Genomic DNA, 115,343 nt, shown 5'->3' on the forward strand with positions numbered 1-115,343 from the left:
CTGCGGATTTGCCTACAGTCCCAATACCTACGTGTTTCAACGAGCTATTCCGTCAGCTCGCGGCGGGTTCATTACTCCGTCACCCCATCGCATTTATAAGAAGTACAGGAATATTAACCTGTTGTCCATCGACTACTCCCTTCGGATTCGCCTTAGGTCCCGACTAACCCTCAGCTGATTAGCATCGCTGAGGAAACCTTAGTCTTTCGGTGAGGGGGTTTCTCGCCCCCTTTATCGTTACTTATGCCTACATTTTCTTTTCTATACGTTCCAGCATGCCTCACAGCACACCTTCAGCACATATAGAATGCTCCCCTACCACTTTATTAAGTCCATAGCTTCGGTAATATACTTATGCCCGATTATTATCCATGCAGAACCGCTCGACTAGTGAGCTGTTACGCACTCTTTAAATGAATGGCTGCTTCCAAGCCAACATCCTAGCTGTCTAAGCAGTTCCACCTCGTTTATTCAACTTAGTATATATTTGGGGACCTTAGCTGATGGTCTGGGTTCTTTCCCTCTCGGACATGGACCTTAGCACCCATGCCCTCACTGCTGAGAAACATTTTATAGCATTCGGAGTTTGTCAGGAATTGGTAGGCGGTGAAGCCCCCGCATCCAATCAGTAGCTCTACCTCTATAAAACTTTTACTCAACGCTGCACCTAAATGCATTTCGGGGAGTACGAGCTATTTCCGAGTTTGATTGGCCTTTCACCCCTATCCACAGGTCATCCAAAGACTTTTCAACGTCAACTGGTTCGGTCCTCCACTGTGTGTTACCACAGCTTCAACCTGCCCATGGATAGATCACTCGGTTTCGCGTCTACTACTACTAACTAATTGCGCCCTATTCAGACTCGCTTTCGCTTCGGCTCCGGACCTTAAATCCTTAACCTTGCTAGTAACAGTAACTCGTAGGCTCATTATGCAAAAGGCACGCCGTCACACAGTAAATGTGCTCCGACCGCTTGTAGGCGTACGGTTTCAGGTTCTCTTTCACTCCCTTACTTAGGGTTCTTTTCACCTTTCCCTCACGGTACTAGTTCACTATCGGTCTTTCAGGAGTATTTAGCCTTACCAGATGGTCCTGGCAGATTCATACAGGATTACACGTGTCCCGCACTACTCAGGGTACTGCTATATCCTCTTCGTTTACCTATACGAGACTATCACTCTCTTTGGTTAGTCTTTCCAAACTATTCTAGTTCACTTAGATTCTAATGTCGCAGCCCTACAACCCCCAATTTGCCGTAACAAATTAGGTTTGGGCTAATCCGCGTTCGCTCGCCACTACTAACGGAATCACTATTGTTTTCTCTTCCTCCGGGTACTTAGATGTTTCAGTTCTCCGGGTTTGCTCCTTTCGGTGACATGTCTTCAACATGCCGGGTTGCCCCATTCGGAAATTAACGGATCATAAATTATGTGCATCTCCCCGTTACTTATCGCAGCTTATCACGTCCTTCTTCGCCTCTGAAAGCCTAGGCATCCGCCATACGCCCTTATTTAGCTTATTGTACTTTTTGCTCTAGCATTACACTAGAACGAGCTCTTTATAATTCTTTATATTTTTATAAAAATAATTCGTTAGATATTTATCTAACTCTCTATCTTGATTCTTTACGATATCATTTTACCAATATGTCAATGAACTTTAGGTTATAAAAACCTCGTGGAGAATACCGGAGTCGAACCGGTGACCTCTTGCGTGCAAGGCAAGCGCTCTAGCCAGCTGAGCTAATTCCCCTTCTCTAGTAAGAGGAGCCTCATGAGCGATTAAGTTACTTAACACTCTCACCCAACTTCTAGAATTTCCTTACTTCGACCTTAATTAAAATAGTAGTCTCGGGCAGACTCGAACTGCCGACCTCTACATTATCAGTGTAGCGCTCTAACCAGCTGAGCTACGAGACTATTAAGATCTTAGTCTTTTTTTTAAAATTAACAGCAAAGAGTAAATTACCTCTTTTGTAACTCACCATCTTTCTCTAGAAAGGAGGTGTTCCAGCCGCACCTTCCGGTACGGCTACCTTGTTACGACTTAGCCCTAGTTATCAGTTTTACCCTAGGCCGCTCCTCTCGGTGACGGACTTCAGGCACCCCCAACTTCCATGGCTTGACGGGCGGTGTGTACAAGGCCCGGGAACGTATTCACCGGATCATGGCTGATATCCGATTACTAGCGATTCCAGCTTCACGGAGTCGAGTTGCAGACTCCGATCCGAACTGTGATATGGTTTATAGATTCGCTCCTATTCGCATAGTGGCTGCTCATTGTCCATACCATTGTAGCACGTGTGTAGCCCAGGACGTAAGGGCCGTGATGATTTGACGTCATCCCCACCTTCCTCGCGGTTTGCACCGGCAGTCTCGCTAGAGTCCCCAACTTTACTTGATGGCAACTAACGATAAGGGTTGCGCTCGTTATAGGACTTAACCTGACACCTCACGGCACGAGCTGACGACAACCATGCAGCACCTTGTAGAGAGTCCGAAGAAAGTCTATCTCTAGATCATGCACTCTACATTTAAGCCCTGGTAAGGTTCCTCGCGTATCATCGAATTAAACCACATGCTCCACCGCTTGTGCGGGCCCCCGTCAATTCCTTTGAGTTTCAATCTTGCGATCGTACTCCCCAGGTGGGACACTTATCACTTTCGCTTAGTCACTGAATAATTCCAACAACTAGTGTCCATCGTTTACGGCGTGGACTACCAGGGTATCTAATCCTGTTCGCTCCCCACGCTTTCGTCCATGAGCGTCAGTACATACGTAGTAGACTGCCTTCGCAATCGGTATTCTGTGTAATATCTATGCATTTCACCGCTACACTACACATTCTATCTACTTCCATATGACTCAAGTCAACCAGTATCAAAGGCAGTTCTACAGTTAAGCTGTAGGATTTCACCTCTGACTTAATTGACCGCCTGCGGACCCTTTAAACCCAATGATTCCGGATAACGCTTGCACCCTCCGTATTACCGCGGCTGCTGGCACGGAGTTAGCCGGTGCTTATTCTTACGGTACCGTCAGTTACCCACACGTGAGTAAGTTTCTTCCCGTATAAAAGCAGTTTACAACCCATAGGGCAGTCTTCCTGCACGCGGCATGGCTGGTTCAGAGTTGCCTCCATTGACCAATATTCCTCACTGCTGCCTCCCGTAGGAGTCTGGTCCGTGTCTCAGTACCAGTGTGGGGGATAATCCTCTCAGACCCCCTACCTATCGTTGCCATGGTAAGCCGTTACCTTACCATCTAGCTAATAGGACGCATAGTCATCTTGTACCGATAAATCTTTAATTAGATAGTGATGCCACTTCCCAATATTATGGAGTATTAATCTTCATTTCTAAAGGCTATCCTCCTGTACAAGGCAGATTCTATACGCGTTACGCACCCGTTCGCCGGTCGTCAGCAAAAAAGCAAGCTTTTCTCTGTTACCCCTCGACTTGCATGTGTTAAGCCTGCCGCTAGCGTTCATCCTGAGCCAGGATCAAACTCTTCATTGTAAAATCTTTAATAATTTTAAATGTTAAGCTTCAAAAGAATTTTTGGTAACCTAACCTAAATTAGGTCGCCGTGGTAATTCTACTCTTTAATTACGCTGTCAATTTCAATATTTTCAATGAACTTGGTTAGTCTCTAAATCACAAATAATCTCATTGTATCTTCAACTTAACCTCTTTGTAGAAACACTAGAATCGAACTAGTTGATTTGTCTTAAATCATTCCAAAATCTCTCTGAACTTTTGCTCTTTTTAAAAGCGAGTGCAAATATATAAACTCTTTTTAATCTGACAAAAATATTTTTAAAATTTTTGAAGTTTATTTTTACACTATTTCAACGAACTTTCGTTTTTAAAACGGACTGCAAAGTTACCTATTTTATTTCCGATTAAACAAGAAAAAATTAAACTATTTTTTAACCCTTTCTTAACCCTTCACATATCCTATTTTAATGAACTTTGCAATCTTCTAAACACTATCCGTTTTGCGATTGCGGGTGCAAACATACGACCTTTTTTTAATCCCACAACACCTTTTTAAACCTTTTTTTAAACTAAAAAACTAACTACTTAAAAACCAATAACAACAAGTCAAAATATTTTTAAAAACAATCTTATCTCGCCTGTATTTCCCAACATCAGAAAAACATTATACATATATATTGTACAAAAATTCGTTTTACAATATCTTTGCGCTTCAAAATTTCCACTTGTAAGGAAATTACGTATAACTATATAATAAAGTATAATGATTAAAATTACATTACCTGACGGAAACGTTAAAGAATTTGAAAGCAACAGTACACCTATGGATGTTGCCAAAAGTATAAGTGAGGGGTTAGCTAGAAATGTTATCTCTGCAAATTTCAATGGAACAACCGTTGAAACAACCACACCTTTAACCACAGATGGTACCTTAACATTATATACCTTTAATAATAAAGAAGGAAAAAAAGCATTCTGGCATTCATCTGCTCACGTATTAGCTCAAGCAATTTTAGATTTTTACCCAAATGCAAAACTTACTATAGGTCCTGCAATTGATAATGGTTTTTATTATGATGTAGATTTTGGAGAAGAATCAATTTCTGATAAGGATTTTGGAAAAATTGAAAAGCAATTTTTAGAAAGAGCCCGTGAAAAAGCAGAATTCAAAATGCGTTCAATTTCCAAAGCAGATGCTTTAGCATATTACAAAGAGCGAAACAACCAATATAAAGTTGAGCTAATTGAAGGGTTAGAAGATGGTGACATTACTTTTTGTGATCATAGTGACTTTACTGACTTATGTCGTGGAGGACATATTCCTCATACTGGAATTATAAAAGCAGTAAAAATAATGAACGTTGCTGGTGCTTATTGGCGTGGTGATGAAAACAACAATCAGTTGACTCGTGTTTATGGAATTTCATTCCCTAAACAAAAAGAGTTAAAAGAGTATTTAGAGATACTTGAAGAAGCTAAAAAGCGTGACCACAGGAAACTTGGTAAAGAATTAGATTTATTTACTTTTTCTCAAAAAGTTGGTCAAGGATTACCTCTATGGCTTCCAAAAGGAGCTGCACTACGTAGTAGACTAGAAGACTTTTTAAAGGATGCTCAGAAAAAAGCCGGATATGAAATGGTCATGACTCCACATATTGGGCAAAAAGAATTGTACGTTACTTCAGGTCATTATGCTAAGTATGGAGAAGATAGTTTTCAACCTATCACAACTCCTAAAGCTGATGAGGAATTCTTACTAAAACCAATGAACTGTCCTCACCACTGTGAAGTTTACAATCACAAACCTTATTCATATAAAGATTTACCAAAACGTTTTGCTGAATTTGGTACGGTATATAGATACGAACAAAGTGGAGAACTTCATGGATTAACTCGTGTAAGAGGTTTTACACAAGATGATGCTCATATATTCTGCACACCAGATCAATTAGATTCTGAATTTAAAAATGTAATCGATTTAGTGCTTTATGTTTTCAGTTCACTTGGATTCGAAGATTTTACTGCACAAGTTTCTATAAGAGACATGGACAATCTTGACAAATACATTGGTTCAGTTGAAAACTGGGAAAAAGCAGAACAAGCAATTATCAATGCAGCAAAAGACAAAGGACTAGACTATGTCGTGGAAGAAGGAGAAGCTGCTTTTTATGGACCAAAGTTAGATTTTATGGTTAAAGATGCTTTAGGTAGAAGCTGGCAACTTGGGACTATTCAAGTAGATTATAATTTACCTGAACGTTTTGACCTTACTTATAAAGGATCAGACAATCAATTACACAGACCTGTTATGATTCACCGAGCTCCTTTTGGTTCTATGGAAAGGTTTATAGCAGTTTTATTAGAACATACAGGTGGTAAATTCCCACTTTGGTTAACTCCAGAGCAAGTTACTATACTGCCAATCAGTGAGAAATATCAAAATTATTCAGAAAAAGTTTTAACTTTGTTAGAAAATTCCGAAATTCGCGCCCTCATAGATGACCGTAACGAAAAGACAGGCAGAAAGATACGTGATGCAGAAGTTAGCAAAATACCTTTTATGGTAATTGTTGGTGAGCAAGAAGAAAAAAATGGCACAGTATCTGTTAGAAAGCATGGAGAAGGTGATTTAGGAACTTTTTCAATTGAAGAATTTGTATCTTTAATTCAAGAAGAAATTCAAAAGGTACTAGTTCCTTTTTAATAGTTTAATAATAATTTAAAATTTATAAGCCATAGCAATTAAAAGAAGAGGTGGACGTAGACCCGCCAGAATCATTAAGGAAGATCAACACAGAATCAACGAAAAAATCAAATACGTTGATGAAGTACGTTTAGTAGGTGATAACGTAGAAGTAGGAGTGTATCCACTTTCTAAAGCTAGAAAAATTGCCGAAGAACTTGAATTAGATTTAGTAGAGATTTCTCCTAAAGCTGTTCCTCCTGTTTGTAAAGTTATTGATTACAAAAAGTTCTTGTATGAACAAAAAAAGCGTGACAAAGCTTTAAAAGCTAAAGCAACTAAAGTTGTTGTTAAAGAAATTCGTTTTGGTCCTCAAACAGATGAGCACGATTATGAATTTAAGAAAAAACACGCCATTAAATTTTTACAAGATGGAGCTAAATTAAAAGCTTTTGTTTTCTTTAAGGGTCGCTCTATTATATTTAAAGAACAAGGTCAAATTTTACTATTAAAACTAGCACAAGAGCTAGAAGAATATGGTAAAGTGGAGCAAATGCCTAAATTGGAAGGTAAACGTATGATTATGTTTATTGCACCTAAAAAGGTAAAGTAGTATATAAAACATATAAGCAAGATAAAACGATAAACAAAGATGCCTAAAATCAAAACTAAATCTAGTGCCAAAAAACGTTTTAAGTTAACTGGTTCTGGAAAGATTAAAAGAAAGCACGCGTTTAAGAGTCATATCTTAACAAAGAAGTCTAAGAAACGTAAGCTTGCATTAACACACGCAACGTTAGTACATAAGTCTGACGAAGCTAACATTAAGCAACAATTAGTATTAAAATAATTGTTAGCTAGGTAGTAAAATTAATTATTAACCATGGAGTTGGGCCCAACAAGTGCTTTTAAATAAGACGCCCACTACAAAAACATTTTGAATTATGCCAAGATCAGTAAATTCAGTAGCTTCAAGAAATAGAAGAAAGAAAATCTTGAAGCAAGCAAAAGGTTACTTTGGACGTAGAAAAAACGTTTATACAGTAGCAAAGAACGCGGTTGAAAAGGCAATGCAATATGCATACCGTGACCGTAAAAACAATAAGAGAAACTTCCGTTCGTTATGGATTCAACGTATTAACGCTGGAGCTCGTCAACACGGAATGTCTTACTCACAGTTTATGGGTAAAGTAAAAGCTAACAATATCGAATTAAACCGTAAGGTTTTAGCTGATTTAGCTATGAACAATCCAGAAGCTTTTAAGGCCATTGTAGAAAAAGTAAAATAAGTTTAAAACACTTGCTTATATACTAAAAACCCAAACTTTTACGTTTGGGTTTTTTTAGACAAACACTTTATTAAGAAAAAATGAAAGCTATTAAGATTTTAGCATTAGCAGTTATACTGGGCACTATAAGTAGTAACGCTCAAGAAACTCCAAATACACCTAACACTGTAGAAAACCAATTTAAAGAGCTTTATAAAAAATCTAACAATTATCAAATTTATAAGGTTGTAAAGAAAAATGATTTTTTAGCTTTACAAAAAAGCACACTTGATTCTGTTAAAACTTTAAAAAAGAGCATTACCAATAAAGAAAAGCAAATCAATCAACACCTAGGATCTATCAAAGGACTACAAGCCAAAATTGATAAATTGAATTCTGATTTATCTACTTCTATAGCAAAGGAAGACAGCATTTCTGTTCTAGGAATTCAGTTACAAAAAGGAACCTACAACACCTTACTATGGAGTATTATCATTGGTCTTTTTTCTGCTCTTGCTTTTTTTGTTTATAAATTTAACAACAGTAACGCTGTTACAAAAGAAACTAGAAACTCTTTACTAGCAACAGAAGAAGAATTCGAGGCTCACAAAAAGAAAGCTATTGAAAGAGAACAAAAGTTGAGAAGACAACTTCAAGATGAAATTAACAAACAACGCGGAGTTTAAAAAAATTACGTCGGTTAACTAACATAAAAAAAGCAACATGAAATATCATGTTGCTTTTTTTATGTATATTATTTTGATGTTTAGCTTACTTAAACTGGGTTAATCTCGCCACGTATTTACCAATTACATCAAATTCTAAATTCACTTTACTTCCAACCTCAAAGTTCTTGAATGTAGTATGTTCAAAAGTATATGGAATAATAGCAACACTAAATTGGTTCTTCTTTGAATTAACTACAGTTAAACTAACTCCATTAATGGTAATGGATCCTTTTTCTATAGTAACATTAGAACCATCAAACTCATATGAAAATGTAAAAACGGTACTTCCATTATCGTCTTTAATATTTGTACATTTACCAGTCTTATCAACATGTCCTTGCACAATATGTCCATCTAACCTTGCTCCCAACTTCATTGCTCTTTCAAGATTTACATTGTCACCAATTTTTAACTCTCCTATATTTGTTTTATCTAAGGTTTCTTTAATAGCAGTAACAACATATTCATTCCCTTCAATATTTATTACTGTTAAACATACTCCATTATGAGCTACACTTTGATCTATCTTAAGTTCTGATGTAATTTCACTCTTAACAGTTATGTGTAAGTTTTCTTGCTCTCTCTCTAAATTAGTTACAACTCCAAGAGTTTCAATAATACCTGTAAACATTATCTAATTTTTAACTACTTTTGTTCACATCAAAAATACAACTTTACGAAAGGAAACTATGGATAAATCAAACAAAATTATTGTTGGGATTTCTGTTGGAGACATTAATGGAATAGGCATCGAAATTATTTTAAAAACTTTTGAAGATAAGAGAATGCTTGAGTTTTGTACTCCAGTTATATTTGCCTCAAACAAATTAGTTTCCTATCATAAAAAAGCCTTAAACCTTAAGAATAATGTACATGGCATTACTTCTCTCGATAAAATTGCGCATAACAAAATAAATCTTTTGAATGCTTGGAAAGAAGAAGTAAAAATAAATTTAGGTGAAAACACTGCTCATGGTGGAACCTATGCTTTTAAATCATTAAGCTCTGCAACAGATGCTTTAAAAAAGAACGCCATTGATCTTTTAGTTACTGCACCCATTAACAAAGACAATATTCAATCTGAAGAATTTACATTTCCAGGACATACTGAGTATTTAGAAAATGAGTTCGAAGGTAAAAGCCTAATGATTTTAATGAGTGAAGAGCTACGAATAGGTTTAATAACTGGACACATTCCTGTTTCTAAAGTAAGTGAGACTATTACTCCTGAACTTATTAAAGATAAGGTTAACATTATGCATAAAACATTAAAGCAAGACTTTAATATTAACAAACCTAAAATAGCCGTGTTGGGATTAAATCCTCATTGTGGAGATAATGGTTTAATAGGTAATGAAGATGATGAAATTATCCGTCCAACAATAGATGAAATAAAGCAAGATGGAAAATTAGTTTTTGGACCTTATGCCGCTGATGGTTTTTTTGGTGCTAAAACTTACAAACAATTTGACGGCATTTTAGCGATGTATCACGATCAAGGTTTAGCTCCTTTTAAAGCTTTATCTTTTGGCAATGGTGTAAATTATACTGCTGGACTTAACAAAATAAGAACATCACCTGACCACGGTACCGGTATAGATATTGCAGGAAAAAACAAAGCTAATTCAGCTTCTTTTCAAGAAGCTTTATTTACTGCAATTCATATTTACAAAAACAGAAAAGAATATCTAAATTTAACTAAAAACTCGTTGAAAGTTAAATAGTTGATTTTTTTTAAGCAAAGCATAAAAGTAAAAAACTTTTTTATATCTTTGCACGCTCAAATTGATGTTGTAGATGAAAGACTTAAAACAATTTAACATCCCTTTTGTGGGATTAAAAGAAGGAAATCATTTATTCGATTATCAAATTGAAAACAAGTTCTTTGAAGCATTTCAATTTCAAGAATACAATAACGTTGCTGTAAAAGCAACTGTAGATTTTAATAAGAAAAGTTCATTGATTGAATTAAACTTTAATATTAAAGGTACAGTTAATATTCCGTGCGATCTAACAGGAGAGTTATTTGACCAAGAGATTGAAGGTAGTTTACCGTTGATAGTAAAATTTGGACCAGAGTTTAACGATGAAAACGAAGAAATTCTGATTCTTCCTTTTGAAGAATACCAAATTAACATTGCGCAGTATATTTACGAATTGATTGTTCTATCTGTACCCTCTAAAAGGATACATCCAGGAGTTACCGATGGAACTTTAAATTCTGAAGCTTTGAAGAAACTCAAAGAATTAGAACCAAAAATAGAAAAACCTGTTGTTGAAGAAACAACAGACCCTAGATGGGATAAATTAAAGAATTTACTAACAGATAAATAAGATATAAAATGGCACATCCAAAGAGAAAAATATCTAAAACTAGAAGAGACAAGAGAAGAACTCACTATAAAGCTTCTATTCCTCAAATAGCTGTTGACCCAACAACTGGAGAAGCTCACTTATACCATAGAGCTCACTGGCACGAAGGAAAATTATATTACAGAGGTCAAGTTGTTTTAGAAACTGCTGCAGCTGAGGCTTAATTTTTATAGTTAGTCAAAAAAATAAAAAAACCCTCCTTTTGAGGGTTTTTTTATGCTTTTATGTTAAAAAATGAAGTTTTTTGACTTTTTTTACCCAAAAAAGTGAAATAATTTTCATTACTTTGAAAACTAGTTTTACAACAAACAAACAACTATGACTAAAATATCTGCAGCTATAACAGCAGTAGGAAAATACATCCCCGAATATGCTCTAACCAACCAAGAGTTAGAGACTATGGTCGATACTAACGACGAATGGATTACTAGTAGAACTGGTATTAAGGAGAGAAGAATTTTAAAAGAAGAGGGAGCAGGAACCTCATTTATGGCTATTAGAGCTGCTGAAAATCTGATTGAAAAGTCAGGTATAGACCCAGCAGATATAGATATGGTTATATTGGCTACTGCTACTCCAGATATGCCTGTTGCTTCTACAGCAGCATATACAGCTTCAAAGATTGGAGCTGTGAATGCGTTCTCTTACGATTTACAAGCCGCTTGTTCTAGTTTTTTATATGGAATGTCTACTGCAGCTCGCTACATAGAAAGTGGGCGCTATAAAAAGGTACTTTTAATTGGAGCAGATAAAATGTCTTCAATTATAGATTACACTGATAGAGCAACTTGTATTATCTTTGGAGATGGTGCAGGAGCTGTATTATTTGAACCTAATGAAGATGAATTAGGTCTTCAAGATGAATACTTACGAAGTGATGGTATTGGTAGAGAGTTTTTAAAAATAGATGCAGGAGGTTCTATTTTACCTCCTTCAGAGGAAACTCTTAAGAACAAACAACACTTTGTACATCAAGAAGGTCGTACGGTATTTAAATTTGCTGTTTCTAACATGGCTGATGTTGCCGAAAAAATGTTAACTAGAAACAACTTAACAAAAGAAGAAATTCAGTGGTTAGTTCCACACCAAGCTAATAAAAGAATCATTGAAGCTACAGCAAATAGAGTTGGGCTTGAAGATGACAAAGTAATGATGAATATTCATAAGTACGGAAATACTACTTCTGCTACTTTACCATTATTACTTGCAGACTATGAAAAAGAGTTAAAAAAAGGAGATAATTTAATTTTTGCCGCATTTGGTGGAGGCTTCACTTGGGGAGCTATTTACTTAAAATGGGCTTATAACTCATAAACCGAACAACTAATAAATTAAGGAAATGGATATTAAAGAAATTCAAAGTCTTATAAAGTTTGTAGCAAAGTCTGGTGCAAGCGAAGTAAAGTTAGAAATGGAAGATGTAAAAATCACCATTAAAACAGGTAGTTCTACACCAGAAACAACTATTATTCAAGCTGCTCCTGTAGCTGCTGCCCCTCAAATAGCAGCTGCTCCTGTGCCAGTAGCTCAACCTGCCGCTGCAGCTCCTGCTGCTCCTGCAACTGAAGCACCTGCTGCAGATGACGAATCTAAATATTTAACTATTAAGTCTCCAATTATTGGAACTTTTTATAGAAAGCCATCTCCAGACAAACCAATGTTTGTTGAAGTTGGTAGTACTGTCAAAGCTGGTGATACTGTATGTATCATTGAAGCTATGAAGTTATTCAATGAAATCGAATCTGAAGTATCTGGTAAGATTGTTAAGATCTTAGTAGATGATTCTTCTCCTGTAGAATTCGACCAACCTTTATTCTTAGTAGATCCATCATAATTAAACATTATATTTTAGAGATTAAAAGTTGAACATTTACTTATGTTTCAACTTTTAAACTTTAAACTGTAAACTAAAACTCTAAAAATATGTTTAAAAAGATATTAATTGCCAATAGAGGTGAGATTGCACTGCGTGTAATTAGAACCTGTAAAGAAATGGGGATTAAAACAGTGGCTGTATACTCCAAAGCTGATGCAGAAAGTTTACATGTTAAATTTGCTGACGAAGCTGTATGTATTGGACCTGCCCCAAGTAGTGAGTCTTATTTAAAAATGGACAGAATTATTGCTGCTGCTGAAATCACAAATGCAGATGCAATTCACCCAGGATATGGATTCCTATCTGAAAACGCAAAATTCTCTAAGTTATGTGAAGAGCACGAAATTAAGTTTATTGGTGCGACTGGAGAAATGATTGAAAAAATGGGAGATAAAGCTACAGCTAAAGCAACCATGATTGCTGCTGGTGTACCTTGTATTCCTGGTTCTGATGGTATTATTCCTGATTATGAAACATGTGAGCAATTAGCTGTTGAAGCTGGTTTCCCTGTAATGTTAAAAGCTACTGCTGGTGGTGGTGGTAAAGGAATGCGTGCTGTTTGGAAAAAAGAAGATTTAAAAGACGCATGGGATTCTGCTCGTATGGAAGCAAAAGCTGCTTTTGGAAACGACGGAATGTATATGGAAAAATTAATTGAAGAGCCACGTCATATCGAAATCCAAGTAGTTGGAGATTCTTATGGAAAAGCGTGTCATTTATCTGAGAGAGATTGTTCTGTACAACGCCGTCACCAAAAATTAACAGAAGAAACACCTTCTCCTTTCATGACTGATGAATTGAGAGAAGCAATGGGAGAAGCTGCTGTTAAAGCTGCAGAATACATTAAATATGAAGGTGCAGGTACGGTTGAATTCTTAGTAGATAAACACCGTAACTTCTACTTTATGGAAATGAATACTCGTATTCAAGTGGAACATCCAATTACTGAAGAAGTAGTTGATTACGATTTAATTCGTGAGCAAATTTTAGTAGCTGCTGGCGTGCCTATTTCTGGTAAAAATTACTATCCTCAATTACATTCAATTGAGTGTAGAATTAATGCTGAAGATCCTTTTAACGACTTCAGACCGTCACCAGGAAAAATCACTTCTTATCATGCACCAGGAGGTCATGGTGTTAGAGTAGATACACATGTTTATGCTGGTTATATGATTCCTCCAAACTACGACTCAATGATTTCAAAATTAATTGTTACTGCTCAAACTAGAGAAGAGGCTATTAATAAAATGAAACGTGCTTTAGATGAGTATGTAATTGAAGGAGTAAAAACTACTATTCCTTTCCATAGACAATTAATGGATCATCCTGATTATGTAGCTGGAAATTACACTACCAAGTTCATGGAAGATTTTCAAATTAAAAAATAATTAGTCTTAGATATACATAAAAATCAGTGAGTAAAACTCACTGATTTTTTTTATTTCCTACATTTGCATCATGAGTTTCCTATACAATCTTTTTTTACATCTTATTTCTTTACTGTTACCTATAATAGCTTTATTTAATCATAAAATAAAATTATTTGCTCATGGTAGAAAAGAAACTTTTTCAAAACTATCTAGCATTAAAAAAGAAGATAAAGTTGTATGGATTCATGCTGCCTCTTTAGGAGAGTTTGAACAGGCTCGACCTATTATTGAAAACATTAAAGTAACATACCCCAACTATAAAGTTGTGGTTAGCTTTTTTTCGCCTTCCGGATATGAAATTCGTAAAAACTACCCATTAGCAGATATTATATGCTACCTACCTATAGATACAAAATCTAACGTTAAGAAGTTTATAAAGCAACTTCATCCCACTTTAGCAATTATAGTTAAATATGAATTTTGGCCAAATTTATTACAAGAACTTAAAAACACCAATACTTCTACATTATTGATCTCAGGAATTTTTAGAAAAAAACAATCTTTTTTTAAATCCTATGGTTCATTTATGAAAAATAAACTTTCTGCTTTTAATCATTTCTTTGTTCAAAATGAAGAATCTAAAAAATTATTGAACTCTATTAACTTTAATAATGTTACCGTTTCAGGTGATACTCGTTTTGATAGAGTTTATGAAATTCTTCAACAAGATAATACGCTAGATTTTATAGAAGATTTTAAAAACAATAAATATACCTTGGTTGCCGGAAGTACATGGAAAGAAGATGAAGAACTTTTAGTTGACTATATTAATAACACAACTTCCACCGATGAAAAATTTATTATTGCACCTCACAACATTAAATTGAACCAAATAAAAGAACTTACTTCTTCGCTTTCTAAAAAAACTGTTTTGTTTTCTGAAAAAGACAACGTTAACCTAAAAGAATTTCAAGTTTTTATTATTGATACTATAGGACTATTAACTAAAATTTACGCTTATGGTGATATAGCCTATGTTGGAGGCGGATTGGCAACTGGACTACATAACATCTTAGAACCAGCTACATATGGTATTCCTGTTGTTTTTGGAGGCAATAAATACCAGAAGTTTAAAGAAGCTAATGATTTACTTGAATTAGGTAGTGCAACAATTGTTACAAATAAAATAGAATTAACGACTACCTTTGCATCGATAAAGAACGACAATGAGTTAAGATTTAAGATGGGAAATACAAATCAACAGTATATAAAAAATAATGTTGGTGCCACTCAAAAAATCCTAACACATCTTAAAGATATATTATAATGGATCTACTATTAAACCCTTGGCCTTGGTATATTTCGGGACCATTAATAGCAATTGTGCTTTTTTTATTTTTTTACTTTGGTAAAAACTTCGGTGTTTCTACTAATCTTGAAACCATGTGTACCATTGCAGGAGCAGGAAAGGTTTCGGATTATTTTAAAAAGGATTGGAAAGAACGCGATTGGTCACTTGTTTTTCTAGTCGGTTTAGTAATTGGTGGTTTCTTAACTTCCCAATTCCTTTCAAACGGTACTTCTATTGATCTAAACCCTAAAACTATCGAAGATTTAAGCAATTTAGGATTTCACAACGCTGGAAACTCATATGTTCCCAACGAATTATTTAGTATTGAAAACATGCTTACTTTAAAAGGCTTTTCAATATTATTAGTAGCTGGTATTTTAATAGGTTTTGGAACAAGGTATGCAGGTGGGTGTACTTCAGGTCATGCGATTACTGGTTTAAGTAGCTTACAACTACCTTCTTTAATTGCTGTTATTGGCTTTTTTATTGGTGGAATTGTAATGATTTGGTTATTATTTCCTTTAATTTTCGGTTAGTATTATGAAGTATATAAAATTTTTATTGTTAGGTGTTTTCTTTGGAATTGTATTGACAAAGTCAGAAGCTATTTCATGGTATCGTATTTATGAAATGTTCAAATTTCAATCTTTTCACATGTATGGCATCATTGGTTCTGCCGTTACTATTTCAACGGTTTTAATGTATTTCTTTAGAAAAGGAATTATTAAAGATTATCTAGGTAACCAAATCAATATAAAAGAAAAGAAAAAAGGATTTATAAGAACTTTAGTTGGTGGAACTATCTTTGGACTAGGTTGGGCTTTAGCAGGTGCTTGCCCTGCTCCTATTTTTGTTCTAATTGGTAATGGAATCTTATCTCTTATTATTGTTTTAGCAGGTGCACTTTTGGGAGCTTTTATTTATGGAATATTAAGTAAAAAGCTACCCAATTAATCTTTTAGTAAAATAGTGTCGTAGAACTTCGAATTTGTATTATCTACCACTTCCCAACCGAAGGTTGAAGACAATTGATAAATTTTAGAGAGCTCTTCAAAAAGTCTCATTTTTGCTTCGTCCTGTAAACTGGTAATTGCAATAGTTTCTTTAAGTCTATCTATACTATTTTGATTAATTTCATTTAACTCTTCTTTACTAAAAGTATTAAATCTACTTTGTTCTAAATCGAAGTACTTAACCTCAGGACTTATTACTATCTCCTCTTTTGGAATTTTGTTTATAATTATCTTTCTACCAAGAGAATCTATTTGAATAGCGAGTTTCGACAAGTCATAACCAACTTCAACTTTAGCATTTACTGCGACCACAGCCTTTTTATCAAACGATAAATAATCATATAGGTATTTCTTACTATCAGAATAACTTAAAACTTCAGAAAAACTCCCTTCTGAAACCACAAGTTTACTCATACTTCTTATTCCATTAAGTAAGACTTGAACTTCTTGGCTTTTGTGATCTTCATATTTTTTCTCATACCAAAACTTTGCTATTAAAAAGCCAAGTAAGAAAACTGCCAAATATTTCAATAAACGCATATGTAGATTCTTTTCAATAAAAATAAGTAAAAGAATCTATAACTAAAACTACTCTTCCTTTTCTTCTTTAGGAAACGCTTGTTTGTTAAAGAAGAATAATAAAACAACCCCTATTGTAATCCATGAATCCGCTCCATTAAAGATTGCATTAAAGAAAGTAAATTGCTTTCCTCCCCAAATAGGCAACCAGCTTGGTAGAGTTCCTTCCCACAAAGGAAAATATAGCATATCTACTACTTTCCCATAAAAAAGGTTACCATAAGGTTCCTCTGCAAATAATGTAGCTACGCCTCTACCCATTGGCGTATCAAAAATAACCCCATAAAATACAGAATCTATAATATTACCTATTGCTCCAGCCAAAATTAACGCTATTGCCACAACTACTGCAGTGTGTGTGTGTCGTTTTATTGTTTGCCATAACCAATATACAATACCAGAAACAGCAATTAATCTAAACAAAGTTAAAAACAATTTACCTGCCTTACCTCCAAACTCAAACCCCCATGCCATTCCATTGTTTTCTGTAAAATGAATTCTAAACCAATCTAAACCAAGAACCTTGATATCTTCTCCGAGATAGAAATGTGTTTTTACGTAAATTTTACTAATCTGATCTATTAAAATGGCCAATACAACGGTAAGTATTGCAATATTTTTCTTTGACATTATTCTCTAAATTATCAGCCAAAAATAAGAAAAGTATTCTGTTTATTTTTTAGTTAAGTAAATATTAGCATTAATACTATTTACAGACAACTTGAATGGATTATCTTGATGAGATTCCTGAAAGTTTTTTTTCTTTTCCTTGTTATTAATTTTAACAATTCCATTTGTTGTTTTAAGTATTAAATCTGTATTACTCACCTCAGCGTACACATTTCCCAAAAACAACTTTACAACTGTTATTCCTTCTATTTTTCCCAATCTTACATTTCCCTTTTCAATATAAACGTTAAGATTTCCAGCATAGCCTTTAGAATAGACCCCAACTGTTCCACCGTACACCTCTAAATTTCTTTTTTTAGGGATTTTAATCAGCACTCTTGCTCTTTCTAATCTTTTGGTAATATACTTTCTAAAAACTGTGGTATTAGGATTTAACCCTTCTTCTTTCAGAAAAGAAACAATAAGTTCATTATTGACTTCTTTCGTATCTATATTAATTGGAATAGTATTGTCGTTCTCTAATATTATTTCTAGTTTCTCCGTTTCACTATTTTCAATGATAATATCATCCAAATTATTCGTTATGAACTGTAAATTCTGAACATTGATTTCATTTGAATATAATTGTTTCTGTTGCGAAAACGCAACAGTATTCATTACAAAAAATAAAACCATTATTATTCTCATGTGCATATATAACGAAAAAACGCTCCAATATAATTGGAGCGTTTTCTACTATTAACTAACCTTAAAACTCTTATAAAGCTGCAACATGCTTAGCCAACTTTGACTTTAAGTTTGCTGCTTTATTCTTATGAATGATGTTGTTCTTAGCTAACTTATCTAGCATAGATACAACTGACGAAAACATTCCTTCTGCTTCCTTCTTATCTGTAATAGCTCTTAATTTCTTCACAGCATTACGTGTAGTTTTATGCTGATACTTATTTCTTAAGCGCTTCGTTTCGTTACTTCTAATTCTTTTAATTGCTGACTTGTGATTTGCCATTTTGCTAAAACGTTAAATGTTTATAAAAAACTTGTAGCCCATAGGAGAATCGAACTCCTGTTTTAAGGATGAAAACCTTACGTCCTAACCACTAGACGAATGGGCCGTTACAATCATTTCTTGATTGCGGGTGCAAATATATAAACTCTTTTTTATATCTGCAATAATTTTACTCTATTAATTATCAGTTTGATAAAAAAAGCTTCGATTGATTCGAAGCCATTTAGAACTTGTAGCCCATAGGAGAATCGAACTCCTGTTTTAAGGATGAAAACCTTACGTCCTAACCACTAGACGAATGGGCCGTCACAATCATTTCTCGATTGCGGGTGCAAATATATAAACTCTTTTAAAATGCACCAAAACTTTTTTTATTTTTTTTAATATGCCTTTGCAAATAATACTCTTTTTGAAGATGGACCTCCTGTAAACACACACTTCCCTTCTTCTTCTTTTGCATCATTAGGTATACAACGAATGGTTGCTTTTGTTAACTCTTTTATTTTATCTTCTGTTTCAATGGTACCATCCCAATGAGCAGAAACAAAACCTCCTTTATTTTTTATAACATCCTTAAACTCATCAAATGTATCCACCTCTGTAATATGATCATTTCTATAGTTCAAGGCCTTTGTAAATAGATTTTCTTGAATCTCATTAAGTAGCTTTTCTACAAATTCAACAAGACCGTCTTGATTAATTGTTTGCTTTTCAAAAGTATCTCTTCTAGCAACTTCTACCGTTCCGTTTTCTAAATCTCTCTTACCCATAGCAACACGAACTGGAACTCCTTTTAATTCGTATTCTGCAAATTTAGCTCCTGGCCTCATAGTATCTCTATCGTCAAATTTAACAGAAATACCTTTTGATTTTAATTCCTTTATTATAGGTTCTACTTTATCGAAAATTGCATTTAATTGATCTTCTCCTTTATATATAGGTACAATTACAACTTGTATTGGCGCAAGTTTTGGAGGCAATACTAATCCTGCATCATCAGAGTGCGTCATTATAAGCCCTCCTATTAATCTTGTAGATACTCCCCATGAAGTTGCCCATACATATTCTTGCTTACCTTCTCTTGATGTATATTTTACATCAAAAGCTTTCGCAAAGTTTTGCCCTAAAAAATGTGATGTTCCTGCTTGTAATGCTTTACCATCTTGCATTAAAGCTTCTATAGTTAATGTATCATCTGCTCCAGCAAAACGCTCACTTTCAGATTTTGCTCCTCTTACCACAGGCATTGCCATAAATTGTTCTGCAAAAGTTGCGTATACTTCTTGCATCTGCTTTGCCTCAGCAACAGCTTCTTCTTTTGTTGCATGCGCTGTATGTCCTTCTTGCCATAAGAACTCTGCCGTACGCAAGAATAAACGCGTTCTCATTTCCCAACGAACTACATTTGCCCACTGATTTATTAATAATGGTAAATCACGGTGAGATTGAATCCATCCTTTATAGGTATTCCATATAATTGCTTCGGAAGTTGGACGCACCACTAATTCTTCTTCTAATTTTGCTTCTGGATCTACACGTAACTTCCCTTCATTATCTGGATCATTTTGTAATCTATAATGTGTTACTACAGCACATTCTTTTGCAAAACCCTCTGCATTTTTCTCTTCAGCTTCAAACAAACTTTTCGGAACAAAAAGTGGAAAATATGCATTTTGATGTCCTGTTTCTTTAAACATTCTATCTAATTCTGCTTGCATTTTTTCCCAAATTGCAAAACCATAGGGCTTAATTACCATACATCCACGTACAGCAGAATTCTCAGCCATATCAGCTTTTACAATTAATTCATTATACCATTTCGAGTAATCTTCAGCTCTTTTTGTTAAATGTTTGCTCATAATCAAAAGTTTGGCACAAATATTGTTATTTTTTATGCGTAAAATTGTATCTGCAAAACTACGTTAAAAAGGTAACAAGCCCAACATAGAAAGTAATTTTTGTAGTATCTTTTACAATAATGATGTTCTAACCTAAAAATTAAAGACATGAAATTACATTACGCCAACACCAAACTTCCATTATTCCTAGTATCATTATTAATGGTAGCGTCCTTTGTTTCCTGCGGAACAGTGCAAACGGTTGCTGGTAGTGATGATGGTATTTATGCTGATGAAGTTGAGCGCCCTGAACGTAAAGTTGTTGTGGTAGATGAAGATGAATACAGAGATTACGAAGAAAATTATTTCACAAAAGAAGTAGAACGTTTAGGCACTTTAAATGGTACCGATATTTTCACAGATATTGAAAATTACTCTTCTGAAGATTTTAATGTAGAAGAAGAAATCGTTGAAGAAGAAAAACCTCAAACACGTATAACATATAATGGTAATGAACCGTGGGGATTTGGCTCAAATGCTGATGTAGTAATAAACATTAACACTTCTCCTCGCTGGGGATGGGGTTATAATGGATTTTATGATCCTTATTGGGACGGACCTTGGGGTTGGAACAATTGGGGATGGAACAATAATTGGAGATGGAATAGATGGGGATGGCGAACCGCTTGGGGCGGTTGGGGATATAATCCTTACTGGCACCCATACCATTGGAACGGTGGCTTTTACGCTGGATGGGGATGGAACAATTATTGCCCTCCTTACTATAGAGGTAGATATTACGGACCTTATAGATATAACAATCGTTTTTACAGAGGGGCCAACCCTTATAGAGGCTACAGAACAGCTTCAAACTCAAGAAGAGGGTATACTACAAGTAGACGAGGAACTACTACTTCAAGACGCTCATCTAGCACTTATCGAAGAGGTAATAGTCGTACCTATGGCAATAGTAGAAACACAAGAAGCACTAGGTCTACGAGAGGCACAAGAACAAGAGGTTATTCTCCAAACAGATCAAATAATCGTACTTACAGAGGTACAAGAGGTTCTCAATCCACTAGGGGTACTAGAGGTACTAGAGGTGGTGGTAGATCTTCAGGAAACACAAGAGGATATTCTACTGGGGGATATAAACCTTCTAGAAATTCAAAAAGTGTTCAACCTACAAGAGGATACCGTTCAAATAGAAGCAGTTCTTCTTCTCGCACTAGAACAGCAAGAAGCTCATCAAGAAGTTCTAGAAGTAATAACAGAAGTTACACCCCTTCTAGAAGCAGTAACAGAAACTACTCATCTAACAGATCTTCTTCAAGAAACTATTCGAACAGAAGCTCATCTAGCAGTAGAGGATATTCAACTAGAAGTTCTTCAAGTAACAGAGGTTCTTCAAGTGGAAGAAGTAGCAGAGGAAGAAGATAACTTTAACCAACTTTTCTAAATAAGTTATAAACTAATTAACGAAAAACATGAAACGAATTTTAGCATTAGCAACTATTGTTGCCAGTACCTTTACTGCCTTTTCTCAATCTTTAGGCTATACTGATTTGGGAGTTTTATTTTCAAAAGATGATAATTATGGTACAGCTCGTTTTGAAGCTATGAGTGGAGCTTTTGGAGCTTTGGGTGGAGATGTTTCTGCCTTTAGTATTAACCCTGCTGGTAGTGCAGTAGCTAGAAAAAGTACCCTTTCTGCTTCTCTAGGTAATCGAAGCACAGATATTTTAGCTAGTTACTATGGAAACACAACAACTATTCAAGATGATTTTTTAAACATTACTCAAGCTGGTGGTATTTTAACTTTTGATACTGCTTACGACTCTGATTGGAATCGTTTTGCCTTAACTTTTAATTATAGAATGAAAAGTGATTTTGACCAATCATTCTCTATAACTGGCAACAGTGGACAAGCTTTATTCAATGAGCATCCAGATGATATTAATAATCAATTTAACAATGGTGTTCAACAACGTTTTGCAAACAATATGAACGGACAAAGTTCTATTTTTGAAATGGGATTCTCTGCCACACATCAAAATAAACTACATGTTGGAGCTTCCATAAAATTCCACGACCTTAGATTTTCTCAAATTACAAATCTAAGAGAGACCAATGAAGATGGTAATGGGAATACTTTAAACGCTGTAAATATTCAAGATAGTTTCTTTGAAGGGAATGGTGTTTCAGTTAGTGCAGGTTTTATTTATAACGTAAACAACACTTTTCGTTTTGGATTAGCGTATGAAACTCCAACTTGGTATCCAGAAATTATTGAAGACAGTAATTTGAATGTATTCGACCCAAGTAATAGTCGTTATGATGACTGGTTAGGTTTTACAGAAATCTCTGCCAGCAACCAACCTGTAGATGTAAATAGTGGTGAAGAGTTTTCTTTGAACACATTTAAGTTAAGAACACCTAGTAGGTTAACTGCTAGTGCTGCATTTGTCTTTGGAAAACAAGGTTTAATTAGTGCAGATTATACTTATAAAAATTACAGCAATGTAACTTACACAGGGAACTCATTTAATCAAGTAAATCAAAACTTTGATAATGATTTTAAAGCTACAAATACTTTAAACATAGGTACCGAATGGCGCTTTGACAAAATGAGTATTCGAGGAGGATATCATTATGAAGAAAACCCTTCTAAAACAGCTTTAGACAAAGATCACGTCACAGGATATTCATTAGGTTTTGGTTACAACTTTGGAAATTTAAAATTTGATTTATCGTATCGTAAGTCAGAAAGTAATAGTCCTTATAATATATATAATTCTGCTGCAGTTAATGTTGATCCAATCGAGTTAAACAATAATACCTCGAGAATTACAGGTACCGTTACTTTTAGCTTATAAGCAGTAAAAACATAAAAAACACTTAAAAAAGTCTCGTTAGTTAAACGAGGCTTTTTTGCTTATTTAAATCTCAGTTTTTTACCTTAATTTTGCATTTCATTTAATTCGACATGAGTTCAATAAAAATAAACATACAAGAAACTAATAATGAAACCATTATTAAGTTTATAAGTAATACCATCTTGATTAATGGTGGTAGTTACGAATACAATAATATAGATGAGGCTAAAAACTCTCCATTAGCTCAACAATTATTTTACCTTCCTTTTGTTAAAAAAGTATTTGTAACGGCGAATTTTATTGCTGTTCAACGTTATGACATTGTACAATGGGAAGACGTAGAAGAAGAAGTACGTGAGCAAATAGAAGCTTATTTACTACAAGGAAATCCTGTGGTTAAGGAAGAGACCATTAAAAAAGATGCAGTTGAAGTGTATGCCGAAGTAACTCCAAATCCAGCTGTAATGAAATTTGGAACAAATAAAGCCTTAACACAAACAGATGTTGAGTTCAAAAACATTGATGAAGCAAGCAAGTCCTCTCCATTAGCACAAGCTTTGTTTAACTTCCCTTTTGTTAAAGAAATATTTATTTCTGAAAATTATATTTCTATTACAAAGTATGATATGGTAGATTGGAATGAAGTATATCAAGAGGTAAGAACCTTTATTCGAAACTATATTCAAGAGGGAAAAGCAATTATTTCATCATTACCAAAGCAACAAACTCAACAGAATGTAGAAATCCCAAAGGAAAACTTATCTGATACTGAAACAAAGATTGTTGAAATTCTTGATGAGTATATAAAACCAGCAGTGGCTTCAGACGGTGGGAACATTGCTTTTCAATCATATGATGAAAACTCTAAACAAGTTAGAGTGATATTACAAGGAGCTTGTAGTGGATGTCCATCATCAACAGTTACCTTAAAAAATGGAATTGAAACCATGTTAAAAGAAATGTTACCAAATCAAATTAATGAAGTGGTAGCTATTAATGGATAATATACAACAATAACAAATGTCCAAAACAGTAAAACCTTATAAAGATTCCGAATTAGGAAAAAAGGAACAAGTAGCTAAAATGTTTGATAATATTTCTGAAGATTACGATGGTTTAAATCGTGTTATCTCTTTAGGAATAGATGTTAGCTGGAGAAAAAAAGTAGTTAAGTTTGTAGGAGAAAACAACCCTAAACAAATTTTAGACATCGCAACTGGCACAGGAGACTTAGCTTTAATGATGGCTTCTTTAAAACCTGATAGAATTGTTGGGTTAGATATCTCAGAAGGAATGCTTAATGTTGGAAAGCAAAAAGTTTCTAAAGCCGACTTAAGTAACACGATAGAAATGGTTGTTGGTGACAGTGAAAATATTCCTTTTGAAGACAATACTTTTGATGCAATCACCGTATCTTTTGGTGTTAGAAATTTTGAAACTTTAGACAAAGGTTTGACAGAAATATTACGTGTTTTAAAACCTGGAGGGAAGTTTGTTGTACTAGAAACATCAAATCCTACCAAATTTCCATTTAAACAAGGGTATAAGTTTTATACTAATTATATTCTACCAATAATTGGAAAACTCTTTTCAAAAGATAAAGTAGCATATTCATATTTATCTGAAAGTGCAAATTCTTTTCCTTTTGGAGAGGCCTTCAACAATATTTTAGAAAAAAATGGGTTTAAGAATGCAAAGAATTTACCTGTAACTTTTGGAGTTGCATCAATTTATACCGCTACAAAATAGTATGTTAAAACGTTTTTTAATTTTCGGATTTATTTTATCAACAACATTTTCTTATGCACAAATAGAAAAAGTACTTAAGTTACCAACTTTTGACAACCCTAAATTTCATTATGGTTTTTACTTAGGAGGTAATTCAAATGGTTATAAAATAGCTTATCGCCCAAGTTTTGTTGACCAAACAGGTACACCAAATATAGAAGTAGAATCGAGCATAGGATTCAATGTGGGATTAATTGCAGATTTAAGGTTACATAACAATGTAAATCTTAGATTTGAACCTGGGTTAATGTCTAACACTAAAACATTACGTTTTAAACACATTAGCGGTTCTGAAAGCGCAACCAAAAGAGAAGTTGGGGCTACCTTTTTACATTTACCTATTTTACTAAAATTAAGCACTAATAGACTAAACAATGTTAGACCATATGTAATCGGAGGGATTTCTTATGATTATAACTTTTCAAGTAATGAAAGTAATAGTGATGACAACTTTGCTGGAGAATTTAGAACGAGAACAAGCAACTTTATGTATGAAGTAGGTATTGGTATTGATTTATACTTTAGCTATTTTAAATTCTCACCTTCCTTAAGAGGAGTCTTTGCTGTTAACAACGAATTAGTTAGAGATAACAGACCTTCTAGTCAATGGACTGACCCTATCGATTTTTTAGGAACCCGAGGATTTTTTATCCATTTAGCATTTGAATAAAAAACCATAACAATAAAAAACAAAAGCGGCTATAATAGCCGCTTTTTTATTGAGTGATAATTAATCACTACTCGATAGAGATCCCCCAAAATCTATCTATTAGGCTATAAGACACACTTCTTTTACAAAAGTCACAAAAAAAATGGCCACCTAAAATAGGCAGCCACCAAAACAAAGATTTCTCTTTAATAATTTGATAGAAGTCCCCCGAAATCTATCTACATTTTATTAGACACAATTTATTTGTACAGGTCACATTATATCAAAAAAAATGACTACCAAAAGGTAGTCATTAAATTGCAAAGATTTCTCTTTACTAATTTGATAGAAGTCCCCCGAAATCTATCATACAATTATCTTTAATATAAAATTATTTCTTACTTATGAGTACAAATATAGAAAAAAAGAAATTAACCTGTGTTAATTTTTCAAAATTATTTTGTTATCTACCACATCCTTAATAGGTAAAACTACCTTTCCTTCCGCAGTCTTTATAGTAATACAAATATTATCAATAGCAATTACTACACCTTCAATATCGTTAATTTTTATAGTTTCTCCTATACCAATATTCTTTCTTGAATAATATCCAAAAAGCAATCTCGCTACCGCATCTCTAGCTCCTAAACCAAAAGCTATTGTAAATGCTAATAAAATAGAACCTATTAATAAAGTCAAATTACTTTTTATTACCGAAGTATCCACTTCAGCCATGTCTAACGCTGTTATTGAAAGAAAAACAACAATTAAATAAAACGCAATATTCCCTACGACATTTCCCCCAGAGATTTCCATTGACTTGAACATTGACTGAATAGCTTTCTTCACCATTGTTCCCAAATAGGTACCTCCAACAAAAATCCCTAACGCAGCCAATAACCTTGGTAAATAACCAAAGAAACTCCTAATACCATCTGAAACCAAAGACAATCCAAAAATTTCTGCACCTAACATTACAAAAACAAAAATCAAGAACCATTTTAAAACAGCCAATACTACATTGGTTAATACAATATTGATTGTAGAGTTTCCAAAAATTTCTGTTTTACTTAGTTTTTTAGACCACTCATCAATTTTTGTTTTTGCCAAAGCCTTTCTTACGATATAAAGAAACACTTTTATAAATATCCAAGATACAATTACAAAACCAACAAAACCTGCTACTGTTGGTAAATAATTAATAATATCGTTAAACGTATCTTTAAAAGGTTTTAAAAAGTCTACTTGTAACGCTTTCATAATTTATAGTCTATTAGTTTTTACTTTCGTTTGTTTTATCTTCTTCTTGGTTATTTTCTTTTTCACTTGTTTTGTTTTCTGAATCAGGAGCGTTTAATAAATCTACAATTGTATTCGGGTATTTCACCACGAATAAATCAGCAACATCTATCGATAGCTTAATCATTGCCACATCATTAAGTACTTTTTCTTTAAGTACCTCTGGCAATTCTTCGTTATGTAATATTTTCTTAAATGGATTATCCATAATAATTACAATTCATTATACGCTTTAACGACTTTCTCTTTTGCTCGTTTTAAACGCATTTTTACAGCGCTATCTCCTAACTCTAATGCTCCTGAAATTTCTTTTATGCTCATATCATCTTGATATTTCATTAAAAGAATCATTTTATCAGCAGCAGATATCATCTCGAGTGCCTTTGCTAATTTATCTGATTTTAATTCAAATAGTGTTGCATCATCGATTTCATCAATGTCACTATCTTCTTTAATCTGATCAGTTACAACAGTTACCTTTTCTTTCTTTTTTTCACTATTCCTTTGCACGTAATTTACGCAGAAATTATAGGTAAATGAATATAACCAAGTAGAAAACTTAGATTTCCCTTTAAAAGATCTTAGTTTTACAAATAAACGAACGAAAACATCGTGGGTAAGGTCTTGTGCTTCTTCTTTGTTTTTAGAAAAACCATAGCATTTGTTGTATACCACACCAGCATACCGGTCATATAAAACGGCAAATAAATGAGTATCATTTTTTTGCACTATTTTACTGACTAGCTCTTCGTCGCTTAGTTTTGTAACATCAATACTTTTCAAAAGTCAAGTTTGGTTATTCTAAAAATTAGACTTGTAAAGAATTAGACACAATTTTATTCAATAAGTCACGTACTTATTTTCAAAGGATGAAATTAACAATTCTTTAACAAAAAAGAACCTTTTTCAAAAAAAATAATTTTTTTGTAACATTTACTTAAAAGGCTACGTATAAGTAAATGAGAACAGATTGTTAATCATTAAAATTTTACTAAGCTAAATGAGACAACTTAAAATTACAAAGCAGGTAACTAATAGGGAAACAGCTTCTTTAGATAAATACTTGCAAGAAATTGGAAAAGTAGATTTAATTACTGCTGATGAAGAAGTAGAATTAGCACAAAGAATAAAAGCAGGAGACCAAAGAGCTTTAGAAAAATTAACAAAAGCCAATTTACGTTTCGTAGTATCTGTGGCTAAGCAATATCAAAATCAAGGATTAACGTTACCTGATTTAATTAACGAAGGAAACTTAGGTTTAATTAAAGCGGCAAAACGTTTTGATGAAACTCGTGGTTTCAAATTTATATCATACGCTGTATGGTGGATTCGTCAGTCTATCTTACAAGCTCTAGCAGAACAATCTCGTATTGTACGTTTACCTTTAAACAAGATTGGTTCTATTAATAAAATTAATAAAATGTATGCTTTCTTAGAGCAAGAGAATGAGCGCCCTCCAAGTGCTGAAGAAATTGCAAAGAAGTTAGACATGACTGTTAGTGATGTTAAGGAATCTATGAAAAATTCGGGTCGTCACGTATCTATGGATGCTCCGTTAATTGAAGGTGAAGACTCTAACTTATATGACGTTTTAAATTCTGGAGAATCTCCAAACCCTGATAAAACTTTATTACACGAATCGCTACGTATTGAAATTAATCGTGCATTAGAGACATTAACTCCACGTGAAGCAGATGTTGTTAAGTTATACTTTGGTTTAGGTGAACACCAACCAATGACTTTAGAGGAAATCGGAGAAACATTTGATTTAACTCGTGAGCGTGTTCGTCAAATTAAAGAAAAAGCTATTCGTAGATTAAAACATACTTCTAGAAGTAAAATTTTAATGACCTATTTAGGTTAAAAATATATACAATAACAAATAGTTATCATAACTATTCGTTTTTTGATTAATGAATGAAAGCTCTCAATTTTTGAGAGTTTTCTTTTTTATATACCTATTAGGTTTTAACTATATTTGCCAAAATAACAACACAACAAAAACAACTCATGAGTAAACTAGTAGCTCCATCAATCTTAGCAGCAGATTTTGCCAATTTACAACGTGATATCGAAATGGTAAATAACAGTGATGCAGATTGGTTTCATATTGACATTATGGACGGTGTATTTGTTCCAAATATTTCATTTGGAATGCCCGTATTAAAAGCAATTTCTAAACACGCCAAAAAGACAATCGATGTACATTTAATGATTGTTGATCCAGATCGTTACATTCAAACTTTTGCAGATTTAGGTGCAGACATTTTAACAGTACATTATGAGGCATGTACTCATTTACACAGAACAATTCAAGCTATTAAAGCTTCGGGAATGAAAGCCGGAGTAGCTTTAAACCCTCATACACCAATTGCTGTTTTAGAGGATATTATAAAAGATTTAGATTTGGTTTGTATAATGAGTGTAAACCCTGGTTTTGGGGGGCAGTCTTTTATTGAAAACACTTATAAAAAAGTACAACAATTAAAAAACTTAATTGAGTTTAGTGAAGCCTCTACAATGATTGAAATTGATGGCGGGGTAACTAATAAAAATGCCAACAAACTTATTGAAGCTGGAGCAGACGCTTTAGTTGCTGGAAGTTATGTTTTTAAAAGTGACAACCCTACGGAGACGATTGCAGACTTAAAAGCACTTATAAATTAAAAAAAGGAGGTTTAACAACCTCCTTTTTTTTAAAACTGGTCTAATAAATAGTTTATCAAATCTGTAGTGGTAACAATTCCTACCAATTCATCTTTATCAACTATCGGCAACGCGTGAAATTCCTTCTTAGATAAAATTTCCGCTACTTCTTTAATTGTTGTAGATGAATTCACTGTTACTAAATTTTTCGCCATTACTTGCTCAATTGTAAACATATTATAAACAACTGTGTCTACATCTGACTCATCTTCATCTATTGCATCTGCAAAACTAATTCTTAATAAATCCGTATAACTTAACATTCCTTTAATTTCAGAACCACTAACTACGGGAATATGTCTAATGTTATTTGCTTTGAATAACTTCTCTGCTGTTATTAAATCATCTGTATAGTTAAGTGTTACAACATCTTTAGTCATAATAACTGAAACTGGCATTCTTTTTTTCATGGTGTTTCTCTTTTTAATTTCTATATCAAATTTCAGTATTAAAAACAGCAAAAAAGCTGATTTAAATCATGTTAATCCTTCTATTTTATTTCTACCTTTTTACGTACTTTTACAAAAAAACCTACTATTTTGATTGAAGAATTACACAGACAATATGGATATTTATTTCAGGAAGAATTACTTGAAGAGATTGCTAAAATTGCAGTCTATAAAGAATTCGATGCAAATGATACTATTATAGATATTGATAATTATATTGTATCCATCCCTTTAGTAATTCAAGGAGCTATTAAAATTCTACGTGAAGACAAAGAAGGAGATGAATTGGTTTTGTATTATATTGAAAAGGGTGATACTTGTGCAATGACCTTATCTTGTTGTATGGGACAAACTAAAAGTAAAATTAAAGCCATTGCTGAAACTGATGTAAAGCTTTTAATGATTCCTAAAGAAAAAATGACGGAATGGTTAAGTAAATACTCAAGCTGGCAAGAGTTTATCTTACAAAGTTATCATTCTCGCTTGCATGAATTTATTGAAGCTGTTGATTCTATCGCTTTTCTAAATATGGGAGAAAGACTTTTAAAGTATTTAAAAGACAAAGCAATGGTTACACACACTGATGTTATGCAAATTACACATCAACAAATTGCCAATGACATGCACACTTCAAGAGTAGTTATTTCTAGACTTTTAAAATCTTTGGAAAAAGCGGAAAAAATTGAACTTCATAGAAATAGTATTAAAGTTCTAGCTCTTTAACTTTAAAGAGTTATAGTTTAACATTATTTTTATCTTCTTATATAATAAAGGGAATTTCTTCTTTAAATCTTCTGGTGTTTCAAAAAAGTGCTCCATAATTACTGCTGTAAACTCTATTTTATTTGTTAAAGCATATTCTCTAAAATACCCTGATTTTTTTATTTGCTCAATATTTGAATCATCTTTCATAAAACTTGTTATTTCTGTAAAAAGCTTATAAAAAATACGAGCACTTACATCTCTAGATTTCCCTCCATGAAACGTTAGCGCATGGGTAAACTCATGAATCCCAAGATTCAGATTATCGTTCAATACAACATCCCCTAATAGAAAATCTTCCCAAGAAAAAACCACCGCCTTCAGAGCTGGATTAAACTCTCCCTTATGGTACATTTTAGTGGTATTAGAAAAGAAGACCTTTGGATACACTATTACCTTATCAAAGGTATTGGTTAAGTATTTACGCATTCCAAAAGTTAATTTAACATAAGAAGAAGCTATTAAAACTTTAACTTCTGGTGAAAACTCAAAACCTTCTCTCCCTATAAAGTCATAATTCCTAATAAACTTTGTTACTCTATGCTCAAAATACCTTTTTTGTTTATCATTTAACTTTTGATAAAAACGGATACTCTCTTCTAAAAACTGCTTTTTACTTTTAGGCAGTCTCTTTTGAGTTAAATAGAAATGAACGAAAAGTGGTTTGTTAAAAAAGTAAACAGATAAAGATTCTAAAACATTAACAAAAACCCCAATAAATCCAAGGGCTACCGATGTATTTCTTATGATATAGATAAATTTCATTTTGCTTCAAAACTTTCTTCTGTAACATTTGTTACAAACAGAAATTATTCTTTTTATAACTTTGGCTCCACAGCAAGTAAATTCTCCCCTTAAGAGATTTTTTCCCCTAAAAAAAGCAGCAAAGTATTACAACTAGCTGCTTTTGTTTTAGCGACCCAGAGAGGATTCGAACCCCCAACCCTCAGAGCCGAAATCTGATGTTCTATCCAGTTGAACTACTGAGTCAAATTAATTAAGCTAGCTTTGCTTTAACGATAGTAGAAATTGTTTTTCCGTCTGCTTGTCCAGCTAGTTGTTTTGAAACAATCCCCATTACTTTTCCCATATCTTTCATTCCTTCTGCTCCAGTATCATTTATAACTTTTTCTACAACAGTAGTAATTTCTTCTTCAGATAACGCTTTTGGCAAAAACTGCTCCAATACTGCTGCCTCAGCTAATTCGGGCTCTGCCAAATCTTCTCTTCCTTGCTCCTTAAAAACAGCTGCACTATCTTTTCTCTGTTTTACCTGCTTTTGAACTATTTTTAATTCATCTGCTTCTGTTAACTCTCCCGAACCAGTTTCAGTATTTGCTAACATAAAAGCCGATTTCAACGCTCTTAAAGCTGTTAAAGCTACGGTGTCTTTAGACTTCATAGCTTCTTTCATTTTGCTCATTACTTGTTCTTGTAAGCTCATAATTTAAGTTTTAGAATAAAAAATTCCCGATAAATCGGGAATTTATAAAAGTATGTTTTTTTATTTAATCTACATTGTCATGTAAAAACGAGTTATTAGATCGTAATAAATCGTCTTTATCGTTATTTAAAGCAGTTTCTGTTTTACTTATATCTGAACCTGCATCAATATCAACACCTAAACGCTTATAAGCTGGTTGACGCTCTATTTCATCAATGTTTTTAGAAACCTGATCGTTGAATTTATAATTAAATTTCTTCATTGTTTCGATACGATCATTACGCCTCTTTTGTAATTCAGAAATGGTCAAACTCAATGGAGACACTTCCTCACTTACTGTATCTATATTGTTGATTTCTTCTTGCGTTTTTGTTTTAACCTCAAACTGCAACTCTTCTTCAACAATTTCATTTTTTATTTCTGGCGTAGAACTTTTACCAATGGTAGGTTCTACATCAAAATCATCTAAAATATAGCGTTTCTCAACCTGTTGATGCACTGGTTTTACTTCTTCTGCCACAACATCAATGTTTTGGATTTCCTTTGTTGTGTTTACCAAACGAGAAGCAGGCTTAATTTCTTCATAAGAATTTAGCGGAAGGTCAAACAATAAATCTTGCTGAACTACCTTAGGTCTTTCTTCTCTAACCTCTTCTTTCTTTTCTACAACATTAGTTATAATGAAATCATCTTCCGAAACATTTTCAATAGTGATTTCATCAAAAACTACATCTATATTTTTAATAGCTTCTGTCGTAGATACTAAGTTTAGTTTTGGTTGTTTTACCTCTTCTACTTCTTCCTCTAAGACATGTACTATTTTCTCTTCTTTTTTGACTGCTAAAGGTTCATCTAAACTAGGTGCCTTTTGAATTGCCTGCTCTCCAAAAGAATAGGTTGCTTTTTGATCATCTTCTAAAGTATGTACAATTTTCTTTACTTCAGTATTTGTAATTGTACTTTGCTGATCACTTGCAAAACCCGTTGCTACCACTGTAACTGCTATTCCATCATCAAGAGAGTCATCTTCACCAATACCCATAATAATATTAGCATCGTACCCGGCCTCATCTTGAATATAATCGTTAATCTCTCCTATTTCATCTAAGGTAACTTCATTTGCTCCAGAAACAATTAACAACAATACATTTTTAGCTCCAGTAATCTTGTTATCATTTAATAACGGAGAGTCTAAAGCCTTTACAATTGCATTTTTAGCTCTATTAGCTCCAGTTTCTTTTGCAGATCCCATAATAGCAGTTCCACTATTAGAAAGTACCGTCTTAGCATCATGTAAATCGATATTTTGTTTATAGTGATGTGTAATAACTTCTGCAATACCTTTAGCTGCTGTTGCTAATACTTCATCTGCTTTAGAGAAACCTGCTTTAAATCCTAAATTTCCATAAACTTCTCTTAATTTATTGTTATTAATAACAATTAAAGAGTCTACATTTTTACGAAGCTCATCTACACCTTTTTGAGCCTGCTTTGAGCGCATTCTTCCTTCAAATTGAAATGGCATAGTTACGATACCCACCGTAAGTATATCCATATCTTTAGCAATTTTGGCAATAATAGGTGCTGCACCAGTACCAGTACCACCTCCCATACCAGCAGTAATAAATACCATTTTAGTGTGGGTACTTAACATTTGCTGAATTTCTTGAATACTTTCGGCGGCAGCTTGTGCTCCAATTTCAGGATTTGCCCCTGCCCCCAATCCAGAAGTTAGATGGGCTCCCAATTGTATTTTATTAGGAATTGGACTATTCTCTAGTGCTTGTGCATCTGTATTACAAATTACGAAATCTACTCCGTGAATTTGCTTACTATACATGTGATTTACTGCATTGCTACCTCCCCCGCCAACACCAATTACTTTAATGGCATTCGATTGTGATTTTGGCATGTCGAATGAAATGTTATCAAATTCTGCGCTCATAATAACTTTTCGTTTAATCTTTTTTCTTATTCTACTTTTGCTCTTGATAGGGGATCGAAAAAGAGCTTTTACTAATTATACTTTATTCTGCGTTATCTAAAAATTCTTTAAATCGCTCTGTAAACTTTTCAAAGAATGATTTAGATTTAGGTCTCTGTACTTGTTGTTGTTCTTTTTGAACAACGGTATCTTCTTCTATAGAGTTACTTTCTTCTTCTATAGCTTCTTTTTTTGTTTCTTCTACTACAACTTCAAAAGCTTCTTCTTTATCTTGCTTCTCCAATCCTTCCATTAACAATCCAACTGCTGTTGCATATGCAGGACTCGAAAGTACATCATCAGAGTCTCCAGCTAAATGCTCATTTGGATATCCAATACGCACATCCATTCCGGTAATGTATTCTACTAATTGACGTAGGTGTTTTAACTGAGACCCTCCTCCTGTTAAAACAATCCCTGCAATAAGCTTACCTTTTTGGGTTTCGTGTCCGTAATTTTTTATTTCTAAATACACATGCTCTATAATTTCTTGAACACGTGCATGAATTATTTTAGATAAATTTTTAAGTGTAATCTCTTTAGGTTCTCTACCTCTTAACCCCGGAATAGAAACAATTTCAGTTTCCTTATTCTCTCCTGGCCAAGCACTACCAAACTTAACTTTTAATAATTCTGCTTGTTTTTCTATAATTGAGCAACCTTCTTTTATATCTTCAGTAATCACGTTACCTCCAAAAGGAATAACCGCCGTATGACGAATAATTCCATCTTTGAATATTGCTAAATCTGTTGTTCCTCCACCAATATCAATTAAAGCTACACCAGCTTCTTTTTCTTCTTGGCTCAATACAGCTGAAGCAGAAGCTAGAGGCTCTAATGTAATATCAGCTAACTCTAATCCTGCGCTTTTAACACATCGTCCAATATTTCTTATTGAAGAAACTTGTCCAACCACCACGTGAAAATTTGCTTCTAACCTACCTCCATACATTCCAATAGGTTCTTTTATTTCTGGTTGGCTATCAACTTTATATTCTTGTGGTAATACATGAATAATTTCTTCTCCAGGTAACATAACCAACTTATGTACTTGGCTTACCAAGTTTTCTATATCGTGCTCATCTATTACTACATCTGATTTTTCACGAGTAATATAATCGCTATGATGTAAACTTCTAATATGTTGCCCAGCAATACCTACTACAACATCATCTATTTTTTGCCCAGAAACACTTTGTGCTTCGTCAACAGCTTGTTGAATAGATTGTATTGTTTGGGTTATATTATTTACCACACCTCGTTTTACGCCTAAACTTTTAGCTTTTCCTATTCCTAAAACTTCCAGTTTACCGTATTCATTTTTACGCCCAATCATGGCAACAATCTTGGTTGTACCAATATCTAAACCAACTGCTATTTTATTGTTTTCCATACTATGATTGTTTTGTGCATACAACTTGGTTGTGATACTTTAAATTAATTACTTCATATTTATTAATAGACTTATCTATAAATGCTTTATTATAAAATGCTTTTAACTTTTCTATTTTCTTGTCAACATTTATAAACTTTCCAAAATGTATTTTATAATTACCGCTTCTAACCGAAAATCTATATTCGTTTTTAGCCGTCTTATCTATTGCTATAACTTCCTTCTCTAAAAAGTTGTCATTAGCGATTACATTTATTAACTCAGTAACTTCATCTATTTCATCTGGACTCCCCACACCAGATATTAAGGGCACCCTTGCAGAAAAATTTTTAGAAATTGGAATTTCAACCCCCTGTTTATCAACATAAAACGAACTATTCTTATTAACAATTCGAGCTAATGGCTTTCGCTGCTTGATTAGTGTTTTTAACACACCATCAACAGTCATGTAAACAGCTGCTTTTTCTACGTATGGGCTAGCAGAAACTTTTGTTTCTAGAAAGTGTAAATCTACTATTCTTTTTGCTTGGTTTTTAACAAAATCATTATTTTGTATTAACATTTTATCAACCAAACTGTGTGTCAGGAAATTATTATCTCCTGCCTCAAACTCCACGACAGTATTTTTGATTGTTTTTTCTCCATTTCTACTGGCTGTAAACCCATATAAAAATGCCAAAAACGTCAACAACAATAAAAAACCAATATATGTTATGAGTTTTTTCATCCAAAAATTTGATACTTTTTTTCTAAAACTTCTTTTACATCATTAACTAAAACACCAATATCACCTGCTCCTAATATCGTTACTATTTTTGCTGATGATTTTCGCACTTGATCACACAGCTCTTCTTTCGAAACGAGCTGTTTATTTTCTCCTTTAACTTTATCTAACAACCAAGATGACGTTACTCCTTCTATCGGTAATTCTCTCGCCGGATAAATATCTAGTAACAACAATTCATCAAACTTAGAAAGGGCTTCTGCAAAATCACCAGCAAAATCTTTTGTTCTGCTATATAAATGTGGTTGAAAAACAGCCAATACTCTTTCGTTCGGATACATCTCTCTTACCGAGTTTTCTACAGCATTTATTTCTGTTGGATGATGTGCATAATCGTCTATTAAAACAACTTCATTCGTTTTAATTTTATAAGAAAATCTTCTTTGAACTCCTTTAAAGCTTCTTAATTTATTTTTAACAACCTCTAATGAAACCCCATAAACATCAGCCATTGCTAAAGCGGCCAAGGCATTCATTACATTATGCTTTCCTGGCAAACTAAATTCTATATTTTTTACTTCGGATGTTGGTGTTACTACATCAAACACATACATTCCATTACTTACTCTTAAGTTGAACGCTTTATAGTCAGCGTTGGCTTCAATTGCATAAGTTAAACCTTCTAATGGTAATCCTTTTGCTACAATTATGGTTTCTGAAACCTTGGCTGCAAAATCTCTAAATGATTCTTGCAAAGCTTCACTTTCTCCATAAATATCCAAATGATCCGCATCCATAGAAGTTACACAAGCAATATTGGGAGATAATTGTAAAAACGAACGGTCAAATTCATCCGCTTCAACTACAGAGAGTTTATCTTCTCCTAAAATCAAATTAGATTGATAATTCTCGGTAATCCCACCTAAAAAAGCCGTTGCTTTCTCAGACTCCATAATATGACCTAAAATAGAAGAGGTGGTTGTTTTTCCATGCGTTCCTGCTACACCAAAACAAAAAGTATTCTTAGTTATTATCCCTAGTACCTCTGCTCTTTTTACTACAGAAAAATTGTTCTCTTTAAAATATGTCAATTCTTGATGAGTACTTGGGATAGCAGGAGTATAAACCACCAAGGTTTTCTCTTTATCTAAAAACGAAATTGGAATACTTTTTACAGCATCATCAAAATGAATCTCAATCCCAATTTCCTGCAATGCGTTTGTAATCAATGATGGAGTCTTATCATATCCTGCTACTTCTTTTCCATTCACAGAAAAATATCGTGCTATAGCACTCATTCCTATTCCACCTATTCCAACAAAGTAAATATTATGTATCTGATTTAAATCCACTAACTAATTAACTTTTCTATTTCGTTTACGATATCACTCGTAGCATTTGGCAATGCTAAGGTTTTAATATTCTCGCTTAAACTTTCTTGCTTTCCTTTATCTTTAAGAAGTGTTTCAAACACAATTGGAAATGTATTTAATTCACTTTCTTTTACTAAAATTGCTCCATGCTTATCAGCTATTGCTTTTGCATTTTTAGTTTGATGATCTTCTGCCACATTTGGAGAAGGAATAAAAATGGTTGGTTTCCCAACAATACACAATTCTGAAACTGAACTTGCCCCTGCTCTTGACACAACAAAATCTGCTGCTGCATAGGCTAAATCCATTCTATTTAAAAATTGATGTACTTGAACATCTTCTTTAGAATGTTGTTTGTATTCTTCATAGTACAACTTTCCACACTGCCATATAACTTGTATATTTTGCTCCTTAAAAAACCCTAACTCATGCGCTATTAACTCATTTATCTTTCTAGCTCCTAAACTCCCCCCTAAAACTAATACCGTTTTTCTGTTCGGATCTAATTTAAAAAACGTCTTCCCTTCTTCTGTTTTAGTATGTATAAACAATAAATCTTGACGAACTGGATTACCTGTTTTCTTTATCTTATCTGAAGGAAAAAACCTCTCCAAATTATCATACGCCACACATATTTTCCCCGCCTTCTTTCCTAGTAATTTATTGGTTATCCCTGGATATGAATTTTGTTCTTGAATTAAAGTTGGTATTCCCTTTTTATTCGCTACTATTAACGTTGGTCCACTTGCAAAACCACCTGTACCAATAGCTACATCTGGTTTAAATTTCCTTATAATCGTATTTGCCTTCCACAAACTACTCAACAACTTAAAAGGAAAACTCAAATTCTTTAATGTTATTTTCCTTTGAATCCCAGAAATCCACAATCCTTTAATATCGTACCCCGCCTGAGGTACTTTTTCCATCTCCATTTTATCTTTCGCTCCTACAAACAAAATTTTTACACTAGGATAACGAAGTTTTATTTCATTTGCTATTGCTATAGCCGGATAGATATGTCCTCCAGTTCCTCCTCCACTTATAATAACATTGATCGATTGCTTCATACGTCTTCGTTATTTATGATTTTGGTTATACGCAACGCTCTTTGTATTTCTACGATATAGATGTATATGTCTAGTCCAATGTTTCATGCAATATATCCAAAGGGTTATCATCTAATATCGTTTCTTCTGTTTCATTTTTAGATGCACTTACACTAAGAATCATTCCTAACGCAAAACAAGTCATCCAAATTGATGTTCCTCCACTACTTATAAGTGGTAATGTTTGTCCTGTAACTGGAAATAAATTTACAGCTACTGCCATGTTAATCATGGCTTGAAATATAATTGGTAAACCAACTCCAACTACCAACAATGTTGCAAAGATTGTTGTCGCTTTTTTGGCTGTAATTAATATTCTAAAAAGCAATAGAAAATAGATAAATATGACCATAATAGCCCCAACAAAACCATACTCCTCTACGATGATTGCATAAATAAAATCTGATGAAGATTGCGGTAAAAAATTCTTTTGAACACTTTTTCCCGCTCCTTTACCAACCACTCCTCCTGTTGCAATTGCAATTTTGGCTTTTTCAACTTGGTAATTCTCTTTCGAATCTCCAGACAAAAAGCTTTCAATTCTACTTTCCCAAGTTTGAATCCTGTTAGGCATAGCGTCTGGAAATGCTTTTGCCACTAAAATGAAAAACAACAGTGCAAAAAGCCCCATTCCAAGTATGTACAGAATGAATTTTAATGGATACCCACCAATAAACACCAATAACAATATCATACTAAAAACAATTGCTGTTGTTGAAAAATTAGCAGGCAAAATAAGTATTAACACAGTTCCTACAGGCAACCATAATTGCCACAAACTCTCTTTAAATGTTATAAGCTTTTCTTTGTTTTTCGCTAAATATCTTGCCACATATACCATTAAAACAAGCCCTGCCAATGTAGATGTTTGAAACCCTATACCAACAAAAGGTATACGAATCCACCTACTTGCATTAGCTCCTCCAATTGTGGTTCCTTGAGCAAGAGTGACTACTAAGAGAAGAACTACAATGGGCAGCATCAACACTGATCCCCCACTAAAATATCTATAAGGTACTTTATGTACACCGTAAATAATAGCAAACCCAGCAATTAATAAAACGATGTGTTTTACCAAATGCCCAACTGTTGAACCATTACCGACTACATATACTAAATTAGTACTAGCACTATATACAGGCATAAATGAAAATATTGCTAAAATGGCTACAATAGCCCAAATAGCTCTATCTCCCTTAATATGTTGAAAAATGGTTTTCATTAAAATTATAATCCCCTTACTGCTTCTTTGAATTTCGTTCCTCTATCTTCATAACTTTTAAACAAGTCGAAACTTGCACATGCTGGAGACAACAATACAGTATCTCCTTTAGATGCCAATTTATAAGCAACCTTTACTGCTTCTTCTGCACCAGCTGTTTCAATCAAACTATCTACAACTCCTCCAAAAGTTTCAATAATCTTTTGATTATCTAAACCTAAACAAACAATTGCTTTTACTTTTTCTCGAACTAATGGTAATAAATCGGTATAATCATTCCCTTTATCAACCCCTCCAACAATCCAAACCGTAGGAACATCCATGCATTCTAAGGCATAATATGCTGCATTTACATTGGTTGCTTTACTATCATTTACAAACTGAATTCCATTTACTTTTTGCACATTTTCTAAACGATGCTCAACACCTTCAAAATCTGACAAACTTTCTGCAATAGTTTGCTTTCTTACCTGCATTAGTTTAGCAGCCATTGAAGTAGCCATGGCATTTTTAACATTGTGCTTTCCTTGTAATTTTAATTCAGATGCATTCATTAAAATTTCCTCTGTCTTTATTTTCATAATTATATTTTCTCCTCTCAAAAACACCCCTTGTTCAAGTTCCTTTTCAATTGAAAAAGGCATTAATTGAGCTTTTATTTTAGTACTAATTATCCAATTAGTAATCACTTCATCATCTCCATCATAAATCAAAAAATCATTTTCAGTTTGATTCTCTGTTATTCTAAATTTTGATTTTATGTAATTCTCAAATTTGTATTCATATCGATCTAAATGATCGGGTGTAATATTTGTTAATATTGCTATGTGCGGTTTAAATTTCTCAATCCCATCTAATTGAAAACTGCTCAATTCCAACACATAATTCTCATGTGATTTGTTTGCTACCTGACCAGCAAAACTATCACCAATATTTCCACCTATCCCTACATTTAACCCTGCTTGTTTTAAAACATGCCCAACAAGCATCGTTGTAGTAGTTTTTCCATTTGAACCAGTTATTCCAATGATTGTTGCATTTGTATATTCTGAAGCAAATTCTATTTCAGAAATCACCTTAACACTTTTATCTTGGAGCTTTTGAATTAAGCTCACCTTGTCTGGAATCCCAGGACTTTTCATAACCACATCAGCATTCAAAATTTTAGTTTCTGTATGCTGCTCCTCTTCAAACTCTATTTCCTCTTTTAAAAGAACTTTTTTGTACTTCTCTGCTATTTTACCTTTATCAGAAAGGAAAACTTCAAAACCTTTTTGCTTCCCCAAAATAGCAGTTCCAACACCACTTTCTCCTCCTCCTAAAACAACCAGTTTCTTCATATTATCTTAACTTCAAGGTTACGATAGCTAACACCGCTAAAAGAATTCCAACAATCCAAAAGCGAGTAACTATTTTACTTTCATGATATCCTAACTTTTGATAATGATGATGTAGAGGTGACATTTTGAAAATACGTCGTCCCTCTCCATATTTCTTTTTAGTGTATTTAAAATATGACACCTGCAACATTACCGATAAGTTTTCTGCTAAAAATATTCCCGCCAAAACTGGTATAAGTAGTTCTTTTCTGATAGCAATAGCAATTACCGCTATAATTCCTCCAATGGTTAAACTCCCTGTGTCACCCATAAAGACTTGCGCAGGATAAGTATTATACCATAAGAAACCAATTAACGCACCCGCAAACGCCAAAATAAACACCGTCATTTCACCGGAGTTAGGTATATACATCACATCTAAATAATCTGCAAAAATGATATTACCTGAAACCCAAGCAAAAATCGCCAGAGCTATTACCATTATAGCAGACGATCCTGCTGCTAACCCATCGATTCCATCTGTTAAATTAGCCCCATTTGAAACTGCTGTAATAATAAATATTACTAATGGGATAAAAATTACCCAAGCATATTTCTTATAATCACCTCCTAAAAAACTCAATGCTTTTGCGTAATCAAGTTCATTGTCCTTTAAAAACGGAACTGTTGTTTTTGTTGACTTATGTTCTTCTCCAAATACTTTTTTTCTTCCATTCTCTTGAACTATTTGTTGTTCTTGTGGTAACTGTTCTTTAATGGTTACATCTTGATGGAAATACAACATTGAACCAACAATAACTCCCAAGCCAACCTGACCTAAAACCTTAAATCTTCCTTTTAACCCTGCCTTATCTTTTTTGAATACCTTTATATAATCATCAGCAAACCCAATTAACCCCATCCAAACAGTTGTTATTAGCAAAATGATGATGTAGATATTCTCTAACTTAGCTAGTAACAACACAGGAATTAGTGTACCTAAAATGATTATGACTCCTCCCATCGTTGGAGTTCCAGCTTTTTGAACCTGTCCTTCCAATCCTAAATCACGTACCGTCTCCCCTACCTGTTGTTTTCTTAAGAAATTAATTATTCTTTTCCCAAAAATAGTTGAGATTAACAACGACAAAATAAATGCTGCTGCTGAACGAAATGTAATAAATTGAAATACACTTGCTCCAGCAAGGTTGAATTCATTTTCTAAATATTGAAATATATAATACAGCATCTTATTGGTTTTTTAGTTGATTAAAGCACTCTGTTACTTCTTCAAAATCATCAAAATGCATACGCTCTCCGTTGATCTCTTGATAATTTTCATGTCCTTTTCCTGCAATCAGAATTATATCTCCTTCATCAGCTAATTTACAAGCTGTTTTTATAGCTTGTTTTCTATCTAAAATTGACAGTGTCTTTTTATAGTTTTCTGGCGCTACTCCTTCCTCCATTTCATTCAAAATAACCTGTGGATCTTCTGTTCTCGGGTTATCTGATGTGAAAATCACCTGCCCACTTAAATGACTAGCTATATGTGCCATTTTGGGCCTTTTGGTTTTATCTCTATCTCCTCCGCATCCAACTACAGTAATTACACTTTCATTTCCTGTTCGAATGTCATTTATTGTTTCCAAAACATTTTTTAATGCATCTGGAGTGTGCGCGTAATCAACTATTGCCGTAACACTATTATCAGAAACGGTATACTGAAAACGACCACTTACACTCTCTAACTCACTCACTAATCTTAAGACTTCCAACTTTTCTAACCCTAGCAATTCAGCAGTTCCGAAAATTGCCAACAAATTATACGCATTGAATTGCCCTATAAGCTTAGTCCAAACTTCTACATTATTAACAGTAAGTAAAGTTCCTGAAAAACGTTTTTCAAGTACCTTCGCTTTAAAATCTGCAATTGTTTTTAGCGCATATGTAAGTTTTTTTGCTTTGGTATTTTGAAGCATGATCATCCCATTCTTATCATCAAGATTCGTCAAAGCAAATGCCGATTTCGGCAAAGCATCGAAAAACGATTTTTTAACATCTCTATACTCTGCAAATGAGCTATGATAATCTAAATGATCATGTGATAAATTAGTGAATATACCTCCAGCAAACTCCAACCCTTCTGTTCTACTTTGATGAATTCCATGTGAACTCACCTCCATAAAACAATACTCACAACCTTCTTGCAACATCTCATTCAAGTACTGGTTTATTGCTACTGAATTAGGTGTAGTATGTGTCGCTTTGTATTCAATATCATCAACCATCACTTTAACTGTTGACAATAAACCTACTTTATAACCAGCCTTTTTAAACAACTGATAAAGTAACGTAGCAATCGTCGTTTTACCGTTAGTTCCAGTAACTCCTACAAGTTTTAATTTTGAGGACGGGTTTTCAAAGAAATTCGCTGCTATTATAGCTAAAGCAATATCTGAACTGTAAACTTTCACATAGGTAACTCCGTCCTTAATTGTTTCAGGAATTTCTTCACAGACAATTACACTTGCACCTAAATCTAACGCTTTACCTATAAACTTATGCCCATCTACTGTTACTCCCTTCTGAGCAACAAAAAGACTTCCTTGTTCTACTTTTCTAGAATCAAAATGAATCGTTTTGACCCCAACATCTACAGACCCAACAATTGAATCTATTTGTACTTTATATAATATGTCTTTTAAAACCTTCAATTATGATAATTTTAAATAAACCGTTGCTCCTTTTTTAACCTTAACACCATTTTCTATGGATTGTTCTGTAACTTTTCCTATACCTGAAAACTTCACTTTTAACCCCATATTTTCTAACAAAGCAATAGCATCCATGCCACTCATTCCTAAAACTCTTGGCATTATGGTTTTATACTTTCTTAAATTACTGTAATAGTTATTATAACTTTTATCAATTGACGCATATAGCTTTTCACCTGAAGTCAACTGATTATTTATTGGTGTACTTGTATATATTTTCTGTGCTATCTCCTTAAATACAGGAGCCGCTACCACATTACCATAGTATCCTTTTTCCTTCTTCGGATCGTGAATTACTACAATACAAGAATACTTTGGGTTTTTAGCTGGAAAGAAACCTGCAAAAGACCCGACATATCGTTGATTTGAATAATAACCTCCTTCATACTCTCCTTTATCATTCTTTGTTCTAGGAATATATTTTTTAGCTGTACCTGTTTTACCAGCCATCGAGAAATTAGAAGAGTAAATATTCTTAGCTGTTCCCTTTATCACAACATTCTCCATCACCTTTCTTACCTTATCTAAAGTAACCTGTGAAGCAATCTTTTCTTTTACTACCTCAGTATCAAAGCTCTTTACAATTTTATTCCCAGCTCTCAATTCTTTTACAAAAAACGGTTTTACCAACTTGCCATCGTTAGCAACAGCATTATAAAATGCCAATGTTTGCAACGGAGTTAAATGCACACCATACCCCCAAGCCATCCACTCTAAAGAAATAGGGCTCCAACTCTTACTTTTAGGATCTCTTATAAATGGTTTTCCTTCTCCTTTTATTTTAACCCCCGTTAATTGATCTAACCCAAATGATTTTATTTTATTAGTGAATTTTTCAGGGTTTTTATCATAATGCTTTCTAATTGTTTTTACAATACCAACATTCGACGACACTTCAAACACTCTTCCTAAAGATATTTTACCATGACCACCTCTTCTACTGTCTTCTACCTTTCTATTATTGATAAATATTTTACCTTTTTCACAATCAACAACCGTAGAAGTATCCACAACTTTATCCTCTAAAGCCACCATCATACTAGCCAATTTAAAAGTCGACCCAGGCTCATGACTTTCCCAAACAGCATAATTCCTCTTCTCATAATACTTACCGTCTTTGGTTCTACCCAGATTGGAAATTGCTCTTATTTCTCCTGTTTCAACCTCCATAACTACCGCACACCCATGGTCTGCCTCAAAATATTCCAACTGTTTTAATAATGCGTGATGTGTTATATCTTGAATATTCACATCTATAGTTGTAATTACATCATGCCCGTCTATAGGTTCTTTTTCATTTACATCATTAATAGGCTTCCACTGTCCTTTTGCTATTTTTTGTTTTAATCTCCATCCGTTTTCACCCTCCATATATTCAGCAAAAGCACCTTCAATTCCCGCTCCTCCTCTATGATTATCATAACCAATAGTTCTCTCAGCTATCTTACCTATAGGATGTACTCGAACTGTTTTTTGCTCAGCAATAAAACCACCTCTAAAAACTCCCAACTTAAATATTGGAAAGCTTTTCATTTTTACATAGTCATTATAACCTATGTTTCGAGCTATTAATAAATACCTATTATTACGATTTCTAGCTTCTCTTAACTTACGTTGATAATAATTTGTTGGCTTCCCAAGAAGATTAGATAACTCTTTTGACAATCCGCTAATATTTTGTTCAAATACACCAGATGCTACAGACATTACATCCATACGAATTGTAAATCTAGACATTGAAGTTGCTAATAAATTTCCATCAGCAGCATAAACGTTTCCACGATTAGCAAAAATCGTATCATTCTTTATATTCTTTTCTTCAGATAGTTTTCGGTACTTTTCCCCTTGCACATACTGAAGATTGAAAATTTTAAAAACAACAACCATAAAAGAAAGCGTCATTAAAACAACTACTACATAGAGTTTATTTAATATGCCTTTTTTTACAACCATTCCTTTTTTATTCTTTTGTATATGTTACTCTTATTTTTTGGGGTGGGGACTTTGGCGGTGTTAAACCTTTGCTCTTAACCTGCCTTCTTACTGTTGACTCTAACTTCATCCGTGTCAACTGAGTACCAGTATCAATAAATTCAGCGTTCAACTCTCTTTTCTTTTTATTCAACTCAGCTATTAACAATACTTTTTGATCAGCTCTATGAGCACTTGTAATCATAATTAACAACAACCCAACTATAAAAACAATTAAGCGCCAATTTTTAAAAGACGACTCATCTGTTAAAAACCGACCTTTTAATACATCGTAAATATTTGTTCTTAACCTTTTATTCATTTAACGTTGCTATTCTAAGCTTTGCACTTCTAGCCCTATTATTTTCCTTTATCTCTTGATCATTAGGAATAATAAGCTTCCCTATCTTCTTTAAAGGAACATCTACATTTCCAAAAAAATCTTTTTCAGGCTCACCAGAAAACAATCCTGTTCTAATAAAATGTTTCACTAAGCGATCCTCTAAAGAATGATATGATATCACACTCAACCTACCTTCAGAAGTTAATAAATCTGGAATCTGCTGCAAAAACTCTTTCAACACCTCTAGCTCTTGATTCACTTCAATCCTTAAAGCTTGAAATATCTGAGCCAAAATCTTATGCTCTTTAGCTTTCGGAAGAAACCTCTTCAACACCTCCTTTAACTGAAAACTAGTTTCTATTTTCTTATCTTTCCTAGCAGAAACTATGGTTCTCGCCAAAACTCTTGAATTCCTCAGCTCTCCATACAAATACAACACATCAGCCAACGCTTCTTCTTCATATGTATTTACAACTTCCTTCGCTGACAACACTGCTTTTTGATCCATTCTCATATCTAACTCACCATCAAACCGAATTGAAAAACCTCTTTCTGCAGCATCAAACTGATGAGAAGAAACTCCCAAATCAGCCAAAACTCCATCTACCTTCTTCACTCCATGAAACTTCAAAAACCGAGCTATATATCTAAAATTCTCCTGAATCAACACAAATCGATCATCTTCAATTGAATTCTGCCAAGCATCAGGATCTTGATCAAAAGCGAACAACCTTCCATTCTCACCCAACCTACTTAATATCTCTCGTGAATGTCCGCCACCTCCAAAAGTAACATCTACATACACTCCATCTTGCTTAATATTAAGTGCATCTACACTTTCTTTCAATAATACTGGACTATGATAATTCATCTACATCTAAATTTCCCATTACTTCTTCAGCTAAATCAGCAAAATCCAACGCAGCATCGTCAATTGCTTTTTCATACTGATCTTTATCCCAAATCTCAACGATATTCACAGAAGATGACAACACCACTTGCTTTTCTATACTAGCAAACTGACATAAATCTTTTGGTATCAACAGTCTTCCCGAACCATCTAACTCAACCATCTTAACTCCTGCCGTAAACCTTCGAATAAAATCATTGTTTTTTTTCACAAAACGATTCAGCTTCCCAATCTTTTCCATCATCACATTCCACTCTTTCATTGGATATAATTCCAAACAAGGTTGAAAAACTGCTCTCTTAATCACAAACCCTTCTTGCAACACAGGAGCCAACTGCTTTTTAAGAGCAGATGAAAACATCACCCTCCCTTTAGCATCAGCTTTACATTCATATGTTCCAATTAAGTTTAACACCAAGACATTTTATGGTTCCATTTTCAAAAATATAAATTTTTACCCACTTTTTACCACTTTTTACCACTTTGTTAATAAGTTTTAACCCTCAAGCTAAAAAACTGACTCTCTGAGCGTTCCAAATCAAAAACACCAATAAAAAATTTACAAGTGATATGTAATAAAAAAGAATTACATTTGTCGTTAAGTCAAACCAATCAAATAATGACTGAATTTTTAAAAACAGAAGGCAAATTTACATACGCAGAAGCTGGTGAAGGAAGACCCATAATTGTACTACATGGATTGATGGGTGCTTTAAGTAATTTTGACGAAACTTTTAATCATTTTTCAAAAAAGGGATACAGAGTTTTTATACCTGAATTACCTTTATACACCTTACCTCTACTTAAAACAAACGTTAAGAATTTAGCTAAATTCTTACATGATTTTATAGAACATAAAAACCTTAAAGACGTTGTTCTTTTAGGTAATTCTTTAGGAGGACATATTGCTTTATATTATTCAAAGCAATATCCAGAAGATGTAGCTTCATTAGTTCTTACAGGAAGCTCTGGATTGTACGAAAATTCAATGGGAAATAATTACCCAAGAAGAGGAGATAAAGATTTTGTTCGTAAAAAAATTGAAGAAGTTTTTTATGATCCTGCAATAGCTACAGATGAACTATTTGACCAGGTTTATGAAGTTATTAACGACAGAAATACTCTTGTAAAAACATTAGCTATTGCGAAAAGTGCTGTTAGACACAATATGGCTAAAGATTTACCTAACTTAGCTATTCCTACATGTTTAATTTGGGGTAAACAAGATACCGTTACACCTCCTGAAGTAGCAGAGGATTTTCATAAACTATTACCAGATTCAGATTTATTTTGGATTGATAAATGCGGGCATGCCGCTATGATGGAAACTCCTGATCAGTTTAACAATTTACTTGAAGATTGGTTTACCAACCGAAACATTTAATTTCTCAATATTAACATTATGAAGATTAAGTCTGCTGAATTTATAATGAGTAACAGCAATGTTATGAAGGCTCCAAAAGACAGAATTCCTGAATATGCTTTTATTGGTCGTTCTAATGTTGGAAAATCTTCATTAATAAACATGTTAATGGAGCGTAAAGACCTAGCTAAAACTTCTGGTAAACCTGGTAAAACACAATTGATAAACCATTTTAAAATTAATAATAATTGGTTTTTAGTTGACTTACCTGGTTATGGTTACGCTAAAGTTTCGAAAAAGAAACGTCAAATTTTTCAGTTTTTTATTGAAAACTACTTTAAAGAAAGAGAACAATTAGTATGTACTTTTGTTTTAATTGATTCTCGTCATGATCCTCAAAAAATAGATTTAGAATTCATGCAGTTCTTAGGTGAAAACCAAATTCCTTTTTGTATTGTTTTCACAAAGGCTGATAAATTAGGGAGTTCTAAACTTAACAAACAAATCACCTCTTATAAGAAGAAGTTGTTAAATTATTGGGAAGAACTTCCTATGAACTTTGTTACCTCATCAACTACAGGAATGGGACGTGATGAGTTTTTAAATTTTATTGATCAAGTAAACGAAGATGTTGCTGAGAATTTTAAATAATTTTTAATGCACTCTACCAAAAGTAACCTTCAAGTTTTACACGAAGACAATCATATTATTGTTGTCAATAAGCGTGCTGGCGATATTGTTCAAGGAGATAAAACAGGTGACAAACCTCTTTTAGATGTTACTAAAGAATATATCAAAGAAAAATACAACAAACCTGGAAATGTATTTCTAGGGACAGTTCACAGGTTAGACAGACCAACTTCGGGCGTTGTTATTTATGCGAGAACCTCAAAAGCTTTGGAGCGTTTAAACAAAATGCTTCGTGAAAAAGCCGTACAAAAAACATATTGGGCAGTAGTTAAAAATCAACCTAAGAAAAGTACAGACACCTTAATCAACTTCTTAAAGAAAAACCCAAAAAACAACAAATCTACAGCTTACAATAAAGAAGTTGATGGAAGTAAAAAAGCAGTCCTTCATTATCAAGTTTTAAAAAAGCTAGATAACTACTCTTTGCTAGAAATTGATTTAGAAACAGGGCGTCATCATCAAATTAGAGTGCAACTTTCTAATATCGGATCAACTATTAAAGGTGATTTAAAATATGGAGCCAAAAGAAGCAATAAAGATGGAAGTATTCACTTACATGCTAGAAAAATAGAATTTACACACCCTGTTAGTAAAGAGTTACTAAAAATAACAGCTCCAACACCTAAAGACCCTATTTGGGATGCTTGCTTGTAATTTGTATCTTTAAGCAAATTTCAAGTAAATGAAAGCCTTAAAATATCTCTCCATTTTAATCCTTCCTATAACGGTATATATATCATTCACCTCATCTGGCTGGTTAACCATTTTACCCATTATTACGTTTTTTGGATTTGTTCCATTGCTCGAATTGTTTTTCAATCCGGACAAAGACAATTTTGATAAAGACCAAGAAGAAATTGAAAAAGCGAACAAACTATATACCTATATTCTATATTTAACATTACCAGTACAACTCTTTTTTTTAGGATGGTTTTTAATCATGTTTCAAAATGTCGAGTTAACTACCTTAGAATATCTAGGACGTATATCCGCAATGGGTTTAATGTGTGGTGTCATTGGAATTAATGTAGGACATGAATTAGGACATAGAAACAATAGGTTTGATGAATTATTGGGAGAAATTTTATTACTTACTTCATTAAACACACACTTCCTACCTTACCACAATGCTGGACACCATTTCAATGTAGCTACTCCTAAAGATGCAGCAACCGCTAGAAAAAATGAAGTTTTATATTTGTTTTGGATTCGCTCCCATTTTCAAAGCTATTACCAAGCTTGGGAAGCTGAAAATAACCGTTTAAAAAATTCTGATAGAACTTGGTTTCATATTCAAAATAGAATGTTAGTTTACACCTTTTGTAATCTTATCCTTTTAGGTGGAATTTTCTTTTTATTCGGAATACAGGCGTTGATTGCATTTGTAGCTGCCTCTATTTTTGGAATATTACTATTAGAAACAGTCAATTACATAGAACATTACGGATTACTACGTAAAAAAAATAAACATGGAAGATACGAACGTGTAAAGAGAACCCACTCTTGGAACTCTGATCATGTGGTAGGTAAAATTATGTTGTTTAATCTATCTCGTCATTCCGACCATCACTATAATGGAAGCAAACACTACCAATTATTAAAATCACTACCTGAAAGCCCACAAATGCCAACAGGGTATCCAGGTATGATGCTCGTAGCACTTTTTCCACCAATATGGTTTAAATTAATGAACAAAAAACTTCAAGATTTATAATGAATATCCCTGAACTAATTGCAAGTCAAAGACAATTTTTCTCTTCTCAACAAACAAAAGATGTTTCCTTTAGAAAAAACACTTTGAAAAAACTCTTAAAAGAGCTTATTAAAAGAGAAGAAGCGATTGTAAAAGCATTACATAACGATTTTAAGAAATCGGAATATGAAGCAGTTATGACAGAAACGTCCATTGTAATTGCTGAACTAAAAATGGCTATTAAAAATATTCATGCATGGAGTAAACCAAAGCGTGTTTTGCCATCTATGTTAAATTTTCCATCTGCAGCGAAAATCTACAAAGAACCTTATGGAACTGTACTAATTATTGCTCCATGGAACTACCCTTATCAATTGGCTTTTGCTCCAATAATAGGAGCAATTGCGGCTGGAAATACGGTAGTTTTAAAACCTTCAGAATTAACACCAAACACCAGCGCTATTACCAAAGAAATTATTGAAACTGTATTTGACCAACAGCATGTTTCAGTAGTAGAAGGTGGTGTACCAGTTGCTCAGGAGTTATTAGCACAACGATGGGATTATATTTTCTTTACGGGAAGTGTTCCGGTTGGAAAAATTGTTGCCAAAGCTGCAGCAGAACATCTCACTCCTGTCACTTTAGAATTGGGAGGAAAAAGCCCATGTATTGTTGATGAAACAGCCAATATTAAACTAGCAGCTAAACGACTAGTTTGGGGAAAATTTATAAATGGTGGACAAACTTGCATTGCACCTGATTATTTATTGATTCATTCCTCTGTTAAAGAAAAATTTGTTTCACATTTTAAAGAAGAAATTGTTAATGCTTACGGGGAAAACCCAAAAACTTCAGAAGATTTTCCAAGAATTGTAAACACTAGAAATTTTGATCGCTTGGCACTTATGCTTGAAAATGAAAACTGTGTTATCGGTGGACAAACGGATAGAGATGATTGTTATATTTCACCTACTCTTATTGATGAGCCTAGTTTAGACAGCGAGGTAATGAAAGGAGAAATTTTCGGACCTATATTTCCAATGATTTCCTATGAAACTGAGCAAGACATCGAAAACATTACTTCAAGATACGATAAACCACTTGCTTTATATGTATTCACCAATAAAAGCTCTTTTGCAAAAAAAATAATTAAACGTTATTCTTTTGGCGGAGGAACTATCAATGATACTACCGTTCATTTTGCAAACCATAGATTACCTTTTGGAGGCGTTGGTGAAAGTGGAATTGGAGGTTATCATGGTAAACAAACCTTTGATGCTTTTTCTCATAAAAAAGGTGTAGTTACCCGAGGAACCTGGTTAGATATTCCAACGCGTTATGCTCCTTATAAAGGAAAACTAAAACAATTGAAAACATTAATGAAGTTAGGGTAATTCCTTTCTCTTTTAAAGATCTTAGAACCCAACCGAAATGAACGAAAAAACTGTATCAGAAGCTATCAATTATCGTCGTTCAGTAAGAGTTTATGACTCTGAAAAACCTATTGATAGTGCTATTGTTAAAAAATGTTTAGAACAAGCAAGTTTAGCTCCAACTAGTAGCAACATGCAACTGTGGGAATTTTATCATATTACAAACAAAGAGACGATTAAAAAAATTGCTCCAATGTGTTTTAATCAGAATGCAGCTAGAACAGCACAACAATTGGTCGTTTTTGTAGTTCGAAAAGACTTATGGCGTAAACGGGCTAAAGCTAATTTGGCCTTTATGGATAAGGTGTTTGGTAAAAACAACCCAAAATCTGAATGGAGTAGTAGAGAAAAAGTAGCTCGTAACTATTACGGGAAAGTGATTCCGTTTGCTTACTTCGATTTCTTTGGAATTGTAGGATGGTTAAAATATCTAATGATTTTAATTACTGGGTTGTTCAGGCCTATTTATAGAGAAGTTCGTAATAGTGATATGCGTATTGTTGCGCATAAAACTTGTGGATTAGCTGCTCAAACATTCATGTTATCTATGGCCGCTGAAGGATATGATACTTGTCCAATGGAAGGTTCTGATACCTGGAGAGTAAAACGTTTACTAGGATTGCCTTTTGGAGCTGAAGTAAATATGATTGTTTCGTGTGGTATTAGAAAACCAGAAGGTGTATATGGAGATCGTTTTAGGATTCCTTTTGAAGATATTTACAAAGAAATATAATATTTTTGCGCACAAAAAATTTATAAGCTATGAAAAACATACTTACTTTATTATTATTCATTATTGTCAAAACTTCTTTTTCTCAAGAAAATTTCGAAGGCATTCTTAAGTTTAAAATTTCAATAACAGACAATAATGGAGAAATGTCTGAAGAAGAATCTAAACAGTATATAGGTAATATACAAACCTTTTATTTAAAAGGCAAAAAGTATAAATCTGAAATGAACGGACTCCTCAACATAGTCAGTTATCACGAAGGAAAAGATACTATTTTCACTAAAATGAACGGAGTTAATGCTTTAATGTTTATGAAAACAAACGAAGAAGAAGAAGTGGTAATCTCCCATAAGTTAAAAAAGACCGATAAAACTATTTTAGGATATAAATGTGAACTATTAGAAGTCAAAACTAACCTTGGTTTTCATCAATATTATTTCAATCGGAACTTAAAAGTAGCCCCTAAAAACTACGAGAACCATAAAATGGGATTATGGAATTTTTTTACTAAAATTACAGATGGAGCGCTTTCAATTATTTCTATTTCCGAAACATCCAAAGGAAAAACCTATTTAGAATTGATTAATATTGAAAGAAAAAAATTAGATGATAATATCTTCAAAAAACCAGATAATTTACCAATCATAAAAACACCAGATAATTAACTAGTTTTCTAAAAAAAAATGAAGCAATTAAATTTAATTGCTTCATTTTTTTTTCAAACAGAATATATTTACCTAAGAACTACTTCTTTGGAAGGAATTCTAACCTATTTTCAGATTGCTCAATTTCTTTTTGATTCAATTTCATTTTTACAAATTCTCCTTTTACATATTTTTCTGCTTGGTCTTTATAATATGAGCTAAATACATTTCCAGATTGTCCTGTTGGAAGAATGGCAATGCTATTTTCTACATCTGAAAAATCAACAATTCTACGTGTAGACGGACCAGAATGTATTTTGTAATATCCAGTACTATCAATTTTATAAATCTGATTATTGATTACCTGATCACCTCCAACGGTTTCAAAAGGTCCAACATTAAAAAACTTCCGTAACAATCCACCTGCTTTACCTATGGCATGCTCATATTCAACAGTTGTTACTCTTTTCCAATACCAATTATCAACATTTTCTCCTAATTGTTTTTGTAAAAATCGAATTGCTTCTTGAAAAGATTTGGTTACAATATCTCTTTTGGTTTCTTTATTATCAGTAGTAACATCATCCCACCAAATAGATGTTTCTTTTTTTACTTGACTGGCTACTACTTTTTCTTCAAAAGGGGTATTTACAAACTGATTAAAGGCTTCTCCCATTTCATCTTTAAATGTATTTTTCACAAATTCATACCATAAACGTGTATATATTACTGGAGCAATCTCTTCTTTTCCATAATACCCTTCCCAGTTTCTAAGGATATGCATTGCTTTTTTCTCACTAGCGGTTAGTTGGCTCTTGTCTATACTTTTTAACAAGTTCCTACTAATCTCAGGAACAATTGGTGAAGTCACATCATAAATCATTTCAGACATTTCTTCTTTTGTAAAATTACTTTTAGTATCTAATAAATTTTCAATTCTTCTTGCCCTATCTTCCGGCAAATAATACCCTGGATACAACATCCCTACAATAGAATCAGGTTGATTATTTGCTGAATACACATAATTCCATGATGGATTAATTGCTTGGGGGTTATCTTCAAAAGACAAGTATTCCTGAATCTCATCCTCACCTGAAGCACCATCTAATATGATTTTAGTATTTAAACTATCACGATATTTATACAATTTCGCTGACGCAAACCATGCTATGTTATCTTGCGCATCACCATACATTATATTTAATCCTGGAGCATGTATTTTGGAAGCCGCTTGTTTAAACTCTTCCAATGAATTGGCATGAGACATTTCATAAGAAACATCTAATAATTTATTTTCTAACTTTGTATAAATCCATTGCATCGCTATTGGACGCTCGTCATCTATAAACTCAATTAAACCATTCATAATTGGTCCATGCTTGCTCACTTTTACTTGGTATACTGTATCCTTTTCTCCTTTAACTTTAATCTGTTTATCTAGGAGTTGATATTTTTCAAATCCTGTCGAAGTTTTATATTCTAAAGGGTTATTTGGATTATTTTCTTCATAATAAAAATCAATGTCATCATTCTCAAACATTGTCATACCGTAAGCATAACCTCTGTTATGCCCTAATAATGGAAATGGTGTAAGCGCAAGGTTAAATCCGTACATCTCATAATTTGGCGTTTTTATATGACTTTGATACCAAACAGAAGGCTGAGAGAACCCTATATGTGGGTCGTTTGCAAAAATCACTTTTCCTTCTTTTGTTTTCTCCGGAGCTAAAACCCATGAATTACTTCCTATAAAAGGAGATACTGGAAGCTTTTCCATAACCAAATTAATTGCTTTGGTAAAATCTGCTTTTAACTTAGACGGTTTTGAGTTTTTAATTAATGTTAAATTTTCTGAAGTCGCTCCATTTAATTCATTAAAGTAAGCTTCTCCCAATTTCTCTTTAATTTCTGTTAACATAGGGTCTGTTTTATGAGCAATAGCAAAACTAAAAGCCATATACCCAAAAACATTGTATACATCTTCTATCGTATACTTTTCCTTTTGTACTCCCACCAAGTAAAACTCTAAAGGAGTAGTTCCTTCTTGTATAAATTGATTAATCCCATTTAGATAAGCTTCAGTCAACTGATAAGCTTGAGAATTTTTGTCTAAATTTCGAATAGTTCTAGCTGCAGCTTCTTCAATTCCTAATCCGGAGAAAAACTGATCCACACGCACCAAATCCTTTCCAAAAACTTCTGCTAAACGTCCAGCCGATATACGTCGTATCAATTCCATTTGCCAAAGTCGATCTTGAGCATGCACATAACCTAACGCCGTATAGGCATCTTTTTGATTTTTGGCATTGATATGTGGAACTCCAATTTCATCAAAATGTACAGTTACTTTTTCAGACAAGTTCGCAAGCTCGAGTTTTCCATTATAAGTAGGTTGCATTACTTTTGAAATAATCCATCCAGCTACAGCTAACAAAATTAATACACCCAAAAGTATTTTGATAAGCTTTTTTAATATTCGCATCTGTTCGTTTTTCTTCAAATATAACGGAATTATGTCGTATTTTTGAACTGCTAAATTTTAGACCATGAGAAAAATTCAAATGGTTGACTTACAAAGTCAATACCAACATATAAAAGAAACAGTTGATAACTCAATTCAAGAAGTATTAAACTCTTCTGCATATATAAACGGACCTTATGTTAAAGAGTTCCAAGCTGATTTAGAAAATTACCTTGGAGTAAAACATGTAATTCCTTGTGCTAACGGAACTGATGCTTTGCAAATTGCAATGATGGGCCTTGGTTTGCAACCAGGAGATGAAGTTATTACTGTAGATTTCACTTTTGCAGCAACCGTTGAGGTTATTGGTTTATTAAACTTAACACCTGTATTAGTTGATGTTGAGCCAGATACGTTTAACATGGATATTGAAGCTTTAAAAAAGGCGATTACACCAAGAACAAAAGCAATTGTTCCTGTTCATTTATTTGGACAATGTGCCAACATGGAAGCTGTTTTAGAAGTAGCCAAAGAGCATAATTTATTTGTAATTGAAGATAATGCACAAGCTATTGGTGCTGACTATACCTTCTCTGATGGAACCAAAAAGAAAGCAGGAACTATGGGAAATGTTGGAACCACTTCTTTTTTCCCTTCTAAAAACTTAGGTTGCTATGGTGATGGTGGAGCAATTTTCACCAATGATGATGAATTAGCTCATACCTTAAGAGGAATGGTAAATCACGGAATGTATAAGCGTTATTATCATGATGTAGTAGGTGTAAATTCTCGTTTAGATTCTATTCAGGCCGCTGTGTTAAAAGCAAAATTGCCTTTATTAGATTCATATTGTGAGGCTCGTAGAAAAGCTGCCATGTATTACACTGAAGCTTTTTCTACCAACCCTTACATCGTAACTCCAGCAATAAGTGTTTTTACCACACATGTTTTTCATCAATACACTCTAAAAATCACCAACGGTAAGCGTGATGAATTACACAAACATTTATTAGATAATAATATTCCTAATGCAATATATTATCCTGTTCCTCTTCATAAACAAAAAGCGTATCAAGATGAGCGATATAATGAAGCTGATTTTGAAATTACCAATCAATTAATTGATGAAGTTATTTCATTACCAATGCATACAGAGTTAGACGAGGAGCAATTAACATTTATTACCAGCACTATAAATAACTTTATAAAATAAAAACGAGCTCAGTTTTTACTGAGCTCAGCTATATAAAATGAAAAGAATATTAGTTACCGGAGGTTTAGGTTTTATTGGTTCTCACACTGTTGTTGAGTTACAAAAAGAAGGATTTAATGTTATAATTATTGATGATTTATCTAATTCAAGAATTGAAGTTTTAGAAAAAATCACTGAAATAACAGGAGTTAAACCTGATTTTCACCAATTAGATTTGCGTAATAAACAAGACGTTCATACCTTCTTTAATGAGAATGTTATTGATGGAATTATTCACTTTGCTGCATTTAAAGCTGTAGGAGAGAGTGTAGAAAATCCGTTAGATTATTACGAAAACAACATTGGTAGCCTTGTGTATTTACTACAGGAAATTCGAAATAGAAAACTTGACAATTTTATTTTTAGTTCTTCTTGTACTGTATATGGACAAGCTGATGAATTACCAATTACTGAAAATGCACCGACTAAACCTGCAGAATCTCCATATGGTAATACAAAACAAATTGGTGAAGAAATTATAAAAGAAGCTTGTAGCGCTCACAATATAAACGCTATTGCTTTACGCTATTTTAATCCAATTGGAGCACATGACTCTGTAAAAATCGGAGAACTTCCATTAGGTGTTCCTCAAAACTTAATTCCTTTTGTAACACAAACTGCAGCAGGTATTCGTGAACAACTTTCTGTTTTTGGAGATGATTACCCTACTCCAGATGGTACTGCCATAAGAGATTATATTCATGTAGTTGACTTAGCTAAAGCACATATTGCGGCCTTGCAACGTTTACTTGACAAAAAAAACAAGAACAACTTTGAGTTTTTTAATGTTGGTACTGGAAAAGGAAGCTCTGTTTTAGACATTATTAACTCTTTTGAAAAGGTTACAAATCAAAAACTAAACTATAAAGTTGTTGGTAGAAGAGCTGGAGACATTACTTCTGCCTATGCAGACACTACAATAGCCAATAAAGAACTGAACTGGAAAACAGAAAAAAGCTTAGATGAAGCCTTACTTTCCGCTTGGAAATGGCAAGAGTCTCAATAAGCTGAAAATGAATATTTAACATTTATTTAGCATTTCTAAAATTTACAGTTTTAGTAATTTCATGGTTTGATAAATACATTATAACCATGATTAAAAATATACTATTATCAGCTGTACTACTTGCATTTGTATCCTGTAGTAAATCGATAGAAAAACCTCAAAAAAAAGGTTTAAAAATTGATTATGAAAAAATAACACTAGACAATGGTTTAGATGTTGTTTTTCATGTTGATAAATCTGACCCTGTTGTTGCTGTTGAACTTATGGTTCACGTTGGTTCAGCAAGAGAAATAGAAGGACGTACGGGTTTTGCGCATTTATTTGAACACTTGTTATTTTTAGAATCAGAAAACCTTGGAAAAGGAGGGCTAGATAAAATGAGTGCTAGAATTGGAGGATCGGGAGCCAATGGTTCTACCTCTCGAGATCGTACAAACTACCTACAAACAGTTCCAAATGACGCCTTAGAAAAAATGATTTGGGCTGAAGCCGATAAATTAGGGTGGTTTATCAATACAGTTACTGACCCTGTTTTAGCTAAAGAAAAACAGGTTGTAAAGAATGAAAAAAGACAAAGAGTTGACAACAGTCCTTATGGACATAGACAATATGTAATTGGAAAGCATTTATACCCAAAAGATCATCCTTATAATTGGCAAGTAATTGGTTCATTGGAAGACTTACAAAACGCTACTTTAGATGATGTTAAAAACTTTTTTAAAAAGTGGTACGTTCCAAACAACTCTACCTTAGTATTATCGGGAGACTTTGATATTGATCAAGCAAAAAAATGGGTACACAAATATTTTGACGAAATTCCAAAAGGACAAGAAGTTGCAAAAGTTGAAAAACGTCCTGGAGTAGTTAAAGAAACAGAATTTTTATATTATGAAGATAATTTTGCTCGCTTACCAGAGCTAACATTAACTTGGCCTACCGTTGAACAATATCATAAAGATTCCTATGCCCTTGATATTTTAACTGAATATCTTTCTACCGGCAAAAAGGCTCCTTTAAACAAAGTACTTGTCGATAATTTAAAGTTAACATCAGGAACTTCTATGTTTAATTTCAGTTCTGAAATAGCTGGACAAGTTCAATTAATTGTTAGAGCTTTTAGTAACACTAAATTAGATGAAGTTAAAAAAGGAATTGATGTAGCTTTTGCTGATTTTGAAAAAAACGGTATTCCTCAAAAAGACTTAGATCGTATTAAAGCTGGCTTAGAAACAGATTTTTATCGCGGACTTTCTAGTGTATTAGGAAAAGGAACTCGTTTAGCTTCTTATAATACATATACTGGTAATCCTGGATTTGTTACCGAAGACATTAATAACACCTTAGCAGTAACTACAGCTGATGTTATGAATGTGTATAACAAATACATAAAAGGGAAAAATTTTATTGCTACGAGTTTTGTCCCTAGAAATGAAAAACAACTTGCTTTAGAAAACTCAGTTGAAGCAGAAGTTAAAGAGGAAAAAATAGTCATTGGAGCAGAAGAATCTTTTGACACTTCAGTTACTGCGACATATGAAAAAACGCCTTCAAGTTTTGATCGTTCAATAGAACCACCATACGGTCCTACCCCTTTAGTAAAAGTTCCTGAAGTTTGGGAAAACAATTTAGAAAATGGGTTAAAAATATATGGTATTGAAAACGACGAAGTTCCGTTAGTTCAATTCAATATAGTTATTGATGGTGGACAATTATTAGAAAGCATGGACAAGTTAGGAGTTGCTAACTTAACAGCAGATCTAATGGAAAAAGGAACTAAAAACAAAACTGTTGGTCAATTAGAAGATGAAATAGCGCAATTAGGAGCAAGTATAAACATTTTTGCTGGTAAAGAGAACATTCGTATTAGTGGAACTACTTTAGCTAAAAACTACGACGCTACGCTAGCCTTGGCAAAAGAAATGTTGCTAGAACCTAGGTGGGATACTACAGAATTTGAATTACTGAAGAAAAGAGCCATTACAAACATACGCTCTCAAGAAGCTAGTCCAAGATCAGTTGCCAATAATGCATACAACGAATTGATTTTCGGAAAAGATAATATCAGATCTAAAAACATTCTCGGAACTATTGCTTCTATCAATGCCATCACAATTGACGATTTGAAAAACTACTACGAAAAAAACATTTCACCTTCTGTAACTAAGATGCATGTAGTTGGAGATATTAGTAAAGAAAAAGTAATCAACTCTCTAAACGATTTAACTTCCAAATGGAAAGCTAAAGAAGTTGTTATTCCTGTATATAAAACTCCAGAGGTTCCTGAAAAAGCAACCGTATATTTTTACGATATTCCTAATGCTAAACAATCGCAATTACGATTCGGAGCTCCAGCTTTAGCATTTAACGACCCTGATTATTATCCAGCTACTGTTATGAACTACATTTTAGGTGGTGGTGGTTTTGCTTCTCAGTTAACTCAACAATTAAGAGAAGGAAAAGGATATACCTATGGTATTAGATCTAGTTTTTCTGGTTCTAAAGAAAAAGGAGCTTTTACCATTTCTAGTGGAGTTAGAAGTAATGTAACTTTGGAAGCTTCACAATTGGTAAAGCAAATTTTAGATAATTATGGAAAGAATTACTCTGAAAAAGATTTGGCTACAACAAAAGGATTCTTAATTAAAAGTAATACAAGAGCTTTTGAAACCATGGGAGCTAAATTAAGAATGTTAGAAAACATAAGTACTTACGGATTAGATTCAGATTACGTGAAAAGTCGTGAACAAATTGTAAAAGACATGACCATCACGAGAATCAAAGAATTAACGGAGAAGTATGTGAATCCAAACAAAATGATTTGGTTAGTAGTTGGAGATGCAGAAACCCAACTAAAAAGAATGAAAGATTTAGGTTTTGGAGAACCTGTCATTCTTAACAAACTTCAAGAAAAACTAAAACAATAACAGACAACAAAAAAATGCTCGCCAAAAGCGAGCATTTTTTTTGATATTATTCTAAACAAATTATAAAGCAGCTCCACTAGCTGAAACGCTTCTATCAATTTTTCTCATTAAACCTTGTAATACTTTACCTGGCCCTACTTCAACAAATTCAGTTCCACCATCAGCAATCATAGCTTGTACACATTGCGTCCATTTTACTGGAGCTGTTAATTGTGCTATCAAGTTTTCTTTAATTTCGGTAGGATTTGTTACTGCCTTAGCTGCTACATTTTGATACACTGGACAAGTTGGTTCATTAAATGTAGTTTCTTCAATTGCTTTTGCCAATTCTTCACGAGCTGGTTCCATCATTGGTGAATGAAATGCTCCTCCAACTGGTAATAACAATGCTCTTCTAGCTCCTTTCTCGGTTAAAACTTCACATGCTTTTTCTACAGCCTCAATCTCTCCTGAAATTACTAATTGACCAGGACAGTTATAATTTGCCGCAACAACTACACCATCGATTGATTCACATACCTCTTCAACAATCGCATCTTCTAAACCTAAAACTGCCGCCATTGTAGAAGGTTGCATTTCACAAGCTTTTTGCATTGCCATAGCACGCTTAGAAACCAAAGTTAACCCATCTTCAAAAGATAAAACTCCATTTGCTACTAATGCTGACAACTCTCCTAATGAGTGGCCTGCAACCATTTCTGGCTTAAAATCATCTCCTAATACTTTTGCTAAAATTACGGAGTGTAAGAAAATAGCTGGTTGTGTTACTTTTGTTTGTTTTAACTCTTCTGCAGTTCCTTCAAACATTACATCTGTAATGCTAAAACCTAATATATCGTTTGCTTTTTCAAATAGTTCTTGAGCTAATGGAGAATTTTCATATAAATCTAATCCCATTCCTGTAAACTGTGCCCCTTGACCTGGAAAAATATATGCTTTCATTTTTTTGTTGTTTGTTTAACGCTGCAAACATACAATTTTTAAAATTACTATCTTCGTTTTATGACGTCACAACAGAAATCGCAGGCACAACTGATTTACCTAATTTTAGCAGCACTTTTCATTGCTTCTTTAGTTACTTCCAATCTTATTTTTCAGAAGTTTTTTTACTGGTATCCTTTTAATATAGAAGTACTAAATGTGAAGCTATTTGAAATTTCAGTAGGTTTACTACCTTATCCTATCACTTTTTTAATTACAGATGTATTATCTGAAATTTATGGTAGAAAAAAGGCCAATCAAGTAGTTATTGCGGGAATTTTCGCGTCACTATTTTCATTAGGAATTATTTATGTTGGAAAATATGCACCAGCAACTGAATGGTCTCCTGTTAACGACAATACTTTTAACCTTGTATTTGGAGCAACTCCCTTAGCTGTTTTAGCTTCAATGATGGCTTATTTATTCGCTCAGTTTATAGATATTAGAATTTATCATTTCTGGAAAAACTTTACAAAAGGAAAACATTTATGGCTTCGTAATAACTTTTCTACTTTTGCTTCACAGTTTATAGATACATTAACCGTATTGTTACTATTGTGCTCCTTTGAAATTATTTCTTGGGATAAATTTGGAGGTCTTTTAATAAGTGGTGTAATCTTTAAAATTTTTATTGCTGCTATTGATACGCCAGTACTATATGTTTTAGTTTATGCCTTTAGAAGAAAATTCAATTTAAAAGCAGGTGAAGAAATTCATAATTTTGATTCTTAAAAAAAATGTTAGGTAGATTTTTTTACAATTTTTACAAAGATACTTTGTCTATCCCAGATGAAATAGCCATCTATTTAAATGTGTTTAGCAACTTCATTTTTATAGCGGTTTTAGGGTTTATTATATTTAAAACCTTACGACATTTTGGAAGCCGATTAATTCATAAAATAGCGAGTAAAACCAAAACTCAATTTGATGATATTCTTATAAAAAACTTAGTTTTTCTCAATATTTCTAGAATCATTGTACTCGTTTTAATTTATACTTTCTTACATGATATTTTAATAGATTTTCCGTGGATATATAAATATGCTAAGATTCTTTGTTCTCTTTTAATTGTATTCATGAGCATTTGGTTTATTAGAAGTATACTACTTAGCATCAAAGATTTTTTAAGAACTTTTACATCATTTAAAGACAAACCTTTAGAAAGCTATACCCAAATTTTTATGGTATTGCTTTGGATGATTGGGTTACTTATTTCTTTCTCAATTATTACCGATAAATCATTAGTTAGATTTTTTACCGCTCTTGGAGCTTTTTCTGCTGTACTATTGTTAATCTTTAAAGACACCATTTTAGGTTTTGTTGCGAGTATTCAAATTTCTGTAAATGATACTGTTCGCTTAAATGATTGGATAACGATGTCTAAGTACGGTGCTGATGGAAACGTTACTGAAATAAATTTAACTTCGGTAATAGTAAAAAACTTTGATAATACTGTAACCAGTATCCCTACCTATTCTCTAATTTCAGATTCCTTTAAAAACTGGAGAGCCATGAGCGCTTCTGGAGGTAGGAGAATGAAACGTGCTATTTTTATAAAAATTAATAGTATCCATTTTTTGAATGATGAAGAAATCAACAATCTAAAAAAGATCTCGCTTATTACTGAATACATCATAGAAAGAGATATTGAAATTGATAAATACAACCAAGCTAACAACATAGATAAAACACTATTAATTAATGGTCGTAACCTAACCAATTTTGGTGTTTTTAGAATTTATATTGACGAGTATTTAAAAACTCACCCAAAAATTAATAAAGAGCTCTTATTTATGACGCGTCAATTAGAGCCCACTATTCATGGCATCCCTTTGGAGGTATACGCTTTTAGCAGTGAAAAAGAATGGAGTATATATGAAAGAATTATGGCAGATATTTTTGATCATATCTTAGCAAGTGTTCCTTTCTTTAACTTAGAAGTTTTTGAAGCTCCTTCTGGTAAGGATTTTTTAACCCTTAAAAAGAACCATATTGAATAAAAATGCGACATCATTATGGCAAATTGCCATTCAGAAATTTAAACAAAGTAAAACTGGTTTAGCTAGTTTTTGGTTCATAATTTTCTGTGGATTCATTGCTGTTTTTTGTTATGTATTAGCTCCAGACAATAGTAATTCTGCCAATCAAATGCATTTAGAAATTCATTCTAAAGCACCCGGTTTTTCTGTTCAAATGTTATCTATTCCCAATGAAAATCCTATTCAACAATCTTGGTTTTCAATTTTTATAAACGGTAAACAAAATACAACTACCGAAATACCTATCAAGTCGTTCAATACTAAAAATAACACCTTAGAAATCATAAAATATTCAGATGGCTTACCTAAAGAGTTTCCAATTGCTTATGCTGAACATATTGAATTAAAAACTTTTTGGTTTGGAACCGATAAATACGGACGGGATTTACTCAGTCGTTTATTAATAGGTGCCAGAATTTCATTTTTCATAGGCTTTATTGCCGTTTTTATTTCACTAATCATTGGAATTCCTATCGGAGCTATTGCAGGTTATTTTGAAGGTAAAATTGACAATGTAATCATGTGGTTCATAAACATTACTTGGTCAATACCAACTTTGTTACTTGTTATTGCTATTACCTTAGCCTTAGGCAAAGGATTTTGGCAAGTTTTTATCGCTGTAGGACTTACTATGTGGGTTGAAGTAGCTCGTGTTGTTCGTGGGCAAGTAATTACCACCAAACAACAACAATATGTTGAGGCAGCCAAAGCTTTAGGGTTTTCCGATTTTAGAATTATTTTCAAACATATACTCCCAAATATTTGGGCTCCTATCATTGTAATTTCAGCCGCTAATTTTGCTGCGGCAATTTTAATTGAAAGTGGTCTAAGCTTTCTAGGTATCGGAGCACAACCACCAACACCCTCTTGGGGAGCTATGATTAAAAACCACTATAACTATATCATTTTAGGCAAACCCTTTTTAGCACTAATCCCTGGATTGGCCATTATGAGTTTGGTTATGGCTTTTATGCTATTAGGTAATACTCTAAGAGATACTTTAGATGTTAAGGCCTAATTTGTACTTTTGTCGAAAAATATTTTATGAGTTTTACTGTTAAATTTACTACAAGATGGGCAGATTTCGATGCCAATATACATATGCGTCACACTGCTTATAACGATTATGCTGCTGAAGTTCGTTTACGTTTCTTTAAAGAGCACAACATTACAATTCAAGATTTCACAAAAGAAAAAACAGGACCTATTTTATTTGAAGAAAACACAAAGTTTTTACGTGAAATACATATGGGAACAGATATCTCTGTAAATTTAAAAGTTATTGGATTATCTAGTAAAGGTGAACGTTGGAAAATACAACATGAAGTTTTTAATGAAGAAGGAAAATTATCTGCTATCATCACAGTTTATGGAGCTTGGTTAGACTTAGTAAAACGTAAACTAACGGTTCCTCCAACAAAATTCCAAACGATTTTTGACAAGGTTGAAAAAACCGAAGATTTTAAAGAAATTATTCTCAAAAGCTAATGAGTAACTCAAGGAAAATAAAAGCTATTGTAACACTACTTGTATTGATTATTGGTTATTGGCTTCAACAAAGAGAAGAAAGGACTAATCATGTACAATCGACTGAAGAGAGTTCCACAAATAGTACTCCAAAAGTGTTTAACTATTTGCCTACCTCAACCACTGGAGCAATAATTAAACATAAAGGATATCAGTTATCCTATAATGAACAATACGAACAAGCGGAGTGGGTTGCTTATTCCTTACACAAAAACGATATTGTATATATCAATCATAAACGTCCATTTTTTGTAGTAGATCCAAAAGTGAAAACAAAATCTGCAGATTGGAGAAATTTTAAAAACTCTGGTTATGATAAAGGTCACTTGTGTCCTGCTGGTGACAAAAGGTATTCTAAAAAGGCTCACGACGAAACATTCTACACCTCTAATGTTTCTCCTCAAAATCACCAATTTAACGCAGGAATTTGGAACAAACTAGAGCAAAAGACTCGATACTGGGCTAAGAAATACAATCATTTGTATGTAGTTACTGGTGGTATTCTCGAAAAGAATTTAAGAACCATTGGTAAAGATCGTGTTGCTGTTCCTAAGTATTTTTATAAGGTTTTATTGGATTATACAGAACCCGAAATAAAAGCAATTGCCTTTTTAATGCCTCACAGAGAAAGTAATAAACCGTTATATGAGTTCGTTGTTTCTATTGATGAACTAGAACAAAAAACAGGAATTGATTTTTTCCCTAGTTTACCAGACAATATTGAAAACCAATTGGAGGCTAATACAAGTTATAAAAATTGGAGCTTTAGATAGCAACAATTATTAACTAACGATAACATACCACATAAACTCAAAACTTCTCTTCCAGCACAGTAAGATTCTTGAAAAATAAAGAAATAAAAGAGGTAAACTCATGTCAAACTCTAAAAAGGGTGGCACTGGCATTTAAAAGAGGAAACTGATAGCTGCTACTCTACCAATCATAAAAACACCAGTGTTCACCTGCGTATTTAACAAACGATTAAACTTTTCTTTGAAAGAATTACAAAAAGCAATTTTCCCTTTTCTAGCATAACTAATTTCAAATAATTATACATATTAAAACCTGTATAAATACTTTTTCTTTAAATAAAATTATTGCAAATTTTTCATAGTTATTACCTTTTTTACAATTCTAAAAAAGATTCTGTCTTCACTTTGGTTAGTTAAATTTCACAGGTATAAAAGTCTATACTTTAATTGAAAAAACATCATCAAGAACTACTACTTAACTACATCATACTATTTTTTTTATAGATTTTTCTACTGCTTTACGATTATAAAGCCTTTGGAAAACTATTTTTTCTAACAAACGATACTTGCTCATATTTTTTGGGTTAATTTTCTCATTTTATAAGAAATTGGCTTCATGTTAATCAATAAAAAAGGAACATCAAAATTAACAATCCAACTCTCTCCTGTACTGTCTTGTTAATTTATCAGTTCCTTGTCCACCGCTCTCCACCCAACTTAATATTAGTCATTCTTTACCTTTCATTCTTCAACCTATTTATTCATTTCTTAATAGTTAATAGAATACTACAAATTTTCATTAAGGATTAAAAAAGCTAACTACTACCCTATCTTAAATTAATCAATATGTCCTATCTATAGTTTTCAAAATTGAAGCCGAAAAGCCAAGAACTTGCTTTAACAAATATGGGACTTAACAGAATAAAACAAAGATTTACTCCTACTATAAAACTACATCTAACCCTCTTTTTATATAATACAATCTACAGCTTCTAACAATTTTAAAAAAGCACCTCAAAATCTAATGTCATATTCCTAAAGTTGTTAATTCAGTTTTTTTCAACACCCAACAAATATTTCACACTGAGTAACTTAATATTTACTAATATATTTATGATATCAAATACCAGAAAAAAGGACCAAGAGATAAATCTCTTGGTCCGATAATCATGAGTTTCAAAAAACTCAAAAGGAGCAACTAAAAAAACAAGAATTTTACTTTTTATGAGATACTAATGAGATACTCTTTTAAGTTTATACTTTCGTCTAATCCCATTTTCTTTTTTATTCTATATCTAGATGATTGTACTGATCGTGGATCTATATGTAAAATATTAGCTATTTCCTTTGTTTGCATATGTAATTTTATAAAGATGCAGTGCCTTAATTCAACATCTGTTAATGAAGGGTGCAATTCTGTTAATTTGTCTACGTAACCAGAATGTACTACATTAAAATGCTTTTTTAAATTTTCCCAATCTTCCGTAGAATCGATATTATAACTAATAACATTTATAACTTTATTCACTTCTCTTTTCAAGGTTGCAAGACCACTCTCTTTCAAACTTTCTTCTAAATCTTTCTTGATATTTTTTAAAAGTTGTTTATTATTTAAAGCATTTAAGGAAATGTTTATCATCTCTGCTCCTTTTATTTGATTTTGCCCCTTTAACGAAAGGTTCACACTTATTAATTCAGAGTTTTTTACTCTATAAATCTTCCAAACTTGTATCAATCCCAAAACAGTTACAAAAAATAAAACTAGCGCCACAGTTAGGTAAACCTTATAACTACTGTTTTTTTGTTTTAGCAATTCTTTTTCAAAAATTATTTTTTCGTAATCTTGTTGGTATTGAATGTCTTTTAATTTTATACTTAAGTTCAAATTTTTTATTGTTCTTTCTTTTGCCAAAAAACGAAACATTTCAACATCATTACTCCCAACAAACTCTAAATCAAAAAACAAATCCATAGAAATTCTTTGTCCTTGATGTACAGAAACACTAACAATATTACTTCCAGCATTTAAATCTTCAGGTGATAAAAAGACCGTATGCAAAAATTCTTCCTCCTCTTCAGATACAATTACTCTTGAAGCTTTAGTATCATGTGTTATTTTACCTAAAGGCATATCTTTTCTACAAATTTCTCTTCCATTAAGATATAAAACCATACCGTCATCTTTTTCTATTTGTATCCTATATAACACATATTTATAAGGATCATCAATAGTAAAACTTTTGGTAAAATAGGTTGTAGTTATTTTATTTTTAGGATCATCCCCATAGCTTATATTTGTTACAATTTGTTTATTTCCATAACCAAAACTAGCGCTACCTATATTCCAAGATGAAGTAATTCTACTAGAGTTTTCCCAACCACTTTCTGGAGGTTCTTTTCTATCATAATATTTCCATTCATCTCCAAACTTTATAATTTTGGTCTGTGCAAATTGTCTTGCACTAACTAAACTCAAAAAAAGGATTAAGACTGTTTTAAATTCAAAATTACTCGAAATCATTCATCAAAATTTAAAGGTAAAACTGTCATGGATAGATTTTTATGATAAAATTTTGTTCTAAAACCTTATCACATTTAAGACAATAATTAATTATTAAATATATTAAAATTACTAAAGCTAAGCCTCTTAACTCTTCCTTACAAAACTCTAATTATATTTACAAAAAGAAGATAACAATAACTACTATTAAACTACATCATAGGATAATTTTATATAGATAAAACTACTATATACAACTATATTGAATGGCTACTCTTTCTTTTTTACCTTATGTTTTACTTCAACCTATGTTAACACTATTCATGAGTTAAATACCTAATTAAGGGGATTTTCTTCTACTAAAAATCTCTTTTAATTTGTATAAAACCATTAGTAAATATGTTTAAAGTAAAAATTATAATCACGTTACTAACCTTTCTAATCCATTACGCCACATACGGTCAAAATTGTTGTTGTGAAAACCAAAACGTTGAACTCCTAGGAGATTATATATACCTTCTAAATAACTCAAACAACGGAAACCATAACTTCTATTACAGTATTACCGCAAATACTTTACCTTCTGCTAATGGTACCTATAAAGCAAATACAAAATGGCTACTTTCAATATGGGTAAAACTAGCAGAACTTGATAAAGTATATCAAATAAACTGGAATGCAACAGTTAGCTTTAATAGAACATCAGATCAAGAGATAAATATTCCTTTTACAACAGGGCATTATGGTCAATATTATATAAATCGAAAAGGAATTTTAAGAATTTATCAGAAGCAATTTATTAGTCAAACAAAACCAATCATTACTAATTTTAGAATTAGGTATAAGGGTACTATTCCTACACAAAAAGAATATAAACCTGAAAATGAAACAACCGATTTTATGTATAAAGAAAAATACGAATAGGTTACTTCACCACAACTAAAAACATCTCAAATAATGAAAAAATTTACTTTAACTCTCAGTATACTTCTTGCATCATTAAGTACACTTTACGCCCAAGTCCCAAAAGTTAAGCATTGGGATAAAAAGATTCGAGCATACGCAAATAATCCTGGATGGAATTACATTACCTCCTTAAACAAAGGTGAAAAACTAACTATTAAAATTAATAATGGTGCTTTTTTTGAAGAAGGAAGATGGAAGTCTGGTTCTGAAAGTTTTTATGCTATCGGGACACCACATACTGATTATAGACATCCATACCCAAATAAAAACGCCATGGCAATCCTTTTTAAAGTAGGTAATAAAGATGGTAGAACTGAAATTCAAAAGCTATGTTGTCAATTTAAACGTACGGCTCCTGATAGTTGGAAATATGCTCCATATAGTATTACCCTAGAAGGATATAAAAAAGACACACCAATTTATTGGATAATTGACGATTGGCAAAAAGGAGGATTAGGAGATAACTCTGGTTATATAACATTGTATTTGACCTTTGAATAATCTTACAAATTATAAACAATGAAACTTAAGCTTATAAGATTAAAGTACTTGACTGTTAACTATATCTATAAATTCATTCCTTTTTGCTTCCTCCACAAAACAACCTCCATATTCAATGGTGGTAGTAAAACTACTTTTATCTTTAATACCTCTAGAAGAAACACATAGATGCTTTGCACATATCATTACGATAACATCCTCTGTTCCTAGCGTTTCTTGTAAATCTTTAAGAATTTGTAAAGATAGCCTCTCTTGTACTTGAGGTCTATGAGAATAATAGTCTACCAATCTATTGATTTTTGAAAGCCCTACCACTTTATCTTTTGGTAAATAAGCAATATGTGCATGACCAGTTATCGGCAAAAAGTGATGTTCACAAGCAGAATCTATAGTTATATTTTGTTCTACTAACATTTTCTTGTAACCATACTTATTATCAAAAGTTGATAGTTTCGGTTTATTCTTAGGGTCTAAACCATAAAAAAGCTCTTTTACGTACATTTTTGCAAAGCGATAAGGTGTCCCAGACAAACTATCATCTGATAAATCTAGGCCTAATTCTTCCATTATCTTTCCAAAATAATGTTGGATGTTTTTTATTTTTTCCTCATCAGTTTTGTCAAACGCATCTGCACGTAATGGAGTATCAACACTTGTAGGGATATGATTATCTCCTATATTCTCTATATATTCTTTACTCATGTTTAATACAGCATTTATCTGTTTTACATTGACAATAATTCAAATTATATATATGCAACACTACTAATAACATTGTTGGTATATATATTGCATATTCTGGTAATGAAATCCAATGGAATCTTTCATTAAAAACAACCATACTAAGTAGCATCCAACACACCCAAAACATAGGTTTAATAATTGAGCTTGTGGTTGTTTGTGTTGAACGATAAATTGCAAAAAATGAAATTACTAAGAACACATAATCAATACTTTTCCACCATAATGGTGTAGATTTACAGCCTCCCAAAGAACAACTATGAACAATAAAAAGTATTGGAGTAGCAATACAATGTAACATACATAGTGTACTAGCAAATGCTCCAAAAACATCAGGTTTTCTTAAAGATAGGTTCATTTTAAACTTTAATTAATGCAACTTAGTTGCAAATATAGATATTCTATTTGTTATTGCAACTTCGTTATAATAAATTTGTAACATGGGAATTATTAGAAAAACACAGTCTGTTGAAACATTACTCAATGAATTTCAAAAAACTTCTGACGCAATTTCAGCTGTTGAACTTATAGATCGACTTACCTCAAAAATGAACAAAACCACTATCTATCGAGCTTTAGAAAGACTCGAAGACGATGGTATATTACATTCTTTTTTAGGAACAAATGGTATAAAATGGTACGCAAAATGTAAGAGTTGCTCTAAAAAAGAACACACCGATAAACATCCACACTTTCAATGTATAAGTTGTGGAAAGGTAGATTGCCTACCTTTCCATGTAAATATTCCTGAGATTCCAAATAGAGAGGTTTATTTTTCTCAAATATTAATTCAGGGTAAATGTGAGACTTGTTCCTCTTAAATTATATTACCCCAATAATTTATTGGCAGACCGATCCTTTAGACTTTTACCAATACCAATAAAGAATAAGACTCCACTTATTAAAACAAGTACCCAGATACTAAGCCAAACTTGATTCTCTATTCTATTTTTGTAACTAAACTCAGGTAGTTCATTATAGTTTTTAATACCAAACTTTTGTTGTTTAAATAACATTGGCACTAAATAATCTCTCCATTTATTTGAAAACTCAAATACTTGTTTTTTATAATCGTTGTAATGCTTTTCTGAAGTACCCGCCATTTTATTTAATGATTGTTGCATTAATATAGCTGGTGATAAAAATTCAAATGCACTAATTAATTCTTGTTGCTTTTTAAGTTGACTTTCATACGCTTCAATTAGAGGTTTAGTTTTTTCCTCCATAACTTTTTCAGAAGCAAAATAATTATGCCAGAAACCAAACTTCTCTTTATCACTTCCATTTGCTAACTCTGGATGGTTTCTTAAATATTCACTCATTATTTTATTCTGTTTTTCCTCATTTTCCTTTTTAATTAATCGAATTTCATTGATCATTTTTAATCTCGAAGGCGTAGGATATAGTGTACTTCCAATTTGATTAATTGTTGCTGGTAATATCAGGACTATAAGCAACCAAAACCCTATTAATGCCAAGGCATTCTTGGAAGAATCATTCAATTTAATGTTTACAATACAGGAAAGTACAAACCAGAATAGTATATAACCAGAAACAACTAAACATAAGCCAAGTAAGGTTCCTATATCATTAAATGCGTTTACTGAAAATATCGTTAGTACTACTAAAAATATAGCTAATATGATTATTGTGAAAATTACATATCGAATAAGCATCTTCTGTAGTACCCAATGCATGGTAGAAACCGGCTGGGCAGATAATAATCGTAATGTTCCTAGTTCCTTTTCTTTTGATAAAACATTAAATGTAAAGGCAATAATCAATAAAGGTAATATATAAATGATTACAAAGGCTAAGTCAAAATTCCCAAACAATAATTGAACTGGATTTACCATTTCAGCATAATCCAATGCAAAATTATTTCCATAAACTGTTGGACTTTTAAAATGTGTATACATGTCACTTTGACCAGTAGCTAAAAAAGCAAAGTTTTCTGGAGTCATAACAGCTAAGCGAGGATGTCGATACCCAATGGTCATTGGTTCAGAAGGCAATCGCCAATGAGGCCCATCTACTTTTTCTCCTTTTTCAAGTTTTTCTAAAGTAGCAATCATTGTACTATCTTTTTCTTGCAATTCGTTTTGCATTTTGGTAATATCATCTAATCTTTTCTCAACATTCTTTGCTCCATTAAAGGTTGCAAATGAAAATAAAAGTAGTACACTTATAAATAGTATTGTTAGCCAATGACTCCTCGTAAGTAGTTTTATTTCGTATTTTAAATTATTGGTAAACATGATTTATATTTTTTTTGAAGAAGCTATTAAAACAATAAATGGAAGTACTAACCAAAGCCCTAAAAACGCTAAACTTCCTTTACTATGACCCAAAATTTTTGTTAATGTTGGCGGAGTGAAACTGAACTTTGGTAACTCTTTAAATCTCTTACCATCCATTTTATACCCCCAATCTCCAAGTTTAGAATTGTCTTTTATATCGTTATTTAAAAACGCCTGCTTTTTAATTCGATATTCTTCTGCTGCTCTAGTGAATTTCCAGTGCAAGTTATCGCTAGTATTTGCTATATCCATTGATAAAAATCTCACTGTAATAAAAGGTGATAAAAAAGCCACACTTTTGTAAGTTTCATTTTGTTGATTCGCAATCTCATTTAAAACTGCATAATGTTTTTCATAAATTTTAGCCTCATGTTCTTCTCCCTTTTGCATTCGATATCCAGCGTAGTTAAATGGTAATTGACTAATGCTATCTACCCCATATTCTTTTAAAGTTTCTTCTTCTAATTTTTTAGCCGCTTTATTCCAAGGGTTATGACCATCAAGTCCATTTTTTTTATCTTTTGCTATACGCGCATCAAATTCTGACTTAGAAGGGTATGGGTGATTTCCATTTGCTAAATTGGTTGCTACTTTAGGTGAAATAAAACTAAAAACAATCCAAATAACTAAACTACTCACCAATGACATTCCAGATGATTTACTCCACATAGAAATTAATATTGTGAGTGTGGTTATAATCAAATAGTATAAGGTATACACTATAAAAAGCGTAAACAAACTACTCCAACTAAAAAATGCTAAATTCTCTATGCTTGATAAGATTGTTCCAATAGCTAAAAATATGATTAGTGTTAAAATAAAAATTGGGGCAAACGTTGCCATCCACTTACCTAGCACCAACTTTATAGGGTGTACACCTTGGCTTTTTAACAATCGAAATGTTTGATGTTCAAATTCTTTGGTATAAGAATTATAACCAATTAAAATGATAATTAGTGGAAACAGATAAATCAATACAAAGTTGATAGATAATGTTCCGAAACGTGCTAAACTAGTTTGGTCACTTGCTTCACTAAATGAAGCTTCATTTCGACTATGCGCTTCTAAAAAAATAGAGTTTCCGGTATATTTTGTTACTCCATAATCAAACAAAGACAATGCAAATTGAGGTTTAAAAGCATAGGTTCCATAATGTGCTGCTGAATGTGGGTTTTTGGCTCCTTGTGATTCCCAAATAGAACGTTCTTTGGCTACCGAACTTATATATTGTTCACTATTCTTTTCGTACTGATTAACTCCTGTAATCGTAGCTACAAGTAATAGTATTAAAGATATCCCAATGACTATTTTAAAACGTCCATCTCTTATTAATTCTTTTAATTCTTTATAAAATATATGCCTCATCTTGACTTACATTTTTAAAGTTCATAATATCTAAGTAAATCGACTCTAACTCCATTAACGAAACCTCTGAAGTATTTAAATAGTTTTCCAAAACTCCCGATCGCATAATTCCAATATGAGTGCTTACTTCTTTAGCCCTAAACAAATCATGTGTTGCCATTAAAATAGCTACACCATCATTCTTCATTTTAGTTAACAATTCCATAAACTCATTACTTGATTTTGGATCTAATCCAGAAGTAGGTTCGTCTAGTAACAATACTTTTGATTCTTTAGCTATAGCTAATGCAATTCCAACTTTTTGACGCATTCCTTTCGAAAAAGTCTTTACTCTTTGTTTATGAGCTTCTTGCTGTAGTCCTGCTTCACTTAAATATAAAATTAGCTCCGAAGCATCAAAATTTTTACCTGACAACTTCGTAAAGTAATCCAAGTTTTCAATGGCAGTTAATGTTGGGTATAACATCAAGTTTTCAGGAATATAGGTTAGAAAACTCTTGGTTTTAATCGGATTTCTCTCCACATCTAATCCGTTAATTTCTGCAGTTCCCGAATTTGGATTTGTAAAATTCAACAACATATTAATTGTGGTTGATTTCCCTGCACCATTAGCGCCTAAAAGACATAATACTTCCCCTTCTTTTACCTTAAATGATAAATTTTTTACGGCTATAAAATCACCATATTTCTTGGTAATATTTTGTATAGTTATCATAACTATATGATTTAATAAATTAATAAATAGTAGTATGCACGTACACCCATCAAAAACCTATTGTTCTGATGGCTATTCGTAAAAAAACATTTTGGATTGTAATTAAATCATAGGCGGAGGCCTACTAAAGAGAGCATTATTCACATAACTTTTTTCAAAAGTGTATGCATACCCATTTGGAAGTTGCTGATTAAAAGCATGTTGTTTCAATTGCTCAAAATCACATACCTCATCAACTAAAAAATATGTGTTATGTCCATTTTCTACATATTCACAAAGGTCGCAATCTTCATAACTCTCATAATCGTTGTGTGCGTATGTATGTAAATCTACAAACTTAACTCCGATAAAGAGAATCAGATAAAAAAGTGCTATATGTTTCTTAAAACCTTTCAATGAGAAAATATATGCAACAATATTACTAAAAATATCTATTTGTAATTCCTAAGAGGGTCTTAATATTTCTGTGAGGGCCTCGTATTATTAAAAATCACCATATATATGCTACCTACCTTCTTTTTAGAGTTCTTGCTATTCAACAGCTATTTGAGAGTTCTAAAATTAAAATTACCTATTACTAGGTATAACCTTACACTTGAATATTTGAGACTTTTAAAACATCAAATTCAACAAGAGTTAATTCTTGAAAACAACTAACATGAAACTCCAAAAACAACCAAAACTATGGAACAAACAAAGGATTACGACAAAACAGATGATTTTAAAAACAACACTGGTTGCGGTTACAATTTAAACGATCAACAAAGATTTGAATTAATCAAGGAAGGCTTTTTATTGGAAGATGCCAATCATCAAGGTTTTAATTTTTTCTCAAAATTAAACTATGTATATAACGACAATATCTATGTAGAACATTATAACAAAGAAATCTGGCGAATTGTTTACCTAGGACAACCTGCAATTATTAAACATTATCAAGGACAACAATATACCTGCGGAGCTGCTTACGGATATCCTTTAAAAAAAGGAGGTGGTTACTTAAAACATGTAAAACTGGGAAGCATAAAGTTTCTTAACAACTATACTCCTTAAAACAGTATGCCTTATGAAAAAAATAATCATTTTAATATTCCTGTTATTCTCCTTTCACACCTCTTTTTCTCAAACTATTAAGTTAGATGGAATTAGTTTTGGTTCGGGAGCTGTTATTGAATCCAAAGAAAACTTTCTAGATGGTGGATATCTTGAACTTGGTTACTCAAAAATAAGAATGCAAAAACCTAGTATCTTTTACAGTACAGGAAATGAATTTTCAGGAAAAATCCGTTTTCAGAACTCTAAATCGGGCAATTCACTTGGAGTTGTTGTAGGCTATAAATATCATTTTTTAGGATCTCTACTTTCTGTAGGAACAGATCTTGAGTATCTTAAATCACTTAGCTCAAAAGGTGGGGATTTTAATGTAAACCCTAATTTTCAAATAAACATGTTTACACCTCAACTATCGGTGGTATGTGCTTACTCCATTAATCTAAGTTCTAACGGAAATTTAGATACACCTGGAAGAATTTTATTAGGACTCCGTTATGTACACTCTTTTAAAAGAGAAAATTCTCTTAAAAATTTCCAAAGCAGATAATAGAAAATTAAACCATACTCGAATGGTTTTCTATATCAGAAAAAAACACCATTCATAATATCCTAAATTGAGTATAACCAAACCTAAAAATTATGATTAATCTAAAACCCATACATCAAGAAGTTCTTAGTTTTAATGGACATGATCATGTCTCTGCAATTATAAATTTTGACTGGCTATTAGATTCTATTTCCGAAGAACTAAAACTTATTGAATCACAATATAAACGGACTTTAATTCCAACCAATTTCGATGAAATTTCCATTCGATTTATTTTTAATCATTCAGCAATAAAGATAACTGCTTTAACAGGAGACACCAATTTCACGCTAACAGGATTCAATTTTCAATTAGAACTAGTCGATAAAACTCAAAAAGTTTATGGATCCATTTTTGTTCAATGTAATACCCAAGTAAAAGGGGATATAACTATAGTGTATAGTAACAATGGTGCAACCGATACATCTTATTCATTTTCACCAATAGAAAACGATGAAATAGAAATTACTTTAGGAGAATTTGATGAAAGTGTTATTCTTGATAATTTTGACACCTTAAGTGATTTTCAAACATCAGTTAAAGCCATCTCTTTATTTCTTGATTACAACGAATATTTAGATGATCTCTTTAACGCTATCCCAACTCCAAATGTATTTGGAAGCTTAGCATCATATAATTTAAAACCACCTTATAACATTGAATTTAAAAATGTAGTTATAAATGGTATAAATAGACCCTTTTTATTTGTAAAAGGCGCTCCTTATAAAAACAGCACAGAATTTTGCGATTGTGGTGAACCTGGTGGAATAATCACTGAAGATGAAATCATCGAATATAATGGTGAAGAGGGGTACGGCTCTAGAGTTGAAAGAACAAGAGTTACAAGAGATGCAGGACAAGTTAAAGATCAAATTTCAGGAAAATTTGTTGCTGGTTTTCTCTTTCCTTTTCATGATGAAACGACGAATGAATATAAAACTTTTATGAAAGATTTTACCTCTGAAACGTCTTTAGTCACTACCATAAAAGATTCCGGCAAAAAAAGCGGTGTTAATTGGTCTTACCAAATCACTGCAAGCGTTCCTATACAAAATATTCAAACTCAAATAGATTACGATGCTACCAACAAAGAGTATTCTATTATGGTTGATATGCCACACAGTGTTGATGGAACAATTCACTTAAGAAAAAAGATAGGTTGTGGTGTTTCTATTCGAGATAGAATTGATATTTCAAATGGAGCCATAAATCCTTATAAAATTAAACTTAAAGTCAAATTTGTGCTAACCTCAAAAGGAAGTCAGATAATTCTAATTCCTGAGACCAAAGCACAGCTAAGGTTTAGATTAAGACCAAGAGGAATATTCGCTTTTTTAGTATCCTTTTTTGGAAGAGTTATCAATCGAAAGTTAGTAGAAAAGGAAATTGTAGAAAAAACCAATAATCAATTAATAAGCTTTATTAAAACTTTTGTTATTCCTACAATTCCAAAAGAAAAGTTAAATGTTGGCTCTACTATCGTAGACAAAACATTATTCATTGCTTTAGGAGAAAGTTATGAACCTCAAAACGATGGTGAACAGCACCTATAATGTATAAGATAATAGAAAATTAACCAACAAATAAAACAGAAAATTATGAGTAACGATGCATTTAAAAATCAACTTTCTGGTCTAATAGACCCTCAAATTGGTGAAACTTCTCCTTTAGAAAAGGATGATCAACAACTTATCTCGGCGTACAATGAAGGATATAACAAACTTTCAGATGAAGAAAAACTTTTAGCTTTTAAAAATATTATACGTAATTCTGGGAGATGCGGTTTTGCTAATGGCGGAAGCATTCAATATTTAATTAATACTGACTCAAAAAATAGGTACCGAGTAACTATTAGAACCTATTGGAGAAGTGGAATCTACAGTGGTCAATCTGATAGACCTTTCATTATAGAAGCTGGTAGTAGAATTTTTCTTGGCTGCACAGACTCCGGGTATATTCCAATAACTTACTATAGACGAGAAGTTGTAGGAGAAGTAAAACTTAGAAATTAATCATAAAATTAAAAACCTACCATGAAATTAAAAATTATACTTGTTATAGTATCTTTTTTTTTTAGCATCATGTGCTAGTAACCCTCTAAGTTACTATAATGTAGATGAAAAGGTTACTCTATCTTTAAATCCAATACCAGACTCTGACAGCATGGGGATTCTTGCTAGTGGAACCACTCTAGCTTTGGTCGCACCAGAGCTAATTAATCTTGGTTTGAAAGGGGTTAAATCGCTTGTAGAAAATGAACAAAAGAAGTATACTCAAAGTTATTCTAAAAGTGAGCGAAATGATCGTTTTTACAAAAACAGACCCGCCGATGGTTCCGCTGCAAACTTTTCGTACTCTGGATTTACCATTACTCGAAAAGTAAAAAAATCACAAACAATAACAAACGAAGTTGCCTCTAAACTAAAGTTTAATTTTGTTCTTGACCCTGATTCTCACACTATGATGGCCATAAAACCTGTTTATGCACAAGTAAATAGTACTAAATCTAAACTAAAAGAAAAAGATAATACTGTTGATTTACTAGTCAATGTTAGTATAAAAGCTTATTGGACAACTTCAAAAGATGGTGTCCCAACTTTTAACTCTAAAGAAATTTCATCTGTAAGCTTTAATCTTAAAAATTTAGAGTTAGGTAAGATATACGAGAAAAAAAGTACTAAATTTAAAAATAAAACAAGTGAATGGTTCTCTGCTGTTCCTGTTTCTGTCATTGATAAAAACATTAAAGATTACGGAAAATTCAAACTAGAAGTCACAGTTACCGAATCTGATGATTTAAAAAAAAGATTCGAAAAGTTTTCTAAGAGACTAGATGCTTCCGAAGAATTACTAAAAATATTACTGAAAGATGCATTTAATGTTGAAGATTAAAGATTACTTCAAACTACTGTTGCCTCGGCAACAGTAGTTTTGTTTATCGCACATTTTACAAACTCCACCTCACCACTTAAAAAACTTAATTCATTATATTTACGTTCGTAAAAAAAATGTTATTATTTATCGAAGCGTAAACCTCTATAATGAAATTAAAAATTGCTGTATTGTTTCTATGGATGTTTCAATCCATGAATTCTCAAATCACGTCTGAGAAACCTTTTGTTTTTATCAAAGACACTATTTTAACCTCAACACTTAAAGGGTATTGGCGCGTATCACATGCAAAAAAAGAAAACCTTGAATGTGATTGTGAAAATTTTGATGGTTTCTACAAATCAAAAACACAAAATAAAACAACTTCTAAAAAAGACAGTTTAGCTATTCATAGTGATTTCAATTTTAACTGTTCACAAATACAAAAAAACAGACTCATCATATCTGATAAGTATCTTATCAATGTTTTTAAAGCGGGCAATTTTGTAAAACACGATACTAGTAAGATAAGTATTGATAAAAATTTAAAACCAAATCTACTTTATATAAAAAATGGAGCACGTTCCTACAATATTAAAGTCGAGTTAATAGATGAAAATTATTTTAAACTAATCTACCATCCAGAAAAGTTTTGGTTGAAATTTAAAAAAGTTGAACCCAAAAACTAACGAGGCTCATTAATTATAACAAATGAAGAGACGAACCATCGAAATTTTGTTCATTATCATAATAACTTTACTGTCTATTATTCTTTTTAGAACAACTGTAATATATAAACACAACTTGTTTGAACATCCTTTTACATTTCCATTATTTGGAATTATATCAATTGGATTTCTCTTCTTCAATTATCAAGTTTTACAACTCAAATGGATTAAAAACATTCTATACTCAATGCCTGTTATAGTTGTTTCATTCATTTTATCATTGCTAATTAACGGACTAATAATTTCCTTAATGCTAAAATTAGACCAAGGAAAAACAGCTCTTGGCTGGACCTATAATTACAGATGGTTTACAATTCTAATCTTTGGTATACTATTAATTATAAGTACAGAATTAATTGGGATAAGAATTAGTAAAAAACATACAAAATAACTCTATAATGAAAATTATTTCAAACAAACATTTTGAACAAATGGAAATAATGTGTAGAAATTTTGAAGAAAGATCTAAAAATAATCTATTATTCTTACCCCAACACAAAGTTTCTAAAAAAATAAACTCTTTAATTCGTTCTATAGAAAAACCGACAGATCTTGAACTTAACACAATTGCAGATTTGGTTAAAAACATTGAGAATATAGAGCATTATGGAGGTTCTGCTTGGCACGATTATAAAATTCATGTAAATGCAATACTAAAAGAAAACGGGTTTAAATTTAACATTATTTAAAGTTTAATTAAACAGTCAAAACAACATACAAAATAGCTCTTTCAAAATAGGTAAGAGAATTGTTAATAGAACAAAAACAATCAAAACCTTGTACATTGTTACCAATTAAAATTCAAAATGAGAATATTCAAAAACATCTTTAAAAAGAACTATACAATACCTGAATTTAGTCGTATAAAATCATATAAAAACAAAGACAAATATTTTATCAGAACTCAAAAATGGGACTGGTTAAATAACGAACAAATTCATGTTATTCAAAAAACAGATGGTAACATAAAAATGATAACCATGGATTATTGGTATCAAGAAATATTTTTAGATGCAGACGGACAAAAGACCATAAAGGAAAACCTTAACCGAATGGTTCAACAATTTATTGAGAGTAAAATGGAAGTACCTAATGATCTTGATGAAATGCTTATTCAAACTTTAGACGAACTCGAAAATGAATTAAACATTATTCAGCTCATAGATCAAAAAACAGAGCTCAAACGAGAGTTTGAACTACCGTTATCAAAACAACAATAACATATATTCAAAAATGAATAAAGTCGTCTTATTTCTCTTTATAATTACAACCAATCTTTGTTTCTCTCAGCATACGGAAAGCTATCTAACTTTTGCTAATAATTTTAAAATTTCAGACCCTTCAAAAGTTGAAGTAAAATGGAGGAATGGAAACATCAAAGAGTTAAAAAACGTCATAAAATTAAAACATAACAACAAGGAATATGAACTATTAACCGGCACCTACCTACAATTCAATAAAAAAGGAATAAAAAGAACTGAATCTTTGTTCGATCAATACGGAAACTACTTGAGTTATAAACTATTTGATTTAGACGGAAACATTATTACAGAATTTGTTACTTTAAAAATTGATTATAATGATGATGGCCTAGTTGAAATCACTCAGCAACACAAAGATTATATAAAACACAAGGGCAGTAATTACCTCTACATAAAGGGAAATAAATTAAATAATCAAAAAATAGACATATGGTATACCTATGATTATTGTGGAAACATAATCAAAGAAAAGAATCACGCTCGTTAAAAGAAGCATGCTCTAATTAAAAACCAAAACACCTCAAAACTTTAATTACTTCTAATGACTGAAAAGATTGGAAATTTTCTGTGGAAAAATAATTTTTCAACATTTTCGCTCTCTCATCAAAGAGATAAGTCAGCATATTTTCACACGATACTTTTAGCTATAAAGATTGCTATGATACTTGCTGTCTTTATTTTTTTTAAAGTTTATAACTTTTCAGATTTATTCGAGTTTATTTTATTCGCATTTTTTGCCTTTCTTCTATTCATTTTTATTTCTCAACTTGTAGGAATTTACATCAAACCAACTCATAATATTTTAAAATACAATAGGTCAAAAAACCTATTCAGTATAAAAGTTAACTATTTTAAAACAACTACTATTAAAGTGCATGAGATTGATTCACTTATTATTGATCAAATCAAAGAACTCGTTTCAGGAGGTAATGGAGGGCATGCAAAAGTATATCGTTATATGGCTATTGTATATTGCAAAGATATATATGGAAATAAACACGAAATGTTCATTGTAAATCCATCTGGTATCATACAAAAACACGAAGATGAAACAATATATGAACTAAACCAAGTAAGTACTAACATTTGTAATAAAATAGGATTTATACTTAATCTTACAACAACCATACACCCGATATAAATCAATATAGTCAATACTTCATGTCATAAAACCACTCACTATTTTATTATTTCAAGTAATTCTTAAAAAAACATAATTTCAAACTTTTAATTAACTTTACTGCAAAAATTGCTTAGTACCAAACATAAATATGTTGGCACTGGCTTAAAAAATGAAAAATGAAACATAAAATACTTACATTATTATTCACATTATCTACAGTTATTTGCTACGGTCAGAATCAAAATGAAAACGTTTTATATGTCATCGATTCAGTTCCCATTACCAAAAACCCTAAAGAAGGGTTAGGATCATTGACTAAAGATGCTATATACAGAATTGAAGTTTTAAAAGATAAAGAAACCATTGAAAAAGTTGGATACAAAGACCTAGATGGAATCATTTATATTTTTACAAAAGAATATGTGAAACGACCAGACAGCATAAAAGCGATTCCCACTTCCAAAACAATGATCAAGAAAAATAGCACTTGGTATTTAAAGAACAGTTCAATACCATACTCTGGTAAATTCGTTGACTATTATTTAACTGGTAAAAAACAAGGGGAAGGAACCTTGTTTAATGGAAAGTTGAAAGGACAACGTCTTATATATTACTTAAACGGAAATGTATCAGATGCTATTGAATATGACAATGGAATTGCAAACGGTACTGAAAAAAGGTTTTACCAAGACGGAGTCCTAAAGCAAAAAGGGAACTTTAAAAATGGGAAAGAAGTTGGAGTTTGGGAAGTATATCATCCAAATGGACAATTAAAACAGCGCATAAATTTTGTGTATGGTAAAATGGATGGAGCAGTTATTTCTTACTATTCAACTGGAAAAATAAAAAGTAAAACCTCGTACAAAAATGGTATTTACCAAAAAGACAAAATAAACAACAAAATTTATGCTTACTACCAACAGGCACAAGATTTATATAAACAAGGACAATTTAAATCTGCTATAAAAAAGTATACAAAATGTATTGAGTTACGAGAAAATTGGGCTGATGGATATTTTGCTCGTGGTAATGCCAAACTAAACAGTCTTGAATTTGACGAAGCCATTAAAGATTTTGATAAGGCACTCGAAATAGAACCTTATTTTACTCAGGCTTATTCAAACAGAGCTTTTACTATTATTAGAAAATATGAATTTGGTAATAAAAGAACCTTATCTAAATCTGATAACATTCAAGTAATCGCTTCAAATGAAGCTAAAATTCCAGCAGAAGAGCTAGTTAAAGTTTGCGCAGACTTAAAAAAGGCGGTTTCACTGGGAGATACCAATTGGATGGTTTTAGAAGCTTTAAAAAAACATTGTAAAGAGTAAAAAACACTTAAAACAACGTTACCATAAACAAAAATGCTAAGAGAAAAAGACTTCAAAGAAATACTTGAAAAAAAATTGCATACTGCCTTGTTCGAAAATATAGATTTTAATGAACAACAAGCTGTTAGTTCAATTAAAAATTTCTATCGTGCATTTGGACTTGAAGTTCCTTCAAAATATTTCATTTATGAAAATGTTCAGGAGGTTATTCAGGAATTCGATGTATGGTCTTCTAACGAATTAAGTGCTGTAAATTCATGGAATTGGCAGTTTCCAATGACAAGTCCGGGGTTTTCGATGATGTACCTATTAAAAGGTAAATTTCATCTAGCACATAAAAATAAAAACCCTTTAGATCCTAGTAATCTAGATAATCAAGAAGCTTTTGATGGTTCGAATGATGTACCTGCATCACTTATAAAGGAAATGTGGTCCACATATATAAAACTAACAGACTTACACCCTGTATTTGATCTTTTAGAATCGTCTTTAGATGAGCTTTATGATGTTGAACTTATAGCAGATTATTTAGACTCTTTATTAGACAAAACTAGCCAAGAATCTTCATCAGAAGTTTTCTTTATTGGAACAGACTTTAAATTGGTATACGAAGTAGCTGTATTTGAGTATTTAATTAAATTTCATGATATTAAACGATATTCTAGCTATATTGATTGTCTTAATAACATCCTTAAAAACTGTGGATTAGTAATTTCATTTAAAGATCGTTTTGTGATCTGCAAAAGAAAAACACATCCATTAAAAAATTAACACAAAAAACAATAGCTATGTTAAGTGTCTACTATTTAATTATTGCAATCTTAATTTGGGTTGCTGGATATTTACATAACGGACGGTTTGTGCGTCCTAAATGGAAAATACCCGGAAAGTTCATTTTTTATACTACAGTATCGTTTTTATTAGTGCGTTGGTTTGGGCATTGGGGAATAATATTCATCATTGGTCATCCATTACTAGGATTCATGTTTCATCTGAAAGTATGCAAAGAAAATAATATTAATTGGCGCACCTGTGAACCAAGAGAAAAGTATATTGCATTGCAAGAAAAGTGGGCTAAGGGAGATTTTAGTAAATCGAAAAAGGAAGAATAAAATGAAAAGAAAAAACTGGAAAATTGATGAAGACAAAACTCAAGTAAACTCAATTACGAATATCCCTATCAAATGGCTAGATGTTTCCCTACAAGCTTGGATAGAAATTGAAGAAAATCAAAATTGGGGGACTGATAAGCAAATAACTTCTTTTGAATCCTTTTTAAATCAGACATTAGATACTAAGCAAGAACTTATTCAAAAATTGAACGTTATATATTCCTGTGAATTCAAAAAAGGACGAATTGAAAAAACAGATTTTAAAAATGTTTTAGAATCCATTAACTGGAAACAAAGCCAAATTTGTTTACCTCAACTTTATAATTCTGAAAACGAATATATTTTTTTACTTCCAGAAACTAATTGGAAAATTGCTGATAGTGATTACTCTCTTGAACTTGAAGTTCTATATACTAATGGTAAAATTGAATTAATTCAAGAAATGTCTGGATTATGGAATCGTAATGAATGGTTTGAAGATTATTTAAAAAGAAAAACTAGTCAAAATAAGGTATAAACAAACTGTGAACTTAAAAGAAAAATTAAAAAAAATAGATATCGAAATTGAAAACGGATTAAAATTCAAAGCTGCAAACCGATTAAGAAATCTAATACAGGAAAATCCAAATGCAATTGAATTACGTAATAAACTTGCCGAACTTTATTACCAAAGTGGATTTTTGGACGCTGCTGGAAAATATTGGATTCTGACTGAACCAACAGACGATCGTATAAAAAAGTGTGTTCAGATTTACGAAAAATCGGTCAACAATTCTGGTTATCAAATTTTGCAAGAAATAGTGTTTCGTGGAAATAAATCCAAACTATCAGTATATGCTCAGAAAAAATTAACTCAACTAGAGTATGACAGTAAAGAAAAAGTTAATCATATTCCTAAATTTTACCCTAAAAGTAATAAATCAAAACAGAAAAGCGCTAAAAATAAGAGTACCATAAAAGATAGAATAATAGAATTTATATTTTTCTCTGTGTTAATTTCAATTGTGCTTTTAATTATCATAGGGATTGTAACAGTAATTAAATGGTTATTCTAAAAAGAGAAATCCACATTACAATAATAGTAACATATTAGTACCAAACTGTGTAATAACACATTGTATAGATCAACATCAGTAATTAAAAACAATAAGAAAATGGCATTTTGGAATAAAATTTTTGGAAAAGGAAAAAACAAATCCAATCAACCTGAAAAAAATAAGGAAAAGAAAAATCAATACGACTTGAATTGGATTCCACCAAATCAAAATCCTTGGAATATTGAACTGTTAGATTTAAGACCCATCTCACAAACCATGCTTTCTACGTCTCAAGACCCAAAAATGGCGTCTAATGCGGTTTCATACAATCAAGAAGATGGATTAATTTTCTTAGATCAACACCTTGAATCTAACAAATCGTTCGAATCAAACCTTTCTTTTCCAATTGATGGTACTTTAGAAAATGGCGTGTTGTTTATCCCTGATACTATGGAAAACAAATGGGCCATCTATTATCATCAAAACAAGATACTTTTTATTCGAAGTTGGCTACGAGAAGTATTCGTTGTTGCCGAAACCATTCAAGAAAACAATCAGTTAATTGTAACAAAAATAAACGGAGAGTTTACAAACGACGAAACCAAAGAATTTACTGAAGCTGTCTTAGAATTTTTAATGTACAGTCATGTTTTACAAGAAACGGTTCCTGCTCCAATTCCTAAAAAATTAAAAGAAGATACCGACAAATCAGGTTTATGGGCTTTTTCAAGTTATGGAAACATGGCACACTTTGGTCATTTTGAAGCATCGATTTCCCATACTACAGAAGCAAAAATTAGAAGTCATTCCTTATTGCATATTGCTATTGCACGAGGTGAGTTAAACAAAGTACAAGAAGAATTGAATAAAGGTGTTAATATTAACGCATTGGCGGGAGATGGACTCTCAACACTTCAATGGTGTCTTGGAAATGAAACTAAGATGTTAGAATTCCTTTTAAACAACGGAGCAAACCCGAATATTGAATCGGTTGAAGGCGCTACTCCTATAATGAATGCCGTTCAATCAAATCAAATGGAACATTTAAAAATGCTTATTGCGCATCAAGCAGATATAAACAAACAAGACCATAGAGGTTTTACAGCATTGCATAGAGCTGCTGAAATGGGACATATTGAAATTGTTAAAGAATTATTACAGAATGGTGCAAAAAAGGAAATCGAAGCAGAAGGACATACTGCATTATCCTTAGCACAAGCGAGAGACAATAAAGAAATCATGAAAATATTAGCATAGAAAGAGTGTAATTAAAAACACTCGCTTTTAGCAGAGACTTAAAACAACGTTTAAACTACATTAAACAATGGATAGTTATAAAATTTTTTGGAAAAATGAATATATTGGAGAATTGACCAATATAATATTAGACATGTCATATTGGGAAGGTACGTGGGAACCAAATTCAACTGACCTTGCTAAAAAATTTACAGATTTAACTTCAACCTTTGATACTACATCTGTAATGATAAATCCAACTAAAGGAATTAGAGCTATTTTAGAAGACCAAAATTCTTATCAAACCCATATCTTAATAATTTCTCTTATTGAAAATAACATTCTTCTAGTAAAAAGAATAATAAAAGATTCTGCTATTGAATGGCTTCTGAAAAACGTACCTGAAGAATAACCTTTGTTTTGCTACATTTAAAATGATGGTTATTCCTCGAAAAGAATTATGATCTATTTCTATTGACAACGTAAATTACACATAAGTAATTCATAAAAAACACCCTATACTCAATCTGACTATCGAATTGGAAAATTACATATTGCAATTGAGTTAGAAGAAAATCTAGGGACAAGCTTGTTTATTTATACCAACCGAAAACACCCAAAAGATATGGGAGCTAAAATCTAAACGTAAAAAATGAAAACTATAGTTTACTTAACAACAATCTTATTGCTTTTAGGACTCAATACCTATTCACAAGCTAGCCATAAATCTTTTAATGAAGAATTGGTAATTACAATAAACAAAGATTCAATTTCTGGTTATGCTTTGATTGCTAATGGAAATGAATTAAAGGAAACTGTTATTTTGCTTCATGGATTGCCTGGACATGAAAAAAATCTTGATTTAGCAGAGAAAATAAGACAAAATGGAAAAAATGTGATTTACTTTAATTACAGAGGCTCTTGGGGAAGTCAAGGAGAATTTCTTTACTCTAATTGTCTAGAAGATATATCGAAAGTAATAGATTATTTATCAAGTGATATCATTTCTAAAAAGTTAAGAGTTAAAAAAAACTCTTTTATTTTAATTGGGCATAGCTTAGGAGGCGGAATAGCTGTTTTACAAGGAATTAAAGACCAAAGAGTCATAAAAATAATTGCCTTATCCTCATTCAACGCTGGAGAAGAATTAAAAAACAACAATTCGCCTGATGAATTAGTTGGTTTCCAAGATTATTTGAATAAACAATTTATGTTGAATATTGATTCCAAGAAATTCTTATCCCAAATAATAAATCATAAACAACAATGGAATTTGACGTCTATCAATACTCTTGAAATTACCAAACCTTTCATTTTTATAGACGAAAATAATAGGAATGAATACTGGATAAAAAAAATAAAGAAAGGTGAATATTTAGTACTTGACTCTGATCACTCTTTTTCAGACAAGCGAAATGAATTAAGTTTAGAAATAATAAAATGGTTAGATAAAAACTAATGTAATATCACAACCAACAATGCTAGCTAAAAAACCTTATAAATACTCGAATGTAGAATTATTAGGTATTTTGTTTTGGCTACTCTTCATTTTTATTGCAATTCTAATTTTCAATTGGAATCAATAAACTTGCTATTTCAATTACGGATTCCCGCACAAATCCACAGTTAATTATCTTTATATTTGGATACTTCTTAACGAAGACTCTCCAAACATTTTAAGCTATATCTCAAGTTTACAACTCTCTTTTTTGTATGTATACAACCTGTAAATCATATGAAATAACCTGTTAGTTAACATAGCAATCCTACCCCAAAATTGAAATAGTAATTATAAAAATTAACAACCATGAAAAATTTAGGGTATCTATTTTCAGTAGTAACAGTACTAACATTATTTATTACTTCTTGTAGTCAAAAAGAAGAATTCAACTCTTTACACAGCGGCAAAAGTTTAGAAAGTATACTTACTGAAATATCAACAAAAGCAACTTCTGAAAACAAAATTATTAAATGTACCTTGTTAGTATATAAAGACTCCAACACTTATGGTTTTGAGGGTGTTGAGTTTTTAGAAAACAGCCAAGATATATTAGACTTTAACAAAGGAGCGCAAAATGCTATCGCTCAAAAAAGGCATAAAAAAAAGCTTTAGATTTCTCTAAAGCTTTTTAAATTCAGTACGGGTGAAGGGAGTCGAACCCCCACGCCTCACGGCACTAGATCCTAAGTTTAAAACTCTTATCTTCCCATTTTTTCGACCTTTGATTTTCAAGGCTTTGAGTTTTTATAAAAGACTCAAATTAATAAATTCTATGTACAAAGTTATGTACAAAAAGTGATATAAAAAAATCCTGTTTTTATAGCTATAAAACTTCGTATATCAACAACTTCGCGCAGAAAATACAAATATAATTTACAGAAAACAATACCCAATACCCCTATTAATCAACTCAGGGTTAACCCTGATAAGCTCAGGGAGACTAGGTAGTTAACAAACAGGAAAAACCCTTATTTCATTATGATCTTATATGAGTTATGTTTGTGCTTTAAAGAATATGCTTATTTATGGTAAACCGTAAAAAAATAAAAAAATAAAGTTTATTTTGCCGAAATTCTAACATATTCAAAGAATAAAAAATTAATTATAATTTTGTTGAAAACCCCCGACAAAAAAATGCTAAAAAACCCTTTAATAGTTTCGTTAACATTCTGTTTGTTTTTTACAATGTTTACATCAAATACTCTTGAGTTCAATTCTAAGTTTGATTCAACACTAAGCAAAAAAGTAGTTATTGATCCAAAAGATATCAAACCTCCTACAAATGGAATAATTTAAATTAAAAATGAATAGAATAATCCCTTCAATTATTTTAATTACAACATCACTATTGCTATTCAATTGTTCTGATAACTCTGTAGATGAAATGTTACAATTAAAAAGCAATCAAAGCCTGAGCCAAACAGAACCAGGGGACGATGGTAAAATTAAAACAACAGACCCCGCAGATGATGGTGAAAAATTATCGAGTAATAAAATTGACCCGATAAAAGATTGTCCAGAAAATGACAGAAATTGTAATGGAGTTCCAGACGATCAAGAGAGAAATTAAAAAAGTAAACATTACCAACAAAGAAATTGATTTATAAACACAACTATTTACCTCGCTAACACTTATTTAATTACCATTATTTTTGCTTTAAATAAAAATTTAAAATAAAGTAAAAATGAAAAAAGTATTAGTAGTTTTAGTTATGTTTTTTGGTATAGCAATATTAACAAGTTGTACAGATAACACTGAAAAAATAGCAAAGAATGAAGAGAAAATCGAACATTTCGGTAAAATTGATCCCATTAAAGATTGTCCGCCAAATGACAGAAACTGTAACGGAGTACCTGACGATGAAGAGTAGTTTCTATCTAACCATTTTATGTTTAGGAGTTACTGGACCTTTTTGGCATGTTTTTTATGGAATTAGAGATACTGAGGGCTTGTTTGGTTATACATACATGTCCTCATTTCTTAATTCTTTTGGCAATTATACAAGTATTTTATGCTTAGGCTTATTGCTTAACTTTTCTTCAAGGCATGTAAGCAGTGAATACAAAAAAGTGTTTAGACTATTTTCTTTTATTACAATTTTTGTTGGCTGTTACTTTCTTACATTAATAGTTTTTCCCAAAAAACTTTTATTAAATACATTTGGAATTAGGGATTTCCATCGAATTTTCTATTACATAAGTATGATTGGAATTTGTATTTCTTCTGTGTTCATTTTTATAAAATTTCAAAATGCATTTTTATATTCTGAGGAAAAAATAAAAACTTTAATTGAATTTATTTTTCGAACAAGAAACAATTATTATACTGAGGTTGCATCTAAAGCTTTATATGCTGAAATTCACAACAAAGCCTTAAAAAGCGATAAAACTGTAGAAGAAAACAGTAAAGATTTTGAAGAAGATTTATTGAAAACGTTTGAAAAGATATCTGAATAGTTAGTAATGGGAATAAATAAAATTATACGTAGATATAAAATATTTAAAAAACTTCTTGATAAAGGTTATACCAGTACTTTAAACGAAAAATCTTTCAAAAAAAGCACATTTGATTTAACTAAGGAAAGATTAGAAGAAATGATTAAAGACAATCATCGGCTAGATGAAGAAATTAACCAACATCAAATTGAAATTTTTCTACTTGAAAATGATATCAAAATTAATCATTAATTAATTTATCCCTTTTTGCTAAAAGATCTAATTTGTCTTTTTTTAACTTTTCTAAGACCTGCTCTTTAAATTCATTTTCCATTAGCAGCTTATAAGCTGTGTTTTCCCTAAATTTTTCTTTATTATCAAAAATAAAAGTAATTATTTCCTCAATGCTAAAGTGAGCTAAAGAATCTCTATTAGTTATAAAAATATCATCACTAACACCTAAAACATAATCTGCATTAATGTTGAATGTCTCCACCATTTTCTTTATCACATCAAAATTCGGTTGAGAAATTACTAGGTCCTTTTTAGAATTCCTCCTACCTTTCGTGTAACCATCAATAGTGGTGCTTGACACCCCTAGCTTCTTAGCGAAACTACTATTGTTTAGTCCTAAGACTTCAATTATTTTTTCAATTCTTTTACTAGTAACCATGCTTATTGTAACAAAAAAATGCGTTTATGTTTTTTTATTCTGCGCTTATGTTGTATGTTTGTGTCGCTATATAACAAATATAGCAGATTTTTTTACAAAATAGTCGAATAAAGAATCATGTTACCACAAAATAACTTTCATAGTGCTATGCAGGTATTCAGCAACTTAAATGAGGCTGAAAGAAAACTGTTTTTATCTGTGGTAGCTCCAAATTCAACTGCTAAAACTCCAACAAGAAAAACTCGTAAAACAGTTCAACTTCCAGAATACTATTCAGAGGAGGCCATTTATCAAAGAATGATTGCAAGTTGGAACGAAAAAGTTAGAAAACGTAACGCTAGAAGAAATTTAAAAGAGTCGAATAAAAAAATATAAAGAAACCAAAGGGATAGATGATATCCTCATAACAACCCGCATAACTTCATGATGAAGGTAACATAAATTCGACAATTATTCTTGCGGGTTGTTTCTTTAAAAGTTCATCAAAATATGGCAGAAAATAAAGATTGGGGGACTTTGGCCCAGCACACAACTGGGCCTTTCAATCGTTAAATCTATTACATTAATTGAAAAGAAATTCTTTATTTCTGCCTTCTTACAAAAAGCAAACATAAGTAGTAGTTGTAGTTGAGTTTTAAGTCAATGTTTGGTTAGTTGACAATCAATTTCCCAAGTTGGGTTGATTGATAAAGCACCGTTTAATTAAACGGTGCTTTTAATATTAAAATTTTAAAAAGAATGAATACTAAAGTCGAATTTATGGATAAAATACCATCACAAAAGGTTGAAAAACCAGATTTAATAAATGAAATAATAGTAATTGATCATGAAGAGTTTAACCAGGATAATTAACAAAAAAAGCGGCAAGAATTGAGACCTCGCACCGCTTTTACCAAAGGATCAGATGATAAAATAATTTTAACACCGTACCTATGAACAAATATAGTAATTACGACGTAAACTTTGCGCAAAATTCTACACAAAATTTATCTAATATTGGTTTTTATAATCAGAGAGTTAGAGAATATTTAGCCAACAATGCTTTAGATAGAATCACCCAGTATGCAGTAAACCTTTTTAAGGATAACGCTCAAAGAAATAAACTAACCGATAAGCAATATAACAACGCAGTTGAAGAATTTAACCAAAGAAACGGTTTTATACTACTTAAAAAAGGCTCTGAGCACCAAACTTCCAGTAAATACTATAGTTACATCAACTATCCCTACCTAGATAGATTAGCTGTAAAATTCACAATGGACAAATACCGTCAGTTTGTAAATAATTACAACAAACAGGCAGATAATCAGAACAAGGAAATACGAGACTACAACAACACACAGGTTAAAAATCATTTAGCATTAACCAAAGCGCAAAGAAAACGCAAAACAAGTTTTGAATCCTCTTACAACCATCTTTTTGTTCTTGAATACAATCTTTTGGTTGAAAAACAAAACCAAACTGAAGCCATAGTTCCAAAAAGAAGAATCCAGAAAATCAAATTCCAAAGCGAAATAATATTTCAGGTTTTAGTTGGCTTTTATGTGTCTCAGTTGAGATCACGTAATGCGTATTTAAGAGAAATGAACAAACCCACAAGCGTTTTAAAAAACTCTCTTCCTCCTCCTAAGATAGATCACAGGAAATTAGCTACACATAAAATCGAAGATATACCTAGACTGGACATTTGTAAAAAAACCGCACAAAACCACGTAAAAAGGTTAAGGGAAGCACAAATCCTTATTAACTATAAAAGAATCAACCAAAACAAGCCTATTCAAGTCAATTTTAACCCTCAAATTTTAGAAATTTTGGATGGGAACCCACCAAAATCTAAAACCCCTGAAAATAAAGCACTTCCTACATCAATTGAGAAAAGTTTGCACGATAATAGTGAACCTACTAGAGCCTTTTTAAAAGAAAAAGAAATAAAAGACTGTGCAAATAGCAACAGTCTTAAGAAATGCGGTTCGATTTTGGAAGAAAACGTGATTAGAGGTGCATGTCCTGCGGACAGCTACAAGAACACCAAAGGGATGAATAAAAAAAATAAACCACAGGGCGCCGTATTTTTTCAAAAAACTTCTACCCCTCCTAATACTTACGCCATCCTAACCAAAAATTTCCTTGAAAGAAAAATGGACGAACGAGATCTCGCGGATAAGTTAGCTAATGGAGATTTTGACAATTACCAAGGTTTAAAGTATCACTATTTGCAACAAGTTGCACAATATGCACACGTAAATTTAGAAGACTTTAAAAAGATCATTATACAGGATTTCTTAAAATCATCTGCTAAAATTTGGAAGAACCATGAACAGGTTTATTACGGGAATTGGAAAAAAACAATCAACCTTTTATATGTTCAATTCTTCGAAAGGCTCAATAACAAAGAAACCATAATCAACAAACTCAAAGAATACCGCTGGAAAATAAACTGGGCAAGACAATGGTTCAACAAAAAGAAGGAAGTAAAAGCTCTTTTCCCTTACGCATATTTTGATAGTACAAGAACTCAATCAAATGAAATTGGCTTTTACGGTTTACATAAGATTTGGAAGAAAAATCAAGAATACAAAAAGAAAAATCAAGCTAAAAAAAACAACTTAGTTCAAAGATCAAACGCACGAAAGCGCAGATTATCAGCACAAGAAAAACTAAACAAGGTAATTAGAAGGTTCTATTCAGGTAAAATAAACCACAAGCAACTGTACAATTATGTACAAGACAACCTACCAAATGAATACTTAAAAATGCTACCGAGCATAATATTTAATAACACTGAAAACTTAGCTTAAAAATGGCAATACAGAAACAATGTTCTTGCAGCATTAAGAATAAAATATTTTGCTCAAAATGCTCAAAGGTAAAAATGGTAATACTGTTAAAAAACGAGTTCAAAACTCATAAATACCAGAGTACAAAGGGTAATAATAGGGCAAATCCCGTTTGGTACAATCATCTTAGCAAAAACCGTAAACCTTTTAATGTTTTGGTAAATGCAATGTATAGAAGGTTTAAAGAATCTCAATACTATGGAATGGCAAACTGTGTGAATTTTTACAGCACTGATACTGGTCAACTAATAACCCAAGTTAAACTATAAAAACTACAAAATGAACGTAACCTTGAAATTGAAACCCACAGAAGTATTTTCTATTCAGGAAATTTTAAAAGGAGCTTTTGAATCTCCTGTAAACTTCTACTCCCTAAACTCAGAAGAAAAATTAAGGCATTCTATTGGAACATCATTGTATGATACTTTCACTAGAAAAACAATGAACCTTAAAAGCAAAATGGATCTTATTACTAGCTCTAAGTCAACACAATTAACTCTAAAACACCACGAAGCATGGGCATTAAAATCCTTTTTAAGAAATCATATATCACTTTTAGAAACAGATTTAGAAATACTTGGAGTACAAAAAGCTATTGGTTTCTTAGATCAAAACACATTATAAAAAGCAAATACTTACAAAGTTTGTGAAACTCTTTTTGGATCACCTGACGCATTAAACGAACATAGATACAAGAGAGTAAAACAAATATCAAAAAAACACCAACATTAATTAATTCAAGAACAATGAAATTCGGATATGCAAGAGTAAGTACTCCGTCACAAAATTTAGAAATGCAAATAGACGCATTAGAAGTGTTTGGAGTCAATTCAAAAAATATTCATACTGATATTGCTTCAGGAGCTAAAGAAGACCGTAAGGGATTAGAAGAAATGTTAATGAAACTTAGAGAAGGTGATACAGTAATAGTATGGAAGTCATGTAGATTGGCTAGAAATGTTAAACATATGCTTTCAATGATGGAGATATTCGAATCAAACAAAATTGAATTTAAAAGCATTCAAGAGCCATTTTTAGATACTAAATCTCCCCATGGAAAATTTATCTTCAATGTTTTTACTTCTCTTAATCAAATGGACAGGGAAATAAATAGAGAACGTGTAATGTCAGGTTTGGCTTCAGCTCGTAAAAGAGGTATCAAGGGAGGAAGACCTAAAGGTATCTCGCAAAAACTAAAAGATGTAGCTCCAGGAGTAGTTAGTATGTGGAAAGATGATAACAAATCTATTAAGACTATTCAAAACACCTTTGGAATATCTCAAGGTTCTGTTTATAAATGTCTTGAACATGAAGGAATTGACGTTAAGAGATCAGATCACAAAAATAAAGGAAACCAAAACGCCAAAGGAAAAAGAAAAATCAAGATAAAACGATAATAAAAGTAGTATAACACCTCATTAAAAGAGAGGTGTTATATATACTTGAATACTAAATTTTTTCAAACACAACGGTAACTGAAAAAACTAGAATTGGATTAGTTTTTCCGTCAGTATAACAATCAGTACTTACTTGGATTGGTTTAACACCACCATGTGCTTTTGCAAATTGATTAGCCATATTACTAGCGTCACCAAAACTAATATTAGAAATAAAATTTTGAATCATCTTTTTAGTCTTTTTAAAATTAAATGCAAATGTATGATGTTAGAAAATTTTAATTAACTAATAAACCGTAATTAAAGTAAGGTAAAACCGTAGGTAATCGGAACTACTGAAACATCCGATAAGTTCATTGACATAATTGTAGTAAATAATAATTTTACTAAATTAGCATGGAAGATAACGATATATTTTATGAGTATATAAACAAGTTAGGCACAATTAAGTAACAATTAAAATTTATATAAAATGAGTAAAATTCAGATTACACCCGAAAAAGTTGATTTTGGAACAGACCAAGTATCAATAAAAGATTCTTCTCTATTGACAAAATTAGTTGTAAATCAGAGTGAAACTGTAGAATTCATTAAAAGTGAAATTCCTCAATTCTCTTTAGATGATATTACAATTGATGATATTGGGATAATAACAATAAAAAATCCAGAGTTTTCTAACGCATTAAAAGAAAAGTTTGAAAATTTCAACCCATTAGCAGCTGTTAAAAATGGAGTTTGTGGAGCAGGTTGTTAATGAAAAAGATAAGTCTGGAATTATTCAAGACGCTTTTGACAATTCTAGACTTAATCTAATTATTTTTCCCACCGAACAATGTAATTTCAGATGTACATATTGCTATGAAGATTTTAAAATTGGCAATATGAAAAGTGAGTTAATTGAAAGTATAAAAAAACTAGTTCTAAAGAGAGCACCACAGCTAAAATCGTTGGAATATAGTTGGTTTGGAGGTGAACCTTTGTTGGCTTTTAAATCTATAATAGAGATATTGGAATTCACAAATTCTTTAACTGAAAAATATCCTAATTTTTCAAGCATTTCAAATATAACTACAAATGCCTACTCACTAAGTATTAACAGATTCATAAAGCTTGTTTCAAATAATGTCAAGGTTTTTCAAATATCATTAGATGGTGACTCAACAATACACGACAAAACCAGACTATTAAAAAACGGGAATGGTACCTTCGAAAAAATTTGGAATAACTTAAAGAAAATAAAAGAAACAACTTTAGACTTTGAAATTATACTTAGAATTCACTTTCACCCCAGAAATGCTGAAAAAATGGAAAGTTTAGTATCAAAGTTAAACTCTGATTTTAATGATGAAAGATTTAAATTTTACTTTAAAGCAATAGAAGATTTGGGCGGAGAAAATTCAAAAAATGTTGTAAGAATGTCTCCGATTGAAAAAAATAATATAAAGAAGAGTCTAGAGAGCTTGGTAATAAATCAAAATCAAATTTTCAATCTTAAGAATTCTTATGTCTGTTATGCTTCCAAGCCTAATTCCTTAGCTATTCGAGGAGATGGAACACTAGCTAAGTGCACAGTTGCTCTAGATAAAGAAGAGAATAAATTAGGAAAACTAAATCTTGACGGTACACTTGATATTGATACGAACAAATTAAAATACTGGATGTCAGGATTTGAAAAGTGGGAAATAAACAAACTAGCTTGTCCTCACAAAGCAAATGAAAAAAGTGCCTAACAATGTATAGAAAAAATAGGTGAAACAGTGGTAAAATCAAAGGTTTTAGCTCATATCTAACTTTGTCCTTCACTGAAAGTTCTGTGCTTCAAAATTGCCTAATTTTCATATACTCACCGTTAAATATTATTTACTACAAACACCTTAGTTAAGGTGTTTTTTTATGTCCAAAATTTTAGAAACAAATTTTAAAATAATTGTAGGAATTATGAAATTATTAGGAATAGCAGCAATCATTTACGTTGTATTCAAAATTGTAAGATGGTTAATTGATGAATATTAATTTAATTGTAGTAAAAGAGAAAAGGAACCGATTAAAGTTCCTTTATCAGCCAGATAGCTAATCCCCTTACTAGCTAAATGACTATGCTAAATTATAAAAACCACAGTTGATTTTGAGAACCGTTAGTCGAAAAACAAGTAAGGAGAAGCCTTTTTTCAATTTGAATAAAAAAATATAAACAATAGTCTTATGATAATAAAAGAAGAAAGAATTGAATTAAAGAATAAAAAGTACAGACAAATATTAAATTCATCTGTACCAATACCTTAATGTGCAACCCCTTAATAGCACATATAGGAAAAAATTTGCTAGCTACTCAAATATACGTAAATAATTGAAATTTAATGTTTTACAAAAAAAAGGCAAGAAAAAAGAATTTCAAGCCTTTCTATTCATAAATAAATCTGTGGGAGATCCTTTTATAGAATAGTGTAAAGGTAAAGATAATTATTGAGAAAAAAAGCTCCTAATGGAGCTCCTAAATTAACAAGGAAGTTAATTTAAATGTATTGATAAATATGTTATAGCGTCCCCCCGGACTTTCTAATACATAGCTTATATATAATACAAATTCAAATATAAAAAAAAAACCACCGAGGTGGGCGCTTTTTAGGGAAAATGATTAAAAAAGAACATTATAATCATTCTCTCAAAAAGGAGAATAAAAGTAAGTAAAATATTCATAGTGAAATCACTGAATTTAAATAGTTAAAAACCTGTAGAATATGAAACATTATATACAAGGATTCTTAATAGGGTTAAAACCAATACTCTCAATATTGTTAGTTGTTAATTACTACTACTTGTTAGAGTGGTTAGAAGTTGATTTTTATTCAATTTTTCCTATTGGATTGATTGGGGTGTGCTTTTTAGGGTATCAATTAGAGAAATAAAAGACGATTTTTTTAACTTTAGTATAAATGTACAAATTCCTTATCACAATACTTTATGTTATTGGTTATCCTGATTTAGCTTTTCTACTCCAAACAAATAAATATTCAAATAAGAGAATGAAAAATGATAATGCAACCATAAAATTTAAACAGCAGCCATTTAGCTCAATGCTTTGTGGTCAAACCTGCCTTTCAATGATTACAGGAGAAAGTATAGAAGATATCAGTAAGGAATTAGGTAAAGATTGGGAGACGGATATTTACGAACACATTATGCCGTTTTTATCCAAAAGAAACTATAATGTAAGAGCCATAAAAGTCTTTGATATTACGTTTGAAGAAGTTCCGAATGAAAGTATTATTCTATTTAGATACCCTAACGGAAATGGTCATTTTGTTATTAAACACAATGATAGATACTTTGATCCAGCAATAGGTATTGTTAATCAATATTTGGCAAATAGAAAAATAACCAATTACCTAACATTTGAAAAGAAAGAAGCATAAAAAAACCACTCAAACTGAGTGGTAAAATTGCTATGAAAAAGAAAAATGTATAACCGACCTCCTCGATTATATAGTAACTAAATTAAGAATAATAATTGTTTTGAACAATAGTGATTTAATAAAAATCCGCAACAAAATTGCAACAAGGGAATTAAGTTGTTGCACGAGTTCACACAAACCCTAAACTTTAATTAACAGCGAGTTACAGGTATTTATTTAACCCTTGCAACAAAAATGCAACAGAAAACCAACAATGTTGCAACAAAATTGCAACAGAAATTAACAGCAATGAAACAACAATTTGAGGAACAAAAGAAATTGAAAATCGAAGAATTAAGAAATAACCCTATTGGGACTAAAAAGGACTTATCCAATAAATATTGGAAGCTACCTACTTCATTTTTAAGAGAAACTATCAATAAAATTATTTCTGAAGCTCGGAATATAGAACTTATTGAAGCTAAAAAAGTAAAATCAATTACTCCCAAAGAATACTATATGTTTGTTAAGGAAATCGAAGGTATTGAATTAATATAAACATTTCTATCTGTTCTAATCGTAAAAGGAGTGCAAATTGCACTCCTTTAGACTATATAACTTTGGTTCTTCATCCCCTAACCTGAATTACCAGTCTAAATTGACGTTATATATACTCTAACCTTACAAACTATTTCTAGAAAATTAATCTTTTTTAGTAAATACACTTATAAGTTTAAAATCATCTATGGTTCTGTTTATTATAAGCCTATTTCCGTCCATAGTTGAACTAATAGCTATCCTCATTTCTCCATCATTAAATTTTAGAGAATATCTATTTACAGACTCAGTATTCCATGTTCCATTTTTATCACCTGAAGACTGACAAGATCCTCTATTTAAATCAAATGTTTCCGAAACAAAACTTCCATTTGGTTTGAAATTAATAGTCGATTTTTTTTGACAAGTAGTAGTTACACTTTTATCATTCAAAATGAACTCTACAAGATGCCATTCTCCAATTATATCTTCTTTTATAGTAATAGTGTTATTTGAACTTGAACAGGAAACCAAAATCAGTGTAGTTAAAACTAAAATTATTTTTTTCATATAAATAGATTATTTAATTAAGTTAAATGTTTTTTTATCCTTATCATAAATAAAATTTAACTCAATCTTACTTTTCTTTTTTGTAATCTCATTTAAAGATTCTCCACTAAAGACAGCATCAGTAAAAGAATCGTTATTAATATCTTTGAAGGTTAATTGTAATTCCTTTGGAACAAAAGTTTCTTCTAAATTTCCTCTTCCAATTGTTTGAATACTCCAATTATCAGTGTTTAAAAAATCCTTAATCAAATTATCTTCCATACCATAAAAATGATGTATTCCGTTGCCTTTAAATGTAACTTCCGTAATTACAAGAAAAGGATTCTCGTTCTCAAAAATTTTCTCAAAACTATAAGTGTTACCTAATAACTTGATAAGTACATCATTATTTTTATTTGTAACAACATAAGTTTTTCCTGTATAATTAATATTGGATTCTGTAGAAGTTCGTGTTTCTATAAAGTTTACTTTTTCTGATGTACCATAGATGCTAATAGGAATTGAAAAATTAATTCTAGCATTAACATAGTCATCTCCATAAACCTTTTGAAGTAATTTAATCTCTTCTTTTTTTGTTTCTTCCAACCCTTTTTGTTCTTTAGTCGTAGCTGGCCCCGCACAACCAAAAGTTGCAAACATTAAAAATATATTACTTAATAAAATAACTCTTTTCATAATTTAAAATTTTATTTGGATATTCAACTTTAAGACTACAGCAAACTCCTAAATCTAACTTCGATATTCTTTTTTCTTCCTAAAAACCATGTTAATTCTATATTTTGTGTCGCTTGCAAAAACATCATCATTTTTTCCTGCTTCAAAACCAGAAGTGTCTCCACTAACATTAAATGCATCTATATACTCATAACCTAATTTAGACATTGAATTAAGTAAGTCTGTTTGATTTCTAACACGTAACTTATCTCCATCCTGCAAAATTTCTTCAAGGTTTTCTAATTCTTTTTTGTAGGGAGATCTTTTATATTCAATAATGATATCAATCCCTCCTAAAAGCTTTGTGTTCTCTGAAGTTATAACTATATACTCAGGAAGACTATTGATATTTGAAGAAGCACTACGTGTAACTTCTAATTCTTGTGAAAATGCACTAGAAGAGCTTAAAACAATGACTAACCCTACTAAAAAAAATGTTTTTAACTGTTTCATAATTTTTAAATAAAAAATACTTCAATAAGTACCTATTAAGGCCTTACTGAAGTATACGTTTATAATATTCGTAATAATTTAAAATTACTTATCCAATTTCTTCTCCAGTGATGATAAGTAATTACATTAAGCTGTTAGTCGAATAAAACTAAATATTATTACAAAAAAAGAAATATTTATAATGCTTCTAATTAATATAATGCGTTATAGATTTTTTTATGTTTCCTTGTTATTAAAATTGTTGCAAACCTGTTGCGAGTTTGTTGCAAATATGTTTCGCTATTACTCTAACCCCTTATAAATAAGGGTTACACTTCTATACATCCGGCCTTTAGACTGTTGCAAAATTGTTGCTGCATTGTAGATTTACTGGTAAACTTTCTTTGAAGACTTATATTTAACCTAATCAAAATTTTGGTTTAATCACTAATTTACCTGATATATACTTAAATTGATTAAACGTGAGTAAAAGCAATAAGTTTCACAGGGTATAAGCGCTACATTTTTCTTTAATGTTTTCAAGAGCAATGAGAATTTTTTTTAAATCAAGAGTTTCGTTTCGAAATGTCAATACCCCTTCAACTTGATTATATGCTCTTTGATAAAATTTTGGAATTCCCCATTTTTCAGGTTTAAAAGGGGTAAAAGCGAGATCAATAAAACTAACACTTGATTGATCTTCGAATAAAGCTTCGATCCGTTCGTCATAGTGTTCAAAATGATTTCGAAGATTTCTATTAGCTATAATATTATTTTCATTTATACATAATAATTCTCGTAACTTCTTACCTCGTTCTTTGCTTTTTTTTGATATAGGCCATAGTATTTTAGAAACATTTCCTGTTGCCACAAGAATAGATTGAATTGAACACCATGCTTCTATATGATCGAAATTTCCAGGATCAATAGGTAGGCGGGTTGCTGCTTGTTGAGCAATTTTTATCTGAAAAATTATTTCACTTAAATAAACTGTATAGATAAATTCTTTCATGGAAACTTATAAAATTATTAATTCGTTTAAAATTAATTAAATTAACATCGTTTATCAATAGTTTTCTCTGTTGCTAAATTGTTGCAGTATTGTTGATTTGCTGTTGCAACTGTTGCACTTTTGTTGATTTTCTGCTGCAAATATGTTTAGGTATTACTCTAACCCCTTATAAAATAAGGACTACACTTCTATATATTCCAACTTTTAGACTGTTGCAACAATTTAGCAACAGAGAAAGCTATAATAGTAAGAAGAAAAGTAATTTACTTACTTATTTTTAGTAAACGACCATTTTATACAATTTATATTTTATAGTTTATTTTAGGTTTGTCAAAATTTATATAGTGAGAGAATCTAACAACAATCATCAATACTCTGAACTATATCCTTCCAAAGGATTAGAAGATTTCATATCACTTTATTTTGAAGCAAAAAACCTTTCTGATAAACCTAAAAAAGTCACTATTTGTCCTGATGGGTACTTCAAACTTATAATTCAAGTAAAAGAAAACAAAATAACATCTTATTTCCTAACTGGTATTTGGGTAAAAGAAATTGAAATTGTTATACCCGCTAAAGTAACTACTTACGGTGTAAAGTTTAAAATAATAGCCTCTGAAGCTATCCTAAAAAGAGAAATAAAATCTATACTAAACTCAGTAGAACAACTAAATTTTAGCAAATTTGACATTAATAATTTAAACATTAATTCTTTTAAAAGTATTACTAAACAGTTAGAAGATAAATTTTATAAAGAACTCAATTCTGAAAACGAAATTCAAGGAAATAGATTAAGGTTAAGCCAATTTCTATATAGTAATCATAAAGATATTCAAGCCAATGAAGTTGCTAATCAGATTTATTGGTCACATAGACAAATAAATAGATATTTAAATAAATATATAGGAGTAACATTAAAAAAGTATTTGAATATCCAAAAATGTTACCGTTCATATTTACATATAAGAGAAGGTGATTTTTTCCCTGAAAAAGGGTTCTTTGATCAAGCCCATTTTATAAGAGAGGTAAAAAAACATACAGGACAAACACCTACTTCACTATTTAAAGATAAAAACGACCATTTTATACAATTGAAGAATATTGATAAGCTATAAGTTTGAAAAAAACTTAAACATGCGAATCTTAAAACAAGAAATTTATTTTCCTATCATTGTAGGAATACACCTTATTTTTTGGTGTATAGATCTTTATTTTTTTAGCGGAAACTTTACTGAAGTTGATTCAGACACTATGTTTTTTGGCAGGTTACAAAATGTATCTTGGCAAAACCCTCATAGAATTATTGGAGAAATTTTCTCTTCATGGGTAGTAACTGTTTTTGCTTTCAATTTTTTAATGGCAACTAGGGCTAAATGGGTAGAAAATCTATTCGGAGGTCTAGATAAAATGTATTTAATTCATAGACGCTCTGGTGTTATAGCTGTTGTATTGTTACTAGCTCATTTTATAGTAGTTCCTAGAGCAATTGATTTCAATCTAGGAAAACCTTTAGGCTTCTATGCATTAGTTTTAATTCTTATAGGTGTTATTGTATCGACTGCACCTTTTTTCAAAAGAAAGATACCATACCATAAATGGATAAACTTTCATAAACTTATGGGTGTTTTCTATGTTTTAGGTGTTATACATGGTTTCATGGTAGATAGCTTAATAAAACAATTACCAATTACACGAATCTATGTTTTTACAATAGCTATTATTGGTGTGATAGCTTGGATTTATAGAGCTTTCTTATTTAATTTATTCAATAAGAAATTAAATTATAGTGTAAAACAAGTAAAAGACCTTGGTAATAACATTACAGAATTAGAACTATTTCCTGAAAACAAATCTCTTAATTTTAAAGCTGGCCAATTTGCCTTTTTCACGTTCCCTAGTATTAGTAAAAGGGAACAGCACCCTTTTACAATCAGCAGTCACCCTCATCAAGACAACTTAAAAATTACTGTTAAAGGGTTAGGAGATTACACAGACGATTTTGCTGAGAAAATAAAAGTTAAAGATAATGTCTTTGTTGAAGGCCCATACGGCAAATTTTCTTCAGCTTATTCAAAGGAAAAGGAACAAATATGGATCGCCGGTGGAATAGGTATCACTCCTTTTTTAGCTCTTAAAAATGATTACTATACAAATAAGGTAATGCTATACTGGTGTGTAAATAAAGAAAGTGAAGCTGTTTATAAAGAAGAGCTAGAAACCATAGCTGTTTCTGATCCTCTTTTTGAATTTGTTTTATGGAATTCAGAAAAAAGAGGACACATTACTGTAGATGATTTAAGTATAAGAGAGCCAGAAAAGAAGGCATATCTTATTTGTGGACCAAAAGCATTAAAAGAAAGTATTACTAAGCAATTAAAACAAGAAGGAGTTAAGCAAAGTAATATTTATGATGAAGAATTTACATTCAGATAAACAATAAAAAATGGATAAAAATAATAATCCTGTAATTAAAGCAGTCGTTTCAATCAGACATTTAGCTTTAGGCTTGTCAACTAATTGGTCAAATATGAAATCAATTGGTAACAATTTCGAAAAAGAGATGAATATAGTTTCGTCTATCGTAGAAGAATTTACTGATGCGAAAACTAAAAATCAGTGGGAAAGTGAGAAAAACAAATATCAATATAACTTAAGCGAATTAAAACGAATTTTATCCAACACTATTAATAAAATTAAAGATAAAAATTCAGAAAACTTATCCAGTGACTGGAACTCCTATCAAGGCTTTTCTAATGACATGACCCTTACTCTATCCAATATGCAAACTATTGGAGAAAACATTGCATCAGAAGACATAAAACACAAATGGACACAACATTGGAGCTTGTTAAATGAAGCTCACAAGCAATTAAAAAATGAAGCTGAGGCATGTTGTTTACAATTAAGAATGATTGAAGAATACAGTCCTGAAGAGGTAAGTAACTTAACAGATACAATTTTAAAACACATTCCCGTAAAGTACTCTATAGAAGAAGCTGAAAAATATTCTAAAGAATATATGGAAGCCTATGAAGCTATAAAAAATGAAGCATCTCAAAAGAAAAATCTTTGGGATAAATTTTTAGATATTCTTGCTGGAGGAGTAGAACAAACACCTGCACAAAGAGTAATGATGCGACGATGGGTTAATGGAGAAAAAGGAGACAATTCACTTTAAATATAAAAATGAGGAAAACAATTTTAATAGCAATAACAATAATTAGCATTATTGGCTGTGCAGAAAAAAAGAAAAAAGAAACAATTAAAAGCGAAAATCATAAAGAAGAACTTAATAATTTTAATGTTACACAGAATTATGCTGTAATTTTTAAGTGGACTACAAAAGACGAAAAGTTTGTAGAAGATAATACAGTACAGCAAGCCGATCAACTTCTAAAAATGTGGAAGGAAAATATTGTAGAAAATGTATATTACGATAGTAGTTCAAAGGTTGATAAATTTTCTTATTTCCCAAACATTACATTCTTTTTAAAAGCTCAAAATAAAAAAGAAGCTGAATCTATTTTAGATAATTTAACCTTTATTAAAAAGAATATAGCTAGCTATACTATTTATCCTGTAGGAAATCTTTGGTTAAAGCGAAATATTGATGCAATAAATAAAAAAGGAATTACAAAATCTTATATCTCAGTATGGACCACAAAATCAAAACCAAGTGATGATGTTATAACGGCTCAAAATGATTCATTAATGAAATTATGGAAACAAGGAACAATTGAAAACGCGTATTTCGATATTGAAGGAACACAAGTTGAGAATAATAAAACTGACTTTGTCTTATTTGTAAATTCAAATACAAAAGAAGAAGCGAAGTCACTATTAAACAATTTGCCTTTTATCAAAAATAATATTGCTTCTTATAAACTACATCAAGTAGGAGTTTTTTGGATGGGGATATATAATAACTAGTACTAAATACAATTATACTATACTGCAACTAAACATATACTTCTTTTTATTGCACTATGAATAAAAAGAATTCTAAAATATTATAAATCATATAAAATGAACAAAACAAATTTATTATTACTAAGTGGAATCAGCATGCTCTTAGGTGGGTTGTCAATTCTATTCTCTCATAATATAGGTATTACAACATCTAAAATCGCAACACCAATATTATTTATAATCAGTGGTCTTATGGCAATGCAATTTGCTAATGCAAACAAAACACACTCCATAGCAAAAACTTATCATTTATTACAAGGTATAGGTATGATTGCCTTCGCTATAGCTATTATTTTTCTACCAACATCTTTAGAATCATTTTTAACAATTGTCACTTTTTTCACAATGGTGTACGGTATACTAGAAATAATTTTTTCTTTTTCAGTGTTAAATACAAGTCACAAATTAAAAATGAACATGTTAATTGTTCGAATTATATCTGGTGCTTTTAACTTAATTGGAGGTTTTATTCTATTTATGGCACTTTTAAATAATGTTAAAACAGGGCTAACAGTAGCTGGAGTATTAATAGTATCAGCAGGTTTATCTTATACTATTTTCTCTTCAAAAATAAAATAACTTAATTCAGCTTTCTAAAACTAAAATCAAGAAAATACTTGATTAATACTTTTTGTAGAGATAATAAAATAAGTTAATTGTTTTAATCTAAAAAGGAGTTTATCAAAGTAGCCCATGGGGCAATAAAATGGATAAACTTCTTTTAATTAGAATTTATGAATTCAATAAAATTTGTTTTTAAACCTGAAAATATAGCTTATAAGTTTAAGGTGTTTTTAACGTCAATTTAAACTGGTAATTCAGGTTAGGGGATGAAGAACCAAAGTTATATAGTCTAAAGGAATGCAACAATAGATATGTCCTGGGGGACTATCAATATTTAAAGGAGCTTTTATAGTTCCTTTTTTTACCTACACTTAAATAGTGACATAAACCACTTCACTTTCTCCATCTAATTCTTCAGAGAAAAACTCTTTGTATTTCTTTGGGGTTACCTTTTATAACCCTTCTTCCCAAACCATATATTCACCAACACCGTAGCGGCCTTGGTTATGCATTACAAAACTATAAACTGTGATTAATGCATCTGGTAAATGGGTCCAACCTTGATCACCTTTAAAATTTCCTGTTTTTGTTATCTGTTGCAGATGAGTAATAAAACCGCAACAGTTGTTGCAACAGTCTAAAAGTTGGAATATAGAGAAGTGAAGCCCTTGTTTTATAAGGGATTATAGAATTAGCGAAACATGTCTGCAACAAACTCGCAGCAGAAAATCAACAATGTTGCAACAAATTTGCAACAAAAATGCAACAGCCGCAACAGAGAAAACTATAGTTTTATCAATTAAGAAAGCAATTAACATTACAAGAGTTTTTTTCAAAGTCAGGAAAATTTGATTTCCCTTAACAAAAAAGAGGGTAATTACCCTCTTTTTTAGTTTTCGTTCCGTATTTTGCTTATATTTGCAGGGTAAATTCTTGTTTTTATGAATTATTCTGATATAGATAACTTGCTTAAAACCATCTTTTCTGAAGATAAATCTATTGATATAAAGGAAATGTTTGAAGAAAAGTTAGATGAACTTAAAGTTAGTAAAACTAAAGTTTTAAAGCTTCTTAAAATAGATAAAGATGTTTTTGAGCAGATAATTACTGGTACAGCAAAACAGCCGAATCTAATACATGTAATCAAAATAGCCGAGTTTTTAGATGTTCCAATTGATAAATTCATAGAAGTTGTTATAAAGAATCAAAGTACGGATAACATAAAATCCATAGAAAGTGCTAGAAATGCAACCTTTCTTCTTAATAAATTTGATGTAAAAACCTTGACTAAATTTGGCTTTTTTAATTCAAAAGATGATACAAGTGAATTAATAAAGAGGATTTTATCATTTTTTGGGTTTGATAGTATAAGGGAGTTTGAGCAACAATTAGATACTCCATTATATAGTTCAACTAAGAGGAACTTCTCAGATAAAATGAAAGACTTTTGGATCAAATCTGCATACCAAACGTTTAAGGTTATAGATAACCCGAATGATTATGACAGGAATAGATTAAAAGAAATAATTGTGAAAATAAAGCCATATTCACAGGATGTTAAAAATGGATTGTTTACAGTTTGTAAGGCTCTGTACAATGTCGGTGTAACGGTAGTTTTTCAAAACTATTTATCAACTACCCAAGTTAGGGGAGCGACTTTTATTGTAAATGAAAAACCTTGTCTTGTATTAACTGATTTTAATAAGAGTTATCCTAGTATTTGGTTTACGTTATTGCATGAGCTTCATCATGTGTTGTTTGATTTTGAATTAATCAAAAGTAATAGCTTCCATTTAACTGGAGATCCAGATCTTTTTTTGATCGAGGAAAAAGCAAATTCGTTTGCTAGGGATTTTTTCTTACCGGAGGAAAAGTTCCATTTTATAAAAAGACATATAAAGAACCCTTATTTAGTATCTAAGTTTGCTGATGAGAATGAAATACATGTGTCTATAGTTTATTCTTTTTTTATATGGTACCAAGATAATTTGTATAATAAAAAGTATTATGGAGCTTTTAAAAATTATTACCCAGATTATAAGGCGTCATTAAATAAACTTAGCCCATTATCGTGGGATAGTGAAACCATAAAAGAAGCAGGTAAAAGAATAAAAGAAATATTGGAAATTAATTAAAATTAATATATGTCAGACAAAAAGAAAGTAGCAAAAGAACAAAAGATCTCTGAATTTGAGTTAGAGAGACTTGAACTTTTACAAAAAGCAAGTGAAAAAGTAGGAAAGCAATTAACTATAAATCCAGAATTAGGAAATCTTGAGGAAATAGATGAACTAAGAGATTTAGTTGGAAATGATTTTGAGAACCCTGAAGAAAAGTATAATGTTTATTATAAGGGAATTCGAAAATTATTAATGGATTATTTACCTAAAGGTAAAGATTATAAGGAAATACGAGATATTATTTATGATGAGAAAAATATATTTTTAACCTTAGGTAAGCGTAAGTCCGATAATAACGGTTTGAGAGGAGCAGATGGAAGAATGACCTTTCAACCTGTAATGAATGAAATCTTAGATATAATTATAAAATGGGTGGCGGAATCTCAAAACGCATTTGATTTATATAGAGCATTTTATGAGTTAAATGAAAGATATGGTTATGGTCATGAGGAGTATGATGAATCAACTTTAAAAGTAGCTAAAGCAATGATGAAGTTAAGTGATAAAAATTAGAGAAAACCGGGTTGAATTTCTCCGTTTTTTTAATATTAACCTAATTGTACTTTTGGTTTTATAGATTATTCTTTGAATTAAGATGAGAATTTACCAAAATTTAATTTTTATTAATGACAGCAAAATGTTTTAAGAAATAATCTATAAACTAAAGAGTGAATTAGGTTTTAATCAGAGAAATCAAACTAATTGTTCTTATTCTATAGTTTTCATTATTCTGTTTTGTTGAAAAAAAGACAATCATAGTTTTTGACTTTACGTGCCTTTCAATATACAGAATGTTAAATTAAGAGAAAAAAAAAACCTAAAGCACAATGTTTAGGTCATGAATAATTTTTTTAAGTGCAACACTAAAGCGTAATGAATAGCTAGGCACTTTCTGATGCAAATATACGAGATTTACAATTGATAACCAATTTTTTCTTTAATTATTGATTCAATAAGCGGGTTATTTTCATATTCTTTGAACAATTTATTTATTTCAGAGTTCATATCATTATTTCTATCCGTAGAAATGTTTTTTAAAATATAGGATATTGTTTTTATTCCAGCATCTAATGATTGATTATTATTGTCGTTAAATTTAGTCCTTGGAATTTTATATATACCCTTAGGAAGATTCAAATCAAATAATACACCTGCATGAGCACAGATATTTCGAATAAACTTTATAGTGTGAATAAAATTTATAAATGTTTTAAGGTTGTTTAAACCGTAAAGTTTTGAAATTTCTTTTTTAAGTTCCTCATTCTTTAACGAATTAAAAACAGTGACAATCCCTCCAAATGACAAAAACTCAAAAGCTTTCCAGGTTGGCGCATATTTATCGTTTCTGTATTTTAAATGATGAAGTTTTATTTGCTTATTCTCCTCTTTAAATCTATCTGTGTATAGTTTTGAATCTAATCTTTCTATAAACCACTCAGTCATTATTTTTGGATTAGTATACCAAACAGGATCTTCTTTATATTCATTAGAAACATAATAAATAACCTTAGTTCTAAAATTAACTTCTATACGCTTTAAATATTTCAATAAAATATTTCTTAAATCTACGTCTAAGTAATAAAGATTTATAACATTAGAGAACAACATATTATCACCAAAATTATGGTCCTCATCAATTTCAAAAGGAAACCAATAAAATCCGAGTCTATAGTAGCCAATATCTAGTAATATTTCTTCAGCTTTTTCCTCTCCGCAATCGAAAATCATTCCCCTTTCTTTTAAAGTTAAAATTTGTTCTTCTATAGTTGTTGCTTTTTTAGACATTTTGAATAGAAAAGTTATAATATATTAATGAATGCCAACCGTATATGTATGGCGTGTATCTCAAAGGGTATGGACTATACACTTTGTTAGCATCGGTTATTTTTTGATCTTGCACATTTGAACAAATTCGAGCCCCAAATTTGTAATTCGAATTGTTTCGCTATCATAAACTTCAATGTCAATATCAAGCGACGTGTCATCAGGGTCAGTATCAGATTTTTCAGCATTATACACCTCAACTTCAGGTTCCCATTTTACAACTCCTAAAGCAACTAAGTTTGAGATCATTAATTCTAAATCTGTACGTTCGATTTTGTTCCCTTTTGAAATCTCTTTTAGTGAGAATGAAAACCAACGTAATGGATAATCTTCTAATTCTCTTTCGGGTTTAAATAATTGGTCCCTTTTGGCCTTCTCATACCTTGCTTGACGCTTTTTAATGAACAAATCATGTAGAAAATCAAGAAGTATAGCCTCCTCATTTGAAAGTTTACTAATTATCTCAATACAATTTTGTTTTAGCAAAGTTTTTCCTTCAATAAGCACAACATTCGTTATCAATTTCGACCACTTTTCCTGAAGGTCTGGGTTTTCCTCCAAGGAACTGAATTGAACTAGAGGCGCAAGCACCTTTAAATCAATTTGCTTAGGTTGTAATCCACTTTTTTCTACATATTGTTGGGCTTTAGTTAATATCTTCACTTGGTTTTTGAATCTTCTAAGTCGAAAATTATCTGCAAATGTTTCAGATATTTCTGTGATAGAGGGGCCCAAAACTGCTTTAATAGCTTGTTCTCCTTTGTCTAATAATTGTTTAGGTAAATTCAATTCTTTTGCGGTTTCGCTTAATTCTCCCATATCAAATTTTTATTGGTGCTAACTCCTTATATACTGACTTGTATTAACATTTAACCTGCTCAGTCAAATGATAAAAGGAAATTTTATTTAATTTATCAAAAATTTAGTTAGATGAAGCAATTTATAATAAATGAAATTAACCTCATTAAGGAAACCCATAAAAAGGGTAAGAAAAAACATACTTAATCAAATTTTCCAAATTCACGCATATCTAATTCTTTGTGAATTTTAGTATGACATTTACTACATACTGACAACAGATCTTCTAAAGTTTCATTGAACAAGTTATCATATGTTAAATGATGAACATGTTCAGCTTTGGAAACTTTGCATTCTTGACACATATTTTCGTCTCTTTCTAACACATCTTTTCTTATTCTCCTCCATTTAGTTGATTTTAAATACCTAACATATTCTGCATACTTCGATGTTTCGTAATTATTTCTCTCAATACTTTCTCTAAGTAAACTATATTCTTGTAACCTTTCTTCTCTCCAAAAAGTAAATTTATTATGATTAAATTCAGATCGGATTTGAGACATGAATTGCTTATGACTTAGAGGTTTCGTTTTAAATGCTCCTCCACAATGCAAACATTGATAAAACAATCTCTTAATGTTATTGTCATAATATTCAATCGTGACAATCTTATATGGAGATCTACAACAATCTTCAATTTTAGTATTAACCATCATTTTACATTCACAACAAGACAAAACATTATGATAAATTCCCTCATTGATAATTTCCCAGCGCGAATTCTTGCATCTGTAACATTCTAGACTAAACATATAACAAATGATTTATACTAATTCATAATCATATTTATCAGACCAATCTTCAGGTAACTGCCCTCCTATTTCTCGCAAATATTTTCTTGTCACTTGCTGATCTTTATGACGCATTATATCCTGAATTTTCAAAACTGCTTGGTATTCACTTAAACCTTCCTTAATGAATTGATAATATAAGCTTAGAGCAGCTGTATGCCTGAATGAGTAAATTCCATAATCTGATGATAAACCAAAATGATCCTTAATTTTTTTGAACCTTCTGATAAAAAAATCTTCTCTTGACTTTACTTTTTTCGTTTCCCAATAACCAACAGAATTATCTTTTCCGAAAACAAACATTGTTGGTGCATATTTTTTCAAATCTTTATTTTTAAAAAATACTTGCAAAGGTTTTACAATTCTAATATATGCGCGAGCTTCAGTTTTGGTTTCTATATCAATGACGTTATCATCTAAATTAACATTTCTTACTTCCAAACGAACTATTTCAATTGGTCTTAAAAAAGAGTACCACATAACTTTAATGAACTGATATAAATATGGTTCATTAGCTTTAGTATAATTTAAGATATCAATTAATTGTTTGTTTGTAAATGGTTTATTCTTTTTAGACTTACTTTTAAGTAAAGGGATCTTTTGAACTATATTTTCATTCACAATTTCTTTTTCTACCAACTCAGTAAACATTGAAGACAAAAACCTTCTATGATTATTTCTAGTAGTATTTGAATTAGATCCGCTATTTTTTAAAACATGATCCAAATAAAAAGAAATATGCTTTTTTGATAAATCTTGTACAGGTAAATTGTGCAAACTTCTTTTCTTTAACCAAACTGAAAAAGATTCTAAATAACTTTTGTTAACGTCTTTTGTTGATTCCTTCCAAGAATTTTTTTTCTGTTCATAAGCTAATTCAACTGCTTCTACAATGTTGAAGTTACTTTTATTAACATTTTTCTTTTCTTTTGCCAAAAGTTGCTTCTCAACAAAGGGGTTATATCCTTCTTGTAAAAGTCGTGTTAACACCTTTTTTACATTTTGAGCTGCAGCTTCTCTTAGTGCAATTGTTTTCAATTTATTGATTCCTTGACGTTCTGCGAATTTTGTCATCACTCCAGTTTCTGGATGACGGAAGTAATAATAAACGCACCAATAACCTTCCAAGGAAACTACTTTCTTCCCGTTTACATCTTTTTTATGTCTATATATTTTAGGTGGTGTATACAATTTTTTCAAAAAAGTAAATGTAAAATTATTTCCTGAATTTCTATGTACAAACCTATGTACAGAAGTGTTTTTTCGACTCATAAAAAAAAGCTTTAAGAGTATTTTAAATCTCTCAAAGCCTTATTTTACTTAACTTGGTACGGGTGAAGGGAGTCGAACCCCCACGCCTCACGGCACTAGATCCTAAGTCTAGCGTGTCTACCAATTCCACCACACCCGCGTGTTTTTGA

At 31.7% G+C, this 115,343-nt stretch carries 124 protein-coding genes, 6 tRNA genes and 2 rRNA genes (1 of these 132 cut by a window edge); 80 read left to right on the forward strand and 52 right to left on the reverse strand.

The genetic code is table 11. The features are described 5' to 3' along the window. From ABNT22_RS16310 to ABNT22_RS16325, 4 genes are all read right to left on the reverse strand, one after another. Positions 1-1,522: ribosomal RNA gene (locus ABNT22_RS16310) — 23S ribosomal RNA — on the reverse strand (it extends 1,346 nt beyond the left edge of the window). A 156-nt stretch (positions 1,523-1,678) separates the two neighbouring features. Continuing rightward, a tRNA-Ala gene (locus tag ABNT22_RS16315) sits at positions 1,679-1,752 on the reverse strand. A gap of 93 nt (positions 1,753-1,845) precedes the next feature. Then, positions 1,846-1,919: transfer RNA gene (locus ABNT22_RS16320), tRNA-Ile, on the reverse strand. 78 nt (positions 1,920-1,997) lie between these two features. After that, positions 1,998-3,518, reverse strand: a 16S ribosomal RNA gene (locus ABNT22_RS16325). Together the 16S and 23S rRNA genes with 2 tRNA genes alongside form the textbook arrangement of a ribosomal RNA operon. Before the next feature lie 745 nt (positions 3,519-4,263). Between ABNT22_RS16325 and thrS the strand changes: the two genes are divergently transcribed. The 5 genes from thrS to ABNT22_RS16350 all read left to right on the forward strand — a co-directional run bounded on the left by thrS (position 4,264) and on the right by ABNT22_RS16350 (position 8,137). Then, positions 4,264-6,204, forward strand: a complete 1,941-nt coding sequence (gene thrS, locus ABNT22_RS16330; protein ID WP_348714092.1) for a threonine--tRNA ligase — start codon at positions 4,264-4,266, stop codon at positions 6,202-6,204. Positions 6,205-6,277: 73 nt separating this feature from the next. Then, positions 6,278-6,796, forward strand: coding sequence for a translation initiation factor IF-3 (infC, locus tag ABNT22_RS16335; RefSeq protein ID WP_348714093.1), 519 nt, complete (start codon positions 6,278-6,280; stop codon positions 6,794-6,796). A 39-nt stretch (positions 6,797-6,835) separates the two neighbouring features. Beyond that, entirely contained in the window at positions 6,836-7,033 is a 198-nt protein-coding gene (gene rpmI, locus ABNT22_RS16340) for a 50S ribosomal protein L35 (protein WP_028891165.1), read from the forward strand. A 94-nt stretch (positions 7,034-7,127) separates the two neighbouring features. Beyond that, positions 7,128-7,472: a 50S ribosomal protein L20 gene (gene rplT, locus ABNT22_RS16345; protein WP_299106922.1), complete on the forward strand. Its 345-nt coding sequence runs from the start codon at positions 7,128-7,130 to the stop codon at positions 7,470-7,472. A gap of 80 nt (positions 7,473-7,552) precedes the next feature. Then, positions 7,553-8,137: a hypothetical protein gene (locus ABNT22_RS16350; protein WP_348714091.1), complete on the forward strand. Its 585-nt coding sequence runs from the start codon at positions 7,553-7,555 to the stop codon at positions 8,135-8,137. 85 nt (positions 8,138-8,222) lie between these two features. Here ABNT22_RS16350 and ABNT22_RS16355 read toward each other — a convergent pair whose 3' ends face one another. After that, a complete protein-coding gene (locus ABNT22_RS16355; RefSeq protein ID WP_348714090.1) occupies positions 8,223-8,810 on the reverse strand; it encodes a riboflavin synthase in 588 nt (195 codons plus the stop codon). Positions 8,811-8,868: 58 nt separating this feature from the next. On the opposite strand from ABNT22_RS16355, the gene pdxA reads away from it, so the two are divergent. The 9 genes from pdxA (at position 8,869) to ABNT22_RS16400 (ending at position 16,103) form a co-directional block, all read left to right on the forward strand. Next, entirely contained in the window at positions 8,869-9,903 is a 1,035-nt protein-coding gene (gene pdxA, locus ABNT22_RS16360; RefSeq protein ID WP_348714089.1) for a 4-hydroxythreonine-4-phosphate dehydrogenase PdxA, read from the forward strand. Between the two features lie 73 nt (positions 9,904-9,976). Further along, positions 9,977-10,513: a DUF177 domain-containing protein gene (locus ABNT22_RS16365; protein WP_348714088.1), complete on the forward strand. Its 537-nt coding sequence runs from the start codon at positions 9,977-9,979 to the stop codon at positions 10,511-10,513. 8 nt (positions 10,514-10,521) lie between these two features. Further along, on the forward strand, positions 10,522-10,716 hold the full coding sequence (gene rpmF, locus ABNT22_RS16370) for a 50S ribosomal protein L32 (protein ID WP_299106911.1): 195 nt from the start codon (positions 10,522-10,524) through the stop codon (positions 10,714-10,716). A 154-nt stretch (positions 10,717-10,870) separates the two neighbouring features. Further along, positions 10,871-11,866, forward strand: coding sequence for a beta-ketoacyl-ACP synthase III (locus ABNT22_RS16375; RefSeq protein ID WP_348714087.1), 996 nt, complete (start codon positions 10,871-10,873; stop codon positions 11,864-11,866). Positions 11,867-11,891: 25 nt separating this feature from the next. Further along, positions 11,892-12,386, forward strand: a complete 495-nt coding sequence (gene accB / locus ABNT22_RS16380; RefSeq protein WP_348714086.1) for an acetyl-CoA carboxylase biotin carboxyl carrier protein — start codon at positions 11,892-11,894, stop codon at positions 12,384-12,386. A gap of 89 nt (positions 12,387-12,475) precedes the next feature. After that, entirely contained in the window at positions 12,476-13,816 is a 1,341-nt protein-coding gene (gene accC, locus ABNT22_RS16385) for an acetyl-CoA carboxylase biotin carboxylase subunit (protein ID WP_348714085.1), read from the forward strand. A 70-nt stretch (positions 13,817-13,886) separates the two neighbouring features. Beyond that, positions 13,887-15,125 (forward strand): 3-deoxy-D-manno-octulosonic acid transferase, encoded by a 1,239-nt coding sequence (locus tag ABNT22_RS16390; protein ID WP_348714084.1) that lies wholly within the window; start codon positions 13,887-13,889, stop codon positions 15,123-15,125. Then, positions 15,125-15,685: a YeeE/YedE family protein gene (locus ABNT22_RS16395; protein WP_348714083.1), complete on the forward strand. Its 561-nt coding sequence runs from the start codon at positions 15,125-15,127 to the stop codon at positions 15,683-15,685. Before ABNT22_RS16390 ends, ABNT22_RS16395 begins: the two co-directional genes overlap by 1 nt. A gap of 4 nt (positions 15,686-15,689) precedes the next feature. Next, the gene (locus ABNT22_RS16400) at positions 15,690-16,103 is read left to right on the forward strand and encodes a DUF6691 family protein (protein WP_348714082.1); all 414 of its coding nucleotides are present in this window, start codon (positions 15,690-15,692) and stop codon (positions 16,101-16,103) included. On the opposite strand, the gene ABNT22_RS16405 is transcribed toward ABNT22_RS16400, so the two are convergent. The 7 genes from ABNT22_RS16405 to proS form a co-directional block, all read right to left on the reverse strand. Continuing rightward, positions 16,100-16,702 carry a DUF4230 domain-containing protein gene (locus tag ABNT22_RS16405; protein ID WP_348714081.1) on the reverse strand — a complete coding sequence of 201 codons (603 nt, stop codon included), beginning with the start codon at positions 16,700-16,702 and terminating at the stop codon, positions 16,100-16,102. The genes ABNT22_RS16400 and ABNT22_RS16405 overlap by 4 nt on opposite strands. A gap of 48 nt (positions 16,703-16,750) precedes the next feature. Further along, positions 16,751-17,371 carry a lipoprotein signal peptidase gene (locus ABNT22_RS16410; protein ID WP_348714080.1) on the reverse strand — a complete coding sequence of 207 codons (621 nt, stop codon included), beginning with the start codon at positions 17,369-17,371 and terminating at the stop codon, positions 16,751-16,753. 42 nt (positions 17,372-17,413) lie between these two features. Then, positions 17,414-18,028, reverse strand: a complete 615-nt coding sequence (locus ABNT22_RS16415) for a hypothetical protein (RefSeq protein WP_348714079.1) — start codon at positions 18,026-18,028, stop codon at positions 17,414-17,416. 100 nt (positions 18,029-18,128) lie between these two features. Continuing rightward, on the reverse strand, positions 18,129-18,380 hold the full coding sequence (gene rpsT / locus ABNT22_RS16420; RefSeq protein WP_348714078.1) for a 30S ribosomal protein S20: 252 nt from the start codon (positions 18,378-18,380) through the stop codon (positions 18,129-18,131). Between the two features lie 34 nt (positions 18,381-18,414). Next, positions 18,415-18,486, reverse strand: a tRNA-Glu gene (locus tag ABNT22_RS16425). A 127-nt stretch (positions 18,487-18,613) separates the two neighbouring features. Then, positions 18,614-18,685, reverse strand: a tRNA-Glu gene (locus ABNT22_RS16430). A 75-nt stretch (positions 18,686-18,760) separates the two neighbouring features. Further along, complete coding sequence (gene proS / locus ABNT22_RS16435) at positions 18,761-20,239, reverse strand: proline--tRNA ligase (protein ID WP_348714077.1); 1,479 nt, start codon at positions 20,237-20,239, stop codon at positions 18,761-18,763. 147 nt (positions 20,240-20,386) lie between these two features. Here proS and ABNT22_RS16440 point away from each other — a divergent pair, with 147 nt between their 5' ends. The 5 genes from ABNT22_RS16440 (at position 20,387) to ABNT22_RS16460 (ending at position 25,552) form a co-directional block, all read left to right on the forward strand. Then, positions 20,387-21,658 carry a hypothetical protein gene (locus tag ABNT22_RS16440; protein WP_348714076.1) on the forward strand — a complete coding sequence of 424 codons (1,272 nt, stop codon included), beginning with the start codon at positions 20,387-20,389 and terminating at the stop codon, positions 21,656-21,658. Positions 21,659-21,705: 47 nt separating this feature from the next. Further along, positions 21,706-23,094, forward strand: coding sequence for a hemin receptor (locus ABNT22_RS16445; protein ID WP_348714075.1), 1,389 nt, complete (start codon positions 21,706-21,708; stop codon positions 23,092-23,094). 110 nt (positions 23,095-23,204) lie between these two features. Next, positions 23,205-24,098 (forward strand): NifU family protein, encoded by an 894-nt coding sequence (locus ABNT22_RS16450; protein ID WP_348714074.1) that lies wholly within the window; start codon positions 23,205-23,207, stop codon positions 24,096-24,098. Between the two features lie 16 nt (positions 24,099-24,114). Further along, the gene (gene ubiE, locus ABNT22_RS16455; protein ID WP_348714073.1) at positions 24,115-24,843 is read left to right on the forward strand and encodes a bifunctional demethylmenaquinone methyltransferase/2-methoxy-6-polyprenyl-1,4-benzoquinol methylase UbiE; all 729 of its coding nucleotides are present in this window, start codon (positions 24,115-24,117) and stop codon (positions 24,841-24,843) included. A gap of 1 nt (position 24,844) precedes the next feature. Continuing rightward, a complete protein-coding gene (locus tag ABNT22_RS16460) occupies positions 24,845-25,552 on the forward strand; it encodes a porin family protein (protein ID WP_348714072.1) in 708 nt (235 codons plus the stop codon). Positions 25,553-25,972: 420 nt separating this feature from the next. Here the strand turns inward: ABNT22_RS16460 and ABNT22_RS16465 are convergent, their stop codons facing one another. From ABNT22_RS16465 to ABNT22_RS16475, 3 genes are read right to left on the reverse strand one after another with little or no spacing between them, the layout of a single operon-like run. Further along, the gene (locus tag ABNT22_RS16465) at positions 25,973-26,791 is read right to left on the reverse strand and encodes a mechanosensitive ion channel family protein (protein ID WP_348714071.1); all 819 of its coding nucleotides are present in this window, start codon (positions 26,789-26,791) and stop codon (positions 25,973-25,975) included. A 13-nt stretch (positions 26,792-26,804) separates the two neighbouring features. Then, positions 26,805-27,038, reverse strand: a complete 234-nt coding sequence (locus ABNT22_RS16470) for a hypothetical protein (protein ID WP_348714070.1) — start codon at positions 27,036-27,038, stop codon at positions 26,805-26,807. A 5-nt stretch (positions 27,039-27,043) separates the two neighbouring features. Beyond that, positions 27,044-27,613, reverse strand: coding sequence for an RNA polymerase sigma factor (locus tag ABNT22_RS16475; RefSeq protein WP_348714069.1), 570 nt, complete (start codon positions 27,611-27,613; stop codon positions 27,044-27,046). Positions 27,614-27,830: 217 nt separating this feature from the next. On the opposite strand from ABNT22_RS16475, the gene ABNT22_RS16480 reads away from it, so the two are divergent. Further along, positions 27,831-28,694, forward strand: coding sequence for an RNA polymerase sigma factor RpoD/SigA (locus ABNT22_RS16480; protein ID WP_132723771.1), 864 nt, complete (start codon positions 27,831-27,833; stop codon positions 28,692-28,694). 146 nt (positions 28,695-28,840) lie between these two features. Further along, on the forward strand, positions 28,841-29,497 hold the full coding sequence (gene rpe, locus ABNT22_RS16485; RefSeq protein WP_348714068.1) for a ribulose-phosphate 3-epimerase: 657 nt from the start codon (positions 28,841-28,843) through the stop codon (positions 29,495-29,497). A 29-nt stretch (positions 29,498-29,526) separates the two neighbouring features. On the opposite strand, the gene ABNT22_RS16490 is transcribed toward rpe, so the two are convergent. Continuing rightward, on the reverse strand, positions 29,527-29,946 hold the full coding sequence (locus ABNT22_RS16490) for a CBS domain-containing protein (protein ID WP_348714067.1): 420 nt from the start codon (positions 29,944-29,946) through the stop codon (positions 29,527-29,529). Between the two features lie 129 nt (positions 29,947-30,075). On the opposite strand from ABNT22_RS16490, the gene ABNT22_RS16495 reads away from it, so the two are divergent. Then, positions 30,076-30,708, forward strand: coding sequence for a Crp/Fnr family transcriptional regulator (locus ABNT22_RS16495; RefSeq protein WP_348714066.1), 633 nt, complete (start codon positions 30,076-30,078; stop codon positions 30,706-30,708). On the opposite strand, the gene ABNT22_RS16500 is transcribed toward ABNT22_RS16495, so the two are convergent. The 16 genes from ABNT22_RS16500 to ABNT22_RS16575 all read right to left on the reverse strand — a co-directional run bounded on the left by ABNT22_RS16500 (position 30,697) and on the right by ABNT22_RS16575 (position 47,728). Next, positions 30,697-31,512 carry a zinc-dependent peptidase gene (locus ABNT22_RS16500; protein WP_348714065.1) on the reverse strand — a complete coding sequence of 272 codons (816 nt, stop codon included), beginning with the start codon at positions 31,510-31,512 and terminating at the stop codon, positions 30,697-30,699. The two genes, ABNT22_RS16495 and ABNT22_RS16500, sit on opposite strands and share 12 nt — an antisense overlap. A gap of 151 nt (positions 31,513-31,663) precedes the next feature. Next, a tRNA-Arg gene (locus tag ABNT22_RS16505) sits at positions 31,664-31,737 on the reverse strand. Positions 31,738-31,744: 7 nt separating this feature from the next. Next, a complete protein-coding gene (locus ABNT22_RS16510; RefSeq protein WP_348714064.1) occupies positions 31,745-32,191 on the reverse strand; it encodes a GatB/YqeY domain-containing protein in 447 nt (148 codons plus the stop codon). 64 nt (positions 32,192-32,255) lie between these two features. Then, positions 32,256-34,136: a cell division protein FtsZ gene (gene ftsZ / locus ABNT22_RS16515; RefSeq protein ID WP_348714063.1), complete on the reverse strand. Its 1,881-nt coding sequence runs from the start codon at positions 34,134-34,136 to the stop codon at positions 32,256-32,258. An 82-nt stretch (positions 34,137-34,218) separates the two neighbouring features. After that, positions 34,219-35,568: a cell division protein FtsA gene (gene ftsA / locus ABNT22_RS16520; RefSeq protein WP_348714062.1), complete on the reverse strand. Its 1,350-nt coding sequence runs from the start codon at positions 35,566-35,568 to the stop codon at positions 34,219-34,221. 1 nt (position 35,569) lies between these two features. Then, the gene (locus ABNT22_RS16525; protein ID WP_348714061.1) at positions 35,570-36,295 is read right to left on the reverse strand and encodes a cell division protein FtsQ/DivIB; all 726 of its coding nucleotides are present in this window, start codon (positions 36,293-36,295) and stop codon (positions 35,570-35,572) included. Further along, positions 36,292-37,644, reverse strand: a complete 1,353-nt coding sequence (gene murC / locus ABNT22_RS16530) for a UDP-N-acetylmuramate--L-alanine ligase (protein WP_348714060.1) — start codon at positions 37,642-37,644, stop codon at positions 36,292-36,294. The genes ABNT22_RS16525 and murC overlap by 4 nt, the downstream gene beginning before the upstream one ends. Further along, positions 37,644-38,732, reverse strand: coding sequence for an undecaprenyldiphospho-muramoylpentapeptide beta-N-acetylglucosaminyltransferase (murG, locus tag ABNT22_RS16535; protein ID WP_348714059.1), 1,089 nt, complete (start codon positions 38,730-38,732; stop codon positions 37,644-37,646). The genes murC and murG overlap by 1 nt, the downstream gene beginning before the upstream one ends. Positions 38,733-38,802: 70 nt before the next feature. Continuing rightward, positions 38,803-39,993 carry an FtsW/RodA/SpoVE family cell cycle protein gene (locus tag ABNT22_RS16540; RefSeq protein WP_348714057.1) on the reverse strand — a complete coding sequence of 397 codons (1,191 nt, stop codon included), beginning with the start codon at positions 39,991-39,993 and terminating at the stop codon, positions 38,803-38,805. A gap of 5 nt (positions 39,994-39,998) precedes the next feature. Then, on the reverse strand, positions 39,999-41,333 hold the full coding sequence (murD, locus tag ABNT22_RS16545) for a UDP-N-acetylmuramoyl-L-alanine--D-glutamate ligase (RefSeq protein ID WP_348714055.1): 1,335 nt from the start codon (positions 41,331-41,333) through the stop codon (positions 39,999-40,001). A 1-nt stretch (position 41,334) separates the two neighbouring features. Then, positions 41,335-42,561: a phospho-N-acetylmuramoyl-pentapeptide-transferase gene (mraY, locus tag ABNT22_RS16550; RefSeq protein WP_348714053.1), complete on the reverse strand. Its 1,227-nt coding sequence runs from the start codon at positions 42,559-42,561 to the stop codon at positions 41,335-41,337. A 1-nt stretch (position 42,562) separates the two neighbouring features. Continuing rightward, the gene (locus ABNT22_RS16555; RefSeq protein ID WP_348714051.1) at positions 42,563-44,029 is read right to left on the reverse strand and encodes a UDP-N-acetylmuramoyl-L-alanyl-D-glutamate--2,6-diaminopimelate ligase; all 1,467 of its coding nucleotides are present in this window, start codon (positions 44,027-44,029) and stop codon (positions 42,563-42,565) included. Further along, entirely contained in the window at positions 44,030-46,042 is a 2,013-nt protein-coding gene (locus ABNT22_RS16560) for a penicillin-binding protein (RefSeq protein WP_348714049.1), read from the reverse strand. Positions 46,043-46,049: 7 nt separating this feature from the next. Continuing rightward, positions 46,050-46,382: an FtsL-like putative cell division protein gene (locus ABNT22_RS16565; RefSeq protein WP_348714047.1), complete on the reverse strand. Its 333-nt coding sequence runs from the start codon at positions 46,380-46,382 to the stop codon at positions 46,050-46,052. Next, positions 46,375-47,274, reverse strand: coding sequence for a 16S rRNA (cytosine(1402)-N(4))-methyltransferase RsmH (gene rsmH / locus ABNT22_RS16570; RefSeq protein WP_348714045.1), 900 nt, complete (start codon positions 47,272-47,274; stop codon positions 46,375-46,377). The genes ABNT22_RS16565 and rsmH overlap by 8 nt, the downstream gene beginning before the upstream one ends. Continuing rightward, positions 47,261-47,728 (reverse strand): division/cell wall cluster transcriptional repressor MraZ, encoded by a 468-nt coding sequence (locus ABNT22_RS16575; RefSeq protein ID WP_348714043.1) that lies wholly within the window; start codon positions 47,726-47,728, stop codon positions 47,261-47,263. Before ABNT22_RS16575 ends, rsmH begins: the two co-directional genes overlap by 14 nt. A 204-nt stretch (positions 47,729-47,932) precedes the next feature. On the opposite strand from ABNT22_RS16575, the gene ABNT22_RS16580 reads away from it, so the two are divergent. From ABNT22_RS16580 to ABNT22_RS16610, 7 genes are read left to right on the forward strand one after another with little or no spacing between them, the layout of a single operon-like run. After that, positions 47,933-48,697 carry an alpha/beta hydrolase gene (locus ABNT22_RS16580; RefSeq protein ID WP_348714041.1) on the forward strand — a complete coding sequence of 255 codons (765 nt, stop codon included), beginning with the start codon at positions 47,933-47,935 and terminating at the stop codon, positions 48,695-48,697. An 18-nt stretch (positions 48,698-48,715) separates the two neighbouring features. Further along, positions 48,716-49,327, forward strand: coding sequence for a ribosome biogenesis GTP-binding protein YihA/YsxC (gene yihA / locus ABNT22_RS16585; RefSeq protein ID WP_348714039.1), 612 nt, complete (start codon positions 48,716-48,718; stop codon positions 49,325-49,327). Positions 49,328-49,333: 6 nt separating this feature from the next. Then, positions 49,334-50,020 (forward strand): RluA family pseudouridine synthase, encoded by a 687-nt coding sequence (locus ABNT22_RS16590; RefSeq protein ID WP_348714036.1) that lies wholly within the window; start codon positions 49,334-49,336, stop codon positions 50,018-50,020. 28 nt (positions 50,021-50,048) lie between these two features. Then, positions 50,049-51,080 carry an alkane 1-monooxygenase gene (locus ABNT22_RS16595; RefSeq protein WP_348714034.1) on the forward strand — a complete coding sequence of 344 codons (1,032 nt, stop codon included), beginning with the start codon at positions 50,049-50,051 and terminating at the stop codon, positions 51,078-51,080. Continuing rightward, positions 51,080-52,453, forward strand: a complete 1,374-nt coding sequence (locus ABNT22_RS16600) for an aldehyde dehydrogenase (RefSeq protein WP_348714032.1) — start codon at positions 51,080-51,082, stop codon at positions 52,451-52,453. Before ABNT22_RS16595 ends, ABNT22_RS16600 begins: the two co-directional genes overlap by 1 nt. Before the next feature lie 37 nt (positions 52,454-52,490). Continuing rightward, on the forward strand, positions 52,491-53,225 hold the full coding sequence (locus tag ABNT22_RS16605) for a nitroreductase family protein (RefSeq protein ID WP_348714030.1): 735 nt from the start codon (positions 52,491-52,493) through the stop codon (positions 53,223-53,225). Between the two features lie 29 nt (positions 53,226-53,254). Continuing rightward, positions 53,255-53,887: a hypothetical protein gene (locus tag ABNT22_RS16610; RefSeq protein WP_348714028.1), complete on the forward strand. Its 633-nt coding sequence runs from the start codon at positions 53,255-53,257 to the stop codon at positions 53,885-53,887. Between the two features lie 79 nt (positions 53,888-53,966). Here the strand turns inward: ABNT22_RS16610 and ABNT22_RS16615 are convergent, their stop codons facing one another. Beyond that, positions 53,967-56,348: a penicillin acylase family protein gene (locus ABNT22_RS16615; RefSeq protein WP_348714026.1), complete on the reverse strand. Its 2,382-nt coding sequence runs from the start codon at positions 56,346-56,348 to the stop codon at positions 53,967-53,969. Between the two features lie 64 nt (positions 56,349-56,412). Between ABNT22_RS16615 and ABNT22_RS16620 the strand changes: the two genes are divergently transcribed. The 3 genes from ABNT22_RS16620 to ABNT22_RS16630 all read left to right on the forward strand — a co-directional run bounded on the left by ABNT22_RS16620 (position 56,413) and on the right by ABNT22_RS16630 (position 61,509). Further along, positions 56,413-57,540: a DegT/DnrJ/EryC1/StrS family aminotransferase gene (locus ABNT22_RS16620; RefSeq protein WP_348714024.1), complete on the forward strand. Its 1,128-nt coding sequence runs from the start codon at positions 56,413-56,415 to the stop codon at positions 57,538-57,540. Positions 57,541-57,577: 37 nt separating this feature from the next. After that, the gene (gene galE / locus ABNT22_RS16625; RefSeq protein WP_348714022.1) at positions 57,578-58,585 is read left to right on the forward strand and encodes a UDP-glucose 4-epimerase GalE; all 1,008 of its coding nucleotides are present in this window, start codon (positions 57,578-57,580) and stop codon (positions 58,583-58,585) included. Positions 58,586-58,671: 86 nt separating this feature from the next. Next, on the forward strand, positions 58,672-61,509 hold the full coding sequence (locus ABNT22_RS16630; RefSeq protein ID WP_348714020.1) for a pitrilysin family protein: 2,838 nt from the start codon (positions 58,672-58,674) through the stop codon (positions 61,507-61,509). 60 nt (positions 61,510-61,569) lie between these two features. On the opposite strand, the gene fabD is transcribed toward ABNT22_RS16630, so the two are convergent. Then, the gene (fabD, locus tag ABNT22_RS16635; protein WP_348714018.1) at positions 61,570-62,451 is read right to left on the reverse strand and encodes an ACP S-malonyltransferase; all 882 of its coding nucleotides are present in this window, start codon (positions 62,449-62,451) and stop codon (positions 61,570-61,572) included. Positions 62,452-62,511: 60 nt separating this feature from the next. On the opposite strand from fabD, the gene ABNT22_RS16640 reads away from it, so the two are divergent. The 5 genes from ABNT22_RS16640 to ABNT22_RS16660 are packed head-to-tail and all read left to right on the forward strand — an operon-like array spanning position 62,512 to position 66,829. Next, positions 62,512-63,222, forward strand: coding sequence for a queuosine precursor transporter (locus tag ABNT22_RS16640; RefSeq protein ID WP_348714016.1), 711 nt, complete (start codon positions 62,512-62,514; stop codon positions 63,220-63,222). Between the two features lie 5 nt (positions 63,223-63,227). After that, a complete protein-coding gene (locus tag ABNT22_RS16645; RefSeq protein ID WP_348714014.1) occupies positions 63,228-64,490 on the forward strand; it encodes a mechanosensitive ion channel family protein in 1,263 nt (420 codons plus the stop codon). Next, a complete protein-coding gene (locus ABNT22_RS16650; RefSeq protein ID WP_348714012.1) occupies positions 64,483-65,547 on the forward strand; it encodes an ABC transporter permease in 1,065 nt (354 codons plus the stop codon). Before ABNT22_RS16645 ends, ABNT22_RS16650 begins: the two co-directional genes overlap by 8 nt. A 26-nt stretch (positions 65,548-65,573) precedes the next feature. Then, positions 65,574-66,017, forward strand: coding sequence for an acyl-CoA thioesterase (locus tag ABNT22_RS16655; RefSeq protein WP_348714010.1), 444 nt, complete (start codon positions 65,574-65,576; stop codon positions 66,015-66,017). After that, positions 66,017-66,829, forward strand: coding sequence for a DNA/RNA non-specific endonuclease (locus ABNT22_RS16660; protein WP_348714007.1), 813 nt, complete (start codon positions 66,017-66,019; stop codon positions 66,827-66,829). The genes ABNT22_RS16655 and ABNT22_RS16660 overlap by 1 nt, the downstream gene beginning before the upstream one ends. Before the next feature lie 1,201 nt (positions 66,830-68,030). Here ABNT22_RS16660 and ABNT22_RS16665 read toward each other — a convergent pair. Then, positions 68,031-69,284 (reverse strand): hypothetical protein, encoded by a 1,254-nt coding sequence (locus ABNT22_RS16665; RefSeq protein WP_348714005.1) that lies wholly within the window; start codon positions 69,282-69,284, stop codon positions 68,031-68,033. Positions 69,285-69,707: 423 nt separating this feature from the next. On the opposite strand from ABNT22_RS16665, the gene ABNT22_RS16670 reads away from it, so the two are divergent. Together ABNT22_RS16670 and ABNT22_RS16675 are read left to right on the forward strand one after the other, a co-directional pair. Next, positions 69,708-70,232, forward strand: a complete 525-nt coding sequence (locus ABNT22_RS16670; RefSeq protein WP_348714003.1) for a hypothetical protein — start codon at positions 69,708-69,710, stop codon at positions 70,230-70,232. Between the two features lie 33 nt (positions 70,233-70,265). Then, positions 70,266-70,775 carry a hypothetical protein gene (locus ABNT22_RS16675; RefSeq protein ID WP_348714001.1) on the forward strand — a complete coding sequence of 170 codons (510 nt, stop codon included), beginning with the start codon at positions 70,266-70,268 and terminating at the stop codon, positions 70,773-70,775. A gap of 39 nt (positions 70,776-70,814) precedes the next feature. Here the strand turns inward: ABNT22_RS16675 and folE are convergent, their stop codons facing one another. Continuing rightward, the gene (gene folE / locus ABNT22_RS16680; RefSeq protein ID WP_348713999.1) at positions 70,815-71,477 is read right to left on the reverse strand and encodes a GTP cyclohydrolase I FolE; all 663 of its coding nucleotides are present in this window, start codon (positions 71,475-71,477) and stop codon (positions 70,815-70,817) included. Next, entirely contained in the window at positions 71,470-71,874 is a 405-nt protein-coding gene (locus tag ABNT22_RS16685; RefSeq protein ID WP_348713997.1) for a MerC domain-containing protein, read from the reverse strand. The genes folE and ABNT22_RS16685 overlap by 8 nt, the downstream gene beginning before the upstream one ends. Positions 71,875-71,956: 82 nt before the next feature. Between ABNT22_RS16685 and ABNT22_RS16690 the strand changes: the two genes are divergently transcribed. Next, positions 71,957-72,337 carry a Fur family transcriptional regulator gene (locus ABNT22_RS16690; protein ID WP_348713995.1) on the forward strand — a complete coding sequence of 127 codons (381 nt, stop codon included), beginning with the start codon at positions 71,957-71,959 and terminating at the stop codon, positions 72,335-72,337. A gap of 6 nt (positions 72,338-72,343) precedes the next feature. Here the strand turns inward: ABNT22_RS16690 and ABNT22_RS16695 are convergent, their stop codons facing one another. The 4 genes from ABNT22_RS16695 to ABNT22_RS16710 all read right to left on the reverse strand — a co-directional run bounded on the left by ABNT22_RS16695 (position 72,344) and on the right by ABNT22_RS16710 (position 76,292). Continuing rightward, on the reverse strand, positions 72,344-73,774 hold the full coding sequence (locus ABNT22_RS16695) for a DUF3526 domain-containing protein (protein WP_348713993.1): 1,431 nt from the start codon (positions 73,772-73,774) through the stop codon (positions 72,344-72,346). A 3-nt stretch (positions 73,775-73,777) separates the two neighbouring features. Beyond that, complete coding sequence (locus ABNT22_RS16700; protein WP_348713991.1) at positions 73,778-75,181, reverse strand: ABC transporter permease; 1,404 nt, start codon at positions 75,179-75,181, stop codon at positions 73,778-73,780. Further along, positions 75,162-75,896 (reverse strand): ABC transporter ATP-binding protein, encoded by a 735-nt coding sequence (locus ABNT22_RS16705; protein WP_348713989.1) that lies wholly within the window; start codon positions 75,894-75,896, stop codon positions 75,162-75,164. Before ABNT22_RS16705 ends, ABNT22_RS16700 begins: the two co-directional genes overlap by 20 nt. Positions 75,897-75,998: 102 nt before the next feature. Then, positions 75,999-76,292 (reverse strand): hypothetical protein, encoded by a 294-nt coding sequence (locus tag ABNT22_RS16710; RefSeq protein ID WP_348713987.1) that lies wholly within the window; start codon positions 76,290-76,292, stop codon positions 75,999-76,001. Between the two features lie 288 nt (positions 76,293-76,580). Here ABNT22_RS16710 and ABNT22_RS16715 point away from each other — a divergent pair, with 288 nt between their 5' ends. From ABNT22_RS16715 to ABNT22_RS16830, 24 genes are all read left to right on the forward strand, one after another. Then, positions 76,581-76,949: a hypothetical protein gene (locus tag ABNT22_RS16715; RefSeq protein ID WP_348713985.1), complete on the forward strand. Its 369-nt coding sequence runs from the start codon at positions 76,581-76,583 to the stop codon at positions 76,947-76,949. Positions 76,950-76,962: 13 nt separating this feature from the next. Next, the gene (locus ABNT22_RS16720; RefSeq protein WP_348713983.1) at positions 76,963-77,496 is read left to right on the forward strand and encodes a hypothetical protein; all 534 of its coding nucleotides are present in this window, start codon (positions 76,963-76,965) and stop codon (positions 77,494-77,496) included. Between the two features lie 92 nt (positions 77,497-77,588). Continuing rightward, on the forward strand, positions 77,589-79,088 hold the full coding sequence (locus tag ABNT22_RS16725; RefSeq protein WP_348713981.1) for a hypothetical protein: 1,500 nt from the start codon (positions 77,589-77,591) through the stop codon (positions 79,086-79,088). Between the two features lie 45 nt (positions 79,089-79,133). After that, positions 79,134-79,547: a hypothetical protein gene (locus tag ABNT22_RS16730; RefSeq protein ID WP_348713979.1), complete on the forward strand. Its 414-nt coding sequence runs from the start codon at positions 79,134-79,136 to the stop codon at positions 79,545-79,547. A 151-nt stretch (positions 79,548-79,698) separates the two neighbouring features. Next, the gene (locus ABNT22_RS16735) at positions 79,699-80,427 is read left to right on the forward strand and encodes a hypothetical protein (RefSeq protein ID WP_348713977.1); all 729 of its coding nucleotides are present in this window, start codon (positions 79,699-79,701) and stop codon (positions 80,425-80,427) included. Between the two features lie 149 nt (positions 80,428-80,576). Next, complete coding sequence (locus tag ABNT22_RS16740; protein WP_348713975.1) at positions 80,577-81,095, forward strand: hypothetical protein; 519 nt, start codon at positions 80,577-80,579, stop codon at positions 81,093-81,095. A 22-nt stretch (positions 81,096-81,117) separates the two neighbouring features. Then, positions 81,118-81,525 carry a hypothetical protein gene (locus ABNT22_RS16745; protein ID WP_348713973.1) on the forward strand — a complete coding sequence of 136 codons (408 nt, stop codon included), beginning with the start codon at positions 81,118-81,120 and terminating at the stop codon, positions 81,523-81,525. 7 nt (positions 81,526-81,532) lie between these two features. Further along, positions 81,533-81,823, forward strand: a complete 291-nt coding sequence (locus ABNT22_RS16750) for a hypothetical protein (RefSeq protein ID WP_348713971.1) — start codon at positions 81,533-81,535, stop codon at positions 81,821-81,823. Positions 81,824-81,940: 117 nt separating this feature from the next. Continuing rightward, a complete protein-coding gene (locus ABNT22_RS16755) occupies positions 81,941-82,354 on the forward strand; it encodes a hypothetical protein (RefSeq protein WP_348713969.1) in 414 nt (137 codons plus the stop codon). A 13-nt stretch (positions 82,355-82,367) separates the two neighbouring features. After that, positions 82,368-82,883 carry a hypothetical protein gene (locus ABNT22_RS16760; RefSeq protein WP_348713967.1) on the forward strand — a complete coding sequence of 172 codons (516 nt, stop codon included), beginning with the start codon at positions 82,368-82,370 and terminating at the stop codon, positions 82,881-82,883. Positions 82,884-82,937: 54 nt separating this feature from the next. Beyond that, positions 82,938-83,537, forward strand: coding sequence for a hypothetical protein (locus ABNT22_RS16765; protein WP_348713965.1), 600 nt, complete (start codon positions 82,938-82,940; stop codon positions 83,535-83,537). Positions 83,538-83,695: 158 nt separating this feature from the next. Then, positions 83,696-84,850: a tetratricopeptide repeat protein gene (locus ABNT22_RS16770; protein ID WP_348713963.1), complete on the forward strand. Its 1,155-nt coding sequence runs from the start codon at positions 83,696-83,698 to the stop codon at positions 84,848-84,850. Between the two features lie 33 nt (positions 84,851-84,883). After that, complete coding sequence (locus ABNT22_RS16775; protein WP_348713961.1) at positions 84,884-85,621, forward strand: hypothetical protein; 738 nt, start codon at positions 84,884-84,886, stop codon at positions 85,619-85,621. A 17-nt stretch (positions 85,622-85,638) separates the two neighbouring features. Next, complete coding sequence (locus ABNT22_RS16780; protein ID WP_348713959.1) at positions 85,639-85,962, forward strand: hypothetical protein; 324 nt, start codon at positions 85,639-85,641, stop codon at positions 85,960-85,962. A 1-nt stretch (position 85,963) separates the two neighbouring features. After that, positions 85,964-86,479, forward strand: coding sequence for a hypothetical protein (locus tag ABNT22_RS16785; RefSeq protein ID WP_348713957.1), 516 nt, complete (start codon positions 85,964-85,966; stop codon positions 86,477-86,479). A 7-nt stretch (positions 86,480-86,486) separates the two neighbouring features. Continuing rightward, positions 86,487-87,017: a tetratricopeptide repeat protein gene (locus tag ABNT22_RS16790; RefSeq protein WP_348713955.1), complete on the forward strand. Its 531-nt coding sequence runs from the start codon at positions 86,487-86,489 to the stop codon at positions 87,015-87,017. Positions 87,018-87,116: 99 nt separating this feature from the next. Then, positions 87,117-88,256 (forward strand): ankyrin repeat domain-containing protein, encoded by a 1,140-nt coding sequence (locus ABNT22_RS16795; RefSeq protein WP_348713953.1) that lies wholly within the window; start codon positions 87,117-87,119, stop codon positions 88,254-88,256. A gap of 67 nt (positions 88,257-88,323) precedes the next feature. Further along, positions 88,324-88,647, forward strand: a complete 324-nt coding sequence (locus tag ABNT22_RS16800) for a hypothetical protein (RefSeq protein WP_348713951.1) — start codon at positions 88,324-88,326, stop codon at positions 88,645-88,647. Between the two features lie 240 nt (positions 88,648-88,887). Further along, on the forward strand, positions 88,888-89,694 hold the full coding sequence (locus ABNT22_RS16805; RefSeq protein ID WP_348713949.1) for an alpha/beta hydrolase: 807 nt from the start codon (positions 88,888-88,890) through the stop codon (positions 89,692-89,694). Between the two features lie 348 nt (positions 89,695-90,042). Next, complete coding sequence (locus tag ABNT22_RS16810) at positions 90,043-90,348, forward strand: hypothetical protein (protein ID WP_348713947.1); 306 nt, start codon at positions 90,043-90,045, stop codon at positions 90,346-90,348. A 691-nt stretch (positions 90,349-91,039) separates the two neighbouring features. Further along, positions 91,040-91,306: a hypothetical protein gene (locus ABNT22_RS16815; protein ID WP_348713927.1), complete on the forward strand. Its 267-nt coding sequence runs from the start codon at positions 91,040-91,042 to the stop codon at positions 91,304-91,306. A gap of 115 nt (positions 91,307-91,421) precedes the next feature. After that, a complete protein-coding gene (locus tag ABNT22_RS16820; protein WP_348713925.1) occupies positions 91,422-91,607 on the forward strand; it encodes a hypothetical protein in 186 nt (61 codons plus the stop codon). 331 nt (positions 91,608-91,938) lie between these two features. Further along, positions 91,939-92,193: a hypothetical protein gene (locus ABNT22_RS16825; protein ID WP_348713923.1), complete on the forward strand. Its 255-nt coding sequence runs from the start codon at positions 91,939-91,941 to the stop codon at positions 92,191-92,193. Between the two features lie 6 nt (positions 92,194-92,199). Then, on the forward strand, positions 92,200-92,424 hold the full coding sequence (locus ABNT22_RS16830; RefSeq protein WP_348713921.1) for a hypothetical protein: 225 nt from the start codon (positions 92,200-92,202) through the stop codon (positions 92,422-92,424). Here the strand turns inward: ABNT22_RS16830 and ABNT22_RS16835 are convergent. Next, the gene (locus tag ABNT22_RS16835) at positions 92,414-92,845 is read right to left on the reverse strand and encodes a helix-turn-helix transcriptional regulator (protein WP_348713919.1); all 432 of its coding nucleotides are present in this window, start codon (positions 92,843-92,845) and stop codon (positions 92,414-92,416) included. The genes ABNT22_RS16830 and ABNT22_RS16835 overlap by 11 nt on opposite strands. 117 nt (positions 92,846-92,962) lie before the next feature. Between ABNT22_RS16835 and ABNT22_RS16840 the strand changes: the two genes are divergently transcribed. The 4 genes from ABNT22_RS16840 (at position 92,963) to ABNT22_RS16855 (ending at position 97,079) form a co-directional block, all read left to right on the forward strand. Then, positions 92,963-93,220, forward strand: coding sequence for a hypothetical protein (locus tag ABNT22_RS16840; protein WP_348713917.1), 258 nt, complete (start codon positions 92,963-92,965; stop codon positions 93,218-93,220). A gap of 557 nt (positions 93,221-93,777) precedes the next feature. Further along, positions 93,778-95,643: a hypothetical protein gene (locus ABNT22_RS16845; RefSeq protein WP_348713915.1), complete on the forward strand. Its 1,866-nt coding sequence runs from the start codon at positions 93,778-93,780 to the stop codon at positions 95,641-95,643. A 318-nt stretch (positions 95,644-95,961) separates the two neighbouring features. Continuing rightward, positions 95,962-96,306, forward strand: a complete 345-nt coding sequence (locus ABNT22_RS16850) for a hypothetical protein (RefSeq protein ID WP_348713913.1) — start codon at positions 95,962-95,964, stop codon at positions 96,304-96,306. Between the two features lie 122 nt (positions 96,307-96,428). After that, positions 96,429-97,079 (forward strand): recombinase family protein, encoded by a 651-nt coding sequence (locus tag ABNT22_RS16855; protein WP_348713911.1) that lies wholly within the window; start codon positions 96,429-96,431, stop codon positions 97,077-97,079. Between the two features lie 52 nt (positions 97,080-97,131). On the opposite strand, the gene ABNT22_RS16860 is transcribed toward ABNT22_RS16855, so the two are convergent. Further along, positions 97,132-97,308 (reverse strand): hypothetical protein, encoded by a 177-nt coding sequence (locus ABNT22_RS16860; RefSeq protein ID WP_348713909.1) that lies wholly within the window; start codon positions 97,306-97,308, stop codon positions 97,132-97,134. 243 nt (positions 97,309-97,551) lie between these two features. Here ABNT22_RS16860 and ABNT22_RS16865 point away from each other — a divergent pair, with 243 nt between their 5' ends. The 5 genes from ABNT22_RS16865 to ABNT22_RS16885 all read left to right on the forward strand — a co-directional run bounded on the left by ABNT22_RS16865 (position 97,552) and on the right by ABNT22_RS16885 (position 101,029). After that, positions 97,552-97,833 carry a hypothetical protein gene (locus ABNT22_RS16865; RefSeq protein WP_348713907.1) on the forward strand — a complete coding sequence of 94 codons (282 nt, stop codon included), beginning with the start codon at positions 97,552-97,554 and terminating at the stop codon, positions 97,831-97,833. Continuing rightward, a complete protein-coding gene (locus ABNT22_RS16870; RefSeq protein WP_348713905.1) occupies positions 97,808-98,809 on the forward strand; it encodes a radical SAM protein in 1,002 nt (333 codons plus the stop codon). The genes ABNT22_RS16865 and ABNT22_RS16870 overlap by 26 nt, the downstream gene beginning before the upstream one ends. A 1,008-nt stretch (positions 98,810-99,817) precedes the next feature. Continuing rightward, the gene (locus ABNT22_RS16875; protein ID WP_348727170.1) at positions 99,818-99,985 is read left to right on the forward strand and encodes a hypothetical protein; all 168 of its coding nucleotides are present in this window, start codon (positions 99,818-99,820) and stop codon (positions 99,983-99,985) included. A gap of 27 nt (positions 99,986-100,012) precedes the next feature. Next, complete coding sequence (locus tag ABNT22_RS16880; RefSeq protein ID WP_348714252.1) at positions 100,013-100,492, forward strand: hypothetical protein; 480 nt, start codon at positions 100,013-100,015, stop codon at positions 100,490-100,492. Positions 100,493-100,726: 234 nt separating this feature from the next. Next, positions 100,727-101,029 carry a hypothetical protein gene (locus ABNT22_RS16885; protein WP_348714251.1) on the forward strand — a complete coding sequence of 101 codons (303 nt, stop codon included), beginning with the start codon at positions 100,727-100,729 and terminating at the stop codon, positions 101,027-101,029. 144 nt (positions 101,030-101,173) lie between these two features. Here ABNT22_RS16885 and ABNT22_RS16890 read toward each other — a convergent pair whose 3' ends face one another. The 4 genes from ABNT22_RS16890 to ABNT22_RS16905 form a co-directional block, all read right to left on the reverse strand. Next, positions 101,174-101,578 (reverse strand): lipocalin family protein, encoded by a 405-nt coding sequence (locus ABNT22_RS16890; protein ID WP_348714250.1) that lies wholly within the window; start codon positions 101,576-101,578, stop codon positions 101,174-101,176. Between the two features lie 9 nt (positions 101,579-101,587). Continuing rightward, a complete protein-coding gene (locus ABNT22_RS16895) occupies positions 101,588-102,253 on the reverse strand; it encodes a hypothetical protein (protein WP_348714249.1) in 666 nt (221 codons plus the stop codon). A gap of 54 nt (positions 102,254-102,307) precedes the next feature. Then, positions 102,308-102,745 carry a hypothetical protein gene (locus ABNT22_RS16900; RefSeq protein WP_348714248.1) on the reverse strand — a complete coding sequence of 146 codons (438 nt, stop codon included), beginning with the start codon at positions 102,743-102,745 and terminating at the stop codon, positions 102,308-102,310. A gap of 481 nt (positions 102,746-103,226) precedes the next feature. After that, entirely contained in the window at positions 103,227-103,736 is a 510-nt protein-coding gene (locus ABNT22_RS16905; RefSeq protein ID WP_348714247.1) for a hypothetical protein, read from the reverse strand. A gap of 344 nt (positions 103,737-104,080) precedes the next feature. On the opposite strand from ABNT22_RS16905, the gene ABNT22_RS16910 reads away from it, so the two are divergent. The 7 genes from ABNT22_RS16910 to ABNT22_RS16940 all read left to right on the forward strand — a co-directional run bounded on the left by ABNT22_RS16910 (position 104,081) and on the right by ABNT22_RS16940 (position 110,962). After that, complete coding sequence (locus ABNT22_RS16910) at positions 104,081-104,851, forward strand: AraC family transcriptional regulator (protein WP_348714246.1); 771 nt, start codon at positions 104,081-104,083, stop codon at positions 104,849-104,851. 19 nt (positions 104,852-104,870) lie between these two features. Further along, positions 104,871-106,169, forward strand: coding sequence for a ferric reductase-like transmembrane domain-containing protein (locus ABNT22_RS16915; RefSeq protein ID WP_348714245.1), 1,299 nt, complete (start codon positions 104,871-104,873; stop codon positions 106,167-106,169). A 10-nt stretch (positions 106,170-106,179) separates the two neighbouring features. Further along, positions 106,180-106,914: a hypothetical protein gene (locus ABNT22_RS16920; RefSeq protein WP_348714244.1), complete on the forward strand. Its 735-nt coding sequence runs from the start codon at positions 106,180-106,182 to the stop codon at positions 106,912-106,914. Positions 106,915-106,922: 8 nt separating this feature from the next. After that, on the forward strand, positions 106,923-107,666 hold the full coding sequence (locus ABNT22_RS16925) for a hypothetical protein (RefSeq protein ID WP_348714243.1): 744 nt from the start codon (positions 106,923-106,925) through the stop codon (positions 107,664-107,666). A 96-nt stretch (positions 107,667-107,762) separates the two neighbouring features. Next, positions 107,763-108,284: a hypothetical protein gene (locus ABNT22_RS16930; RefSeq protein WP_348714242.1), complete on the forward strand. Its 522-nt coding sequence runs from the start codon at positions 107,763-107,765 to the stop codon at positions 108,282-108,284. 926 nt (positions 108,285-109,210) lie between these two features. Further along, entirely contained in the window at positions 109,211-110,404 is a 1,194-nt protein-coding gene (locus ABNT22_RS16935; protein ID WP_348714241.1) for an XRE family transcriptional regulator, read from the forward strand. A gap of 9 nt (positions 110,405-110,413) precedes the next feature. Continuing rightward, complete coding sequence (locus ABNT22_RS16940; RefSeq protein ID WP_348714240.1) at positions 110,414-110,962, forward strand: hypothetical protein; 549 nt, start codon at positions 110,414-110,416, stop codon at positions 110,960-110,962. A gap of 399 nt (positions 110,963-111,361) precedes the next feature. On the opposite strand, the gene ABNT22_RS16945 is transcribed toward ABNT22_RS16940, so the two are convergent. From ABNT22_RS16945 to ABNT22_RS16965, 5 genes are all read right to left on the reverse strand, one after another. Beyond that, positions 111,362-112,234, reverse strand: a complete 873-nt coding sequence (locus ABNT22_RS16945) for an Abi family protein (protein WP_348714239.1) — start codon at positions 112,232-112,234, stop codon at positions 111,362-111,364. A 96-nt stretch (positions 112,235-112,330) separates the two neighbouring features. Continuing rightward, positions 112,331-113,092, reverse strand: a complete 762-nt coding sequence (locus ABNT22_RS16950) for an Abi-alpha family protein (RefSeq protein ID WP_348714238.1) — start codon at positions 113,090-113,092, stop codon at positions 112,331-112,333. A gap of 182 nt (positions 113,093-113,274) precedes the next feature. Further along, positions 113,275-113,787 (reverse strand): hypothetical protein, encoded by a 513-nt coding sequence (locus tag ABNT22_RS16955; protein ID WP_348714237.1) that lies wholly within the window; start codon positions 113,785-113,787, stop codon positions 113,275-113,277. Between the two features lie 108 nt (positions 113,788-113,895). After that, positions 113,896-115,194: a tyrosine-type recombinase/integrase gene (locus ABNT22_RS16960; RefSeq protein WP_348714236.1), complete on the reverse strand. Its 1,299-nt coding sequence runs from the start codon at positions 115,192-115,194 to the stop codon at positions 113,896-113,898. A gap of 54 nt (positions 115,195-115,248) precedes the next feature. Further along, a tRNA-Leu gene (locus tag ABNT22_RS16965) sits at positions 115,249-115,333 on the reverse strand. Positions 115,334-115,343 lie beyond the last annotated feature (10 nt).

The sequence above is a fragment of the Tenacibaculum sp. 190130A14a genome, assembly GCF_964048965.1.
GTDB classification, from domain to species: Bacteria; Bacteroidota; Bacteroidia; order Flavobacteriales; family Flavobacteriaceae; genus Polaribacter; species Polaribacter polynesiense.

Bases quoted from the DNA above. Each gene is read 5' to 3' on its own strand.
- thrS (WP_348714092.1), top strand. From the start codon at position 4,264: ATGATTAAAATTACATTACCTGACGGAAACGTTAAAGAATTTGAAAGC.
- rpmI (WP_028891165.1), top strand. From the start codon at position 6,836: ATGCCTAAAATCAAAACTAAATCTAGTGCCAAAAAACGTTTTAAGTTA.
- rplT (WP_299106922.1), top strand. From the start codon at position 7,128: ATGCCAAGATCAGTAAATTCAGTAGCTTCAAGAAATAGAAGAAAGAAA.
- ABNT22_RS16350 (WP_348714091.1), top strand. From the start codon at position 7,553: ATGAAAGCTATTAAGATTTTAGCATTAGCAGTTATACTGGGCACTATA.
- ABNT22_RS16355 (WP_348714090.1), bottom strand. From the start codon at position 8,810: ATGTTTACAGGTATTATTGAAACTCTTGGAGTTGTAACTAATTTAGAG.
- pdxA (WP_348714089.1), top strand. From the start codon at position 8,869: ATGGATAAATCAAACAAAATTATTGTTGGGATTTCTGTTGGAGACATT.
- ABNT22_RS16365 (WP_348714088.1), top strand. From the start codon at position 9,977: ATGAAAGACTTAAAACAATTTAACATCCCTTTTGTGGGATTAAAAGAA.
- rpmF (WP_299106911.1), top strand. From the start codon at position 10,522: ATGGCACATCCAAAGAGAAAAATATCTAAAACTAGAAGAGACAAGAGA.
- ABNT22_RS16375 (WP_348714087.1), top strand. From the start codon at position 10,871: ATGACTAAAATATCTGCAGCTATAACAGCAGTAGGAAAATACATCCCC.
- accB (WP_348714086.1), top strand. From the start codon at position 11,892: ATGGATATTAAAGAAATTCAAAGTCTTATAAAGTTTGTAGCAAAGTCT.
- accC (WP_348714085.1), top strand. From the start codon at position 12,476: ATGTTTAAAAAGATATTAATTGCCAATAGAGGTGAGATTGCACTGCGT.
- ABNT22_RS16390 (WP_348714084.1), top strand. From the start codon at position 13,887: ATGAGTTTCCTATACAATCTTTTTTTACATCTTATTTCTTTACTGTTA.
- ABNT22_RS16395 (WP_348714083.1), top strand. From the start codon at position 15,125: ATGGATCTACTATTAAACCCTTGGCCTTGGTATATTTCGGGACCATTA.
- ABNT22_RS16400 (WP_348714082.1), top strand. From the start codon at position 15,690: ATGAAGTATATAAAATTTTTATTGTTAGGTGTTTTCTTTGGAATTGTA.
- ABNT22_RS16405 (WP_348714081.1), bottom strand. From the start codon at position 16,702: ATGCGTTTATTGAAATATTTGGCAGTTTTCTTACTTGGCTTTTTAATA.
- ABNT22_RS16410 (WP_348714080.1), bottom strand. From the start codon at position 17,371: ATGTCAAAGAAAAATATTGCAATACTTACCGTTGTATTGGCCATTTTA.
- ABNT22_RS16415 (WP_348714079.1), bottom strand. From the start codon at position 18,028: ATGAATACTGTTGCGTTTTCGCAACAGAAACAATTATATTCAAATGAA.
- rpsT (WP_348714078.1), bottom strand. From the start codon at position 18,380: ATGGCAAATCACAAGTCAGCAATTAAAAGAATTAGAAGTAACGAAACG.
- proS (WP_348714077.1), bottom strand. From the start codon at position 20,239: ATGAGCAAACATTTAACAAAAAGAGCTGAAGATTACTCGAAATGGTAT.
- ABNT22_RS16440 (WP_348714076.1), top strand. From the start codon at position 20,387: ATGAAATTACATTACGCCAACACCAAACTTCCATTATTCCTAGTATCA.
- ABNT22_RS16445 (WP_348714075.1), top strand. From the start codon at position 21,706: ATGAAACGAATTTTAGCATTAGCAACTATTGTTGCCAGTACCTTTACT.
- ABNT22_RS16450 (WP_348714074.1), top strand. From the start codon at position 23,205: ATGAGTTCAATAAAAATAAACATACAAGAAACTAATAATGAAACCATT.
- ubiE (WP_348714073.1), top strand. From the start codon at position 24,115: ATGTCCAAAACAGTAAAACCTTATAAAGATTCCGAATTAGGAAAAAAG.
- ABNT22_RS16460 (WP_348714072.1), top strand. From the start codon at position 24,845: ATGTTAAAACGTTTTTTAATTTTCGGATTTATTTTATCAACAACATTT.
- ABNT22_RS16465 (WP_348714071.1), bottom strand. From the start codon at position 26,791: ATGAAAGCGTTACAAGTAGACTTTTTAAAACCTTTTAAAGATACGTTT.
- ABNT22_RS16470 (WP_348714070.1), bottom strand. From the start codon at position 27,038: ATGGATAATCCATTTAAGAAAATATTACATAACGAAGAATTGCCAGAG.
- ABNT22_RS16480 (WP_132723771.1), top strand. From the start codon at position 27,831: ATGAGACAACTTAAAATTACAAAGCAGGTAACTAATAGGGAAACAGCT.
- rpe (WP_348714068.1), top strand. From the start codon at position 28,841: ATGAGTAAACTAGTAGCTCCATCAATCTTAGCAGCAGATTTTGCCAAT.
- ABNT22_RS16490 (WP_348714067.1), bottom strand. From the start codon at position 29,946: ATGAAAAAAAGAATGCCAGTTTCAGTTATTATGACTAAAGATGTTGTA.
- ABNT22_RS16500 (WP_348714065.1), bottom strand. From the start codon at position 31,512: ATGAAATTTATCTATATCATAAGAAATACATCGGTAGCCCTTGGATTT.
- ABNT22_RS16510 (WP_348714064.1), bottom strand. From the start codon at position 32,191: ATGAGCTTACAAGAACAAGTAATGAGCAAAATGAAAGAAGCTATGAAG.
- ftsZ (WP_348714063.1), bottom strand. From the start codon at position 34,136: ATGAGCGCAGAATTTGATAACATTTCATTCGACATGCCAAAATCACAA.
- ftsA (WP_348714062.1), bottom strand. From the start codon at position 35,568: ATGGAAAACAATAAAATAGCAGTTGGTTTAGATATTGGTACAACCAAG.
- ABNT22_RS16525 (WP_348714061.1), bottom strand. From the start codon at position 36,295: ATGAAAAAACTCATAACATATATTGGTTTTTTATTGTTGTTGACGTTT.
- murG (WP_348714059.1), bottom strand. From the start codon at position 38,732: ATGAAGCAATCGATCAATGTTATTATAAGTGGAGGAGGAACTGGAGGA.
- ABNT22_RS16540 (WP_348714057.1), bottom strand. From the start codon at position 39,993: ATGAAAACCATTTTTCAACATATTAAGGGAGATAGAGCTATTTGGGCT.
- murD (WP_348714055.1), bottom strand. From the start codon at position 41,333: ATGAAGAAACTGGTTGTTTTAGGAGGAGGAGAAAGTGGTGTTGGAACT.
- mraY (WP_348714053.1), bottom strand. From the start codon at position 42,561: ATGCTGTATTATATATTTCAATATTTAGAAAATGAATTCAACCTTGCT.
- ABNT22_RS16560 (WP_348714049.1), bottom strand. From the start codon at position 46,042: ATGGTTGTAAAAAAAGGCATATTAAATAAACTCTATGTAGTAGTTGTT.
- ABNT22_RS16565 (WP_348714047.1), bottom strand. From the start codon at position 46,382: ATGAATAAAAGGTTAAGAACAAATATTTACGATGTATTAAAAGGTCGG.
- rsmH (WP_348714045.1), bottom strand. From the start codon at position 47,274: ATGAATTATCATAGTCCAGTATTATTGAAAGAAAGTGTAGATGCACTT.
- ABNT22_RS16580 (WP_348714041.1), top strand. From the start codon at position 47,933: ATGACTGAATTTTTAAAAACAGAAGGCAAATTTACATACGCAGAAGCT.
- yihA (WP_348714039.1), top strand. From the start codon at position 48,716: ATGAAGATTAAGTCTGCTGAATTTATAATGAGTAACAGCAATGTTATG.
- ABNT22_RS16590 (WP_348714036.1), top strand. From the start codon at position 49,334: ATGCACTCTACCAAAAGTAACCTTCAAGTTTTACACGAAGACAATCAT.
- ABNT22_RS16595 (WP_348714034.1), top strand. From the start codon at position 50,049: ATGAAAGCCTTAAAATATCTCTCCATTTTAATCCTTCCTATAACGGTA.
- ABNT22_RS16600 (WP_348714032.1), top strand. From the start codon at position 51,080: ATGAATATCCCTGAACTAATTGCAAGTCAAAGACAATTTTTCTCTTCT.
- ABNT22_RS16605 (WP_348714030.1), top strand. From the start codon at position 52,491: ATGAACGAAAAAACTGTATCAGAAGCTATCAATTATCGTCGTTCAGTA.
- ABNT22_RS16610 (WP_348714028.1), top strand. From the start codon at position 53,255: ATGAAAAACATACTTACTTTATTATTATTCATTATTGTCAAAACTTCT.
- ABNT22_RS16615 (WP_348714026.1), bottom strand. From the start codon at position 56,348: ATGCGAATATTAAAAAAGCTTATCAAAATACTTTTGGGTGTATTAATT.
- ABNT22_RS16620 (WP_348714024.1), top strand. From the start codon at position 56,413: ATGAGAAAAATTCAAATGGTTGACTTACAAAGTCAATACCAACATATA.
- galE (WP_348714022.1), top strand. From the start codon at position 57,578: ATGAAAAGAATATTAGTTACCGGAGGTTTAGGTTTTATTGGTTCTCAC.
- ABNT22_RS16630 (WP_348714020.1), top strand. From the start codon at position 58,672: ATGATTAAAAATATACTATTATCAGCTGTACTACTTGCATTTGTATCC.
- fabD (WP_348714018.1), bottom strand. From the start codon at position 62,451: ATGAAAGCATATATTTTTCCAGGTCAAGGGGCACAGTTTACAGGAATG.
- ABNT22_RS16640 (WP_348714016.1), top strand. From the start codon at position 62,512: ATGACGTCACAACAGAAATCGCAGGCACAACTGATTTACCTAATTTTA.
- ABNT22_RS16645 (WP_348714014.1), top strand. From the start codon at position 63,228: ATGTTAGGTAGATTTTTTTACAATTTTTACAAAGATACTTTGTCTATC.
- ABNT22_RS16655 (WP_348714010.1), top strand. From the start codon at position 65,574: ATGAGTTTTACTGTTAAATTTACTACAAGATGGGCAGATTTCGATGCC.
- ABNT22_RS16660 (WP_348714007.1), top strand. From the start codon at position 66,017: ATGAGTAACTCAAGGAAAATAAAAGCTATTGTAACACTACTTGTATTG.
- ABNT22_RS16670 (WP_348714003.1), top strand. From the start codon at position 69,708: ATGTTTAAAGTAAAAATTATAATCACGTTACTAACCTTTCTAATCCAT.
- ABNT22_RS16675 (WP_348714001.1), top strand. From the start codon at position 70,266: ATGAAAAAATTTACTTTAACTCTCAGTATACTTCTTGCATCATTAAGT.
- folE (WP_348713999.1), bottom strand. From the start codon at position 71,477: ATGAGTAAAGAATATATAGAGAATATAGGAGATAATCATATCCCTACA.
- ABNT22_RS16685 (WP_348713997.1), bottom strand. From the start codon at position 71,874: ATGAACCTATCTTTAAGAAAACCTGATGTTTTTGGAGCATTTGCTAGT.
- ABNT22_RS16690 (WP_348713995.1), top strand. From the start codon at position 71,957: ATGGGAATTATTAGAAAAACACAGTCTGTTGAAACATTACTCAATGAA.
- ABNT22_RS16695 (WP_348713993.1), bottom strand. From the start codon at position 73,774: ATGTTTACCAATAATTTAAAATACGAAATAAAACTACTTACGAGGAGT.
- ABNT22_RS16700 (WP_348713991.1), bottom strand. From the start codon at position 75,181: ATGAGGCATATATTTTATAAAGAATTAAAAGAATTAATAAGAGATGGA.
- ABNT22_RS16705 (WP_348713989.1), bottom strand. From the start codon at position 75,896: ATGATAACTATACAAAATATTACCAAGAAATATGGTGATTTTATAGCC.
- ABNT22_RS16715 (WP_348713985.1), top strand. From the start codon at position 76,581: ATGGAACAAACAAAGGATTACGACAAAACAGATGATTTTAAAAACAAC.
- ABNT22_RS16720 (WP_348713983.1), top strand. From the start codon at position 76,963: ATGAAAAAAATAATCATTTTAATATTCCTGTTATTCTCCTTTCACACC.
- ABNT22_RS16725 (WP_348713981.1), top strand. From the start codon at position 77,589: ATGATTAATCTAAAACCCATACATCAAGAAGTTCTTAGTTTTAATGGA.
- ABNT22_RS16730 (WP_348713979.1), top strand. From the start codon at position 79,134: ATGAGTAACGATGCATTTAAAAATCAACTTTCTGGTCTAATAGACCCT.
- ABNT22_RS16735 (WP_348713977.1), top strand. From the start codon at position 79,699: ATGGGGATTCTTGCTAGTGGAACCACTCTAGCTTTGGTCGCACCAGAG.
- ABNT22_RS16740 (WP_348713975.1), top strand. From the start codon at position 80,577: ATGAAATTAAAAATTGCTGTATTGTTTCTATGGATGTTTCAATCCATG.
- ABNT22_RS16745 (WP_348713973.1), top strand. From the start codon at position 81,118: ATGAAGAGACGAACCATCGAAATTTTGTTCATTATCATAATAACTTTA.
- ABNT22_RS16750 (WP_348713971.1), top strand. From the start codon at position 81,533: ATGAAAATTATTTCAAACAAACATTTTGAACAAATGGAAATAATGTGT.
- ABNT22_RS16755 (WP_348713969.1), top strand. From the start codon at position 81,941: ATGAGAATATTCAAAAACATCTTTAAAAAGAACTATACAATACCTGAA.
- ABNT22_RS16760 (WP_348713967.1), top strand. From the start codon at position 82,368: ATGAATAAAGTCGTCTTATTTCTCTTTATAATTACAACCAATCTTTGT.
- ABNT22_RS16765 (WP_348713965.1), top strand. From the start codon at position 82,938: ATGACTGAAAAGATTGGAAATTTTCTGTGGAAAAATAATTTTTCAACA.
- ABNT22_RS16770 (WP_348713963.1), top strand. From the start codon at position 83,696: ATGAAACATAAAATACTTACATTATTATTCACATTATCTACAGTTATT.
- ABNT22_RS16775 (WP_348713961.1), top strand. From the start codon at position 84,884: ATGCTAAGAGAAAAAGACTTCAAAGAAATACTTGAAAAAAAATTGCAT.
- ABNT22_RS16780 (WP_348713959.1), top strand. From the start codon at position 85,639: ATGTTAAGTGTCTACTATTTAATTATTGCAATCTTAATTTGGGTTGCT.
- ABNT22_RS16785 (WP_348713957.1), top strand. From the start codon at position 85,964: ATGAAAAGAAAAAACTGGAAAATTGATGAAGACAAAACTCAAGTAAAC.
- ABNT22_RS16795 (WP_348713953.1), top strand. From the start codon at position 87,117: ATGGCATTTTGGAATAAAATTTTTGGAAAAGGAAAAAACAAATCCAAT.
- ABNT22_RS16800 (WP_348713951.1), top strand. From the start codon at position 88,324: ATGGATAGTTATAAAATTTTTTGGAAAAATGAATATATTGGAGAATTG.
- ABNT22_RS16805 (WP_348713949.1), top strand. From the start codon at position 88,888: ATGAAAACTATAGTTTACTTAACAACAATCTTATTGCTTTTAGGACTC.
- ABNT22_RS16810 (WP_348713947.1), top strand. From the start codon at position 90,043: ATGAAAAATTTAGGGTATCTATTTTCAGTAGTAACAGTACTAACATTA.
- ABNT22_RS16815 (WP_348713927.1), top strand. From the start codon at position 91,040: ATGAATAGAATAATCCCTTCAATTATTTTAATTACAACATCACTATTG.
- ABNT22_RS16820 (WP_348713925.1), top strand. From the start codon at position 91,422: ATGAAAAAAGTATTAGTAGTTTTAGTTATGTTTTTTGGTATAGCAATA.
- ABNT22_RS16825 (WP_348713923.1), top strand. From the start codon at position 91,939: ATGATTGGAATTTGTATTTCTTCTGTGTTCATTTTTATAAAATTTCAA.
- ABNT22_RS16830 (WP_348713921.1), top strand. From the start codon at position 92,200: ATGGGAATAAATAAAATTATACGTAGATATAAAATATTTAAAAAACTT.
- ABNT22_RS16835 (WP_348713919.1), bottom strand. From the start codon at position 92,845: ATGGTTACTAGTAAAAGAATTGAAAAAATAATTGAAGTCTTAGGACTA.
- ABNT22_RS16840 (WP_348713917.1), top strand. From the start codon at position 92,963: ATGTTACCACAAAATAACTTTCATAGTGCTATGCAGGTATTCAGCAAC.
- ABNT22_RS16845 (WP_348713915.1), top strand. From the start codon at position 93,778: ATGAACAAATATAGTAATTACGACGTAAACTTTGCGCAAAATTCTACA.
- ABNT22_RS16850 (WP_348713913.1), top strand. From the start codon at position 95,962: ATGAACGTAACCTTGAAATTGAAACCCACAGAAGTATTTTCTATTCAG.
- ABNT22_RS16855 (WP_348713911.1), top strand. From the start codon at position 96,429: ATGAAATTCGGATATGCAAGAGTAAGTACTCCGTCACAAAATTTAGAA.
- ABNT22_RS16860 (WP_348713909.1), bottom strand. From the start codon at position 97,308: ATGATTCAAAATTTTATTTCTAATATTAGTTTTGGTGACGCTAGTAAT.
- ABNT22_RS16865 (WP_348713907.1), top strand. From the start codon at position 97,552: ATGAGTAAAATTCAGATTACACCCGAAAAAGTTGATTTTGGAACAGAC.
- ABNT22_RS16870 (WP_348713905.1), top strand. From the start codon at position 97,808: ATGGAGTTTGTGGAGCAGGTTGTTAATGAAAAAGATAAGTCTGGAATT.
- ABNT22_RS16875 (WP_348727170.1), top strand. From the start codon at position 99,818: ATGAAACATTATATACAAGGATTCTTAATAGGGTTAAAACCAATACTC.
- ABNT22_RS16880 (WP_348714252.1), top strand. From the start codon at position 100,013: ATGTACAAATTCCTTATCACAATACTTTATGTTATTGGTTATCCTGAT.
- ABNT22_RS16885 (WP_348714251.1), top strand. From the start codon at position 100,727: ATGCAACAGAAAACCAACAATGTTGCAACAAAATTGCAACAGAAATTA.
- ABNT22_RS16890 (WP_348714250.1), bottom strand. From the start codon at position 101,578: ATGAAAAAAATAATTTTAGTTTTAACTACACTGATTTTGGTTTCCTGT.
- ABNT22_RS16895 (WP_348714249.1), bottom strand. From the start codon at position 102,253: ATGAAAAGAGTTATTTTATTAAGTAATATATTTTTAATGTTTGCAACT.
- ABNT22_RS16900 (WP_348714248.1), bottom strand. From the start codon at position 102,745: ATGAAACAGTTAAAAACATTTTTTTTAGTAGGGTTAGTCATTGTTTTA.
- ABNT22_RS16905 (WP_348714247.1), bottom strand. From the start codon at position 103,736: ATGAAAGAATTTATCTATACAGTTTATTTAAGTGAAATAATTTTTCAG.
- ABNT22_RS16915 (WP_348714245.1), top strand. From the start codon at position 104,871: ATGCGAATCTTAAAACAAGAAATTTATTTTCCTATCATTGTAGGAATA.
- ABNT22_RS16920 (WP_348714244.1), top strand. From the start codon at position 106,180: ATGGATAAAAATAATAATCCTGTAATTAAAGCAGTCGTTTCAATCAGA.
- ABNT22_RS16925 (WP_348714243.1), top strand. From the start codon at position 106,923: ATGAGGAAAACAATTTTAATAGCAATAACAATAATTAGCATTATTGGC.
- ABNT22_RS16930 (WP_348714242.1), top strand. From the start codon at position 107,763: ATGAACAAAACAAATTTATTATTACTAAGTGGAATCAGCATGCTCTTA.
- ABNT22_RS16935 (WP_348714241.1), top strand. From the start codon at position 109,211: ATGAATTATTCTGATATAGATAACTTGCTTAAAACCATCTTTTCTGAA.
- ABNT22_RS16940 (WP_348714240.1), top strand. From the start codon at position 110,414: ATGTCAGACAAAAAGAAAGTAGCAAAAGAACAAAAGATCTCTGAATTT.
- ABNT22_RS16945 (WP_348714239.1), bottom strand. From the start codon at position 112,234: ATGTCTAAAAAAGCAACAACTATAGAAGAACAAATTTTAACTTTAAAA.
- ABNT22_RS16950 (WP_348714238.1), bottom strand. From the start codon at position 113,092: ATGGGAGAATTAAGCGAAACCGCAAAAGAATTGAATTTACCTAAACAA.
- ABNT22_RS16955 (WP_348714237.1), bottom strand. From the start codon at position 113,787: ATGATGGTTAATACTAAAATTGAAGATTGTTGTAGATCTCCATATAAG.
- ABNT22_RS16960 (WP_348714236.1), bottom strand. From the start codon at position 115,194: ATGAGTCGAAAAAACACTTCTGTACATAGGTTTGTACATAGAAATTCA.